The sequence below is a fragment of the Nocardia araoensis NBRC 100135 genome (assembly GCF_000308435.1).
Classification (GTDB): domain Bacteria; phylum Actinomycetota; class Actinomycetes; order Mycobacteriales; family Mycobacteriaceae; genus Nocardia; species Nocardia araoensis.
Map to the genome: position 1 here is coordinate 1 of NZ_BAFR01000351.1, position 115,343 is coordinate 115,343.

Annotated in this window: 97 protein-coding genes and 3 pseudogenes (1 of these 100 running past the window's edge); 51 read left to right on the forward strand and 49 right to left on the reverse strand. The window is 68.1% G+C overall.

Annotated elements, in window-relative coordinates:
* Together ON21_RS34205 and ON21_RS34210 are read left to right on the forward strand one after the other, a co-directional pair.
* Window positions 1-816 (forward strand): ABC transporter ATP-binding protein (locus ON21_RS34205; RefSeq protein WP_245562855.1); only part of this gene is annotated, 816 nt, incomplete at its 5' end.
* A complete protein-coding gene (locus tag ON21_RS34210) occupies window positions 813-1,544 on the forward strand; it encodes an ABC transporter ATP-binding protein (protein WP_039805071.1) in 732 nt (243 codons plus the stop codon). The genes ON21_RS34205 and ON21_RS34210, both read left to right, overlap by 4 nt.
* Before the next feature lie 64 nt (window positions 1,545-1,608).
* On the opposite strand, the gene ON21_RS34215 is transcribed toward ON21_RS34210, so the two are convergent.
* The gene (locus ON21_RS34215) at window positions 1,609-2,124 is read right to left on the reverse strand and encodes a nuclear transport factor 2 family protein (protein WP_039805073.1); all 516 of its coding nucleotides are present in this window, start codon (window positions 2,122-2,124) and stop codon (window positions 1,609-1,611) included.
* 151 nt (window positions 2,125-2,275) lie between these two features.
* Between ON21_RS34215 and ON21_RS34220 the strand changes: the two genes are divergently transcribed.
* Window positions 2,276-3,973, forward strand: coding sequence for a 3-ketosteroid-delta-1-dehydrogenase (locus tag ON21_RS34220; RefSeq protein WP_039805217.1), 1,698 nt, complete (start codon window positions 2,276-2,278; stop codon window positions 3,971-3,973).
* A 325-nt stretch (window positions 3,974-4,298) separates the two neighbouring features.
* Here the strand turns inward: ON21_RS34220 and ON21_RS34225 are convergent.
* From ON21_RS34225 to ON21_RS34235, 3 genes and pseudogenes are all read right to left on the reverse strand, one after another.
* Window positions 4,299-5,107 (reverse strand): annotated as a pseudogene (locus tag ON21_RS34225) (SDR family NAD(P)-dependent oxidoreductase).
* A 457-nt stretch (window positions 5,108-5,564) separates the two neighbouring features.
* Entirely contained in the window at window positions 5,565-5,846 is a 282-nt protein-coding gene (locus ON21_RS34230; protein ID WP_039805074.1) for a hypothetical protein, read from the reverse strand.
* Window positions 5,846-7,015 carry a 3-ketosteroid-9-alpha-monooxygenase, oxygenase component gene (locus tag ON21_RS34235; protein ID WP_039805218.1) on the reverse strand — a complete coding sequence of 390 codons (1,170 nt, stop codon included), beginning with the start codon at window positions 7,013-7,015 and terminating at the stop codon, window positions 5,846-5,848. The genes ON21_RS34230 and ON21_RS34235 overlap by 1 nt, the downstream gene beginning before the upstream one ends.
* A 120-nt stretch (window positions 7,016-7,135) precedes the next feature.
* Here ON21_RS34235 and ON21_RS34240 point away from each other — a divergent pair, with 120 nt between their 5' ends.
* Both ON21_RS34240 and ON21_RS34245 read left to right on the forward strand, forming a co-directional pair.
* Entirely contained in the window at window positions 7,136-7,462 is a 327-nt protein-coding gene (locus tag ON21_RS34240; RefSeq protein WP_086006528.1) for a thioesterase family protein, read from the forward strand.
* Window positions 7,463-7,666: 204 nt separating this feature from the next.
* Complete coding sequence (locus tag ON21_RS34245) at window positions 7,667-9,190, forward strand: FAD-binding oxidoreductase (RefSeq protein ID WP_039805076.1); 1,524 nt, start codon at window positions 7,667-7,669, stop codon at window positions 9,188-9,190.
* A gap of 1,169 nt (window positions 9,191-10,359) precedes the next feature.
* Here the strand turns inward: ON21_RS34245 and ON21_RS34255 are convergent.
* A complete protein-coding gene (locus tag ON21_RS34255) occupies window positions 10,360-11,022 on the reverse strand; it encodes a response regulator (protein ID WP_039805079.1) in 663 nt (220 codons plus the stop codon).
* The gene (locus ON21_RS34260) at window positions 11,019-12,119 is read right to left on the reverse strand and encodes a sensor histidine kinase (RefSeq protein ID WP_039805081.1); all 1,101 of its coding nucleotides are present in this window, start codon (window positions 12,117-12,119) and stop codon (window positions 11,019-11,021) included. Before ON21_RS34260 ends, ON21_RS34255 begins: the two co-directional genes overlap by 4 nt.
* 216 nt (window positions 12,120-12,335) lie before the next feature.
* On the opposite strand from ON21_RS34260, the gene ON21_RS34265 reads away from it, so the two are divergent.
* A complete protein-coding gene (locus ON21_RS34265) occupies window positions 12,336-12,761 on the forward strand; it encodes a DUF6223 family protein (RefSeq protein WP_039805082.1) in 426 nt (141 codons plus the stop codon).
* A gap of 19 nt (window positions 12,762-12,780) precedes the next feature.
* Here the strand turns inward: ON21_RS34265 and ON21_RS39520 are convergent, their stop codons facing one another.
* Both ON21_RS39520 and ON21_RS34275 read right to left on the reverse strand, forming a co-directional pair.
* Window positions 12,781-13,956, reverse strand: coding sequence for a hypothetical protein (locus ON21_RS39520; RefSeq protein ID WP_039805084.1), 1,176 nt, complete (start codon window positions 13,954-13,956; stop codon window positions 12,781-12,783).
* Window positions 13,957-14,001: 45 nt separating this feature from the next.
* Complete coding sequence (locus ON21_RS34275) at window positions 14,002-15,129, reverse strand: NADH:flavin oxidoreductase (protein ID WP_039805086.1); 1,128 nt, start codon at window positions 15,127-15,129, stop codon at window positions 14,002-14,004.
* Between the two features lie 108 nt (window positions 15,130-15,237).
* On the opposite strand from ON21_RS34275, the gene ON21_RS34280 reads away from it, so the two are divergent.
* Window positions 15,238-15,672: a MarR family winged helix-turn-helix transcriptional regulator gene (locus tag ON21_RS34280; RefSeq protein WP_039805087.1), complete on the forward strand. Its 435-nt coding sequence runs from the start codon at window positions 15,238-15,240 to the stop codon at window positions 15,670-15,672.
* 314 nt (window positions 15,673-15,986) lie between these two features.
* The gene (locus ON21_RS34285; RefSeq protein WP_039805090.1) at window positions 15,987-17,183 is read left to right on the forward strand and encodes an FAD-dependent monooxygenase; all 1,197 of its coding nucleotides are present in this window, start codon (window positions 15,987-15,989) and stop codon (window positions 17,181-17,183) included.
* Window positions 17,184-17,197: 14 nt separating this feature from the next.
* Here the strand turns inward: ON21_RS34285 and ON21_RS34290 are convergent, their stop codons facing one another.
* Complete coding sequence (locus ON21_RS34290; RefSeq protein WP_373281175.1) at window positions 17,198-18,988, reverse strand: serine/threonine-protein kinase PknD; 1,791 nt, start codon at window positions 18,986-18,988, stop codon at window positions 17,198-17,200.
* A 420-nt stretch (window positions 18,989-19,408) separates the two neighbouring features.
* On the opposite strand from ON21_RS34290, the gene ON21_RS39795 reads away from it, so the two are divergent.
* Both ON21_RS39795 and ON21_RS34295 read left to right on the forward strand, forming a co-directional pair.
* Window positions 19,409-19,657: a hypothetical protein gene (locus ON21_RS39795; protein WP_218004204.1), complete on the forward strand. Its 249-nt coding sequence runs from the start codon at window positions 19,409-19,411 to the stop codon at window positions 19,655-19,657.
* Window positions 19,658-19,687: 30 nt separating this feature from the next.
* Window positions 19,688-20,317: a phosphotransferase gene (locus ON21_RS34295; RefSeq protein WP_218004205.1), complete on the forward strand. Its 630-nt coding sequence runs from the start codon at window positions 19,688-19,690 to the stop codon at window positions 20,315-20,317.
* Between the two features lie 51 nt (window positions 20,318-20,368).
* Here the strand turns inward: ON21_RS34295 and ON21_RS34300 are convergent, their stop codons facing one another.
* The gene (locus tag ON21_RS34300) at window positions 20,369-21,646 is read right to left on the reverse strand and encodes a serine hydrolase domain-containing protein (RefSeq protein WP_083881088.1); all 1,278 of its coding nucleotides are present in this window, start codon (window positions 21,644-21,646) and stop codon (window positions 20,369-20,371) included.
* Window positions 21,647-22,191: 545 nt separating this feature from the next.
* On the opposite strand from ON21_RS34300, the gene ON21_RS34305 reads away from it, so the two are divergent.
* Both ON21_RS34305 and ON21_RS34310 read left to right on the forward strand, forming a co-directional pair.
* The gene (locus ON21_RS34305; RefSeq protein ID WP_086006529.1) at window positions 22,192-23,388 is read left to right on the forward strand and encodes a L,D-transpeptidase; all 1,197 of its coding nucleotides are present in this window, start codon (window positions 22,192-22,194) and stop codon (window positions 23,386-23,388) included.
* A gap of 142 nt (window positions 23,389-23,530) precedes the next feature.
* Window positions 23,531-24,628 (forward strand): YihY/virulence factor BrkB family protein, encoded by a 1,098-nt coding sequence (locus ON21_RS34310; RefSeq protein ID WP_083881079.1) that lies wholly within the window; start codon window positions 23,531-23,533, stop codon window positions 24,626-24,628.
* 10 nt (window positions 24,629-24,638) lie between these two features.
* Here ON21_RS34310 and ON21_RS34315 read toward each other — a convergent pair whose 3' ends face one another.
* Entirely contained in the window at window positions 24,639-25,064 is a 426-nt protein-coding gene (locus tag ON21_RS34315) for an MmyB family transcriptional regulator (RefSeq protein ID WP_245562856.1), read from the reverse strand.
* Between the two features lie 194 nt (window positions 25,065-25,258).
* On the opposite strand from ON21_RS34315, the gene ON21_RS34320 reads away from it, so the two are divergent.
* Window positions 25,259-26,257: an SDR family oxidoreductase gene (locus ON21_RS34320; RefSeq protein WP_039805095.1), complete on the forward strand. Its 999-nt coding sequence runs from the start codon at window positions 25,259-25,261 to the stop codon at window positions 26,255-26,257.
* A gap of 87 nt (window positions 26,258-26,344) precedes the next feature.
* On the opposite strand, the gene ON21_RS34325 is transcribed toward ON21_RS34320, so the two are convergent.
* Both ON21_RS34325 and ON21_RS37770 read right to left on the reverse strand, forming a co-directional pair.
* Entirely contained in the window at window positions 26,345-27,778 is a 1,434-nt protein-coding gene (locus tag ON21_RS34325; protein ID WP_039805096.1) for an aminobutyraldehyde dehydrogenase, read from the reverse strand.
* A gap of 95 nt (window positions 27,779-27,873) precedes the next feature.
* Window positions 27,874-28,020 (reverse strand): annotated as a pseudogene (locus ON21_RS37770) (SDR family NAD(P)-dependent oxidoreductase); the annotation flags it as partial.
* A 125-nt stretch (window positions 28,021-28,145) separates the two neighbouring features.
* Between ON21_RS37770 and ON21_RS34330 the strand changes: the two are divergent.
* The 3 genes from ON21_RS34330 to ON21_RS34340 all read left to right on the forward strand — a co-directional run bounded on the left by ON21_RS34330 (window position 28,146) and on the right by ON21_RS34340 (window position 31,313).
* On the forward strand, window positions 28,146-28,898 hold the full coding sequence (locus ON21_RS34330; RefSeq protein WP_083881081.1) for a TetR/AcrR family transcriptional regulator: 753 nt from the start codon (window positions 28,146-28,148) through the stop codon (window positions 28,896-28,898).
* Window positions 28,899-29,035: 137 nt separating this feature from the next.
* A complete protein-coding gene (locus ON21_RS34335; protein WP_039805098.1) occupies window positions 29,036-30,727 on the forward strand; it encodes a CocE/NonD family hydrolase in 1,692 nt (563 codons plus the stop codon).
* A 139-nt stretch (window positions 30,728-30,866) separates the two neighbouring features.
* A complete protein-coding gene (locus tag ON21_RS34340; protein ID WP_051021753.1) occupies window positions 30,867-31,313 on the forward strand; it encodes a DUF6069 family protein in 447 nt (148 codons plus the stop codon).
* A gap of 478 nt (window positions 31,314-31,791) precedes the next feature.
* Here the strand turns inward: ON21_RS34340 and sigJ are convergent, their stop codons facing one another.
* Window positions 31,792-32,682, reverse strand: a complete 891-nt coding sequence (gene sigJ, locus ON21_RS34345) for an RNA polymerase sigma factor SigJ (protein WP_039805100.1) — start codon at window positions 32,680-32,682, stop codon at window positions 31,792-31,794.
* 138 nt (window positions 32,683-32,820) lie between these two features.
* Here sigJ and ON21_RS34350 point away from each other — a divergent pair, with 138 nt between their 5' ends.
* The gene (locus tag ON21_RS34350) at window positions 32,821-33,450 is read left to right on the forward strand and encodes an NADPH-dependent FMN reductase (RefSeq protein WP_051021754.1); all 630 of its coding nucleotides are present in this window, start codon (window positions 32,821-32,823) and stop codon (window positions 33,448-33,450) included.
* Entirely contained in the window at window positions 33,416-33,907 is a 492-nt protein-coding gene (locus ON21_RS34355) for a YybH family protein (protein ID WP_051021756.1), read from the forward strand. The genes ON21_RS34350 and ON21_RS34355 overlap by 35 nt, the downstream gene beginning before the upstream one ends.
* A 229-nt stretch (window positions 33,908-34,136) precedes the next feature.
* Here ON21_RS34355 and ON21_RS34360 read toward each other — a convergent pair whose 3' ends face one another.
* On the reverse strand, window positions 34,137-34,559 hold the full coding sequence (locus ON21_RS34360) for a VOC family protein (RefSeq protein WP_039805102.1): 423 nt from the start codon (window positions 34,557-34,559) through the stop codon (window positions 34,137-34,139).
* Between the two features lie 93 nt (window positions 34,560-34,652).
* Between ON21_RS34360 and ON21_RS34365 the strand changes: the two genes are divergently transcribed.
* Window positions 34,653-35,642, forward strand: coding sequence for a helix-turn-helix transcriptional regulator (locus ON21_RS34365; protein WP_039805104.1), 990 nt, complete (start codon window positions 34,653-34,655; stop codon window positions 35,640-35,642).
* Between the two features lie 90 nt (window positions 35,643-35,732).
* Here ON21_RS34365 and ON21_RS34370 read toward each other — a convergent pair whose 3' ends face one another.
* From ON21_RS34370 to ON21_RS34410, 9 genes are all read right to left on the reverse strand, one after another.
* Window positions 35,733-36,947: a vWA domain-containing protein gene (locus ON21_RS34370; RefSeq protein WP_039805106.1), complete on the reverse strand. Its 1,215-nt coding sequence runs from the start codon at window positions 36,945-36,947 to the stop codon at window positions 35,733-35,735.
* On the reverse strand, window positions 36,944-37,594 hold the full coding sequence (locus ON21_RS34375; protein WP_039805107.1) for an SRPBCC family protein: 651 nt from the start codon (window positions 37,592-37,594) through the stop codon (window positions 36,944-36,946). The genes ON21_RS34370 and ON21_RS34375 overlap by 4 nt, the downstream gene beginning before the upstream one ends.
* A gap of 13 nt (window positions 37,595-37,607) precedes the next feature.
* Entirely contained in the window at window positions 37,608-38,492 is an 885-nt protein-coding gene (locus tag ON21_RS34380) for an AAA family ATPase (protein WP_373281176.1), read from the reverse strand.
* Window positions 38,492-39,085, reverse strand: coding sequence for a nucleotidyltransferase family protein (locus ON21_RS34385; protein ID WP_039805111.1), 594 nt, complete (start codon window positions 39,083-39,085; stop codon window positions 38,492-38,494). The genes ON21_RS34380 and ON21_RS34385 overlap by 1 nt, the downstream gene beginning before the upstream one ends.
* Complete coding sequence (locus ON21_RS34390) at window positions 39,082-39,975, reverse strand: XdhC family protein (RefSeq protein ID WP_039805113.1); 894 nt, start codon at window positions 39,973-39,975, stop codon at window positions 39,082-39,084. Before ON21_RS34390 ends, ON21_RS34385 begins: the two co-directional genes overlap by 4 nt.
* A 25-nt stretch (window positions 39,976-40,000) precedes the next feature.
* A complete protein-coding gene (locus tag ON21_RS34395; RefSeq protein WP_039805115.1) occupies window positions 40,001-42,391 on the reverse strand; it encodes an aerobic carbon-monoxide dehydrogenase large subunit in 2,391 nt (796 codons plus the stop codon).
* The gene (locus tag ON21_RS34400; RefSeq protein WP_039805116.1) at window positions 42,388-42,906 is read right to left on the reverse strand and encodes a (2Fe-2S)-binding protein; all 519 of its coding nucleotides are present in this window, start codon (window positions 42,904-42,906) and stop codon (window positions 42,388-42,390) included. Before ON21_RS34400 ends, ON21_RS34395 begins: the two co-directional genes overlap by 4 nt.
* The gene (locus ON21_RS34405) at window positions 42,897-43,799 is read right to left on the reverse strand and encodes an FAD binding domain-containing protein (protein WP_039805232.1); all 903 of its coding nucleotides are present in this window, start codon (window positions 43,797-43,799) and stop codon (window positions 42,897-42,899) included. The genes ON21_RS34400 and ON21_RS34405 overlap by 10 nt, the downstream gene beginning before the upstream one ends.
* A 79-nt stretch (window positions 43,800-43,878) precedes the next feature.
* A complete protein-coding gene (locus ON21_RS34410; protein WP_039805119.1) occupies window positions 43,879-45,012 on the reverse strand; it encodes an XdhC family protein in 1,134 nt (377 codons plus the stop codon).
* A 64-nt stretch (window positions 45,013-45,076) separates the two neighbouring features.
* Between ON21_RS34410 and ON21_RS34415 the strand changes: the two genes are divergently transcribed.
* From ON21_RS34415 to ON21_RS34435, 5 genes and pseudogenes are all read left to right on the forward strand, one after another.
* Complete coding sequence (locus tag ON21_RS34415) at window positions 45,077-46,033, forward strand: LysR family transcriptional regulator (protein ID WP_039805120.1); 957 nt, start codon at window positions 45,077-45,079, stop codon at window positions 46,031-46,033.
* 27 nt (window positions 46,034-46,060) lie between these two features.
* Complete coding sequence (locus ON21_RS34420; RefSeq protein ID WP_039805122.1) at window positions 46,061-46,267, forward strand: phosphatidylserine decarboxylase; 207 nt, start codon at window positions 46,061-46,063, stop codon at window positions 46,265-46,267.
* 338 nt (window positions 46,268-46,605) lie between these two features.
* Window positions 46,606-46,782, forward strand: a pseudogene (locus tag ON21_RS41220) (TetR/AcrR family transcriptional regulator); the annotation flags it as partial.
* Between the two features lie 12 nt (window positions 46,783-46,794).
* On the forward strand, window positions 46,795-47,286 hold the full coding sequence (locus ON21_RS36420; RefSeq protein WP_245562857.1) for a TetR/AcrR family transcriptional regulator C-terminal domain-containing protein: 492 nt from the start codon (window positions 46,795-46,797) through the stop codon (window positions 47,284-47,286).
* A 742-nt stretch (window positions 47,287-48,028) separates the two neighbouring features.
* Window positions 48,029-53,485 (forward strand): ATP-binding protein, encoded by a 5,457-nt coding sequence (locus tag ON21_RS34435; RefSeq protein WP_039805125.1) that lies wholly within the window; start codon window positions 48,029-48,031, stop codon window positions 53,483-53,485.
* A gap of 138 nt (window positions 53,486-53,623) precedes the next feature.
* On the opposite strand, the gene ON21_RS34440 is transcribed toward ON21_RS34435, so the two are convergent.
* Both ON21_RS34440 and ON21_RS34445 read right to left on the reverse strand, forming a co-directional pair.
* Window positions 53,624-54,514, reverse strand: a complete 891-nt coding sequence (locus ON21_RS34440) for a universal stress protein (protein ID WP_039805127.1) — start codon at window positions 54,512-54,514, stop codon at window positions 53,624-53,626.
* Window positions 54,515-54,583: 69 nt separating this feature from the next.
* Window positions 54,584-56,377, reverse strand: a complete 1,794-nt coding sequence (locus ON21_RS34445) for an AMP-dependent synthetase/ligase (RefSeq protein WP_039805128.1) — start codon at window positions 56,375-56,377, stop codon at window positions 54,584-54,586.
* Between the two features lie 458 nt (window positions 56,378-56,835).
* On the opposite strand from ON21_RS34445, the gene ON21_RS34450 reads away from it, so the two are divergent.
* Window positions 56,836-57,825 (forward strand): Acg family FMN-binding oxidoreductase, encoded by a 990-nt coding sequence (locus ON21_RS34450; protein ID WP_039805130.1) that lies wholly within the window; start codon window positions 56,836-56,838, stop codon window positions 57,823-57,825.
* A 27-nt stretch (window positions 57,826-57,852) separates the two neighbouring features.
* On the forward strand, window positions 57,853-58,455 hold the full coding sequence (locus ON21_RS34455; RefSeq protein ID WP_444543671.1) for an Rv1733c family protein: 603 nt from the start codon (window positions 57,853-57,855) through the stop codon (window positions 58,453-58,455).
* A gap of 104 nt (window positions 58,456-58,559) precedes the next feature.
* On the opposite strand, the gene ON21_RS34460 is transcribed toward ON21_RS34455, so the two are convergent.
* A complete protein-coding gene (locus tag ON21_RS34460; protein WP_245562858.1) occupies window positions 58,560-59,402 on the reverse strand; it encodes a helix-turn-helix domain-containing protein in 843 nt (280 codons plus the stop codon).
* A gap of 9 nt (window positions 59,403-59,411) precedes the next feature.
* Complete coding sequence (locus ON21_RS34465; RefSeq protein WP_039805132.1) at window positions 59,412-60,248, reverse strand: alpha/beta fold hydrolase; 837 nt, start codon at window positions 60,246-60,248, stop codon at window positions 59,412-59,414.
* 325 nt (window positions 60,249-60,573) lie between these two features.
* Here ON21_RS34465 and ON21_RS34470 point away from each other — a divergent pair, with 325 nt between their 5' ends.
* The 8 genes from ON21_RS34470 (at window position 60,574) to ON21_RS34505 (ending at window position 72,114) form a co-directional block, all read left to right on the forward strand.
* Window positions 60,574-62,367: a thiamine pyrophosphate-requiring protein gene (locus ON21_RS34470; RefSeq protein WP_039805134.1), complete on the forward strand. Its 1,794-nt coding sequence runs from the start codon at window positions 60,574-60,576 to the stop codon at window positions 62,365-62,367.
* Between the two features lie 104 nt (window positions 62,368-62,471).
* Complete coding sequence (gene ctaD, locus ON21_RS34475) at window positions 62,472-64,169, forward strand: aa3-type cytochrome oxidase subunit I (protein ID WP_039805135.1); 1,698 nt, start codon at window positions 62,472-62,474, stop codon at window positions 64,167-64,169.
* Between the two features lie 310 nt (window positions 64,170-64,479).
* Complete coding sequence (prpD, locus tag ON21_RS34480; protein WP_039805137.1) at window positions 64,480-65,982, forward strand: 2-methylcitrate dehydratase PrpD; 1,503 nt, start codon at window positions 64,480-64,482, stop codon at window positions 65,980-65,982.
* Window positions 65,982-66,896, forward strand: a complete 915-nt coding sequence (prpB, locus tag ON21_RS34485) for a methylisocitrate lyase (protein WP_039805138.1) — start codon at window positions 65,982-65,984, stop codon at window positions 66,894-66,896. The genes prpD and prpB overlap by 1 nt, the downstream gene beginning before the upstream one ends.
* Window positions 66,896-68,020: a bifunctional 2-methylcitrate synthase/citrate synthase gene (locus tag ON21_RS34490; RefSeq protein ID WP_039805140.1), complete on the forward strand. Its 1,125-nt coding sequence runs from the start codon at window positions 66,896-66,898 to the stop codon at window positions 68,018-68,020. Before prpB ends, ON21_RS34490 begins: the two co-directional genes overlap by 1 nt.
* 206 nt (window positions 68,021-68,226) lie before the next feature.
* The gene (locus ON21_RS34495; protein WP_086006531.1) at window positions 68,227-68,928 is read left to right on the forward strand and encodes a DUF6069 family protein; all 702 of its coding nucleotides are present in this window, start codon (window positions 68,227-68,229) and stop codon (window positions 68,926-68,928) included.
* Between the two features lie 79 nt (window positions 68,929-69,007).
* Entirely contained in the window at window positions 69,008-70,105 is a 1,098-nt protein-coding gene (locus ON21_RS34500; protein WP_306307733.1) for a cutinase family protein, read from the forward strand.
* 296 nt (window positions 70,106-70,401) lie between these two features.
* Window positions 70,402-72,114: an acyl-CoA dehydrogenase family protein gene (locus ON21_RS34505; protein ID WP_039805143.1), complete on the forward strand. Its 1,713-nt coding sequence runs from the start codon at window positions 70,402-70,404 to the stop codon at window positions 72,112-72,114.
* A 356-nt stretch (window positions 72,115-72,470) separates the two neighbouring features.
* On the opposite strand, the gene ON21_RS34510 is transcribed toward ON21_RS34505, so the two are convergent.
* Genes ON21_RS34510 through ON21_RS34520 form a run of 3 tightly spaced genes read right to left on the reverse strand, consistent with a single transcriptional unit; the run spans window position 72,471 to window position 76,506 of the window.
* The gene (locus ON21_RS34510) at window positions 72,471-73,964 is read right to left on the reverse strand and encodes an aspartate ammonia-lyase (RefSeq protein WP_083881082.1); all 1,494 of its coding nucleotides are present in this window, start codon (window positions 73,962-73,964) and stop codon (window positions 72,471-72,473) included.
* Window positions 73,964-75,031: an asparaginase domain-containing protein gene (locus tag ON21_RS34515; protein ID WP_157171166.1), complete on the reverse strand. Its 1,068-nt coding sequence runs from the start codon at window positions 75,029-75,031 to the stop codon at window positions 73,964-73,966. Before ON21_RS34515 ends, ON21_RS34510 begins: the two co-directional genes overlap by 1 nt.
* A complete protein-coding gene (locus tag ON21_RS34520) occupies window positions 75,028-76,506 on the reverse strand; it encodes an amino acid permease (protein WP_051021766.1) in 1,479 nt (492 codons plus the stop codon). The genes ON21_RS34515 and ON21_RS34520 overlap by 4 nt, the downstream gene beginning before the upstream one ends.
* A 198-nt stretch (window positions 76,507-76,704) precedes the next feature.
* Here ON21_RS34520 and ON21_RS34525 point away from each other — a divergent pair, with 198 nt between their 5' ends.
* Window positions 76,705-77,382 (forward strand): FadR/GntR family transcriptional regulator, encoded by a 678-nt coding sequence (locus ON21_RS34525; protein ID WP_218004206.1) that lies wholly within the window; start codon window positions 76,705-76,707, stop codon window positions 77,380-77,382.
* A 589-nt stretch (window positions 77,383-77,971) separates the two neighbouring features.
* Here ON21_RS34525 and ON21_RS34530 read toward each other — a convergent pair.
* Window positions 77,972-79,009, reverse strand: a complete 1,038-nt coding sequence (locus ON21_RS34530; protein ID WP_039805145.1) for a medium chain dehydrogenase/reductase family protein — start codon at window positions 79,007-79,009, stop codon at window positions 77,972-77,974.
* Between the two features lie 75 nt (window positions 79,010-79,084).
* A complete protein-coding gene (locus ON21_RS34535) occupies window positions 79,085-79,660 on the reverse strand; it encodes a TetR/AcrR family transcriptional regulator (RefSeq protein WP_039805147.1) in 576 nt (191 codons plus the stop codon).
* A 390-nt stretch (window positions 79,661-80,050) separates the two neighbouring features.
* On the opposite strand from ON21_RS34535, the gene ON21_RS34540 reads away from it, so the two are divergent.
* Complete coding sequence (locus ON21_RS34540; protein ID WP_157171167.1) at window positions 80,051-80,422, forward strand: hypothetical protein; 372 nt, start codon at window positions 80,051-80,053, stop codon at window positions 80,420-80,422.
* 264 nt (window positions 80,423-80,686) lie between these two features.
* Here the strand turns inward: ON21_RS34540 and ON21_RS34545 are convergent, their stop codons facing one another.
* Entirely contained in the window at window positions 80,687-81,460 is a 774-nt protein-coding gene (locus tag ON21_RS34545) for an SDR family NAD(P)-dependent oxidoreductase (RefSeq protein WP_039805148.1), read from the reverse strand.
* A 66-nt stretch (window positions 81,461-81,526) separates the two neighbouring features.
* Here ON21_RS34545 and ON21_RS34550 point away from each other — a divergent pair, with 66 nt between their 5' ends.
* The gene (locus ON21_RS34550) at window positions 81,527-82,114 is read left to right on the forward strand and encodes a TetR/AcrR family transcriptional regulator (protein WP_051021770.1); all 588 of its coding nucleotides are present in this window, start codon (window positions 81,527-81,529) and stop codon (window positions 82,112-82,114) included.
* A 159-nt stretch (window positions 82,115-82,273) separates the two neighbouring features.
* Here ON21_RS34550 and ON21_RS34555 read toward each other — a convergent pair whose 3' ends face one another.
* Window positions 82,274-83,170: an SDR family oxidoreductase gene (locus ON21_RS34555; protein WP_039805150.1), complete on the reverse strand. Its 897-nt coding sequence runs from the start codon at window positions 83,168-83,170 to the stop codon at window positions 82,274-82,276.
* A 133-nt stretch (window positions 83,171-83,303) separates the two neighbouring features.
* On the opposite strand from ON21_RS34555, the gene ON21_RS34560 reads away from it, so the two are divergent.
* The 3 genes from ON21_RS34560 (at window position 83,304) to ON21_RS34570 (ending at window position 86,683) form a co-directional block, all read left to right on the forward strand.
* Window positions 83,304-83,915, forward strand: coding sequence for a TetR family transcriptional regulator (locus ON21_RS34560; protein ID WP_051021773.1), 612 nt, complete (start codon window positions 83,304-83,306; stop codon window positions 83,913-83,915).
* A 99-nt stretch (window positions 83,916-84,014) separates the two neighbouring features.
* Window positions 84,015-85,382: an erythromycin esterase family protein gene (locus ON21_RS34565; protein WP_157171168.1), complete on the forward strand. Its 1,368-nt coding sequence runs from the start codon at window positions 84,015-84,017 to the stop codon at window positions 85,380-85,382.
* A 458-nt stretch (window positions 85,383-85,840) separates the two neighbouring features.
* Window positions 85,841-86,683, forward strand: coding sequence for a dienelactone hydrolase family protein (locus tag ON21_RS34570; RefSeq protein ID WP_039805152.1), 843 nt, complete (start codon window positions 85,841-85,843; stop codon window positions 86,681-86,683).
* Window positions 86,684-86,777: 94 nt separating this feature from the next.
* Here the strand turns inward: ON21_RS34570 and ON21_RS34575 are convergent, their stop codons facing one another.
* Both ON21_RS34575 and ON21_RS34580 read right to left on the reverse strand, forming a co-directional pair.
* Window positions 86,778-88,094 carry a uracil-xanthine permease family protein gene (locus ON21_RS34575; protein WP_039805154.1) on the reverse strand — a complete coding sequence of 439 codons (1,317 nt, stop codon included), beginning with the start codon at window positions 88,092-88,094 and terminating at the stop codon, window positions 86,778-86,780.
* Between the two features lie 274 nt (window positions 88,095-88,368).
* The gene (locus ON21_RS34580) at window positions 88,369-88,818 is read right to left on the reverse strand and encodes a Het-E N-terminal domain-containing protein (protein WP_039805253.1); all 450 of its coding nucleotides are present in this window, start codon (window positions 88,816-88,818) and stop codon (window positions 88,369-88,371) included.
* Between the two features lie 143 nt (window positions 88,819-88,961).
* On the opposite strand from ON21_RS34580, the gene ON21_RS36425 reads away from it, so the two are divergent.
* The 7 genes from ON21_RS36425 to mhpA all read left to right on the forward strand — a co-directional run bounded on the left by ON21_RS36425 (window position 88,962) and on the right by mhpA (window position 97,712).
* Window positions 88,962-91,796, forward strand: a complete 2,835-nt coding sequence (locus ON21_RS36425; RefSeq protein ID WP_051021779.1) for a tetratricopeptide repeat protein — start codon at window positions 88,962-88,964, stop codon at window positions 91,794-91,796.
* 78 nt (window positions 91,797-91,874) lie between these two features.
* Entirely contained in the window at window positions 91,875-92,333 is a 459-nt protein-coding gene (locus ON21_RS34590; RefSeq protein ID WP_169332765.1) for a DUF6294 family protein, read from the forward strand.
* 434 nt (window positions 92,334-92,767) lie between these two features.
* Window positions 92,768-92,962 (forward strand): hypothetical protein, encoded by a 195-nt coding sequence (locus tag ON21_RS39155; protein WP_157171170.1) that lies wholly within the window; start codon window positions 92,768-92,770, stop codon window positions 92,960-92,962.
* A gap of 13 nt (window positions 92,963-92,975) precedes the next feature.
* Window positions 92,976-93,914: a fumarylacetoacetate hydrolase family protein gene (locus ON21_RS34595; RefSeq protein ID WP_039805158.1), complete on the forward strand. Its 939-nt coding sequence runs from the start codon at window positions 92,976-92,978 to the stop codon at window positions 93,912-93,914.
* Window positions 93,911-95,827 (forward strand): acyl-CoA synthetase, encoded by a 1,917-nt coding sequence (locus tag ON21_RS34600; protein WP_051021781.1) that lies wholly within the window; start codon window positions 93,911-93,913, stop codon window positions 95,825-95,827. The genes ON21_RS34595 and ON21_RS34600 overlap by 4 nt, the downstream gene beginning before the upstream one ends.
* Window positions 95,824-96,180 (forward strand): DoxX family protein, encoded by a 357-nt coding sequence (locus ON21_RS34605; RefSeq protein WP_039805159.1) that lies wholly within the window; start codon window positions 95,824-95,826, stop codon window positions 96,178-96,180. Before ON21_RS34600 ends, ON21_RS34605 begins: the two co-directional genes overlap by 4 nt.
* The gene (mhpA, locus tag ON21_RS34610) at window positions 96,177-97,712 is read left to right on the forward strand and encodes a bifunctional 3-(3-hydroxy-phenyl)propionate/3-hydroxycinnamic acid hydroxylase MhpA (protein WP_039805161.1); all 1,536 of its coding nucleotides are present in this window, start codon (window positions 96,177-96,179) and stop codon (window positions 97,710-97,712) included. The genes ON21_RS34605 and mhpA overlap by 4 nt, the downstream gene beginning before the upstream one ends.
* Before the next feature lie 23 nt (window positions 97,713-97,735).
* Here mhpA and ON21_RS34615 read toward each other — a convergent pair whose 3' ends face one another.
* The 11 genes from ON21_RS34615 to ON21_RS34665 all read right to left on the reverse strand — a co-directional run bounded on the left by ON21_RS34615 (window position 97,736) and on the right by ON21_RS34665 (window position 110,208).
* Window positions 97,736-99,061: a UDP-glucose dehydrogenase family protein gene (locus ON21_RS34615; protein WP_039805162.1), complete on the reverse strand. Its 1,326-nt coding sequence runs from the start codon at window positions 99,059-99,061 to the stop codon at window positions 97,736-97,738.
* Window positions 99,054-100,004 (reverse strand): glycosyltransferase family 9 protein, encoded by a 951-nt coding sequence (locus tag ON21_RS34620; RefSeq protein WP_039805164.1) that lies wholly within the window; start codon window positions 100,002-100,004, stop codon window positions 99,054-99,056. Before ON21_RS34620 ends, ON21_RS34615 begins: the two co-directional genes overlap by 8 nt.
* Window positions 99,995-100,684: an SDR family oxidoreductase gene (locus ON21_RS34625; protein WP_039805165.1), complete on the reverse strand. Its 690-nt coding sequence runs from the start codon at window positions 100,682-100,684 to the stop codon at window positions 99,995-99,997. Before ON21_RS34625 ends, ON21_RS34620 begins: the two co-directional genes overlap by 10 nt.
* Window positions 100,685-100,704: 20 nt before the next feature.
* The gene (locus tag ON21_RS34630) at window positions 100,705-102,081 is read right to left on the reverse strand and encodes a PfkB family carbohydrate kinase (RefSeq protein WP_039805167.1); all 1,377 of its coding nucleotides are present in this window, start codon (window positions 102,079-102,081) and stop codon (window positions 100,705-100,707) included.
* The gene (locus tag ON21_RS34635; RefSeq protein ID WP_039805169.1) at window positions 102,078-102,641 is read right to left on the reverse strand and encodes a D-sedoheptulose-7-phosphate isomerase; all 564 of its coding nucleotides are present in this window, start codon (window positions 102,639-102,641) and stop codon (window positions 102,078-102,080) included. The genes ON21_RS34630 and ON21_RS34635 overlap by 4 nt, the downstream gene beginning before the upstream one ends.
* Window positions 102,638-103,681 (reverse strand): glycosyltransferase family 9 protein, encoded by a 1,044-nt coding sequence (locus ON21_RS34640; RefSeq protein ID WP_039805171.1) that lies wholly within the window; start codon window positions 103,679-103,681, stop codon window positions 102,638-102,640. Before ON21_RS34640 ends, ON21_RS34635 begins: the two co-directional genes overlap by 4 nt.
* Complete coding sequence (locus ON21_RS34645; RefSeq protein WP_039805173.1) at window positions 103,678-105,177, reverse strand: HAD-IIIA family hydrolase; 1,500 nt, start codon at window positions 105,175-105,177, stop codon at window positions 103,678-103,680. The genes ON21_RS34640 and ON21_RS34645 overlap by 4 nt, the downstream gene beginning before the upstream one ends.
* The gene (locus ON21_RS34650) at window positions 105,174-106,796 is read right to left on the reverse strand and encodes a carbamoyltransferase family protein (protein WP_039805175.1); all 1,623 of its coding nucleotides are present in this window, start codon (window positions 106,794-106,796) and stop codon (window positions 105,174-105,176) included. The genes ON21_RS34645 and ON21_RS34650 overlap by 4 nt, the downstream gene beginning before the upstream one ends.
* Window positions 106,797-106,920: 124 nt before the next feature.
* Complete coding sequence (locus ON21_RS34655; protein WP_039805177.1) at window positions 106,921-107,892, reverse strand: UDP-glucuronic acid decarboxylase family protein; 972 nt, start codon at window positions 107,890-107,892, stop codon at window positions 106,921-106,923.
* 8 nt (window positions 107,893-107,900) lie between these two features.
* The gene (locus ON21_RS34660) at window positions 107,901-109,199 is read right to left on the reverse strand and encodes a glycosyltransferase (RefSeq protein WP_063821187.1); all 1,299 of its coding nucleotides are present in this window, start codon (window positions 109,197-109,199) and stop codon (window positions 107,901-107,903) included.
* A gap of 31 nt (window positions 109,200-109,230) precedes the next feature.
* Complete coding sequence (locus ON21_RS34665) at window positions 109,231-110,208, reverse strand: glycosyltransferase (RefSeq protein WP_039805179.1); 978 nt, start codon at window positions 110,206-110,208, stop codon at window positions 109,231-109,233.
* Between the two features lie 114 nt (window positions 110,209-110,322).
* Here ON21_RS34665 and ON21_RS34670 point away from each other — a divergent pair, with 114 nt between their 5' ends.
* The 4 genes from ON21_RS34670 to ON21_RS34685 all read left to right on the forward strand — a co-directional run bounded on the left by ON21_RS34670 (window position 110,323) and on the right by ON21_RS34685 (window position 114,479).
* Entirely contained in the window at window positions 110,323-111,714 is a 1,392-nt protein-coding gene (locus ON21_RS34670) for an aldehyde dehydrogenase family protein (RefSeq protein ID WP_051021784.1), read from the forward strand.
* 84 nt (window positions 111,715-111,798) lie between these two features.
* Window positions 111,799-112,698 (forward strand): polysaccharide pyruvyl transferase family protein, encoded by a 900-nt coding sequence (locus tag ON21_RS34675; protein ID WP_245562859.1) that lies wholly within the window; start codon window positions 111,799-111,801, stop codon window positions 112,696-112,698.
* Window positions 112,695-113,579 (forward strand): glycosyltransferase family 2 protein, encoded by an 885-nt coding sequence (locus tag ON21_RS34680; RefSeq protein WP_245562860.1) that lies wholly within the window; start codon window positions 112,695-112,697, stop codon window positions 113,577-113,579. Before ON21_RS34675 ends, ON21_RS34680 begins: the two co-directional genes overlap by 4 nt.
* A 3-nt stretch (window positions 113,580-113,582) precedes the next feature.
* Window positions 113,583-114,479, forward strand: a complete 897-nt coding sequence (locus ON21_RS34685) for a glycosyltransferase family 2 protein (RefSeq protein ID WP_039805183.1) — start codon at window positions 113,583-113,585, stop codon at window positions 114,477-114,479.
* A 35-nt stretch (window positions 114,480-114,514) separates the two neighbouring features.
* On the opposite strand, the gene ON21_RS34690 is transcribed toward ON21_RS34685, so the two are convergent.
* A protein-coding gene (locus tag ON21_RS34690; RefSeq protein ID WP_039805263.1) for an acyl-ACP desaturase crosses the window boundary here: on the reverse strand, window positions 114,515-115,343 show its 3' portion. The gene runs 149 nt beyond the window's last position; the window shows 829 of its 978 coding nt (coding positions 150-978); its start codon lies off the right edge, out of view; its stop codon occupies window positions 114,515-114,517.

Genomic DNA, 115,343 nt, shown 5'->3' on the forward strand with positions numbered 1-115,343 from the left:
GCCACGGCGCGGGCGGTCCCCGATCGGGACGAGCCGATCCTGTCGGTGCGCGACGTCGGCGTCACCTATGGGGCGGTGCAGGCAGCCACCGCCGTCACCTTCGACGTGCGGCCGGGCGAGATCGTCGGGCTCATCGGCCCCAACGGTGCGGGCAAGACGACGGTCATCGACGCGGTCACCGGTTTCGCCGCTGCGACCGGGACGGTGTCCCTGGCGGGCACTCCGCTGGCCGGGCGCCCACCACACGCGCGCAGCCGGGCCGGACTTGGCCGCACTTTCCAGGACGTCGAGCTGTACGACGATCTGACGGTCGCCGAGAACGTTCGGGTAGGTGCGGCGCGCTCGCGATCCGAACAACCGGTCGAGCAGCGGGTCTCCCGCACGCTGGCCGTCTTCGGCATCGGCGAGCTCGCCGGACGGGAGGCCGGGCTGTTGTCACAGGGGCAGCGTCAGCTGGTGTCCATGGCGCGGGTCCTCGCCGCCGAACCCGCGGTCGCCCTGCTGGACGAACCCGCGGCCGGCCTGGACAACGCCGAGAGCCGGTGGCTGGGCGAGAAATTGCGCGCCGTCGCCGCCGACGGCACCGGAATCCTGCTGGTCGATCACGACATGGAGCTGGTGCTCACGGTGTGTGACCGAGTCATCGTGCTGGACCTGGGCGCCGTCATCGCCACCGGGACACCCGAGGAGATCCGCTCCCATCCCGAGGTGCTGCGGGCCTACCTCGGCGTGCCGGCCGACGCCGTCGACCTCGACCACGAAGCGGTCCCGGCGTTGCACGCCCGCCCGCTCACCACCCAGGAGGCCCCGCTGTGACCACGCTGGAATGCCGCGGTGTGACCGCAGGCTATCTGAAGGAACGCCCGTGCGTGCGCGAGGTCGACCTGACGCTCGAGCAGGGCGAGATCACCTGCCTGCTCGGCCCGAACGGCGCCGGTAAGACAACTCTGCTGGAGACGCTGGCCGGGCTGCTCCCGCATACCGGCGGCGAGGTCAGGGTCAGCGGCCGGAACGTGCACAGCGGCCGCCCGCGCGACGCGGTACGGGCGGGAATGGTGCTGGTGCCCGACGATCGGGCCTTGTTCCGCCAGCTGAGCGCCCGGCAGAACCTTCTGCTGGCGATCACCGAGCGGTCGCGGCGACGCACCGGGCTGCGCCAAGTGCTGGAGTACTTCCCCGCGCTGGAGAAGCGGCTGCCGGTGGCCGCCGGGCGCCTCTCCGGCGGCGAGCAGCAGATGCTGGCCATCGCCCGGGCCATTCTGCAACGGCCCGCGGTGCTGCTCATCGATGAGCTGAGCATGGGCTTGGCCCCGGTCATCGTCAGCGAAATCCTGGATGTGCTGAAGCAGCTCGCCGACACCGAGGGCACCAGCGTGCTGCTGGTGGAACAGCACGTGCACTTGGCGCTCGGCGTCGCCGACAGGGCTGTCGTCCTGGTGCACGGACGGATTGCCGACCAGGGCAGCGCGGCGGAGCTACGCGACGACCCCGGCCGGGTCGAACGCGCTTACCTCGGCGCCGACGCGGCGGTGAGCGCGCACTGACGCCGGAACGACAGGCGAGCCACCGCGTAATGCGGTGGCTCGCTGTCGTTGTGGCAGGAACAGGTCAGGAGGCGGCAGCCGCAGCGGCCTGCGGCTTACACCACTCGAGTTCGCCCTCGCTCAAGGTGCCCAGTTCCATGGCGCGCTGGATCCACTTCGGGACCAGTTCGACGAACTCGGCCGGGTTGTAGATGTCCTCCTCTTTGGAGAACTTCCCGTCACCGGCGTAGGTGAGGATGCTGATGTTGTCCGCGCCCATCCGCGAGCCGTCGCCCGGATCACGCATCAGGTTGTTCAGCTTCACCACGATCACACCGTTGACCTCATCGATCAGGTGCCAGTAGTCCGGGAACGATGTCATCGCCGCGCCGGGGAACGTCGCCAGCGTCGGCTCGACCCACGCCCAGATGGCATCGCGGCCCTTCAGCACGCCGACCATTTGCTCGTGGTACTCGGCGTCGGCGGTGAACAGCTCGACGAATTCACGCCAGCTGCCTTCGCCCGCGGCGGCGCGGGCAACGGTCGAATGCCACGTGCGGTAAGCCTTTTCCAGTTCTTCTCTGCTCCAGGTGTTGCTCATGCCCGGACGCTAGACAACTGCTTATCCGCACGGCGGCGGCGGTTTCCAGTGAGCGGGATCTCCCGCTGAATGGAAAGTCGAGCGGGTCCCTGCGGGCATCGAACTTACCGTGAGGCGTTCCAGCCGATCTCTGAGAGTGGAGTTCTCGATCATGGCGAAGAAGCCGATGCCCCCGCTCACCATCGCCAGCGATACGACTGTCGATCTTCTCGTCGTGGGGTCTGGTACCGGCATGGCCGCCGCGCTCACCGCGCACGAATCCGGACTGTCCGCTCTCATCGTGGAGAAGACCGCCTACGTCGGTGGCTCCACCGCACGCTCCGGCGGTGCCTTCTGGATCCCCGGAAGCTCGATCCTGCCCGACAACGGGCCTGCCGCGCTGGCCGAGGCGCGGACGTACATCGAAGCGGTAGTGGGGGATTCCGCCCCTGCTGAGCGCGGCGAGGCGTTCCTCGAGTCCGGACCGTCGACGGTCGCGATGCTGGAGCGCACGACACCGATGCGTTTCTTCTGGGCGCGGGGCTACTCCGATTACCACCCGGAGGAGCCCGGCGGCCGGGCTGAGGGCCGCACCTGCGAGTGCCGCCCGTTCGACGCCTCGGTGCTGGGCGCGGAGCGGCCGCGGCTGCGGGCGGGCGTGATGAAGGCATCGTTCCCGATGCCGGTGACCGGCATCGACTACAAATGGATGAACCTGGTCGCGCGCAAACCGCTCAAGGCGTTTTCCCGCATCCTGCGCCGGGCGTCGTTGGGTATCGGCGGCATGCTGATCGGTCGTGAGTACGTGGCAGGAGGGCAGGCGCTCGCGGCGGGCCTTTTCGCGGGCGTGCTGCGGGCGGGTATTCCGGTGTGGACCGAGACGAGCCTGGTACGCCTGATCCAGGACGGCGATCGAGTGACCGGTGCGGTGCTGAGTCAAGGCGGTAAGGAGATCACCGTGACCGCGCGGAGCGGCGTGGTTCTCGCCGCTGGCGGGTTCGACCATGACATGGTTGCCCGGCACAAGTTCCAGTCGCCCGAGCTCGAGGACGATGCCAGCCTCGGCTCCGAGGGCAACACCGGTGATGCCATCGTCGCCGCGCAGGAGCTCGGCGCTGCCATCGCGCTGATGGACCAGGCGTGGTGGTTCCCCGCCTTCGCGGCACTGCCAGGCGCCGCTCCGCAGGTCATGCTCGCCGAACGCTCCTTGCCGGGCTCGTTCGTCATCGATCAGACGGGCCGCCGTTTCATCAACGAGGCGACCGACTACATGTCCTTCGGTCAGGCGCTGCTGGAGCGGGAGCGGCGCGGCGACCCGGCCGAGCAGATGTGGCTGGTGTTCGACCAGCGGTACCGCAACAGCTACATCATGGCAGGCCGCGCATTCCCGAAGCAGCCGTTGCCGGAGTCCTGGTACGAGGCCGGAATCGCCTACCGGGCCGACGATCCCGCCGCACTGGCCCGAGCGATCGGTGTGCCCGAGGCGGCCCTCACCGAGACGTTCCGCGAGATCAACCGGTACGCCGAGAGCGGTACCGATCCGGATTTCGCGCGCGGTGAGAGCGCCTACGACCGCTACTACGGCGACCCGACGGTTTCCCCGAACCCGAATTTGGCGCCGCTGGACACCGCGCCGTTCTACGCGGTGAAGATGGTCCTCAGCGACCTCGGTACCTGCGGTGGCGTAGTGGCCGACCGGAATGCGCGGGTACTGCGCGAGGACGGCAGTGTCATCGAGGGCCTGTACGCCATCGGCAACACCGCCGCGAACGCTTTCGGCGCAACCTATCCCGGCGCAGGCGCCACCATCGGCCAAGGCCTCGTCTATGGCTATATCGCTGCGCGGCACGCGGCGGAACAGGTGCGTTGACGACCCGCGCCGTCGATCGGCCACTCCGAACGACGGCGCTCGGCCGGAGACTCGTTGCGGAGGCCGCCAGCCGACGGCCCCGATGGTCAATCGGTGTCACCGGTGATCACGCGCGCGGCGTCTGCCTCGGCTCCAGCAGGATTCGGCTGGGCGACGTGGAGCCCCATCGATACGTTGCTGGTCCCTGAGAGGTCGGACGTTTCTTGGTGGCGCAACCGCCGAATTCGAGTCCCATGCCGCAGTGCTGAGCCATCGTTCCGGCTGTCTTCGCAGCCTCGAGCAATGGCTCAGCCGCGCGGCCTCGACCGCCGGAGAGCTACCAGGGTCACACGTGCGTGCCGCCGTCGACGCGCACCTCCGTTCCGGTGATGAAGTAGGCATCGGGGGAGCCGAGCATCGCCACGACCGCGGCGACGGAGTCGGGTCCGGCGAAGACGGCACCGCCGGGAAGCGGCAGCGTCGGCGTGATCTTGGTGAACAGTTTGAAGTCGGCGTCGGCGGGCAGGCCGGGCCCGATGCTCTGTTTGGCCTCGCCGGTGCCGTCGGTCATTCCGGAGGAGATCGACCCCGGCTGCACGCTGTTGAACCGGATGCCCTCGGCACTGAACTCCAGCGCCAACGCGTGCGTCATCGCCTGGATACCGGCCTTCGACGCGGCGTACGCGGACACTGTAGGGATGCGCGAACACCGCCGACGGTGGAGCTGAAGTTGACCACCGCCGGGCCGGTGCCGGGTCGCAGCGCGGGGATCGACTCCCGGGTCACCAGGAAGGTGCCGACCAGGTTGATCCGCAATATTTGCTCGAACTCGGCCAGAGTGGTCTGCTCGAAGTGCGCGGAGCGCAATACCCCCGCCGCGTTGACCAGCGTGTCCAGTCCGCCGAGCCACCGGATCGCGTCGGTGACGCCTGCGCGCACGGACTCTTCCTCGCTGATGTCCACGACGACGGTGTGCAGGCGTTCGCCGGCGTCCCCGGCCTTGGCGACGGTGTCGCGCAGACCGGCCGCACTGATGTCCGCGGCCACCACTCGACCTCCCTCGGCGAGAATGCGCAGCACACTGGCCTGGCCGATGCCGGAACCGCCGCCGGTGACGAGGACACGGCGGCCGGTGTAGCGCTGAAGCTGGGACATGCGAGTTTCTCCTGTTTCGGTGAGCGGCGGTGCCGACCGGACCGGACGGCCCGACCGTTGAGAGTGGCGCGCCGCACGGGTCCATCGGCCGACGCGTCCCGCTGAGTGGACAGCGTCCGCGCAGTCGGCTACGCAGCAGCATTCTGCGGGCCCTCACCTGGTGTCTCGATGAGCGGAACGGGCCGGTCCGGGCAGTAGTGCGGCTGCCTAGCATCGGCGCACCCGGTGACGCCGCTGTCACTTGGGACGACGGGAGGCGTGACCGATGAGCTGGGTCGATTCCGCGGTGCAGTGGGACGAACGATGCGACGTGCTGGTGATCGGCTCGGGCGGCGGCGCGCTGACCGGCGCCCGCGAAGGTCTGCGCGTCACGGTGATCGAAGCCAAGAGCCGGAACCCGCGTCACGCGGGTTCCGGCTCCGGTGTGTGCAGTACAGGCGACCTGTCGGCTACCGGATCAGCTAGGGGCGGTCCGTGCTTCCGGCTCCGCGGGAATCCGGAGTTCTCCGCAGGTCGCCGCCGCTGCGATGGCATCGCGCAGCCGGCCGCAGCCCGGTAGCGAGGGGCCATTGCCCACCGCGTCCCGGAGCTCGGGGCAGCGGGCGGCCGCGTCGGCGTTCCACTGCACGCTGGTCTGCTGCCAGCTGGCCTTGCGAACGAGCACGCCTGCGCCGCAGTGCTCGCACCGCACCGGCGCCATCGGCACCTCGTTCAGCCGTTCGTCGATGCGCGGCGGCATCAGGCCGAAGCCTCGGCGGAGCCGGTCGGGGCGGCCAGATCGGCGCGCGCGGCGAGATTGGCGCGGATCTCGGCCTGCCATGCCTCCACCGGCCGGGTGGTGTCCAGTTCGAACTCGAAGCGGTCCACCATTTCCGGGGTCACATCGGCGGCGTCGACGTAGAACTGCTCGTACCAGCGGCGCAACTGGTAGACCGGGCCGTCCTCCTCGCACAGCAGCGGATTGTCGATGCGGGCCTTGTTCTTCCAGATCACCACGTCCTGCTCGAACCCGACCTTCACCCAGTCGCCCAGGGCGATCGCCGTCGCCATCGCGTGCTCCTCAGGCAGGTTCTGCGACTTCTTGACGATGATGCCGTACTGCAGCACGAACGAGTTGGCATCGATCGGGTAGTGGCAGTTGAGCAGGACCGTGTGATGATCGCCCTGCTCGTAGTGGTATGTCAGGTCGTCGATCATGAAGGACGGCCCGTAGTACGACGCGACCGACGAAGTTCCCAGCAGCGTGGGAGCGCCTTCGGGGCCGGGCAAGTCCTCGCGCGCCCCGCTCTTGAAGTATTGCGTGGCGATGTGGCCCTCGAACACATTCTTGAAATAGGTCGGCAGCGAACCGTGGATGTAGAAGAAGTGCGCCATGTCCACGACGTTGTCGATGATCTCCCGGCAGTTGGTGTTCACGACGGTGCGGTACCAGTGCCAGTCGGTCCACTCGTCGCTGGTCGCGCCGTCGATCCGGGGAATGGCGACATCCGGGGTGGGCTTCTTGCCCTCCGGGTCGTTCCACACGAACAGCATTCCGTCTTGCTCGAGCGCGTGCCAGGTCCGCGTCCGGGCCAGCGGCGGCACCCGGCGGCCGTAGGGGATCTCCTTGCAGCGGCCGTCACCGCCCCAGCGCCAGTCGTGGAAGGGGCAGGCGACGGCATCGCCCTTGACGGTGCCCTGACTGAGGTCGCCGCCCATGTGCCTGCAGTAGGCGTCGAGCACGTTGAGCGTGCCGTTCTCGCCGCGGAAAACCACGAGCTTGGTGCCGAAAGCCTCGATGGCGTGCGGTTTGCCGTCGGCGAAATCGCGGATCAGTCCGAGGCAGTGCCAGCCGCGCGCGAAACGCGACGGCGCCGCTGCTGCTTCGATACTGCGGACTTCCTGCGATTGCTGCTGAACCGGATTCATGTCCACCCTCCTGGGATGAGAGAACGCAAGCGAGCTTGTTGGGCCGCGATGCACGGCCGCTTGCGCTGCGAACTCGTTCTAGCAGTCGGGGTGTGGCCGATCGGGGAGTGATTTCACTCACTGGGACGGTGGCGCCTCGGGCTGTTCACGGCCGAACACCACTTGGCCTACTACAGTGAACTGCGCGAGGGCGACTCCTTCTCGGTACACGCGCGGGTGCTGGATCGCAGCGACAAGGCCGTGCACATGATGACCTTCCTCCTCGACCGGGAGCGGGACAGATTGTCCAACACCCTGGAGATCCTGCTCGTCCATGTCGACCTCGAGCAGCGACGTGCGACGCCGTTGCCGCGCGACATCGCGACCGCCCTCGACGGTTTCCTCGCGATGTCGGCCGCACTCGGCTGGGATGCTCCGACCTGTGGGGCGATGCGCATCCGGCGGTGACGGCGGACAGCCGGCCGAGAGGGCGGGTCAGAGGTCCGACTTCGTTCGGGTGTCGTCATCGTCCTCGATTGGCGTGTCGGGACGCACCGCCACGTCATCCCGTTACGGTGCGGAGGTCGACCACAAAGGACTGCCTGGCGGCTGGCGGGTAGGAGTTCCCTGGCAGCCGGGCACTGGCGTAGCCCGATTGAGAGGATCTGAACCTTGAGCGATCTTTCTCGCCGTGACCTGCTCAGGACGTCGGCGGCCGCCGGCGTCGGAGCAGTCGTTGTCTCGGGCCTCACGGCCGCAGACACGCCGGATATCGCGGACGCAAGCGCCGCGGGGAGCGTGGCCGCGGACCACCCGAGTGAAAGCCCTGGATGTCCGCCCGCGACCCTGACCGGCCACATCGTCCGCCCGGGTGACGCGTCGTACACGGATGCGCGACTCGGCTGGGATCAGCTCTTTTCTCACTATCCGCTGGTCATCGCCTTCGCGCAGGAAACCAAGGACGTGGTGAACGCGCTGACGTGGGCGCGGCAGCACAACATCGCGCTGCGGGTGCGCAGCGGCCGCCACGCCCTGGAAGGCTGGTCGAACGTCGACAACGGCATCGTCATCGACGTCAGCCGGCTGAAATCGGTCCAGATCGACCCCGGTGCTCGGATCGTGACGGTCGGCGCCGGGCTGAACCAGTTGGAAGCGGTGACCACGCTCGCGAAGCAGAACTTCGCGGTCACCACCGGAAGCGAGGGCAGCGTAAGCCTGTGCGGTGCGACGCTCGGCGGTGGCCTCGGACCCCTCAACCGCTGGCTCGGCATGGCTTGCGACAGTCTGGTGGCGGCCGAGGTCGTCGTCCCGTCGGGTGACGACTGCGCCAAGGTGATCAACGCGGATTCACAGCACCATTCGGACCTGCTCTGGGCGCTTCGCGGGGCGGGAAACGGCAACTTCGGGATCGTCACACAGCTCACCTACAAGGTGTATCCGCTAGAGCAACTCGCCTATGTGCAGGCGACATGGGATGGACTCGGGGACCTTTACGGGGTCTTCGAAGCATGGCAGCGTACGGTACCGTCCGCTGACAGCCGTCTGGGATCCGAGCTCGAGATCCACAAGTCCCAGATCCTGCTGTCCGCGTGGCTTGTGGAGGGGGCGGCGGCGCAGGCCGGAGAGATGCTGGCTCCGATCCTGTCGGTGGGCACGCCCGATGTCACCGTGCAGGTCGGTAACTGGGGCGACATCTTCGCCGGAGCCCAGGTCCCGCCGACGCAAGAGCCCGCGAACTGGAAGTTCTTCTCGCAGTTCGTCAAAGCGCCGTTCCCGAAGGAGGCCATCGACATCATCGGCGACTTCATGCGAAACGCTCCCACGGAGGAGAGCAACTACTTCGTCGATGCCTTCGGCGGGGCGATCAAGAGCGAGCCCTCCGGCGGCACGGCGTTCGCGCATCGCGACGCGCTCTTCTACGGCGAGATCGGCGCAGCCTGGGGGACTCGTTCACCACAACCAGGCGTCGGCGACCCGCTGACCTCGCAAGCCCAGGCCTGGACCGCTGAGTTCAGCCAGGCGCTGCGGCCCTACGTGGAAGGCGCCTACGTCAATGTGCCGAACGTCGGAATGCAAGAGTGGCAGACCGCCTACTGGGGGAGCCGGGGCTTCGAGCGGCTGCGCAGGATCAAGGCGGAGTACGACCCCCACAACGTCTTCCAATACGAACAGAGCATCCCGCCCGCGTCGCACTGATGGACAGGTCGCCGCTGCTCCCGAACCCCGGCCGGCCGTCGGCGGCCCGGAGGTCTCCGGCACGTCATCGCGAGCCTCCGGCTCCCTGCCGAACGTCGACAAGTCGCCGCGCGATCGAGTCGCCATGTTCCAGTTGCCGCGAAGGTGAGCAGTCGGAGAGTTTTACTGAGATCCGATTGTGACGGTGGCGCTCTTGGTACCTGGGGATTGCGACCACCAGTAGTAGTATGTATTACCGCTGGTGACATTGATCGTCCCGGAGCCGTAAGCATCGAACGTTCCAGAGGGCCGGGCAAGTAATCTGGCCCGAAACCTCGTACTTCTGTGAGCCTTCCGGCACCCCCTTCACGGAGACGGTGGACGCCGTATCCGGTATCGAGACGGTCTTTCCTGCGATCTTGGTCGTCAACTGTGAGACGCACTGGTTCGAGTCGCCTCGGTACTGCAAATTGATCGTCGCCGGCTGATCGCCGTACCCGCCGTATGCGGTGGACGTCGGTGGGGCCGTCGTGGGCTGCTGGGGCGGCGGCGTGGACTTCGTACCGACATAGATGCCAATAATCGCCCCGACGGCGGTGATAACCGCCGCAATACCGGTGAGGATACCGGGGACTGACGTCCAAAAGCTTTGTTTCGGTTCCTTCGGCGCCGGAGTCATGTTTCCCATGTCGCCTCTTTCGGTGGAGACCACTGGTTGCTGTGCCATTGATGACATCTACCGGGGGAAGTCTGTCTCTTCCGCCTCGCTTCGGTACATCCCGATTTTCGGTGTCGTCGCTGTTCAAACAAACGATCAGGTGGTACTCGCTCACGGTCACTGTTACCCCCGCAAATCGCGCATAAACCGTGGGGTTGTCAGCCCTCTGCCCGGTTACATCCATCACTCGAGGCGGACCGTGTCAGCGCGGCCTCGACGAGATCGCTCCCGTCCGCCGGGCTCCTCCCAGCCCGCTGCACCTGCAACCCGGGCTCCACTATGGGTGGTCGTATCGCCGGAACCGGCCCAGAAGCACTCGGCCCGACTACGTCGAGGCACGACCACGGCCGGGGGATCTCACCGCCGCCATGCTCTCTCGGCCGAACCGCGCCGCCGCCCTTTCTCACCTTGCCCTACCGCAACGGCGCGGTCGTGGGGGTGAACACCGAATCCATTGGGGCGCAGGTGATAGTCAGAAGTCCTGTGGTGCTATCAGGCCGGATTCGTATGCGAGGACGACGAGTTGGGCGCGGTCGCGGGCGTGGAGCTTGGTCATGGCTCGATTGATGTGGGTTTTGGCGGTCAGCGGGCTGATGACCATCCGGTCGGCGATTTCGTCGTTGGACATGCCGTGCGCGACCAGGAGTACGGCCTCACGTTCACGGGTGGTCAGCTCCTTCAGCCCCGTGCGGGTGCCGGGGTTCGGTGGCTGGGAAACATAGCGGTTGATCAGGCGCCGCGTGATCGAGGGTGCGAGCAGCGCGTCACCGCGGGCGGCGACGCGCACCGAGTGCAGGAAGTCTTCCGGGCGGATGTCTTTGACGAGGAATCCCGCCGCGCCGGCCCGTAGCGCGTCGAAGACGTATTCGTCCAAGCCGTAGTTGGTCAGGATGACTACGTGCACTCCGGCCAGAGTGGGGTCGGCGGCGATGCGCCGGGTTGCCTCGATGCCGTCGAGGACGGGCATCTGAACGTCGATGAGCGCCACATCGGGCAGGTGTTGTCCGGCCAGCGCCAGGGCCTCACTCCCGTCGGCGGCCTCGGCCACCACCTCGATATCGTTCTCGAGATCGAGCAGCGCACGGAACCCGCTGCGTATGAGCGGTTGATCGTCGGCCAGCAGGACACGAATCATGTCGGCTCCACAGGAAGTTCGGCCAGCACGGTGAAACCGCCCGCACTGCGCGGTGCCGCCCGCAGGCGACCGCCGAGGGCGGTGACGCGCTCGCGCATACCGAGCAGCCCGACCCCGTCCCCAGGCGCGGCGTGCGTCGTGGCCTTGCCGTCGTCATCGACTTCGATGATCAGGGCGTCGGGACGGTAGTCGATTCGGACCGATGCTGTCGCAGCGGAGGCGTGCCGGACGATGTTGGTCAGCGACTCCTGAACGATCCGGTAGACGGTTCGGTCCACGGCCGCCGGCAAGTGTTGCCGCTGACCCTCGATCGTCAAGGTGGCGTCCACACCAGCTGTGCGGGCGCGGTCCACGAGTTCCTGGACGTGGTCTATTCCGTGTCTGGAGGCGGTGCCGTCCTCGCGCAGCGCCTCCAGGGTCGCTCGAAGTTCTCGGGCCGCTTCCCGTCCGGCGTCACGGATCGCCAGCAGCGCGTCCGGTACCTCTTCGCGTCGCTTGTGGGCCACGTGGACGGCGGCTTCGGACTGCACTTTGATGACCGAAATCTGGTGCGTGAGTGAGTCATGGAGTTCGCGTGCGATGTGCAGGCGCTCCTCGTCGGCGCGGAGGCGTGCGGTTTGCTCCCGGGTGCGTTCAGCCTCATCGGCTCGCCGCTCGGCTTGCCGCAGCGCTTCGCCTGCCGCGCCGGCGGCGATCAACCAGGCGATCTCGAGCGCGCCCCGGGCCCGCGCCAAGGCCGCGGCCGTATCGTGCAGGGAGGCCGATACCGCGAGCGGGAGGGCGGCGAGCATGGCCACCGACGCCACCACCGTAATCGTTCGATGCCCGGCCCGCACCGCGGCGTAGACCGCGAAGACGAACGCCACCGCGGGCACGTCGAATCCGATGGCTTGGTACCCCAGCGCGCACAGCCCGGTCACGAGCAGCACGGCGATCGGCATCCTCCGCCGCGCGGCCAAAGCCAAACCGCTACCTGTCGACAATGTGTAGGCCAGTGGAGTGAGATCGGTGGTGTGCTGTGCCGACAGGCCTGCGACGAGCACGACGGCCGCGACCCCGACGCTGATCGCCCAGTCTCCGATCCGCACGCTGCTCATGCACGCAACCCTAGCCCGAGCTTCACACCGGCAACTCCTGCTCGCGGATGATCACCGAATACCGCGCCCGCGGTAGGTTCGCGGCCCGCTACGACATTCGCAGCAGTCGGCTACGGTCTCGGTGGCAGCACGAATTGTCCACGCCCGCAAGATGTTTTGCGCCGCGTGCGACAGAGATGATGGAGCCGGTCCAGTCGGTTTGCGAAGGAGTACCCCATGCCCATCCGTCATCTGCCTGCCGCGATAGCGGCCGCGCTGCTCGGAGGTCTCGCGATCGCCGCACCGGCGGCCGCGACCGCATCGACCCAACCCCTCGCCGTCGCTACGGGTATGACTTCTGGGCGACTCGGGCCGACCCTGACCGCGTTGGTCGGACTGGCCGCCGTGGTGCTCGGCGGGCGCGCTCTGGCTCGTTCCGGTGAGCACCCCCGCGACGGCGGTCGGGGAGCCGTGGCGGCGCTGGTGTCGGGCCTGCTCAGCTCGGTCGTAGGTGGACTGTTCGCAGCCACCGCCGACGGCGGCCCCGGCACCGGTAACGGGATAGTCGGGTCCTGGGTGGCCATGGCGCTCGGGCTGGCCGCCATGGTCCTGGGCGGGCTCACCGTGGCCCGCTCCCGGCGGGAGCGGGCTGCTGGGCAGTAGGTCGCGTCTGCCCGATTGTTCACCCGATTCCGAATTCCGCTCTGAGCGCGGCGAACAGCGCGTCCACCTCGGGGCCGAAGACCAATCCGGTGGCGTACAGGGTCGTCATCGCGGCATCGAGAGCGTCGGGTTGGTTCGCGTCGATGATGGTGGGCAGCGCGAAGGACGGGCGGTGGATCGGGCCCAGATCGAAGGGGTTCGCCGCCGCACCGGTCGAGCCCAGGACCATCGTTGCTTCGATGGTGCCGACGTGCTCGTCGTCCGGCGGGCCGAAATCCTCGTCGTGCAGCCGGTTCATGGCCCCTTCCGCGTCGTCGAACGGGGGCGGTAGCGGTCGGCCCTCCCGCAGCGCCGCCAAGGCGGGCCGCACCCACGGCCGGTCGGTGAGCCCGGCTTTCGTGCAGGCTTGGGCCGCCGACCAGCGGGCCAGTCGCCGCAACTCGGGATCACCCATCGCGGCGACGGCCTCGGCGATCGCGCGGTCATGGCGTGCCAGCTCTTCCGCGCCCGGGCAATCTTCGAGCCGGGATATGGGGTCCCCACCCCAGCGCCGCCGCTGGAAAGCGGCCGCTTGCTCTTGCAGTTCGTCGATGTGCAGGCGATGAGAGCCTTTGTCGTCGACTACGACGACCCATTCCTCCGCGTCATCGACCGACGCGGTGACGTCGTGCAGCGGGACATTCTCGGGCACACCGTATCCGGGCATGTCCCACTGCACAGCTGGTAGCGGTTCACTGCCGTCGTCCGGCCAGAGCCGGATACGCCACACATCGCCGGGTTCGGTCGTCCCGGGCCAACCGTAGTCGACGAATCCGCGGCCGCTGATCTCGATCAGATACTCGCCCTCGGGAACCGGGCAGTCGACCGCGCCGTCGGTCGGCGACGACAGGCACAGCGTGCCCTCCGGTCCGACTCGCAACCTCGTCTCACACACCTGCTGCCACTCGGCACGATCGCCGGGCGGCCGCTCATCCCACACCTGAATCGTCACCGGCATATGGAAGTTGTTCTGGTGCGGGCTCAACACCACCACCGCCAGCCCGTCGGAGGCGAACGGATGCGCCGCCAGCGCGCGGTCGAGGAGTTCGAGTTCCTCGACCGGACTGTCGACGCCGCCGTCGATGCGGAACTGCCCGTAGTCCATGAACAGATGCACCGTTTCCTCGCTGACCGGTTGCCGCGACCCACTGCTCATCGCGTCATCCTGGCACGCGCGACCCGCCGCGGCCGAGGCGACGTCCTAACTCAGCGTCTTCAGTGCCGCCGCGTCGTACGGCTTCAGTTCATCGATCCGCCCCGCCAGGACCTTGGAGGCCCACTCCGGGTCCTGGAGCAGGGCGCGACCGACGGCGACCAGGTCGAACTCTTCGCGCTCCAGGCGATCGAGGAGGTTGTCGATGCTGCCGAGTTCGGCGCCCTGGCCCGTGAACGCACGGAGGAAGTCGCCGTCGAGGCCGACCGAGCCGACGGTGATGGTGGGCTTGCCGGTGAGCTTCTTGGTCCAGCCCGCCAGGTTCAGGTCCGAACCCTCGAACTCGGGTCGCCAGTAGCGCCGGGTGGAGGCGTGGAAGGCGTCTACGCCTGCCGCGGCGAGCGGAGCCAGGATCGCCTCGAGCTCCTGCGGGGTCTCGGCGAGCCGCGCGTCGTAGGCCTCCTGCTTCCACTGCGAGTAGCGGAAGATCACCGGGAAGTCGGGCGAGACGGCGGCACGAACCGCGGCCACGACCTCGGCGGCGAACTTCGTACGGGCCACGGTGTCGCCGCCGTAGGCGTCGTTACGGCGGTTGGTCCGTTCCCACAGGAACTGGTCGAGGAGATAGCCGTGCGCGCCGTGCAGTTCGACACCATCGAAGCCGATGCGCTCGGCGTCCGCCGCGGCCTCGGCGAAGGCGCCGATGACGTCGTCGAGGTCACCCTGGGTCATCGCCTTACCGATGCCCTCGGTGCCGTCGACGCGAATACCGGAGGGGCCGACGGCGGGCGCGTCGGGGTAGGGCGCGTCGCCCTGGTTGCGGACCATGCCGATGTGCCACAGCTGCGGCATGATCGTGCCGCCTGCCGCGTGTACGTCCTCGGCGACCTTCGCCCACCCCGCCAACTGCTCTTCACCGTGGAACCGTGGCACACGATCACTCTGTCCGGCGGACTCGTGGCCGACGTAGGTGCCCTCGGTGATGATCAGGCCCACGCCGGCGGCGGCGCGGCGAGCGTAGTACGACCGCACATCGTCACCGGGAACGCCGCCGGGGGAGAACATGCGCGTCATCGGCGCCATCACGATGCGGTTCGGGACGGCCAGGCCGTTCAGCGCGACGGGCCGGGACAGGATCTCGGCTGTGCGAGACGCGTCGGACGCGGTGACGATCACTGGCTACTCCTCGTTGGTACTACTTCGATGCTTGAGAACTTCAAGCAATGACCCCACGCTAGGGGTAAATATTTGAGATAGTCAAGTTTCTGCGGATAGGCTGGCTGCATGGCAGAAGGTCCCCGCGTCGACACGGCCCAGCTGATGGAGCTGCTGTCGGTGTCGCTCGGCGTCTACTACGGCGACTTCACCGTCGCGGCGGCGAGTGAGAACCTGACAGCGAGCCAGGGCAAGGCGCTGACCGTGCTGCGCCGGGGGCCCGTCGCGATGCGCGCCCTGGCCGAGACCTTGGCCTGCGACGCCTCCAACGTGACCGGGATCATCAACCGGCTGGAGAAGCGTGGCCTGGTACGACGGGAGGCCAGCGAATCCGACCGGCGCGTCACCAATCTCGTCATCACGCCCGAGGGTGAACAGGTGACCGACACGATCCGGGCGAAGATGCGCGCCACCCAAGACGGCTTGAACAGGCTCGGTGACCAGGACCGAGACTGTCTGTACGCGCTGCTGGAACGAGTTTTCGTCGCCCCGCGAGTCAGCTGAGCGGACAAACCTACGTCGGTCGCAGGTCGATAGGCGTCCACGACTCCGGTCCCACCGCCCGCCCCGCCCAGCACACCACAGTGCGCGCCGACGAGCCACCGTGACGGGCGCAGCGGGTGGACACGATCTCGGCCGCACCGATGAATTCTGTGGGGACCCGCCGTCCATACCGCTGGAGACACCGACAGCGGTGGGCCTGAGCCGGGAGCGTCCCAGCGCGGGCAGAAACACACGGAGGCAATGATGAGCGTCGAGGACCTCACGCAACAGCAAACGACCCGGACAGTGATCCGGCCGGGTGAGCAGGGGGCGCAGTGAGCGGTATCAGGGTGTTGGTGGCGGGGGCGAGCATCGCGGGGCCCGCGTTGGCGCACTGGCTGCGCCGTCGGGGTGCCGAGGTGACCGTGGTGGAGCGCGCCCCCGAGCTGCGTCCGGGTGGGCAGGCGGTGGACGCGCGCGGGGTGGCCAAAGAGGTCATCCGGCGGATGGGGCTGGACGCGGCGGTGCGCGCGGCCTGCACCGAGACCGCGGGCGCGTACACCGTGGACGCGGACGGGAACGTGCTGGAGACCTACCGAGCGGACGACGACGGCGGCGACGGGTACATCGCGGAGATCGAGATCTTGCGCGGTGATTTGTCCCAGGTGCTCTACGACGACACCCGCGACGGTGTCGAGTACGTCTTCGGGGACCGGATCGCCGAACTGACCCAGGACGCGGACGGGGTCGACGTGGTTTTCGCGGGCGGCGACCGGCGGCGCTTCGATCTGGTGGTCGGGGCGGATGGGCTGCACTCGGCGCTGCGAGGGATGGTCTTCGGGCCGCACGAGCGGTTCGTTCGCCATCTCGGGCTCGTGCTGGCCTTCTACAGCGTGCCCAACGAGTTCGGGCTGGATCGCTGGCTGATCGATTACCAGGAGTCCGGGCGCTCCGCGGGCCTGCGGCCCATCCGGGATGCCGGCCGGGCGATGGCCATGTTCTCCTTCCCCGCGGGCGACCTCGAGGTGGACTACCGCGACGTCGCGGCCCAGAAGCGGCTGCTGCGTGAGCGGATGGCGGATTTGGGCTGGTTGACCCCGCGCATCCTCGCGCACTTGGACGACACCCCGGACTTCTATCTCGACCAGGTCGCCCAGGTGGTGATGGACCGCTGGTCGAGCGGGCGGGTGGGGCTGCTCGGGGACGCGGCGTTCAGCGCGTCGCCGATGTCGGGGGCGGGCACCGGGCTGGCCTTGGTGGGCGCCTACCTGCTGGCCGGTGAACTGGCCGCCGCCGACTGGGATCCGGAGGCCGGGTTCGCCGGTTACGAGCGGCGGATGCGCTCGTTCGTCGAGGCCAACCAGGAGATCGGCCGGTTGCACGTGCGCAGCCGCGAGGTCCCCGGGCCGGACGCCGAGCCGAGTATCGATTTCGCCGGCGAATGGTTCACCGAGTTGGTCGAGCGTGCGATCAACGGCGTCGAACTGCCCGACTACGCGGAGGTGCCGGACTCCGGGGCCGCGATCGTGTAGCCCGGATTCGGTGTTCAGCCGGCCGGGAGTTTCACCACCGGATCAGGGCCCAGGTCGGTGATGTATACGGCGCCCGCCGAGTCGACCGCCACACCTTGCGGATTCTTCAGGCCGGTGAACGGCAGCGGGGTCGGTGTCGACGCGCCCGACGCCAACATCACCACCCATTTGTTACCCCAGTCGACGACGTACACGTCTCCCGCCGTGTCGACCGCCAAACCCTGGGGATCCTTGAGCCCGGTGAACGGCAACATGGTCGGTGCCGACGCGCCCGCCGCCAACATCCGCACCTGCTCGGTACCCAATTCGGTGACGTAGACGTTGCCCGCCGGGTCGACCGCCACACCATCGGGACCTTGCAGCCCCGTCAACGGCAGCGTCGTCGGCGTCGACGCGCCCGCCGCCAACTTCAGCACCCGATCGTTACCCCGGTCGGCGACGTACACGTCTCCCGCGCCGCCGACCGCCACACCATGGGGATCCTTCAGGCCGGTGAACGGCAGCGCGGTCGGCGTCGACGCGCCCGCCGCCAGCTTCAGCACCCGATCGTTACTCGTGTCGCTGACGTAGACGTTGCCCGCCGGGTCGGCCGCCACATCCTGGGGATTCTTCAGACCGGTGAACGGCAGCGCGGTCGGCGTCGACGCGCCCGCCGCCAGTTTCAGCACCCGATCGCTACCCATGTCGGTGACGTAGACGTTGCCCGCCATGTCGACCGCCACACCGGTGGGCAGGCTGACGCCGGTGAACGGCAGCGAAGTCTGTGACGAGTAGCCCGAGGCGATGGGTGTGGGCGAGTTGCCACCGCCGCCTGGTTCCCGTTGGACGCCCAGGACGACGGCTACGACGGCCACCGCCGCCACCGCGACCGCGGCGGCGAGCAGCCCGGCGGTTCTGGGCGACAGTCTGATTCGCCGCCCATGGCGCCCAACTTTCACGGTGGCGCTGACCGGGGAATCGTCCACCGCGGCGCAGGCCGCAGCAGCCAGTTCGCGCACAGTCCGGTAGCGATCGCGGGGGTTTTTGGCCATTCCCTTGGCGATGACCGCGTCGAACGCAGCCGGTACGCCGGGTGTGGTGACGCTGGGACGCGGCGGCGGGGTGTGCAGATGATGGGCCATCACACCCTGCATCCCCAATTCGCTCGCGAACGGCGGCCGACCGGTCAGGCACTCGTACAGCACGCACGTCAGCGCGTAAACGTCCACTCGGGCATCGGCCTTGACTTCCGCTCCGATTTCCTCCGGCGCCATGTAGGCGGCGGTGCCGATGGTCTCGCCGGTCGCGGTCAGCGTACGGTCGTCGGCGGCGTGGGCGATTCCGAAGTCGATCAGGGAGGCGAACTCATCGGCCCCCAGCAGGATATTGGTGGGTTTGACATCGCGGTGGACCAGACCAGCGTCGTGGGCCGCCTGCAGCGCGCCGGCCACCTGGGCGATGATCGCCACTGCCCGCCGCGGCGACAAGGCGCCTTCCCGCGCGATCAGCGTGCGCAGGTCGGTGCCCTCGATCAGGCGCATATTCAGATAGAGCCGACCGTCGATGTCGCCGAAGTCGTGGATGGGGATCACATGCGGTTCGGTCAATTGCGCCACCGCCCGGCACTCCCGGCGGAACCGCTCGCGCAACTGCTCGTCATCGGCGAAGCGCTCGGGCAACACTTTCAGCGCCACCACCCGGTTGGTCAGCGAATCATGCGCCCGCCACACCTGGCCCATGCCGCCCTGACCCAGCAACGACAACAGCCGATAGCGCCCGAACACCTCGGCCGGCCCCGGCCCCCGTGCGGTTTCCCCGCCATTCACTGATGAGTCATTCATTGTGCCGTCCCGTGACCACTTGTCTGGCTAACGGCGTACTCGCTTACATTCCAGCCCGCGCCTGCGAGCAGGTAGCTCCACACTAGCCGATCCGGCCAGACCGGATGCTCGATCGTCGGGCGCTGTCGTCGGTGTCATCGGAGGTCATGGCGCACCTGGTCACGGCGTATCCGCCGGTGGTCATGTCCATCCTGCTCACCGGCGCCGCCCGCATCATCTGCTCCCTCTGATCCGCCCGGCGCCGCAGACTCGTCGACTGCGACGGTACGTCCGATCCGACGGTGGCAGGCGTCGGCCACGCCGGACCGATGCGGCGCGGTTGCGTCCTCGGATGTCCAGCATCGCTCGCGCGCCCCGTACCCCATCGGGCGGGACGAGCGGATTGCGGATTTCTAGAGTTGTGGCATGGAAATTCGGGATGACGATCGTGCCATGGGCGTCCGGGATGTTGTGGCCGCGCAATTGCCCGGCTATCGGATCGACTCGGTGGTGCTGTTGGGGGAGGGGGAGGACAACGTTGCCTATGAGGTCAACGGGGAATTGATCGTGCGCTTCAGTAAGGAACCCGATCCCGACAGCCGAGCCGCGCGGGTGATCGAGGAAGCCGGTTTGCTGGCTGCTGTCGCGGACATCTCTCCACTTCCGGTGCCCTAGCCGTGTTTCAGGGTTGTCGAGCGGGGCTGCTTGGCGTATTTCGAACTACCTGGCCGACCACTGATAGACCTGCCCGCGTCGTGGCGATCGGCCCATGCGCGGTCGATCGCCGCTGTGCTCGGTCGATTCCTTGCCGCTGTGCATGCCGTTCCCCTCGAGCGGATGGCCGACTTGGTGGACACCGACGACCAGCCGAAAGCGCTGTGGCTCGACGAGGCCGCCAGGACCTACGACGCGATCGCGGATGTGGTGCCCCGGGCGCATCGGTCGGCTGTAGAGGTATTCCTCGGCTCGATGCCGATGACCGATCGCTACGGCCTGGTGTTCTCCCACAACGATCTGGGGATCGAACACGTTCTCGTGGACGATGTTTCGGGCACGGTTACCGGTGTCATCGATTGGAGTGACGCCGCGATCGTCGATCCGGCTCATGATTTCGGCCTTGTCTACCGCGACCTCGGCCCAGCCGCACTGGACACGGCGTTGGAAAATTATCGGACCAGTGCCGCCGACTCGCGGGCGATCCGGGAGCGTGCTGCTTTCTATGCCAGGTGCAGCGTGTTGGAGGATATGGCCTACGGGCACGAGAACGGGCTTCACCGGTATCTCGAGAAGAGCCTTGCGGCACTGACGTGGCTTTTTCCGGTTTCTGCCCACTGACCTCGATCCTACGTCCGGTGGGCAACCGAGTGCGCCCGCGCTGAGCCGCCGTTACCGGATCCCAGGGGTCGCCGGGTGCGGGCCGACGCAGCCGAGGATGAAGCAGCCCGGTGGCCAATTCGCGAACGGCGCGGACATGGGCTTGCCCAGGCAGGACAGCGGGTTGCAGCCCGGGTAGGCCATCGGGCCGATACCGAGCGCGGCGAGGGTCGCGTCCGGATTCGAGATCATCGGATCGGACAGTTGGACATCCGATTGTTGTTCGTAGGGTGCTGCGGCGGGTATGCGGGGTTCTCGGAAGGCGGCGCCGACCGCACGTAGGACATCGTGCGGGAAGCTCACCGCGCTCCCGGGAACCGTGACGCCGGTCCAACTGACCATCAGTCCGAGGCTCGGCACGACGAAGTTGTCCTGCCGCATCATTCCCGACATCTGCAGGGCATCCGGCGGCAGACCGGGGAAGTAGTTGGCGCAGTCCGGCCCGTTCACGACGAACAGGAAGCCGTAGCACGGGTTCGTCGGGGCGGGCCGGCCGGCCTGTGCGAGATAGTCCTGCGAGATGATCTGATGACCGCCCCACTCGCCGCGATTGGTGAGCAGGAGGCCGAGCTTGGCGAAGTCGTCCGGTGGCAGCAGCAGATGCGCGTAGCCGTAGGTGTTTCCGCTGCGGTCACGCCCCCAGAAGTAGTCCGTCGGCGGAATGCCCAACGGATCGAACAGCTTTCGCTGCGCGTACGCTTGGAAGTCCTCCTCGACCGCACGCTGGATGACGTACACGAGCAGATCGACCGCGCGCTGACTGTAGCGCCACTCGGTGCCCTGCTGCTGATCGATCGGCATCGCCAACGCCTGCGCGACCACATTCGGATCGATTTGGGCCAACCCGGTGATGCCCTCGGAGGCCACCGCCACCCGCATGCCGCTGGATTCGATGAGCAGATTCCGCACTGTGATCGCGCGATGTCCGGGATCGCCGAGTTCGGACGGCAGATACGCGCCGATCGGGTCATCGAGCCGCAGCCGCTGCTCGTCCACCGCGATCCCGGCCACCATCGAAACCACGCTCTTGGTGCTGCTCCACAGATTCCACGGAACACCGGCGGCCCGCGGGTTGTTCGGGCCGGTCGCGATGAGGCAATTGTTCCGGAAGATCTGCAGCGTCGTGCGCGTCGAATCCGCCGCGAGCGCCACCGCCTGGCGCAGCGCCGCCGGATCGAGTCCGACCTCCTCCGGCGTCGCCGTTTCGGGCACCCGTCCACTGCTGACCGCGCACTGCCTGAGCCCGTCCGGCCCGGCCTGCGCGGCTACCGGTGCGCCAACCCCTAGCATCGACAGGGCCACCGTAATGACCACTACCGCAATGCTTCTCATTTCTCGCCCCACGCAGGCCTCCGCTCTCGACGAACTCCACCTGGCTCATCGCCCCCGCCGCACCCGCGGTTACCGCCTCGGCCGCCCCTACTTGTAGGGGCCGACCTGCACCTGATCGCCAGACGGCTTCGGGGCAGCCCGTCATCGGTCCCGACTACCTCGACGCCCACCTGCGCCGATGCCGTCCCCGGCGCCGACGAGACGAGCGCACCCGCAGCCAGGGCCGGCCCGGCCGTCATGCGCGCGCTCGCCCGCTCGCTGCCTGGACGCGATGGAGTCCCACGAAACGGCGGAGTCCGGGCGCCACGTGCCAGGTGATCCATGATCGTGGGGCTTTGCAGACCGCCGACGACCGTCTCGGGCGAACCGGAACCGATCGAGGAACGGTATCGGTTGTGCGGCGGATCGGTGGAGATGCCGGTCGTCGGTGCCACGGGCGGTGTGTGGCTGCCGCATGCTGACGGGCGGAGGTCGGCCCAGCATCCGGAGAAGGGAGATGGACGGTGGCATTGGGACGTCGTCAGCTGCTGATCGGCTTCGCCGGTGCGGGTGGCCTCGCCCTGGCCGGATGGGGGTTGACGCGAGAACTCGCGCAGCCACCGAAACCCGTCACGCTCCGATTCGATCCTCCACCCGGCGCCCGCGATGTCGATGCGCGTACCCCCGGCACGATCACCGTCACCGACGGGACGCTGAGGTCGGTCGAATGGATCGATGAAACGGGCAGATCGGTGCCGGGCACGTCGGCGCCCGATCAACGAACCTGGACCAGCGCCGAGCCACTCGGCTACGGACACACCTACACCGCGAAAGCCGTTGCCCACGGCGAAACCGGCGACGTCACCGCGACGGCGACCTGCACCACGGTGGCGCCGCAACGGCTCATCGATGTCTCGCTGCGCTCCGCCAATCTCGTCGAGCTGGCCGAAAACGACACCTACGGAGTAGGTTTCGTGCTCGTCGCCCATTTCGACGAGCCCGTGGATCGGGCAGCGGTCGAACGCCACCTGAAGGTCACCACCGAGCCTCCCGTCGATGGTGGCTGGTACTGGCTCGACGAGCAGAACGCGCACTGGCGGCCGGAGCACTATCACGCACCGGGAACCAGGATCACGATCGAGGCGGAACTCTTCGGCCTCGCGCTCGGCGAGGGCCGTTACGGCTCACGGGATCAACGGGTTTCGGTGATCATCGGGCCCGCGCACGTCGCGGTCGCCGACGACGACACCAAACAGATCGAGGTCTTCGACAACGGAAACCTCGTGCGCACCATGCCCACATCGATGGGCATGGGCGGCACCGCGGTCGTCGGCGGCAGAGTCATGTCGTTCTGGACTCGGCCGGGCATCTACACCGTGCTGGACCGAAAGGATCCGGTGATCATGGACTCCGCCAGCTACGGCCTGCCCACCAACTCCGCGCTCGGCTACCGCACGAGCATCAACCATGCCGTCCGCATCAGCCACGACGGAATCTTCGTGCACGAACTGGCTGCGAGTATGTGGGCTCAAGGCAACACCAACGTCTCACACGGCTGCCTGAACCTCTCCCCGGCCGACGCCACATGGTTCTACGACTTCGTCATCCCCGGCGATGTGGTCGAAGTCCGCAACACCGGCGGCGACCCCCTCGATATCTGGCAGAACGGCGATTGGAGCATTCCGTGGACCGACTGGCTCCGCGGTGGCGCCCACACCTGACACGAACGAGAAAGGGGCGCGGAACTCGCTCCCGGAAGCCGGGCCGAGCAGTTTCGGCAACGCCGCTTCGGGCACCACTCGTTCGACGGGGGCTCCGGCCCCGGGGTGAAGCGAGACGGACGTGTGTGAGCGAGGCGAGCCCATGACGACAGAGCACAATGCGGCGAAACGGCACGAGGGCCAGCGAGCCGACCCGGCGGATACCCGAGATCATCTCGGGTCGCCGGTCGATGCCACCGATGCCGAAGCCAGGCCGGATCTGGACCGCGACGAGCCCGACAGCCCCGCCGACCTGTCGAAACCCTCCCTGATTGCGGTGGTCGAGCGTGCGGGCAAAGAGTTTCGGCGCGACAACCTCACCGATCTGGCCGCCGCCCTCACCTACTACGCGGTGTTGTCGATCGTGCCCGGCCTGATCGTCCTGGTTTCCCTACTGGGCCTGCTCGGCCCGAACGCCGCGGACGAACTCGTCGACCAGGTCCGGCAGATCGTGCCGGGTTCGAGCGCGGATTTCGTGCGCAGCCTCGTCGACCAAGCGCAGGCGAACAAACACGGCGCAGGCTGGGGCGCGATCCTCGGTCTCGCCGTCGCGCTCTGGTCCGCCTCAGGGTATGTGGCGGCCTTCATGCGCGCCTCCAACGTCGTCTACGGCATCGGCGAGGGCAGGCCGATCTGGAAGACGACACCCATCCGGCTCGGCGTCACGATCGTCGCGATGATCCTGCTCGTCCTCAGCGCCGCCATCGTGGTGGCGAGCGGACCGGTCGCCCAGCAGATCGGCGACTTCCTCGGCCTCGGGGACACGACGGTGACCATCTGGAACATCGCCAAATGGCCGGTGCTGTTCGTCTTGGTGTCGGCGCTGCTGGCCATCCTGTTCTGGGCCAGCCCGAACGCCCGCCAAGGCGGCATCAAGTGGATCAGCCCGGGCGGGGTGATCGCCGTCCTCATCTGGCTGGTCATCTCGGCGCTGTTCTCCGTCTACATCGCCAACTTCTCCTCCTACGACAAGACCTATGGCTCGCTCGCCGGGGTGGTGATCTTCCTGGTGTGGCTTTGGCTGACCAATATCGCGCTGCTGCTCGGAGCCGAGATCAACGCGGAACTCGACCACGGCAAAGCCATCGCCCAGGGGCTTCCCGAAGAAGCGCAGCCCTTCGCCGTTCCGCGCGACACGCGCAAACTCGACGACGCGGAGAAGGAGGCGGTCCGAGCGGCGGAATCCGCGCGGCGGGAATGATCCGCGTCGATCACCGCCGGTCACGCACCGGAGGAGTCCGCGGGGCGATGTGTTGGGCTCCGATAACGGAGAGAAGCTGTAGTTTCTCGTAGCTTTCGTTCCCGGGGGCGGCGGTGTAGACGAGCAGCAGGTGTGACTGTTCGGGATCGAGAAGTGTTTGGCAGGTCAGTTCCAAGGCGCCGACCTCGGGGTGTCTGTACCGTTTGACGCCGTTGTAGTGGATGCCGATTTCGTGTTCGTTCCAGACGGTGCGGAATTCTTCGCTGCGGTCGAGCAGCAGGTCCATGAGGTGCGCGGCCCGTGATCCTGGCCCGCGGAGTGTGACCATCTTGCGCAGTCCGGCGGCGAAGACGCGGGAGTGCAGACCGACGTCTTCGGGTTGAAGTGATTCTCGACGTCGGCGCAGGAACTCGGCGAGCCCCGCTCGATCGATCACGGCTACTTCCTCTCTTCGGTCCGGTGCTGTTCAGTCTGCCCGCGGTGCCGGACGGCTGCCTGGGATAGTCGATCCCCCCTTCGAATGACTGCCGGCGGGATCTCGCGTGCCTGGGATCGAGAGGCCGTGGATATCCCGGTGGATCGGGCGAAGCCTGGATCACGTCCACCAACCAGGAAAACAAGGAGCAGCACATGGCACGCACACGACCGGACGTCACCGTTCCCGACCTCTCCGGGAAGCTCGCCGTCGTCACCGGCGCCAGCGACGGGGTCGGGCTGGGCCTGGCGACCCGCTTCGCCGCCGCCGGCGCCGAGGTCGTCATGCCTGTCCGCAACCCTCGCAAGGGCGAAGCGGCGGTCGAGAAGATCGAGCGGCGGCACCCGGAGGCGGTCCTGTCGCTGCGGGACCTCGACCTGTCGTCGTTGGACTCGGTCGCCGCGCTGGGGGCCACGCTGCGCGGCGAGAACCGTCCGATCCACATCCTCGTCAACAACGCCGGCGTGATGACTCCACCGGACCGGCAGACCACCACCGGCGGGTTCGAGTTGCAGTTCGGCAGCAACCACCTGGGGCACTTCGCTCTCGTCGCCCACCTGCTGCCCCTGCTGCGCGCCGGACGTGCGCGCGTGACCTCGCAGATCAGTGTCGCCGCGAACGAGAACGCCATCCATTGGGACGATCTGAACTGGGAACGGTCTTACCACGGCCGCCGCGCGTACAGCCAGTCCAAGATCGCGCTCGGCTTGTTCGGGCTCGAGCTGGATCGGCGTAGCAAGGCAGCGGGATGGGGGATCACCAGCAACCTCGCTCATCCCGGCGTTGCCCCGACCAGCCTCTTGTCCGCGCGCCCGGAGGTCGGCCGGGCGCGAGACACCGCTGCCGTGCGTGCCATTCGTGCTCTCTCCCGCCGCGGGATCCTCTTCGGGACGGTCGAGACCGCACTGCTTCCGGCCCTGCTGGCCGCCACCTCACCGGACGCGCGCGGCGGCCGCCTGTATGGTCCCAGCGGTCTCGGGCACCTGTCCGGACCTCCCGCCGAACAGGCCGTCTACTCCCGGCTGCGCAGCGAGGACGATGCCGAACGCATCTGGCGGATCTCCGAGAAGCTCACCGGCATCTCCTTTCCGGTCGTCGAGTCCGCGCGGCCCGGCCGAGAATCGACAGCTGCCGACAGTCGTCGGGCGCAGTGATCAGAGGAGTTCCGCAGATGTGGCGCTGGACGCGGTCAGCACGTCGTCGAGGTGGACGGTGGCTGGTCGTCGGTTCTGCCGGGATAGCTAGTCGATCTTGGCCATCACATGCTTGACCCGGGTGTAGTCCTCCAGCCCGTACATCGACAGATCCTTACCGTGCCCGGAGGACTTGAACCCGCCGTGCGGCATCTCGGCGATCAGCGCGGTGTGGGTGTTGATCCACACGCAGCCGAAGTCGAGTGCGGCCGACACGCGAAGCGCCCGCGCCACATCCTTGGTCCACACCGAGGACGCCAGCCCGTACTCGACGCCGTTGGCCCACCGGATCGCCTCGTCCTCGTCGGTGAACGACTGCACGGTGATCACCGGGCCGAAGATCTCGTTCTGGCTCATCCGGTCATGCTGCCGCAGCCCTCCGATGACCGTTGGCTCGACGTAATACCCGTGGTCGCCCTGCCGGTGCCCACCGGCCACGACCGAAGCGTGATCGGGCACCTCGTCGAGGAAGCCGAGCACCCGCCGCAGTTGGCCGGCGTTGTTGACCGGGGGTACCCAGGCATCCTCGTCATCGGCGGCCTTGCCGAATGTCGTTGTCGCACTACAGGCCTGCTCGGCCAGCGCCGCGGTCAGATCATCGGTCACGGACGCGTGACCGAGCACCCTGGTGGCCGCCGTGCAATCCTGCCCGGCGTTGAAATAGCCCGAGGCCGCGATACCACTGGCGGCCGCAGCGATATCGGCGTCGGGGAACACGATCACCGGTGCTTTGCCGCCCAACTCCAGATGCGTGCGTTTCAGTTGCCCTCCGGCCGCCTCCGCGACCGCACGACCCGCGGCCACCGAACCGGTGATCGATACCATCTGCGGGGTCGGATGCGTGACCACCGCCGCACCGGTCACCCGGTCGCCGGTCACCACGTTGAGAACGCCCGGCGGCAGGTGCTCGGCGGCCGATTCGGCCAGCATCACCGTCGTCACCGGGGTGGTGTCGCTGGGCTTGATCACCACGGTGTTGCCTGCCGCGATCGCGGGAACGAACTTCCAGATCGCCATCATCATCGGGTAGTTCCACGGCGTCACCTGCCCGATGACGCCGATCGGTTCCCGGCGGATCCAGGATGTGTGGCCCGCCAGGTACTCACAAGCCGACTTGCCCTCGAGTACCCGCGCCGCTCCCGCGAAGAACCGGATCTGATCCAGCATCTGGGGGATCTCCGCGGCCGAGGTGATGTGGTTCGGCTTGCCGGTGTTGCGACCTTCGGCCGCAACGAGCGCGTCGGCGACCTTCTCCACTTCGTCGGCGAAATCCAACAGCGCCTTCTGACGGTGCGACGGCGTCGTGCGCTTCCAGTCGCAGAACGCCTTCGCCGCCGCCGCGTACGCGTTGTCGATGTCCTGTTCGTTGGACACCGGCGCGGTGCCGTACCGATCGCCGGTGGCAGGGTCGACTAGCGCCATCGTCGCACCGCCGACCGAGTCGACGAGGTTGCCGTCGATGAAGTTCCGGACCACTGTCATGATGCCTCCTCGGTTACTCTGTTCCGTCGACAATTCGCTGGTGGGGACCTGTCGGTCGACTCGGCAGTCCGTCGGCGCACCTGTTTCTAATTGTTCATGGCGTCGAGTCCGGCCTTGGCCGCGGCATACGGCACGATCGATGGCCGCGGCCGGATGGATCCGCAGGAGCTGACATTGATGATGGAGCCGCGTCCCGCGGCTACCATGCGTTCGCCCACCAGCACCGAAAGCCGAAGTAGGCCTTCTGGATTCATCTCGCGTCCCAGCCCACGGCTGCCGCCGGGGAGGGAGGCGCGCAGATGGCGACGGCCGGAGTATGAGCGGTGACCTCGTCGCGGAGGCCGGCAATTTCACGGTATAGTGAAATATGCTTCGGCAACTGCTGAAGCATGGGCAGGCGGTCATGCGCGCTCGCGCGGCGGGCGAAAGAGGGCAGTGGAACATGGCGGTGCGAGCGGGAAGGGGTCCGCGGGGGGAACGCGGCGCGCAAGCGGACCGCATCCTGGCGGTGGCCCGCAAGTCCTTCGCCGAGCGGGGTTACAACGGAACCTCATTGCGGTCGGTGGCTCGGGACGCTGATGTGGACCCCACCCTGGTGAACTACTACTTCTCCAACAAGGCCGGATTGCTGAAGGCGGCGCTGGAGCCGCCGGAGGCCTTCGGTGCGGGCATTGCGGAGGCCGCCCGTGTCCCGCTGGAGGAGCGTGGACGAGCCTTCGTGGAGGCGGCCCTGCGCATGTGGGACGACCCCGCCACCTCGGAGGTCCTGCGCTCGATCATCCTTGCGGCCAGTCACGAGCCCTTCGCCATGGAGCGCCTTCGTTCGGTCTTCTCCGCACTCGTCCTCCAAGTGGTGTCGGCGAGCCTTCCGCACGACGAGGCCGAGCTGCGCTCGGATCTGGTCGCCACGCAGATCGTGGGCTTGGCGATGACGCGCTATGTCTGGGCGATCGACCGCATCGCGGACATGTCCTCGGAGCAGGTCGTCCGCCTGGTCGCGCCGACCGTGCAGCACTATCTCACGGGCGCCCTGGGCGAGGGCATCCCCGACCGCGAGCGACCGCTAGAGGTGGATGTCACCGCCGGTTCGACCGGGTCGGCGCAGACCGCCGGACGCTAGCACTCCCAAAATCTTTCCTCCTTCCCCGCCGCACCCGACATATTTTCACGGCATATGGAAATTACTCTTGCCTGCGGTGTGCCGACCCGCGTACGGTGAGGGCAGTTAATTTCCGTACGTGTGGAAATGAGAGTGCCATGGCGCGATTCAAGGCCGCTGGAGTAGAGCCCGGTCAGCGTCGGATGAACGGACCGCAGACCACCGGTCGTCGATACCGCAACCTGTCTGCGGTCCTTCATGAGATGACGCGCGAGGACAATGTGCCCGTCCCGGTCCGCGACGGCACCGAGCTACTGGCCGACGTCCACCGGCCCGACGCGGAGGGCAGGTTCCCCGCCCTCATCGCGGCGGCACCCTACCCCCGCCAGTTGCAGGACCTCGGCGCCCCGGCGGCCTTCATCGAGGCGGGGGCCAGCGACTTCTGGGTGCCGCGCGGCTACGCCCACGTCATCGCCAACCTTCGCGGCACGGTCGGCTCCGGCGGCGCCTACACCTTCTTCGACAGGCAAGAGCGCGAGGACCTGTTCGACCTGGTCGAGTGGGTCGCCGGGCAGCCCTGGTGCGACGGGAACGTGGGCATGATCGGCATCAGCTACTACGCCATGAGCCAGTTGGAGGCGGCCACCCAGCGCCCGCCACATCTGAAGGCGCTGTTCCCCTTCAACGTCACCGTCGGGGTACGGGAAGCCGCCTACCACAACGGCCTGTTGAGCGAAGCCTTCATCATCCCCTGGTTCCATGCGTTGGGCGTCCTGTCCGCCCACGGGGACCGCCTCTATCGCAAGGGCCTGTCCCGTCTCCTGCGCCGGTTGCTCGCCGTCCCCGCCGTCCACCGGCGGTTCAGCCGGACCGACGGTGTCCAGGCAACCCGTGGCCTGCGGCTCGTCAGCCGTTTCCACCACGACGCCCACCCATGGAACGACCTGCTCGAGGCAGTGATCTCCGATCACCCCACCCGGGACGCGTGGTGGGACGACCGTGACCTGACCGGACTGCTCGCCGATGTCGACATCCCCGTCTACCTCGGCGGCGAGTGGTCCAACGTCCCCCTCCACCTGACGGGCCTGTTCCGAGCCCGGGACGCGCTCGCGCACAACCCGCACGTGCGCATGGCCATGCTCGGGGACCACAGCCTGCCCTGGCCATGGGAGAGCATGCACATCGAGGCCCTCGCGTGGTTCGACCACTGGCTCAAGGACCGGGACACCGGCATCCTCGAAGGTCCTGCCATCCGCTACTGGCTACCCGGGGCGGAACAGTGGCGCACCGCCGACGCCTGGCCCCCGCCGGCCACCCACCTTGCTCTGGCCCTCAGCGCCGACGGCTCGCTGACGGCCGACGAGCGGCCGGGTGAACGCCGCTACGCCACCGACGGCGCGAACTCCATGCCGGCACAGCTCAATTGGACCAGCGATCCCCTTCCCGACGACATCGACATGGTCGGCCACCCCGAACTACGGCTTACCGCCACCAGTAGCGCGACCGACACGGCATGGATCCTGCTCCTGCAAGACGTCGGCCCCGACGGCAAGGCCTCCGACATCACCCAGGGCTGGCTGCGCGCAGGCATGCGCCACGTCGACGAGGACGCGAGTGAGACGGGCCGTCCCGTCCCTCCGGGAGAGCCGGTCGCCTACCGCATCCCGCTGGTGGCCAATGCCCGCCGATTCCAACGCGGGCACCGCATCCGGCTGATCCTCACCAGCGACGACAATCGCAAGGACTTCCAGCCCATGCTGCTGTTCAGTCATGCCCCCGTCGGGACGGCGGGCATCAACACGGTGCACTCCGGCTCACGTCTGCTCCTCCCGATCCTGGACGGCGAATGAACGGAATGGTCTCACGCCGCGACGCCCGGGCGGTCCGCTCGTCTCGACCGCCCGCCCGCCGGAACCGGCGTGGCCCCAAGACTTCGCCGCGGCGCCCGAGCCCAGGCAAGACCGTCCCGACCTTCGATGGAGTGCCCTGATGTCCACTACGTCCACCCGCCGGATCGACCCGAGCCTGCTCCGCCACGCATCCGCGGTCGGCGGCGCCGTCCTGGCCACAGCCCTGCTGTGGGCCGCAGCCCACAGCCTCGGCATCGAACTCCGCGTCGATGCCCGCGACGGACGGCCGGCTCAGGTGGTCGGCCTGCCTGTCGTCGCGGGCAGCACGCTCGTCGCCGCCCTGCTCGCCGCAGCGACGCGGAAGTGGTTGGACCGCTGGGGCGACCGGGCCCCGAGGGCCTGGGCCCGACTGGCCGTCACCGTGTTGCTGGTGTCGCTTCTGCCCATGACGTACGTCCAGGCGTCCGGCGGCGCCAAAGCCACCCTCACCCTCATGCACCTGGCAGTCGCCGCCGTCCTCGTTCCGCTCCTGGCCCGCGGAAGCGGCGACCGCCCCGGAAGGCAGCACACCGTAGGGCCGAAGTAATGCAATGCCATGTCACAGTGCGATTCCCGGGTTGGCCGCCGATCCACTACCGGGCCGATCCCGTCGCAGCGCACACTTTCGCGAAGGCAGTGTGTGAAATGGGAGTGGCAACCGTTCGAATCGATCAAGACATGCGCGAAGCATTGCGCCCCATGCCATATCAGCGCCTCTGGCGATGAACGCCCACCCCCCACACCGCGGGGGCGAGAGCGGGAAACTGCGACCGCCCGTTGGGGCGATCCGGGAGGCGCTCGTCCCAGGCCACGCTCGCCACCTGGCGCCGCCGACGTAGCGGAGACGTCAAAATCCGGCGATACCAACATGTTCCGGTCGAAGTTGGTGTCCAATTCCACTGATCAATGGTGTTGCGGATGACTATCAATCGGCGACGAAAACCCGTGCTGAGAAAGCCGATTCGCGGCACGTGCGTCCGAATGACGCGATCGTCGATCGGGTCTGCGGCCCGCCACCCGTCGGTTCAGCCGACCGTCCAGGGTCGCAGTTTCTCGGGATTGCGGATCGCCCAGATCCGGGTGATCCGGCCGTCGGCGATGTCGAAGGCGTAGACCGACACGATGGTGTCGGCGAGCTGTGCCACCAGGCCGGGTTGGCCGTTCACCGTGCGTTCGAGCAGTGTCACCTCGGGACCTCGGGCGGCGATCTGGATCCAAGCGTGCGCGATCTGCTCACCGCCGATGATCGGGTGGCGGAAGGCCGGGGCCAGGCCGCCGCTGTCGGCGATCGCGGTCGCGGTCGGATCGAGCAGGCCGATCAGGGCATCGATATCGCTTGTCTCCCAAGCGCGTTTGAAGTCCCTGACCACCTCGGAGCGCTCGGTGCCCGAGGGGGCTCGCGAGGTGTCGATGCGGCGGCGGGCGGAAGAGGCGAGCTGGCGGCAGGCCCCGGGGGTGCGCCCGACGACGGCGGCGATCTCGGCGAAGGAGTAGCGGAAGACATCGTGCAGGACGAACGCCACCCGCTCGGCGGGCGTCATGGAATCGAGCACGACCAGGAAGGCCATACTGATCGATTCGTCGAGGGTGATCCGGTCGGCCGGGTCGGCGGGGGCGCGACCACCGAACCATTCGTCGTGGCCGGGAATCGGCTCCGGAATCCACTCGCCCACGTATTGCTCCCGCCTGGCTCGCGCGGAGCCGAGCAGGTCGAGGCAGATGCGGCCCGCGACCGTGGTCAACCACGCGCCGGGCGCCGCGACATCGTTGCGCTGCCGCTCGGACAACGCGTACCAGCGCGTGTAGGTCTCCTGCACCACGTCCTCGGCTTCGGCGAGCGAGCCGAGCAACCGGTAGGCGAGATTGATCAGTTGACGGCGTTCGTTGATCACCGAGCGCAGTTGCGGATCGCTCATGGTGTTCGGCTCCTTCGGTCGATGCGTCCTTCACCGAATCCGACGAAGTAGCGACTCGAAATGTGAGACGGCCTGACATTCCGGCGGCCTGCGTCGTCGGGATGTCGTGACAGTTTCAGCAGAGCAGGAGTCGCGGACATGATCAGAATCGCCATCATTCTCGGTAGTACCCGGCCCAACCGTAACGGCCCGCAGGTGGCCCAGTGGGTCCTGGACTCGGCCACGCGCCGCGGCGACGCCGAGTTCGAACTGATCGACCTGCGCGATCACCCGCTACCGCATCTGGACGAGCCGGTGGCGCCGATGTTCGGTCCGTCGGTCCACGAACACACCCGCGCGTGGGCCGAGCGGATCGCGCCCTTCGACGGCTTCGTGATGGTGACTCCCGAGTACAATCACGGCGTCCCCGGCGTGCTGAAGGACGCCCTCGACCATCTGTTCGCGGAGTGGGCCGACAAGGCGGTCGGATTCGTCTCCTACGGCGCGAACGGCGGCGTGCGCGCGGTGGAACAGCTCCGGCTGGTCTGCGGCGCCCTGCGCATGGCCGACGTGAGCCACCAGGTGGCGATTTCGGTGCTCACCGATTTCGAGAACTACACCACTTTCACACCGCGCGACCACCACACCGCGGCGCTGAACACCTTGCTGGACCAGCTCGTCGCATGGAGCAGCGCGCTCGCGCCGCTGCGGCACGACGGCGCCGACACCCCGCACATCGATGAAGGAGCCGAACATGACGAATCCGAGCGATTCTCGGTCACTCGCTGACCGCATCGAAACGCGACGCGAGGTGGAGGAAGCGAAGGTCCGCAGGCAGATCGACAAGATCGTCGAAGGGCTGCGAGCCAAGGATCTCGAGGCTTTGAAGCAGGTCTACACAGCAGACGTCGTGTCCTTCGATGTCGAGCCGCCGCTGGAGCATGTCGGGATCGCGGCGAAACTCGAGAACTGGAAGAAGGTGTTCGAGTTCTTCGACAGCGTGAGCTACGAGGTCCGCGACCTGACCCTCACCATGGGTGATGAGGTGGCATTCGGGCACGCCTTCGGTCGTCTCGGCGGTACGTTGCGAAACGGGTCGGCGACGAGCGGTATGTGGGTCAGGGTCACGTACTGCCTCCGGAAAATCGACGACACGTGGTTGATCGCGCACGACCAGGTCTCGGTGCCGCTCGACATCGCGAGCGGGAAAGGAGTGGTCGACCTCGAGCCGGTGACGGCAATCTAGGGCCGCCTCCAACGGTACGGACGAAAGCCCCCGCTGCGCGGGGGCTTTCGCGTGAGCAACGCGTAGACGCACGTGGCCGGGCCGGCTGTGAGCCGGTTCCCACTGCGCCGCTGGCGAGCTGAGCCCTCTCCCACAGGCGACGGGCGACCTCTCGGCGTCCTGCGCCTTCGCCGAGCGGCCGAGGAGATGGCCACCGGAGCGGGAGGCTCCGGCCCGGTGGCACGACGAGCTAGCCGTTGTATTCGCTGACGACGTCGACAACCCAGACGACGCCGAAACGGTCCCGCAGCATCCCGTAGGCGGGCGCCCAGTTCGCCGGGCCCATCGGAATCACCACGGTCGCACCCGCGGTGAGTTTTTCCCAGAAGCCCGAGACCTCTTCGACGGTCTCGCCGCGCACGGAGACGAAGAACCCGTTCACTCCCGGGTGGTAATCCATCGACGAGGGCACGTCGTAGGCCATGACGTGGAACCCGTTGTCCGCTTGCACCTGACCCCACATGATCTGGTCGGCCTCGGACTCCTCCTGGAAATTCCCGGCGTCCTTGTAGGTGACGACGGCGAGCTGACCGCCGAAGACGGATCGGTAGAACTCCAGCGCGTCGCGGGCGTCGCCGCGGAAGTTCAGATGGGTGGTGGTTGCGAGGGACACGATTGCTCCTGATTCGGCTCGATGGCTGACGTGAGCAACTCTCGCAAGGTCAGTGGCCAGGTTGTGTCCGCTACTTCGGGCAGGATGACAAATATGCCGAAAACCTCCGCGCGACTGCTGGCGCTGCTGTCCCTGCTTCAGGCGCGCCGGGACTGGCCGGGCGCGCTGTTGGCGGAACGGCTGGCGGTCAGCCCGCGTACTGTGCGCCGCGATGTCGACCGGCTGCGCGAACTCGGCTATCCCATCGTCGCCGCCAAGGGCCCGGACGGGGGATACCGGCTCGGCCCGGGTACGCGACTGCCGCCGCTGCTGTTCGACGACGAGCAGGCCGTCGCCCTGGCTGTCGCACTGCAGATCGCCACCACAGCGGGCGCCGGTATCGAAGAGGCCGCGGCGCGCGCGCTCAACACCGTCCGTCAGGTCATGCCCGCGCGGCTACACCACCGCATCGACACCCTCCGGATCACCGCCGTCGCACCGCCCGCGGACGGGTCCTCCTCCGAGGCCGGGGCGCAAGTCCTCACGGCGATCGGCGCCGCCGTCGATGCCCGCGAAGTGCTGCGCTTCGACTACGCCGGCGCCTCCCTGCCGGATGCCGCGCACCCGCCGCGTCGAGTGCAGCCCCATCATCTCGTCACCTGGTCAGGACGCTGGTATCTCGTGGCCTGGGACCTCGACCGTGACGACTGGCGGACGTTCCGCGCCGACCGGATCACTCCGCGGACCCCCACCGGCCCCCGCTTCACTCCGCGCGAACTCCCGGCGGGAGATGTGGCCACCTTCGTGATCAGTAGGTTCCGCGGCTCGGACGGGACCGGCGGCTGGCCCTGCCGCGGGGCGGCGGTCCTGCACCGCCCCGCCACCGAGGTATCTCCGTTTCTCCACGACGGAGTGGTCGAGGCGATCGGTCCCGATCGCTGCCGGGTCGTGCTGGGCTCGTGGTCGTGGCCCGCGCTCGCCGCCAGTCTCGGCAGGTTCGACGCCGACATCGACGTCATCGGGCCGCCCGAACTCACCGCCGCTTTCGACCGCTTGGCCCGCCGGTACACCGACGCAGCCAACAGCGGAGCGGTCCGCGCGTGAGAATCGACGCCGTTGTCCGGTCGAGTTGTCGAATCAGGGGTGCGGGGGACTGCGGCCGGACCGCACGCGCTCGACCGGTGCGGGCGATTGTCAGAGATGGCGATGCGACGAGTAGTGGAATGCCAGAACCCCCACGAACGCGTGGATCTCCGCCAGTGTGTGCGCGGGCATCATGACGTCGCAGAACGGCAGGGCTGCCGCCATCGCGCCGGTGGTCGGCTGGAACCCGGCCTCGCCCGCACGGGGATTGAGCCAGATGACGCGCCGAGCCCGGCGTCTGATCCGGGCCATCGCCCGGGCGAGCAGATCGGGGGTGTCGCTGTCCCAGCCGTCCGATGCGATGACGACGACGGCGCCGCGCATCGCGTTGCCGGATGGCGTCGCGAGCACCGCGCCGAGGCATCGGCCGATGTGCGTGCCGCCGTAGCGGTCGATCACCTTCTCGTTCGCGCGGGCCACCGCGACCTCAGGGGAGCGGTGCGCGAGCACCGCGGTGAGCCTGGTCAGCGAGGTGGAGAAGGCGAACACCTCGGGCCGATCGGACGAACGACGTTGCATGGCGGCCCGCATCAGATGCAGGTAGAGCGTCGAATACGGCTGCATGGAGCGGCTGACGTCGCAGACCATGACGATGCGGCGCGGGCGCCGCCGGGGACGAGTGCGGACCAGCACCGCCGACTCCCACCCGGTGCGGCGTGAGTCGTTCATCGTCGCCCGGAAGTCGATCCGCTTGCCGTGCGGATGACTTTCCCGGCGTGTGCTGCTGCGCTGCGGCCAGAGCGCCGCCGCCTGTTCCAGCCAGGCACCGATGGTCCGCAGATCGTCCGGATCGAAGCGGGCGAAGGGTTCTTGATCCCGGGCCGCGAACCGGCTCGGCAGCACGTCCGGAAGTGCCACACCCTGGTCGTCGGTGGACCGGTCGACACCGATTGCCGATCGTGGCGTGACCCAGGGGACGTCACCACCGTGCCGAGACGGCGCCCCGCCGCCTGCGCCCGGTGCCGAAGCGCGTTCGGCCGGCAGCCCATGCGTACGGCTCGCCGGGTCCACCCCCAGTACCGCGTCGGCGAACACCGTCGCGAAGACCGCGTCGAAGGCCGCGAGATCTTGCATGCGATCGACGAGCGTGAGTCGCATCGCCCAGTAGAGTTCGGTGCGCGACCGCGGCGCCATGCGCCGCCAGGCTTGCACGAACAGTGCGGGACCACTCGGAGCCACCGCGACGCCACCGCGCCGCAGTCGCGCGACCACCGCGACGGCGAACGCGGCCAGATCCACGCCGCGCAGCAGTGCCGCCCGCGTCATCGCTTCGTGCGAGTCCGCCTGCGCACCAGGATGATTCCGAGCACTGCCGCGAGCACGAACGCGATCGCGGGCGCATACTTCTTGATCATCGCTGGGCCCATGAGTTCGACGAGGTCCAGCGGCGCGGGCTCGGACTGCGCGACCGGTTGCGGGTGCGCTGGTCGCCGCTCCTGTCCAGCCACCGGTGCCGCGACGGTCGCATCGCTCGCCGCGAGTTTGGTCTCCAAGGACGCGACGAATTGACCCATCATCTTCTCGGAAACCTGCTGCAACATTCCGCTGCCGAACTGGGCGAGTTTGCCGACGACCTTGAGGTCGGTGTCCACGGTGACACGGGTCCTGCCGTCCTCGGCGCACAGTCGTGTGGTGATGGTCGCGGCGGCGTTCCCGGATCCGTGTGAATCCCGTCCACGGCCGCTGATGACGGCGCGATGGTCGTGTTCGTCGCGCTCGACGAATTGCGCTTTCCCGGTGAATTCGCTGGTCACCGGGCCGACTTTGATCTTCAATCTACCGAGGAAGTCGTCTCCCTGCCATCCGACCATCTGTGCGCCGGGTAGGAGCGGGACCACCTGTTCGAGGTCGGTCAGTACCTCCCATGCCTGCTCGACGGGTGCGTTGACGGTGAACTCGTTGGCGATCTTCATTGCGCCATCCCTCTCATCCGGTAGCCAGGTCTCGCGTGTATTCGGCGAATGCTTCCTGCACGGTGGCGCGGTCGTCGGGTGTCTTCGCCAGCGCGCTGAGCGCTGCGACCGCCTCCGGCGCGACCAGATCGGCGACATCGAGCGCGGCCAACGCGGCGATCCAGTCGATGGTCTCGGCGACACCGGGTGGTTTGTCGAGATCGAGACCGCGGGCGTGAGCGACGAACAGGGTGGCATGCTCGATCAGCGCATCGGTTGCCCCGGGCACGGTGCGTCGCACGATCGCCACGGCGCGGGACTGCTCCGGGTAATCGATCCAGTGGTAGAGGCAGCGCCGCCGCAGCGCGTCGTGCAGGTCGCGGCTACGGTTCGAGGTCAGCACCGCCAGTGGCGGACGCGCGGCGGTGAAGGTTCCGAGTTCCGGGACGGTCACCGCGGCCTCACCCAGGAATTCCAGCAGCAACGCCTCGAATTCGTCGTCGGCACGGTCGATTTCGTCGACCAGCAGCACCGGGGGCGTCGGACCGCGATAGCGGACGCAGCGCAGGATCGGGCGGTCGACCAGGAACGCCTCGGTGAACAAGTCGGCCTCGGTGAGGTCGGCGCCACGCGCTTCGGCGAGCCGAATGCTGAGCAGCTGACGCTGGTAATTCCAGTCGTACAGCGCTTCGCTCACGGTGAGGCCCTCGTAGCACTGCAGGCGGATCAGCGGAGCATCGAGCACGGTCGCCAGGGTCTTCGCCGCCGTCGTCTTGCCCACTCCCGGCTCGCCTTCCAGCAGGAGGGGCCGACCCAGCGTGGTGGCCAGGTAGAAGGCGGCGGCGGTCCCGGTATCGAGCAGGTAGTCGTCGGCGTCGAATCGCCGGACGACCTCCCCGATATCGTCGAACGGCGACATCATGGCGAGGTCGAGGCCCGCAGGCGCTCGTAGTCGTCCCAGGTGTCCACGTCCAAGGGCACCGGTGCGTCGACGTCGAGTCGGGACACCGCGACGCGGCCCGACTCGATGACCTTCCAAACGGCCTTGTCGCCGTGCAGGCGGGACAGTTCGCCGAAGCAGCCGCGGGGCAGCCAGAACGGATGCCCGACGCCGTCGCGGTAGCCGCAGACCGTGATCGCGGCGGGCGTTGCCTCCGCGATCAGTCGTTCGACGGTCGCCGCCGACAGGCCGGGTTGATCACCGAGCATCAGCACGATTCCGGCGGCTGCGGGATGCACCGCGCTCAGGGCCGAACGCAACGACGAGGAACAGCCCGAACCGAAGTCGTCGGCCACGACGACCTCCACCCCGGTGAGATCGACCTGCCGCCGAACCGCCGCGGCCGCCCCGCCGAGGGTGACGATGACCTGATCGAAACCGCAGGATCGCACGACCTCGACAGTGGCGCCGAGCAGCGTCGTCTCGCGGTAGGGCAGTAGTTGTTTCGCAGTGCCGAGACGCCGCGATGCTCCCGCCGCGAGTACCACCCCGGTGACGAATGCGGTTGTCATGAGCCCGTCTTCGCCGCGGCGAAGGAAGTGCGGCAGCCGGAGCCGCAGAACCAGTAGTCGACATCGTCGACAGTGAGATGTGGCGTGTCCGGCCCCACCGTGACGGTCATGCCGCACACCGGATCGAGCGCTTCGAATGCGGCGCTCGACAGGCGAACCGGGACGGCCAAGCCGCCCTTACGGATCGCCTGGATCACTTCCGCGACAATCGAGATGGCTATCTCCGCCGAGGTCTTGGCGCCGATCGGCAGACCCACCGGGGTGCGCACGCGCATGTGCTCGGCCTCGGTCAACCCGAGCTCGTCCAGAATCGACGCTCCCCGGATCTTGCTGGCGACCAACCCGACATACCCCACGCCGGAGTCGAGCGCGGCGCGGATCATCTCGGCCTCCGGGCCGCCGTGGCTGGCGATCACCACCGCCGTCGTGTCGGTCAGCGCATCCAGCGAGTCCGCTTCGCCGACATTGCGCTGCACGTCGAATCCGACGAGTGCGCACACTTCGGCCAGCGCGTCCGCGATGGGTGTCGCGCCGCAGATACGCACCAGCGGCGCCGGGATCTGCGGCTCGAGGAAGATCTCCAGCGCTCCGCCGGACAGGCAGGGATTCACCACCACAGCCGCGCCGGGAGCTTCGGGGAATTGCAGGTCACCGTCGGGTAGCACACGCAGCAGCACGCTCTCGTTCGATTGCAGAGCGCCCAGCGCGGCCTTGCGGACCGAGTTCTGGGCGCACTGGCCGCCGACGAATCCTTCGATCGTCCCGTCCTGCAGGAGGATCGCCTCGTCCCCGGCATGCGCCGAGGTCGGCTGCTGCGCTCGGACGACAGTCGCGTGCACGAACGGAGTCCGGGTCCGAACCAGCTGCTGTGCACGCTCGGTCATCTTCATCGGTGATCCCATTGCTCGCACCCACTCAGACCGGCGGTGTGGCCCGGCCCTGCATCGCTTCCCAGACCCGGGACGGCGTCAGCGGCATGTCGGCGTGCCGTACGCCATAGGGCGCCAGCGCATCCACCACCGCGTTGACCACCGCCGCCGGTGATCCGACGGTCGCCGATTCGCCGATGCCTTTCGCGCCGATCGGGTGGTGCGGCGACGGAGTGACCGTGTACCCGGTCTCGAAATGCGGAACCTCGAGCGCCGTCGGGATCAGGTAGTCCATCAGGGATCCGCCGAGGCAGTTGCCGTCCTCGTCGAAAGCGATGATCTCCATCAGCGCCATGCCGATGCCGTCGGTGATGCCGCCGTGCACCTGGCCTTCGATGATCATCGGATTGATCCTGGTCCCGCAGTCGTCCACGGCGAGGAAGCGCCTGACCTTCACCACGGCCGTCCCCGGGTCGATATCGACGACGCAGAAGTACGCGCCATAGGGGTAGGTGAGATTCTCCGGGTTGTAACAGACCTGTGCGTCGAGTCCGCCCTCGATACCTTCGGGCAGATCGCCGGCGCCATGTGCCCGCATCGCGATCTGCTGGATCGTGACGGCCGCCGACGGGTCGCCTTTGACGTGGAACGAGCCCTTCTCCCACTCGAGGTCGGCAACGGAGACCTCGAGCATGCCGGACGCGATGATCCGCGCCTTGTCGCGCACCTTTCGCGCCACCAGCGCGGCAGCGGCGCCCGAGACCGGTGTCGAACGACTGCCGTAGGTGCCGAGGCCGAACGGGGTCTGGTCGGTGTCGCCGTGCACGACGTCGATGTCGTCCGGCGGTATCCCGAGTTCCTCGGCGACGATCTGCGCGAACGTCGTCTCGTGTCCCTGTCCCTGGGTTTGTACCGACAGCCGCACAACGGCTTTGCCGGTCGGGTGGACGCGCAACTCACACCCGTCGGCCATCCCGAGTCCGAGGATGTCCATGTCCTTGCGCGGACCCGCGCCCGCGGCTTCGGTGAAGAACGCCATCCCGACGCCCATCAACTCACCCCGGGCGCGCTTGCGCCGCTGTTCTTCGCGCAAGGCGTCGTATCCGATCATGTCCATCGCCAGGCGCATGGTCTTCGCGTAGTCGCCGGAGTCGTAGACCCAGCCGGTCTTGCTGGTGTACGGGAACTGTTCGGGGCGAAGCAGATTGCGCAGCCGCAGCTCCGCTGGATCCATCCGCAGTTCCTGAGCGAGGCAATCCACCAACCGCTCGACGAAGTAGACGGCCTCGGTGATCCGGAACGAGCACGCGTAGGCGACCCCGCCCGGGGCCTTGTTCGTGTAGACCGCGGTCATCTTGCAGTAGGCGGCCTCGATGTCATAGCTACCGGTGAAGACACCGAAGAAGCCGGCCGGATACTTCAACGGCGCGGCCGTGCCGTTGAAGGCGCCGTGATCGGCGAGGACGGTGGACCGGATGGCCAGGATCCTGCCGTCGGCGTCGGCGGCGATCTCGCCGACCATGATGTAGTCGCGGGCGAACCCGGTGCTGGTCAGATTCTCGCTGCGATCCTCCATCCATTTGACCGGTTTGCCCAGCAGCAGCGATCCGACGATGGCGCAGACGTAGCCCGGGTAGATGGGCACCTTGTTGCCGAACCCGCCGCCGATATCGGGTGCGATCACCCGGATCTTGTGCTCGGGTAGCCCGGCGACCATCGCGTAGATCGTGCGGTGGGCATGCGGTGCCTGGCTCGTCGACCACAATGTGAGCTTGCCGGTCACCGGATCGAGATCCGCGACGGCGCCGCAGGTTTCCATGGGGGCCGGATGCACTCGCGGATAGACGATCTCCTGCCGAACGACGACGTCCGCGCGCGCGAACACCGCCTCGGTCGCGGCCGCGTCGCCGGTCTCCCAGTCGAAGCAGTGGTTGTCCCGCTTGCCCTCGAGATCGTCTCGGATCACCGGCATCTCGGGCGCGAGTGCGGTCCGCGCATCGATCACCGGGGGGAGCATCTCGTACTCGACGTCGATGAGTTCCAGCGCATCACGCGCGGAGTAGCGATCCTCGGCGACGACGAAGGCCACTTCCTGGCCCTGGAACCGGACCTTGTCGGTCGCCAGCACCGCCTGCACGTCGTTGGAAAGCGTCGGCATCCACGCCAGTCCCTTCGCGGCGAGATCCGCACCGGTGACGACCGCCTTGACCTTCGGGTGGGCCTGTGCCGCGGAGACGTCGACGCTCACGATCCGCGCGTGCGCGAACGGGGAACGCAGGATCGCCATATGCAGCATGCCGGGCAGTTGAACGTCGTCGACGTAATTGCCGCGTCCGCGAATGAACCGGGGGTCCTCTTTGCGCAGCATCCTGCCGTGCCCGCACGGCTTGTGGTCGTTGTCGACGCGGTCTTCCGGCCGGGGTTCGACGGCGGTCATGACGTGCTCCCGACCGGCGCTGCGGTGGACGCGGGTTCGGGCTCCACCGCTTCGCCCCGTTGCTTCGCCGCGGCCCACTGGATCGACCGCACGATGGTCGTGTATCCGGTGCAGCGGCAGATCTGACCGGAGATCGCCTCCCGAATGGTCTGCTCGTCGGGATCCGGGTTGCGGTCGAGCAGCGCGCGGGCCGTGATCATCATCCCGGGCGTGCAGAATCCGCACTGCAACCCGTGACACTGCATGAAGCCCTCCTGCACGGGATCGAGCCGCCCGTCCACCTCGAGTCCCTCGACGGTGCGCACCGAACGGCCGCCGGCCATGACGGCCAGCATCGTGCACGACTTCACCGGTTCGCCGTCCACCTCCACCACACAGGTGCCGCAGTTGCTGGTGTCACATCCCCAGTGGGTTCCGGTGAGCCGCAACTGGTCTCGCAGGAAATGCACGAGCAGGGTGCGCGGCTCGACGTCGGCGGTCACCTGCTCGCCGTTGACGGTCATGGTTACCTGCATGGCTGATTCCCTCTCAGAGCAGGATCGTTCCGCACGCGCTCCACCGCGGTGCGCAGCGCGCGGATCGTCAGTTCGGACGCGAGGTGGCGCTTGTAGTCCGCGCTACCGCGCGGGTCGGAGGCGGGTGAGCACGCCGCGCTCGCCCGGCGGCCCACCTCCGCGAAGATCTCTTCGGTGGGCGGCTCACCGATGAGCGGGTCCGACGCGGTGGCCAGCGCCGCCGGATCGGGGTCGACCGCGGTCAGGCCGATCCGTGCGGCCGCTATCGCACCGTCGCGCAGTGTCACCGTGGCGCCGGCCGCCGCGATCGCCCAGTCGCCGACGCGGCGCTCCACTTTCCGGTAGGCACTGGAGGTTCGATGTCGCACGGGGATCCTGATCTCGATCAGCAGTTCGTTTCGCGTCATGGCGGTCTCGTACGGGCCGACCAGGAAGTCGTCCATCGCGATCTCCCGGTCGCCGGAGGGGCCGCGCACCAGGCAGGTGGCGCCGAGGACCGTGCAGACGGTGGTGAGATCTTCGGCGGGATCGGCTTGACACAGGGAGCCGCCGATCGTGCCGCGGTTGCGCACGACCGGGTCGGCGATCACGCGCTCGGCGTCCCGGAAGATCGGGCACACCGCGGCGAGGTCGTCGGATTCGAGCAGATGCCGGTGCCGCACCATCGCACCGATGCGCACCAGGGTCGGATCGGTGACGATATAGCCGAGCTCGGGAGCCAGGTCGTTGATGTCGATGAGATATTCCGGGTTGGCCAGGCGCAGTTTCATCATCGGCAACAGGCTGTGCCCGCCCGCGATGATGCGCGCCTCCTCTCCGAGTCGGTCCAGAAGTCCGATGGCGTGATCCACGCCCGTCGCGCGCTCGTATTCGAATGGCCCGGGAACTTGCATGTGATCCACCTCACACAGTGGGAAGAAGCTCAGCTTCTGCGCGCCTGACCTGGGCGTCAAGACCGAATTAAGGGATTACTTAATCCGCCGTCGGCGCTGTGTGGTGAATCCGTCCGCCGGTCCGGGTGAGTGAACCGCCGTGCCCGCCCCAGCGCCGCGCGATGATCTCGGCCGCGATGGACACCGCCGTCTCTTCCGGCGTCCGGCCGCCCAGATCCAGCCCGATCGGGCTGGCGAGCCTGCCGAGTTGCTCCTCGGTGAGACCGGCCTGCCGCAGGCGCGCCAGCCGCTGGTCGTGCGTGCGGCGCGACCCCATGGCGCCGACGTAGCCGATCTGTGGCGCCCGCAGCGCCACCTCGAGCAGCGGAACGTCGAACTTGGGATCGTGGGTCAGCACGCAGACAACGGTCCGCCCATCGACCGCGCCTGCCTCGATCTGCGCGGCGAGGTAGCGGTGCGGCCAGTCGACGACGACCTCGTCGGCGGTCGGGAACCGGGCCGAGGTGGCGAAGATCGGTCGCGCGTCGCACACCGTCACCCGGTATCCGAGAAACGATCCCTGCTGCGCCACGGCGGCGGCGAAATCGATGGCCCCGAACACGAGCATCCGCGGCTGCCGGGCATGACTGGCGACGAAGACCGCCATGCCCTCGCCGCGGCGTTGCCCGTCCGGGCCGTAGGACAGCACCTCGCTGCGACCTGCCGCGAGCAGTCCGGCCGCGTCATCGATCACCGCGTCGTCGGTGCGCGCCGACCCCAGGGTGCCCTGCGCATCGCTCGGCCGGATCAGCAGCCGTCGCCCGATCCGAGCGGAGTCCGGATGCTCGATGACGGTCGCGATCGCGACCGGCCGGTGGTCGGCGATGTCCGCGGCGACCTCGCCGAGTTCGGGAAACGTCTCCCGTGAGATCGCCTCGACGAAGACGTCGATGATGCCGCCGCAGGTGAGGCCGACGGCGAACGCGTCGTCATCGGAGAACCCGTACCGTTGCAGCACCGGACGACCGGTCCGCACGACGTCGGTGGCGAGTTCGTAGACCGCGCCTTCGACGCAGCCGCCGGAGACCGAACCGCCGACCGTCCCGTCCGGCGCGACGACCATCGCCGCGCCGGGCGGTCGCGGCGCCGAACGGAAGGTCCGCACGACCGTCGCGACCCCGGCTGTGCCCCCGGCGTTCCAGGTTGCCATCAGCTCCGTGAGCACGTCCTGCATGATGCGTCCTCCGGGCGCGGTGCGGCGGTGGGCACCGCGTCCACCTCCAAACTAGACTCGGACTGTGACGCCCGCCCAACTTCGGGCCTACTCGACCGTGGTGCGGCTCGGCTCCGTCCATGCGGCGGCCAGAGAGCTGAGGATGTCCGACGCCGGTGTCTCGCTGCACATCGCCCAGCTGCGCAAGGAACTCGACGACCCGCTGTTCACCCGCGATGCGGCGGGCCTGGCCTTCACTCCCGGCGGACTGCGCCTGGCCAGCCGGGCGATCGAGATCCTCGGACTGCAGCGGCAGACCGCTGTCGAGGTGAGCGAAGCCGCGCACGGCCGGCGGCTGCTGCGCATCGCGGCGTCGAGCGCGTTCGCCGAACATGCCGCGCCCGGCCTCATCGACTTGTTCGCGGCGCGGGCGAAGGATCTGTCGGTCGAGCTGAGCGTGCACCCCACCAGCCAGTTCCGCGGCCTGATCGAAACCCGTGCGGTGGACATCGCATTGGGGGCCGGGCCGGACGACATCGATACGGCCATCGCCGCCCGGCCGTTCCTGAAGTATCAGATCATCGCGGTCGCACGCCCGGACAGCCCCGTCGCGGGTGCGGCTCCGCCTCCGGCGCTGCTGCGGGAGCAACCGTGGATGCTGGGCCCGAGCGCGGGCAGCGTGGACGGGCACATCGCGACGATGCTGCGCGAGTTGGCCATACCCGAATCGCATCAGCGGATCTTCCAGAGCGATGCCGCAGCTCTGGAAGAGGTCCGCCGGGTCGGAGGCATCACCCTGACGATCGGCTTCGCCGTGGCCGCCGATCTCGCCGCCGGTCGGTTGAGCCACGTCAAGGGACCCGGGCTGCAGGTATCCGACGAGTGGTGCGCCACGACGTTGCCGCCTGATTCCCGCCAACCGGCGGTGTCGGAACTGTTGCGGTTCATCACCACCCCGCGCTGCATCCAGGCGATGATCCGTGGGTCCGGCGTCGGCGTCACCCGGTTCCGGCCGAAAGTGCACGTGACCTTGTGGAGTTGAACCTGCGCAGCGGGCCGCGACGTAGAGTTGGGGGCCACCCACGGGTACGGCGACATCACTCGGCTCCTGGCGGGCAGTCGCTACGCCGAGAGCTTTGCCGGAGGGACGTTCGTCCACTACAACTTGCCCGCCTGCGCCTACCACCGCTTCCATCTACCGGTCTCCGGGTTGATCGCGGAGTCCTACGTGATCGACGGCAAGGTCTTCCTGGAGGTCGAGATCGACGTCCGATAGGGGAGTGGCGCCATCGTCGAACGCGGCCGGACACGGAATTCTCGCGTCGTCGTGTTCGGCGGGTCGTGTGAACCAGCCGGGCAAGGGTTCTCGCGTGGCAAGCCAGGTCTGTGGCACTCCGGCGAGCGGGCCGGTGCCGGTGTAGGCGGTGCCGATTCCGCCGACGATGGCGCTGGTGGTGTCGATATCTCCGTCCGATCCGTAGCAGCGACGTCAGTAAATTTACATGTGCATACTTGGATATGCGCATCTGAATATATATCTCGCAGTGGTTCCTCTGGGTCGCGATCGCGCCGGTAGAGCGGTTGACGGCGGTGGGGAGTTGTCCTAGCCTCCCAATGGTGAACAATGATCACCGGGCGGGGAAGCGTGGCTTGACCCGGGATCGTCTGGCCGGCATCGCTCACGAGTACGTCTCCGAGAACGGCCTGGACGCACTCACCATGCGGCGACTGGCGGCTGCGGCAGGGGTGACGCCCGGTGCGTTGTACAAGCATCTACGGGACCGGAAGGATCTCCAGCGTGCTATGGCCGACACCATCTTCCGGGCCGTCGACCTCTCGGACATCGACCTCGACAACGCCGATGTCGCTCAGACGCTGATCTGCTGCCAACGCATTCGCGCGGCGATACTGCGTTTCCGCGAGGGAGGACGCGTTGTCGCGGGCTCGTACTCGCCTTCGCCGGAGACCCTCAGAGTTTCCAGGACGTTGACGACGCTCCTCGACAGCGTGGTTCTGCCGCAGTTCAGCGTCGGCGAGATCGTTCTGGTACTGCGTTCGTACATAACGGGTTTCGTCATCGAGGAACAGGCCTACCTCGAACTGCGGAACGCGGGCGAGTGGGAGCCCCTGGTGGCGCGGATTTCGACCGATGATCAGGCCCGGCCGGAGGGCGCCGACGATATTCTCGCGATCATGACCGGTGACCGGGATCTGAGATTCACGGCAGGATTGCGCGCCGTTCTCGACGGCAAGGTTCGCGGCTCGATGAATCTGGCTGCCGTGGTTCATAATTGACGGCCGATATCGGCATGCCACATGTGGTGATGCCTGCGTCACCGTCCTCGCGGCTCGCTGGGCGAGGTCTGTGGTCGACGTGCCTGGGCTTCCTGCGGGGGCACGGGCAGGGGTGCGATGCGGTGATGAAGCGCGGGGTCGACGGCGGCGCGGACGACGTCATGGGTTCTGAACACTTGGACAAGGATGTGGAACCCGGCGTGGCCCGACCGCGCGGTTCACCGTCGCAGGGGTCGGTCGAGGTGAAGAATACGGCGACAGCTCGCTCCGGCACCCGAGTGCAGCGGCGCTTCCGCAATCGGGCGAGGTGCAACGGCGGTGGCATGGAGGTTCGCGACCGCCCGCAACGGACCGCTCGATAAAATATTCGAAACCGACCAGTAATTCGCGTTTCTGATTCCATATCGGAACACGACGATGCGAGTGCATGCGAGGCGAAAAGATTGACGCGGCACCGGCCTGCCTCTAACGTTCGCGTGGTGAACGATGCTTACCATGCGGCGTCGGAGTGGCCGTCGCAGGTATCGCCGTCTCCGCGACCGACGGATGCCGGATCACCCCGCGCCTTCCGCACAGTCGCAGCTGGCAGCGAGCTACCCGGCGCTCCTGCCCCCGGTTCGCGCGACGATACGGCCGAGTAACCGCCGGACAGGTGTATTCGCACCGACCGGTTGTGCGAAAAAGGGTGTTCACCCTTTGCCCGTCGACCGGGCCAATACTTCGGAGAGGAAGGAACCGGCGAGTGTTCAGCCGCATCGCCATTGTGAACCGGGGAGAGGCCGCCATGCGCCTCATCCACGCGGTCCGAGACCTGGCCGCGGAAACGGCACGTTCGATCGAGACCATCGCCTTCTACACCGATGTCGATCGCAACGCGACGTTCGTGCGCGAGGCCGATATCACCTACGACCTCGGGCCGGCCTCGGCGCGACCGTATCTCGACCTGAAGGCGCTGGAGCGCGCGCTGGTGACGACGGGAGCCGACGCCGCGTGGGTCGGGTGGGGTTTCGTCGCCGAGGACCCGGCGTTCGCCGAGTTGTGCGACCAGCTCGGCGTGACCTTCATCGGTCCGGATGCCGAGGCGATGCGCAAACTCGGCGACAAGATCGGCGCGAAGCTCATCGCCGAAGACGTCGGCGTGCCGGTCGCGCCCTGGAGCCGCGGGCCGGTCGAGACCGTCGACGACGCACTGGCCTCCGCCGCCCGCATCGGCTATCCGCTCATGCTGAAGGCCACCGCGGGCGGCGGCGGCCGCGGCATTCGCGTGGTCACGAACGAGGCGGAGCTGGTCGACGCCTACGAACGCACCCGGCAGGAGGCCGCCCGGGCGTTCGGCAGCGGTGTGGTGTTCCTCGAACGGCTCGTCACCGGTGCTCGCCACGTCGAGGTTCAGGTGATCGCGGACGGTCAGGGCACCGCTTGGGCGCTGGGTGTGCGCGACTGCTCGGTGCAGCGGCGCAACCAGAAGGTCATCGAGGAGTCGGCGTCACCGGTGCTGCGCCCGGACCAGGTCGCCGAACTCAAGGCCTCGGCCGAGCGCCTGGCGGTCGCGGTCGGTTACCGCGGCGCGGCGACCGTCGAGTTCCTCTACCACCCCGGTGACGAGCTGTTCGCGTTTCTCGAGGTCAACACCCGTCTTCAGGTCGAGCACCCGATCACCGAGCTGACCACCGGTTTCGACCTGGTTCGCGCGCAACTGGCGGTGGCGTCCGGTGAGCGTCTCGAGGGCGAGCCGCCCGCCGAGCGTGGCCACGCCATCGAAGCGCGGCTCAACGCCGAGGACCCCGACCGCGACTTCGCTCCGGCCCCGGGCCGGATCGCCCGGCTGGAACTGCCCGCGGGTCCTGGCATCCGTGTCGATACCGGCGTCAGCGAGGGCGACACCATCCCCGCCGATTTCGATTCGATGATCGCGAAGATCATCGCCTACGGTCGCGACCGCTCGGAGGCGCTGGGCAGGTTGCGCCGCGCCGTCGGGCAGACCCGGGTGATCATCGAAGGCGGCGCCACGAACAAGAGTTTCGTGCTCGAACTGCTGGATCAGCCAGAGGTGATCGACGCGAGCGCCGATACCGGCTGGATCGACCGCGTGCGCGGAGAGGGTCGCCTCGTCTCGCACCGCAACTCCGCAGTCGCGCTCGCGGCCGCCGCCATCGACGCCTACGAGGAGGAGGAACGGTCCGAGCGGAACCGTCTGCTGTCCACCGCGGCGGGCGGTCGCCCCCTGGTGCAGCACCACGCGGGCAGGCCGCTCGACCTCAAATTGCGGGGAGTCGGCTATCGCGTGCGTGTGGCCCGTACCGGTGCGCACCGATTCCGCATCGGCATCGAGGCGGGCGAGGACATCCGCACCGCCGACGTCGATCTCGTCCGCTACGACCGGCATTCCGGGCAGATCGTGGTCAACGGCACCGCATTCCGCGTCACCGCGGGCACGCACGGGCCGATCCACATCGTCGACGTCGACGGCGTGACCCATCGGGTGAGCCGGGACGAGGGCGGTGTCGTCCGCTCGCCCGCGCCCGCGCTCGTGGTCGCCACGCCGCTGCAGGTCGGCGACGAGGTGGAGGCCAACGCTCCGGTCCTGGTGCTGGAGAGCATGAAGATGGAGACGGTGCTGCGCGCGCCGTTCAAGGCGCGGCTGAAGGAATGCGCCGTCTCGGTCGGCACCCAGGTGGAGACCGGGGCGCCGCTGCTGCGGCTGGAGCGCCTCGTCGACGACGCGGTCGAGGAGGCCGCTGCGGTCGGATCGGTCGAACTGGATCTGCCTGCCGGGGATGCGCAAGCGCATCAGCCCGAGCGCATTGCCCGCCGGTCGGAGGATCTGCGCGGCCTGCTGCTTGGTTTCGACGTCGATCCGCACGACGACAGCCGGGTGCTGACGGATTACCTCGATGCACGCCGTGCCGCCGTCGCGGACGATCGCAGGCCGCTCGCGGAGGAACTCGAGCTCATCGATGTCTTCACCGACCTCGCCGAGCTGAGCCACAACCGGCCGTCGGGTGAGGACGCCCAAGGCCACGTTCACAGTGCCCGCGAGTATTTCCACACCTACCTGCAGAGCCTCGACGTCGAACGGGCCGGACTGCCGGAGTCGTTCAAGCGCAAGCTCGCGCGGACGCTCGGGCACTACGGCGTTTCGGATCTGGAACGTTCCCCGGAGCTCGAGGCCGCGGTCTTCCGGATCTTCCTCGCGCAGCAGCGCACCGACACCGTCGCGGTCGTGACGGCACTGCTGCGTGAGTGGCTGGGCGAGCCGATGCCCGATCGCGCCCTGCGCGAACCGGTCGGCCTGGCACTGGAACGGCTGGTGGCCGCGACCCAGGTGCATTTCCCCGTAGTCGCCGATCTCGCTCGCGGTCTGGTGTTCGCCTGGTACGGCCAGCCGCTGCTGCGGCGTAATCGCGCCCGCGTGTACACCAACGTCCGCCGGTCGCTGCGGTACCTGGACACCCATCCCGACGCGCCGGATCGCGCCGACCGCATCTCCGACATGGTGCGCAGCACCGAACCGCTGGTGCGGCTGCTGGGCCAGCGGCTGGTGCGCGGCAGCGACGACAACACCGCCATGCTGGAGGTGCTGACCCGCCGGTACTACGGCAACAAGGGGCTCACCGGCGTCCGCACCCACGACGTCGACGGATGCCGCTACCTGATCGCCGATCGCGACGGTGCGAGCCTGGTGTCCGCCGCGGTGCGCTTCGACGCGCTCGGCGCCGCGGTGCGCGGGCTCGCCGAGCTGACCGGCGACGCGGTGTCCATCGACGCCGACATCTATCTGAGCTGGGAGAAGCAGCCCGCGGACTTCGACGCCATGGCCGCGGCCCTGCAGTCGGTGCTCAGCGCGCAGCCGCTGCCGAAGCAGGTGCACCGGATCACCGCGACGGTCGCGGGCAGCAACGGGGCGGTCATGCACCACCACTTCACCTTCCGCCCGTCGGCCACCGGCCCGGCCGAGGAACGGCTGATCCGCGGCCTGCACCCCTACATCGCGCAGCGGATGCAGATGGAGCGGCTGCGCAAGTTCGACCTCACTCGCCTGCCGTCTTCCGACGACGAGGAGATCTATCTGTTCCGGTGCGTCGCGAAGGACAATCCGGCCGACGACCGGCTCATCGCGTTCGCCCAGGTGCGGGACCTGACCGCGCTGCGCGAACACGACGGGCGGCTGCTCGCGCTGCCGACCGCCGAGAGCACCATCGCCACCTGCCTCGACTCGATCCGCCGGGCGCAGTCGGGGCGGCCGTCGGCGAAGCGGCTCAACACCAACCGCATCGTGATGTACGTCTGGCCACCGCTGGATGTCACCCGCGCCGAGCTCGAGCGGATCGGCGGCCATGTGCTGCCGACGACCGCCGGTGCTGGACTCGAGGAGATCGTGCTCATCGCGCGGGAACGCGACGCGAGTACGGGCGAGCTGGCGAAGGTGGCCATCCGGATCAGCTTCGATGCCGCGGGCGGCACCGTGGTGACCTTCGGCGAGCCGTCCGACGAACCGATCGAACCGCTCGATGCCTATCGGCAGAAGGTGCTGCGCGCCGCGGGCCGCAATGCCGTCTACCCGTACGAATTGACCGGCCTGCTCGGCAATTTCACCGAATACGACCTCGACGCCGACCACACGCTGGTCCCGGTCGATCGGCCGAAGGGACGCAACACCGCTGCGATCGTCGCGGGCGTCATCACCACGACCACCCCGAAATATCCGCAGGGCGTCACGCGAGTGGTGCTGCTCGGCGACCCGACGAAATCGTTGGGCGCGCTGTCGGAACCGGAGTGCAGGCGGGTGATCGCCGCACTGGACCTGGCCGAGCGCCTGGAGGTGCCGCTGGAGTGGTACGCGCTGTCGGCGGGCGCTCGCATCTCGATGGAATCGGGCACCGAGAACATGGACTGGGTGGCGGCCGCGCTCAAGCGGATCGTCGAATTCACCCAGGCCGGCGGCGAGATCAATATCGTCGTCGCAGGCATCAACGTCGGCGCCCAGCCGTACTGGAACGCCGAGGCGACCATGCTGATGCACACCAAGGGCATCCTGGTGATGACGCCGGATTCGGCCATGGTGCTCACCGGCAAGCAGGCGCTGGACTTCTCCGGCGGCGTGTCGGCCGAGGACAACTTCGGCATCGGCGGCTACGACCGGGTCATGGGTCCGAACGGACAGGCGCAGTACTGGGCGCCGAACCTGGCCGCGGCGCGCGACATCCTGATGGCGCATTACGACCACACCTACATCGCCCCCGGCGAGCAGGCGCCGCGGCGGTCGCAGACCAGCGATCCCATCGATCGCGACGTCTCCGATTTCCCGCACGTCCTGGCGGGCAGCGACTTCACCACCGTCGGTGAGATCTTCTCGGCCACGGCGAACCCGGACCGGAAGAAGCCCTTCGACATCCGGACGGTGATGCGCGCGGTCGCCGACCAAGACCACCCCGTGCTGGAGCGCTGGGCGGGCATGGCCGACGCCGAGACCGCCGTGGTGCAGGACGCGCATCTGGGCGGAATCCCGGTGTGTCTGCTGGGCATCGAGTCCAGGGGCGTGCCGCGGCACGGATTCCCGCCCACCGACGGCCCGGACACCTACACCGCGGGCACACTGTTCCCGCGGTCGTCGAAGAAGGCCGCGCGGGCGATCAACGCCGCGAGCGGCAACCGCCCGCTGGTGGTGCTGGCGAACCTGTCGGGCTTCGACGGGTCGCCCGAGTCGATGCGCAAGCTGCAGTTGGAGTACGGCGCGGAGATCGGCCGCGCGATCGTCAACTTCGACGGCCCCATCGTGTTCTGTGTGATCTCCCGCTACCACGGCGGCGCGTTCGTCGTCTTCTCGAAGGCGTTGAACCCGAACATGACCGTGCTGGCGCTGGAAGGCTCGTTCGCCTCGGTGCTCGGCGGCGCGCCCGCCGCGGCGGCGGTGTTCTCCGGTGACGTCAACACCCGTACCGCGGCCGATCCGCGAGTGCAGGAACTGGAGGCGCGTGTCGCCAACGCGGCCGGCGCCGATCGCGCCGCCCTGATCGCGGAACTGGACGAAGTCCGGTCCTCGGTGCGCGCGGAGAAGCTCGGTGAGGTCGCCGCGGAGTTCGACCGCATCCACAACATCCAGCGGGCTGTGGAAGTCGGCTCCGTCGACGCGGTCATCCGCGCCGATGAACTGCGGCCCCGGATCATCGAATCCATCCGGGAGCGCCTGGACGGCTGACGGCGGGCTACGTCCTCGGCGGGCGGCGGCGGTACGGTCGGTTGTGCTCGATAGCGGCACGATCCGAGCGGCGGTCGCCGCCCGCTTTCATAGGCGGGCTCTACTCCGTCCGGTAAGGACCACGGTGGCGGTGGCCGCCTATCGTCGGTTACGGGGGTGCTGCGTAAGACTCGCCGGTCTGGTGATGATCACCGGCACCTGTGCCCCGTGCAGTACGGCTCGACTGACCGAACCGAGCGGCATCGCGGAGAATTCGTCATGTCCGCGGCTGCCCACGACGATCGACCGCGCTTTCTCGCCCACCTCGAGCAGTCGCCTGGCGGGGTGATCCGCGACCACCACGCGCCGCACCGTCACCTCCGGATACGCCTCGCTGTACCCGGCCAGGCTCCGGTCGAGCAATCCCTCGCCGCCCTCCCGTGATCCCACGAGCGAGCCGTGCCCGCGCAAGCCCGACAACGCATGCACCGCGACGAGATCGGCGCCACGGAACGCCGCCTCGTCGAAAGCCAGTGCGACGGCTGCGGCGCTGCTCGTGGAGGCATCGACGCCGACGACGACAGGCCCGTCACCGTGCTCGACGCCATGGGGAACCACGGCGACGGGACATCCGGCCTGCCGAGCCAGCGCGGTGCTCAGCGAGCCCAGCATCGCGCGGCTGAACGCGCCGAGGTCGTGGGCGCCGACCGCGAGCAGCCGCGCGTTCTCGGATCGGCGGCGCAGCACCGGAACGGGGGCGGCATTCGTCAGCTCGGCGGTCACCTCGATCGGATTGATCGGGACGGATTCGGCGATGGCCGTGGCGTACGCGATTTCCAGCGCGTCCGGGCCGCCCCATCGATACCTGCTCGAGACGGGCGGCCGGAACTCGACGCAGGCGCCGCAGTCGCCGAGGCCGCCGGTCAGATAGACGAGATGCAGCGGTACGCGGCGGTAGGCGGCATCGATGGCAGCCCAGCGCACCGCGGCGAGCGCCACCTCGGAACCGTCGACACCCACCAAGATCGGAGCGTCGGTCGAAGTGGACATGGGTGCTCCTCCGGTTCGCATGCGGTGGCCGTTGTCGGGCGGGGCCGAGAGCGCGGGGCGCCGGCCGCCTCACTCGCCGTATATCGCGGCGACTTCTGTGGCGAAGTCGCGGAGGACGATGTTTCGTTTGAGCTTCAACGACGGAGTGACATATCCATTGGCCTCGGTGAGCTGGGTGTCCAGCAGCCGGAATTTCCGGACGGCCTCCGCCCGTGACACGGCTCTGTTGCCGTCGTCGACGGCGGCCTGGATGGCGGCGAGCAGATCGGGGTCCGCGGCGAGGTCGGCGACGGAGGCGTCGGCGGGCTTGTCGTTGAGCTGTTTCCACAGGGGGAAGTGCTCCTCGTCGATGGTCACCAGGCAACCGACGAACGGCTTGCCGTCGCCGACGACGATCACCTCACCGACGATGGCGTGCGCACGGATGCGGTCCTCGATCACCGCGGGGGCGACGTTCTTGCCCGCGGCGGTGACGATGATCTCCTTCTTGCGCCCGATGATGGTGAGGTATCCCTCGTCATCGAGGGTGCCGAGGTCGCCCGTGGCGAACCAGCCGTCGCGGAACGCGTCCGCCGTCGCGCGCGGGTTGTTCCAGTATCCGGTGAACACGTTCGGTCCGCGCAGCAGGATTTCCCCGTCGTCGTCGATGCGGACCGAGGAGCCGGGAAGCGGCCTGCCGACCGTACCGATCTTCGGCCGGTCATCTGGATTGAACGTGGCGGCCGCGCACGTCTCGGTGAGTCCGTAGCCCTCGAGCACGGTGAATCCGACGCCGCGATAGAAGTGACCGAGCCGTTCGCCGAGCGGCGCGCCGCCGGATATGGCGTGTGTGGCGCGGCCGCCCAGCGCGGTACGCAGCCGTCGGTAGACCAAACGGTCGAACACCGCGTGCCGGATCCGGAGGGGCAGTGGTATCCGCCCTGCGTCGCGGGCGCGGCTGTAGGCGATGGCGGTCGTGGCCGCCAGATCGAAGACGCGCTCCCGGTGGGCCAGCTCCGCTCGGGCGCGGGCGGTGTTGTACACCTTCTCGAAGACGCGCGGCACGCCGAGAATCAGCGTCGGCCGGAACGCCCCGAGTTCGGCGGTGACATCCTTGACTTCGCTGACGTGAGCGATGTCCACCGGGACGTACGCCGCGGCGATCTCGGCGATCCGGCCGAGCACGTGGGCCAGCGGCAGGAACAACAGCACCGAGGACTCTCCGGTACGGAACAGCGTCGGCATCCGGGCGGTGATGTTGCCCAATTCGGCCAGGAAGTTCCCGTGGGTCAGCTGGCATCCCTTCGGCCGGCCGGTGGTGCCGGAGGTGTACACGATCGTCGCCGGCACGTCGGCCGATACCGCGGCCCGGCGCTCGGCCACGGTGCCGTCGCTCATCCGGCTGCCCTCCGCCGCCAGGGTCGCTACGGCGTCGGCGTCGATCTGCCAGATGTGCATCAATTTCGGCAACTGGTCGTGCACGGCCGCGACCGCTGCGGTGTGGTGATCGGTCTCCGTGATGATGGCGACCGCGCCGGAGTCGGAGACGATCCACTGGACCTGCTCGGCGGAGGAGGTCTCGTAGACCGGTACCGTGACCGCGCCCGCACACCAGATCGCGAAGTCGAGCAGCGTCCATTCGTAGCGGGTGCGAGACATGACGGCCACCCGGTCGCCGGCCTGGATGCCGTTGGCGACGAGTCCTTTCGCCGTCGCCCACACGTCGGCGCGGAACTGGGCGGCGGTCACATCGAGCCAACGGCCTCCCACCTTGCGGGAGATCACGGTCAGGTCCGGATACCGTTCGGCGTTGCGTTCGATCAGGTCTGTGAGGTTTGCGTCGGCAGGGACGTGGTACAGAGCCGGCGATCCGAATTCGTGCATGACAGCTCCTCGTTCGGCGCCGCTGCTGGAAGGGCGCTCGGTGCGCTCCACCTCGGTGAGCTGCGCAAAGTCGAGTATGGCGCGGCCCGCACCCGCGTTGCGATGGATTTTGGCAGTCGTGCGTGAGGACCTAAGTCATCGAGTCGAAGAGACCGATGGACACAGCCGGATCCGGATCGTGGCCAGAGGACCCGGCATCCGGTGACCTTCGGCAGTCACGTCTGCCGTCGGTTCGCGCGATGCTGAATCACGGAGCAAGCGGGCACAGCTGGCCGAAAGATGTCGATCGTCGCCGACCCAGCCATCGGATCGCTCCGGCGAGCCGGAGGTCGCCACGATGGTGCGGTCCTGGTCACGGGGCGCCACCTACTCGACCGGCTCGAAGTTCGCGCCGGACGGTGACGCGACCGCCGGTCGGGTACTGGGCCTGACGGACGAATCCCGATGAGAGGCAAGCGATGCCGAGAACACACCCTGATCCCGAGGCGCTCCGATCCGCGTTGGCTTTGGCGTCCAGGGCGCCATCGGTGCACAACACCCAGCCGTGGCTGTGGCGACTCGGGCGCGAGACCGTCCACTTGTTCACCGACGAGAGCCGACGGCTGCCGCACACCGACCCCGACGGACGCGACCTGGTGTTGAGTTGCGGTGCGGCGTTGCACCATCTGCGCGTCGCCGCCCGCGCCGAGGGGTGGGAGACGGTGATCCATCGGCTCCCGAATCCGGCCGCGACCGAGCATCTCGCGTCGATCGAATTCCGTCGCAACCCATGTACGCCCGAGGACGTCGAGTTGGCGCGCGCGATCAGCAGGCGCAGCACAGATCGCCGCCGCTACAGCTCGTGGGCGGTGCCCGCGGCGCATATCGAGGCCATCATCGCCGCGGGCGCCGCGACCGGAGTCCTCGTGCGCGATGTCGACGCCGAACCGGCGCGGACCCGGTTGCTGCGTGCGTTCGAACGGGCCGCGTGGCAACACGCCCGTGACCTCTCCTACGGCGCCGAACTCGCGCAGTGGAGTGGCAGGCATGCGGCGCCACAACGGGTTCCGGCGCGCAACGCGGTGTTGACCTACGACGATCCGACGGTGCGTCCGTTCTCGAATCCGGGATTGCCGCAAGCGGTGGTGCGCGATATCGACGCCGCCGACCGGATGATGCTGCTGTGCACCAGCAGTGACGACCGGCTGTCACAGTTGCGGGCCGGTGAGGCCGTGAGCGCGGTGCTGCTGACCGCCACGACACTCGGGCTGGCGACGTGTCCGCTGACCGAGCCGATGGAGTTGACCGAGACCAGGAGACAGATCCGCGCCGGCGTCTTGGACGACACCGGATACCCCCAGATCATCGTCCGGGTCGGTTACGCGATCCCCAGCGCCGATCCGGTTCCGGCCACGCCACGCCGTCCGCTCGACGAGGTCGTGCGTCCGTTGGATCCATCCGGCTCGTGATCGCCGTGTCCGGATGAGGTGATCCAGGTGTCGCGGTATCCATCGCCTGCGGTTCGCCTGTGGCGACGGCGGCCTTGGAACGGCAATCCATTGATGCGGGCCTCGGACCGATGGGAGGCGCTGCTCGGGCTGCTCGTCGGGATGGTGGTCGTGATCGCCATACCGGTGGCCGGTGCCGTGGGCACGGCAGGGTACACGGGTGCGGGGGAGCGGATTCGGGCGGAGAATTCCGCCAAGGTCGCCGTCACGGCGACGGTGGTGGGCGAACCGGCGCCGGTGGCGACGACAGCTCGCTACGACGGCGCCGAAGTGCGGTTGGAAGCACCGGTCCGCTGGAGCCACGATGGCCGCGAAGGCGCCGCGACGGTCGAGGTCCCCGGCGCGGTGGAGTCCGGTAGCCGGATCACGGTGTGGTTCGATCCGACCGGGAAACCGACCACACCACCGCGGCCGTCCTCGGACGCGGCTTGGGCCGGGATCGCGTTCGGCTCGGTCGCTCTGCTCGAGATGTGGTGTGGCGCGACGGCCGTGCTGCTCTCGACCGGCTGGCTGTTCGGCCGGCTCCGCTGCGCTCGCCTGGATGCCGAATGGCGCCGATTGAGCAGGCCGATCGGCACGGATAGGGAATGACCGACCCGGGACCCAGGAGACCGCGATGACCGGGTATTCGACGGCGCGCACCGAACCGAACGAGTCGTGGGCCGTCGGCTATATCGAGACTGTCGCCGACGGCGTCAGGTTCGCGGTGTGGCGGGCCACGCCACGTCGTCGATCGCGAGCCAGGGCGCGGCGGCCACCGCGGTGGGCGTCTCTCCGGCGATGGCCTTGACCTCGCGGTGGAGGTGGGACTGGTCGACGTAGCCGCTGTGGACGGCAACGCTCGCGGCGGTGTGACCCGCCGCGAGAAGATGAGCGGCGTGGTCGAAACGCACCAGCTGTGCGGCGCGTTTGGGTGTGAGCCCGATCTGGGCTCGGAATCGGGACCACAGGCGTTGGCGGCTCCAGCCGACCTCGTCCGCCAGGCCGTCGACCCGTACCCGCCCTCGGCCGGCGACCGTTCGCCGCCAGACGTGGGCGACTTCCGGATCGACCGATGGGCGGGTGCGCAGCCGTCGGCCGAGCGCATCCGCCGCGATCGTGAACCGCTCGTCCCACGAGGTGGCGGCGCGCAGCCGGTCCTCGATCCGCCCGGCGTCGCGGCCCCAGACGTCCTCCAGGGATGCCACGGCCCCGGTGAGTTCGACCGCTCCGCCGAGCGTCGCGGCGGCGGCGATCGGGGACAACCGGATCTGGAGGCACTCGCCACTCCATCCGCCTGCCCGAAGCCGGCCGGGAAGCAGTCCGGCGGCGAAGCTGCCGCGCTGGTAGCGCCCGTGGGCGTCATAGACGATGCCTCCGGTCTCGCCCAGGTCGACGATCAGGGTGATGGATGGATGCGCGACCATGGCGATGTCCACCGGCGCGAAAACCCGTTGGCGGAACCCGGCCATGCTGATGCCCGGCAGTCGATGTGCGAGACGCGGTACGGCGACGTGCACGTCCGCCCAACTCCAGTCGGGTGTCTTCGTCGACAGCACGTGCCCAGCCTATGCCGTGGGTGCCACCGACGGGCCGTCCGCGGTCGTCGCTGTGAAGCCGAGCAGGAGTTCGCTGGTCGTCTCCGGCGCTTCCAGCATGGGTAGGTGACCGACGCCGGGCAGTATCTCGACCCGTGCGTTCGGTGCTGCCTCGTACCGATGCGCGGACGACGGCTCGTAGCGGGGGTCGGCGGCGCCGAAGAGCACCAGAACGGGGACATGGAGGTCGGCCAGACGTTCGGGCGCGTTCCGCTCGGCGACGTAGGCCGTGTAGTGCCGCAACACTTTTCGGAACACGTGGTAGTCGACGCGCTTCAAGTCGGCGACCATGTCGTCCGGGATGTCCACCGGGCGAGCGGTCGTCGCGCCGATGCCCTTGCGGATCACCGCGTCCGACCGTCTCGGCCACAGGAGCGGGCCGAGGGGCGGAGCCAGCAAGGCGCGGAGGATCAACGGCTGGGGCAGGAGCGCATCGAGACCGGGGGCGGTGCTGAGCAGCGCGAGCGACCCCACCAGGTCGGGGCGTTGTTCGGCGAGCGCGATGGCGACATAGCCGCCGCTGGAGTGTCCGGCCACGGGGACGTGCCGCAGCCCGAGGTCGTCGAGTAGCGCGACCACGCGGCCGGCCTGTTCGGACACGTCGTAGGACGGCGCGGGCGGGGACTGGCCACACCCAGGGAGGTCGATCCGGATGACGTGATGGTGCGTGGCGAGTGCGCCGATCATCGGGCCCCAAGAGGCGCCCGAGGCGCCGGACCCGTGAATGAGCAGCAGCGGCGGCGCTTGCCGCGTGCCATCGTGCACCACGCGCATTCCCTGCGATTGCTCGACGTCGTAATCACCCATGCGCGGGACGATACGGCGGCTACCGGCGCTCGTCTTGGACAAATGTCAGCCCCACTGCCGCTGCTCGGCGGGACCCCGAGCCGCAGCCCAGAGGCTGCAAGGCCGCACGGCCATCGCCCATCAGGAGATACCGCACGAGCCGCGGGCAGACCTCCTGACCTTTCGGCGCGTGTGGCGGGCCGCATGGCCGATCCTCTCGATGAGACAGGCGGACATCGGAATAGGCGCGGATACCCGTGCGGTCGCCGCCTATGCCTGGTTGAGCCCTGCTCGCCCGGGTAACCGGCTCCGGAGACGACACCTCGAAGGCGGACAGGAGAACGACATGGCTGACCAGGTCGCCGACTATGTCTTGCGACGACTGCGTGACTGGGGCGTGCAGCAGGTGTTCGGCTATCCCGGCGACGGCATCAACGGCTTGATCGCCGCGTTCGGGCGGGCCGACAACGAACCCGCGTTCATTCAAGCGCGCCACGAGGAGATGGCCGCTTTCCAGGCGGTGGGCTACGCGAAGTTCAGCGGTGAGGTCGGCGTCTGTACCGCCACGTCGGGTCCGGGAGCGATCCATCTACTCAACGGCCTCTACGACGCGAAACTCGATCACGTGCCGGTCGTGGCGATCGTCGGGCAGACCGCGCGCAGCGCGATGGGCGGCAGCTATCAGCAAGAAGTCGATCTGCAGAGCCTGTTCAAGGATGTCGCCTCGGACTATCTGGTCGAGGTCAACGTTCCCGATCAATTGCCCAACGCGCTCGATCGCGCGTTCCGTATCGCCACCACCCGCCGGGCCCCCACGGCGCTGATCATCCCCTCCGATCTGCAGGAGGAGCGCTATCAGCCGCCCGAGCACGCGTTCAAACAGATCCCCTCCAGCCCGCCCGCCGCACTGCACGCCACGGTCACCGCGGACCGCGCCGGCATCGAACGAGCCGCCGAGATCATCGACGCGGGATCGCGTGTCGCGATCCTGATCGGGCAAGGTGCCCGCGCTGCCGCCGAGCAGGTGATGGAGCTGGCCGAGATCACCGGGGCCGGGGTGGCCAAGGCGCTGCTGGGCAAGGATGTGCTGTCGGACGACCTGCCGTACGTGACCGGATCGATCGGACTGCTGGGTACCCGGCCCAGCTACGAGATGATGCGTGACTGCGACACTCTGATGATCGTCGGATCGAATTTCCCGTATTCGCAATTCCTTCCGGATTTCGGTCAGGCGCGTGCGGTGCAGATCGACATCGACGGGGCCATGATCGGCATGCGATACCCCACCGAGGTCAACCTCGTCGGTGACGCGAAACGAACGCTCACCGAACTGCTTCCGCTGCTGAGCCGCAAGTCCGATCGCGGCTGGCGGGAGACGATCGAATCCAATGTGGCGCGCTGGTGGGACACGATCGAACGCCAGTCGCTGCTGGAGGCGAAGCCGGTGAATCCCATGCGGGTGGTGTGGGAGCTGTCGCGGTGCATTCCCGAGGACGCCATCGTGACCGCGGACTCGGGGTCCTCCACCAACTGGTACGCCCGCTGTCTGCGGTTCCGCGGGCGGATGCGGGGCTCGCTGTCGGGGACGCTGGCCACCATGGGGCCCGGTGTGCCGTACGCGATCGGCGCGAAGTTCGCCCACCCGGACCGGCCGGTGGTCGCTCTCGTCGGTGACGGCGCGATGCAGATGAACGGTTTGGGCGAGTTGCTGACCATCCGCCGTTACCACGAGCAGTGGCGCGATCCCCGGCTTGTGGTGTGCGTCTTCCACAACAACGACCTGAACCAGGTGACGTGGGAGCTGCGCTCGATGGGAGGTGCCCCGAAATTCGAGGAATCACAGTCTCTGCCGGATGTCTCCTATGCCGAACTCGCCCGCACGTACGGCTTGGGCGCCATCGCCGTCGACGATCCGAACGATCTCGCGCCCGCTTGGGAGGCGGCGCTGTCGGCCGAGCGGCCGACCGTGCTGGATGTGCGCTGCGATCCGGAGGTGCCGCCGATTCCACCGCACGCCACGTGGGACCAGATGAAATCCACCGCGGAAGCAATTCTTCGTGGCGACCCGGACGCCTGGCATCTCGTGACACAGGGCGCGAAAGCCAAGGCTCAGGAATTCGTGCCCGGCCACCGCGGGTGAGCTCTCGATCGCTTCGCCGCGGCGCGACCGGCGGGCGAGGTTTGCGTTCGTCATCGGAGGGTAGTTCCGGCCAGCCGAGCCCGGACCGCAGGTGAGGAGCATTGATGACTCAGGTGTCGTACCCACTCGCACCGCAGCTCACGCCGACCAAGCCGTATCCGGCGCGAACCGCTCCGAAGGGGTCGGTGCTGTGGAAACTGGTCACCACGACGGATCCGAAGGTGCTCGGGATCATGTATCTCGTCGCCGCCACCGCCTTCTTCCTGCTGGGCGGGCTGATGGCGCTGCTCATGCGCGCGGAACTGGCCCAGCCGGGCCTGCAGTTCCTCTCACCCGAGCAATACAACCAGTTGTTCACCATCCACGGCACCGTCATGCTCCTGCTGTATGCGACTCCGACGGTTTTCGGATTCGCCAATGCGGTCCTCCCGCTGCAACTCGGCGCACCCGATGTGGCCTTTCCGCGCCTGAATGCGCTGAGTTTCTGGCTGTTCCTCTTCGGAGGAACGATGGTGGTCTCCGGATTCCTGACGCCGGGTGGAGCCGCTGATTTCGGATGGACCGCGTATACGCCGCTGAGCGATATCATCCATGCGCCCGGAGCAGGCGCCGATCTGTGGATCATGGGCTTGGCCGTATCCGGGTTGGGCACGATTCTCGGCGCGGTGAACATGATCACCACGATCGTCTGCCTGCGCGCGCCGGGGATGACGATGTTCCGCATGTCCATGTTCGGGTGGAACATCCTGGTGACGAGCGTGCTGGTGTTGCTCGCGTTCCCGGTACTCACCGCCGCCTTGATGGCGCTGGCCTACGATCGGCATCTCGGCGGGCACATCTACGACGCCGCCACCGGTGGCGTCCTGCTCTGGCAGCATCTGTTCTGGTTCTTCGGGCACCCCGAGGTCTACATCGTCGCGCTGCCGTTCTTCGGGATCATCAGCGAGATCCTTCCCGTGTTCAGCCGTAAACCCCTCTTCGGCTACGGACCTCTGGTCTACGCCACGATCTCGATCGGGGTGTTGTCGGCAGCGGTATGGGCGCATCACATGTTCGCCACCGGGGCGGTGCTGATGCCCTTCTTCTCGATGATGACCTTCCTGATCGCGGTGCCGACCGGGGTGAAATTCTTCAACTGGATCGCCACCATGTGGAAAGGGAACCTGACCTTCGAGACGCCGATGCTGTTCGCCGTCGGCTTCATCGTCACGTTCTTGTTCGGTGGACTGTCCGGTGTCATCCTCGCCAGCCCGCCGCTGGACTGGCAGATCCACGACACCTACTTCGTCGTAGCCCACTTCCATTACGTGCTGTTCGGCACGATCGTTTTCGCCACTTTCGGCGGGATCTACTTCTGGTTCCCCAAGATGACCGGGCGCTACATGGACGAACGTCTGGGCAGGCTGCATTTCTGGACGACATTCGTCGGCTTCCACACGACCTTCCTGGTCCAGCACTGGCTGGGCGCCGAAGGCATGCCGCGCCGGTACGCCGACTATCTACCGACCGACGGATTCACCGCGCTGAACGCGGTGTCGACCGTCGGATCGTTCATTCTGGGCGTCTCGATGATCACGTTCGTGTGGAATGCCTTCCGCAGCTACCGTTACGGCGAAGTGGTCACGGTGGACGACGCCTGGGGCGGGGGAAATTCGCTCGAATGGGCCACGACCTGTCCACCTCCCCGGCACAACTTCTACGAACTGCCCCGTATCCGGTCCGAACGCCCGGCCTTCGAACTCCACTACCCGCACATGCGCGAGCGGATGCGCACCGAACTGCACGTCGGCTGGCGCTCGTAGGCATGATCGTGCCGCGCGTCCGCATCGGGCGGCGCGGCTGATCGGCACGGTCGCCGCGCGGGCTTGTTCCCGACGAGTTCGCCGGCCGGTCGGCTCGCGCCGGTCAGGTGCGTTGGTCCGTTGGCGTGGACGAACGTCGAGATCCGACGTCGGACTCGGGGTGCGTCCATGCCCACACATTTTCGCAATCTCCGCAGATTCGCTGATTTCGATACGCAAATCTCGGCATTTGCAATGGATTTTCCGCTTTCGCAGGCCTGGGTAATGTGCGAAATCAGAACCCGGAAATGATGGTCTGGAGGCTCCCGTCGTGAAGAACCACCTCGTCCGCACGCACCGCTCCGCAGAGCACTTCCCGCGCGAGGAGCATCTCGCGTGGCGGATCGCCGAGGTCGCCGCGGATCCGGTGGCGGTCGCGCCGGAGACCGAGGAGATGATCGTCAACCGGATCATCGACAACGCGGCGGTAGCGGCGGCGGCGGTGACGCGCCGTCCGGTGGCCAACGCGCGCGCCCAAGCGCTGGCTCACCCGTACCGGCCGGGCGCGGCCGTCTTCGGCGTCGACGGCCGATACGCCCCGGAGTGGGCGGCCTGGGCCAACGGTGTGGCCGTGCGCGAACTGGATTTCCACGACACATTCCTGGCCGCGGAGTACTCCCACCCCGGTGACAACATTCCATCGATCCTGGCGGTGGCCCAGCATGCCGGACGCGGCGGCCGGGAGCTGATCCGCGGGTTGGCCACCGCATACGAGATCCAGGTGGATCTGGTGCGGGCGATCTGCCTGCACGCGCACAAGATCGACCATGTCGCCCACCTCGGCCCGTCCGCTGCCGCGGGTATCGGCACTCTGCTGGGACTCGACACCGAGACCATCTACCAGGCCGTAGGGCAGGCACTGCACACCACCACCGCGACCAGGCAGTCACGCAAGGGCGAGATCTCCAGTTGGAAGGCCTACGCACCGGCTTTCGCGGGGAAGATGGCGGTGGAGGCGGTCGACCGTGCCATGCGCGGTGAGAGTTCGCCGTCGCCGATCTGGGAGGGTGAGGACGGGGTCATCGCCTGGCTGCTGGACGGTCCGGGCAAGGAGTACTCGGTGCCGTTGCCCGGCCCGGGTGAACCCAAGCGCGGCATTCTCGATACCTACACCAAGGAGCATTCCGCCGAGTATCAGAGCCAGGCGCCGATCGACCTGGCGCGCCGGATGCGCGAGCGGATCGGCGACCTGGACCGGATCGCCTCGATCGTGCTGTACACCAGCCACCACACGCACGTGGTGATCGGCACCGGATCGGGCGATCCGCAGAAGTTCGACCCGAAGGCGTCCCGGGAGACCCTCGACCACTCCGTCATGTACATCTTCGCCGTCGCCCTGCAGGACGGCACCTGGCATCACGAGCGCTCCTACGCCCCCGAACGCGCGCAGCGGCCCGATACCGTCGAGTTGTGGCGCAAGATCTCCACCGCCGAGGACCCGGAGTGGACACGGCATTATCACTCGACCGACCCGAACGAGAAAGCCTTCGGCGCCCGCGCGGAGGTCACGTTGAAGAGCGGCGAGGTGATCGTCGACGAACTGGCGGTGGCCGACGCGCATCCGCTGGGGGCGCGGCCGTTCGCGCGAGACCAGTACGTCGCGAAGTTCCGCACCCTCGCCGAGGGCGTGGTGGATTCGGCCGAGCAGGACCGATTCCTGGAAGTGGCACAGCGTACGGGCGAGTTGTCCGCCGGCGAGCTGCCACAGCTGAATGTCACGGTGTCCGAAGAGGTTCTGGCGCGTGCGCCGAAGCTGCCGAAGGGACTGTTCTGATGACGGGACTGCTGGCCGCGGCCACCTCGGCCGCCGACAAACGTGCCGCGTTCCGCGCTGGGCTCGCCTCGGGTCACCTACAGCGTCTCCCGGGAGCGTTCAATCCCCTGGTGGCGCGGCTGATTCAGGAGATCGGCTTCGAAGGCGTCTACGTTTCCGGCGCGGTGGTCTCGGCCGATCTGGCGCTGCCGGATATCGGACTCACCACGCTGACCGAGGTGTCGGAGCGCGGTCGGCAGATCGCGCGGGTGACCGATCTGCCGGTGCTCATCGATGCCGACACCGGCTTCGGGGAGCCGATGAACGCCGCGCGCACCGTCTCGATCCTGGAGGACGCCGGAATCGCGGGCTGCCACCTCGAGGATCAGGTGAACCCGAAACGGTGCGGTCATCTCGACGGCAAGACCGTGGTGCCGACCGAGGAGATGGTGCGCAGGCTCCGGGCCGCGGTGTCCGCCCGGCGGGATCCCAACTTCGTGATCTGCGCGCGCACCGACGCCGCCGCGATCGAAGGCATCGACGCGGCGATCGAGCGGGCCGAGGCATACGCAACGGCCGGTGCGGACCTGATCTTCACCGAGGCGTTGCATACCGTCGCCGATTTCGAGAAGTTCCGGGCTGCCGTACCGATTCCGCTGCTGGCGAATATGACCGAATTCGGCAAGTCGGACCTTGTTCCGGCGGCGACGCTGGAGAGGATCGGCTACAACGCGGTGATCTACCCGGTTTCCGCACTGCGGTTGGCGATGCACGCGGCCGAGGCGGGTCTGCGCGAGATCTTCGACAAGGGCACCCAGTCGGGTCTGCTCGACCGTATGCAGCACCGCAGTCGCCTCTACGAACTTCTCCGGTACGAGCGATACGGTGAATTCGATTCCCGCGTCTTCGATTTCACTCCGGGAAGGAACCAGTGATGACCGACACCGCGATACCGACCGTATACAAAGGTCTGGCAGGCGTCGTCGTCGACACCACCGCCATCTCCAAGGTGGTACCCGAAACCAACTCCTTGACCTACCGCGGCTACGCCGTGCAGGACCTGGCCGCTCACTGCGGTTTCGAGCAAGTGGCGTATCTGCTCTGGTACGGCGAGTTGCCGTCGGACGCCGAACTGGAGCGGTTCCAGCAGCGGGAACGCGCTTTCCGCCGGGCCGACCGGTCACTGCTGTCGCTGGTGGCCAAGTTGCCCGACACCTGCCACCCGATGGATGTGGTCCGCACCGCCATCAGCTACCTCGGCGCCGAAGACCCGGCCGAAGACGACAATTCGGCGAAGGCCAATCGCGCCAAGGCGCTTCGCATGTTCGCGGTGCTGCCGACCATCGTCGCGGCGGACCATCGCCGTCGCCACGGCCTGGCCCCGATCGCACCGCACTCCCACCTGGGGTACGCGGAGAACTTCCTGAACATGTGCTTCGGAACCATCCCGTCGCGCGAGCTGGTCAAGGCGTTCGAAGTGTCGCTGATCCTGTACGCCGAGCACAGCTTCAACGCATCGACCTTCGCCGCCCGCGTCGTGACTTCCACGCTGTCGGACATCTACAGCGCCGTCACCGCCGCCATCGGCGCTTTGAAAGGGCCACTGCACGGCGGTGCGAACGAAGCCGTCATGCGCGACATGCTGGAGATCGGCGACCCCGCACTGGCGGGGGAGTGGTTGCGTACCAAGCTGGCGAACAAGGAAAAGGTGATGGGCTTCGGCCACCGTGTCTACAAGAACGGCGACTCCCGTGTTCCCACCATGAAGAAAGCCTTTCTGGATATCGCCGCGGCTACCGGTGGCCAGAAGTGGGTGCGGATGTACGAGGTCCTCGCGCGCACCATGCACGAGGCCACCGGCATCGAACCGAATCTCGACTTCCCGACCGGCCCCGCCTACTACCTGCTCGGGTTCGATATCGCGGTGTTCACCTCGATCTTCGTGATGAGCCGGATCACCGGATGGACCGCGCACATCATCGAGCAAGGCGAGTCGAACGCGTTGATCCGGCCGCTGAGCGAATACGTCGGCGTCCCGCAACGCACGGTCGTCGCCTGAAACGCCGTGCGGCGGATCGTCATCAGGTCCGATCGGGCTCCTTCGCGCGCCGCGCAGCGTTCAGGCGGGTTGTTTCGCAGTTTTCCGTCACGAGACGGAAGTCCGTGGCGTGGTCAGCGGGGCGAAGTCGGGCAGGGGGCAGCGGCCTGTCCGGTCCCGCCCTACACTCGACGCACACGCAAGCTCTCCACGGAGGTGATCGGCGGTTGAATCCCATGGATCCGCGCGACCAGCACACCGCACGTTATGAAGCCGGTTATCAGCCGGGCGAATACCGTGATCCCGGGTACGGCCAGGATCGCGGCTACGGCCAGGCTTCCGGATACGGCCAGGATCGCGGGTACGGTCAGGCTTCCGGGTACAGCCAGGCTGCCGAGTACGGCCAGGATCACAGGTACGACCAGGTCTCCGGATACGACCAGGATCAAGGACGCGGCGTGTATCCGCCCTCCGAATCTCCGCACCGGCAGTCACGATCGCGGCAGGAGCCGGACGTCAATATCGGCATGTTCGTCGGCGGTGTGATCGCGGCGGCGGTGGTGACGGCGCTGGCGGCCTGGTTGTGCGCCTGGATCATCGAGATCATCGCCACCCGAGTGAGTGAGAGCGGCAAGTTCGGGGTGTGGAACCCGATGGCACAGGATGCGTACTGGTTCGCTGTGGTGGCATTCATCTGCGCGCTGCTGGGCGGGGTGCTGTGGTATCTGCTGCGCCTGGGCACTCCGTCGCCGGAGTTGTTCTTCGGCTGGATCGTGGGCATCCTCACCGCCGCGGCGGTGATCATTCCCCTGGCACTGTCCAGCGACCTCTGGGTGGGTATCTCCACCGGGATCGAACATTTGGTGATCGGGCTTCCGATCTTCAGCCTCGTGCGCATGGTCGGCGCCAAGAGCATGGTGTACCGGTGAGCGGGGGAACGTCGGCTATGTGATCGGCCGTTCTCGTAACGGTCGACGGCGGAGTCGGCTTGGATCGCGCCGAATTCGGGTGTCCAGCGCCCATTTGTGCTGCCCGGACGGGGCTGAGACCCAAAGCTGGACGAGCCGCTATGTTAATAGATATTCTATCGATTGGATGTTGTGCGGCTCCCTTGTGTCCGCACGGTCGGTGCTCGGCTCGATGAGGAGTGGCGCAGGCATGGATCGGTTCAGGCGGCGCGCGGCGTCGAAACACGTTCTCACTCGATGGAAATCGATCGCCGCTGCGTGCGTAGCCGTGGCGGTGACCACCATTCACCTCGGTGTCGCGTCCGTTGCGGATGGCGCGCCGGCCCATTGCCCGGATTTGTACGTCGTGGCGATTCCGGGAACGTGGGAGACGTCCAACGCCGATCCGGGCAAAGGAATGCTTGCTCTGAGCCTGAGTGATCTACCCGGGGACGTCCAGGTCGACTATGTCCCTTACGCGGCGACGGCATTTCCCTGGGAAAGCGAAGTGTACGGCCGTTCCAAGCGGGAGGCGATCGACAAAGCGCGCATGCTGGTCTCGGCGATGGCCCAGGCGTGTGGGGCCACTCGAATCGCATTGCTCGGATACAGCCAAGGCGCGGATGCGGCAGGTGATCTCGCGGCCGAGATCGGTACCGGGCTCGGCGTGGTGCCGCCGCACCGGGTCGTCCTGGTCGGGCTGATCTCCGATCCCCGTCGCTCGCCCGGCGACGTTCTGATCGGTCCGCCCGTTCCGGGCGCGGGTGCGATCGGGCCTCGCCCGGGAGGTTTCGGCTGGCTTGCCTCGCGGACCTATACCTTCTGCGTAGCGGGTGATCTGTATTGCGCGATGCCGGACGGTGACTTCGCCGGCCGCATCGCCGGCTTCTTCGTGCAACTCTCGAATCCGGATCCCGAGAAGATGGGCGACTATCAGCGGCAGGCAACCGAGATCGTCGGCGACGCCCTGGCCGCGGGCGGTCTCGGCCTCTTGTCCGATCAGCTCAACGCCTCCGCTTACGAACAGCGGAAGCTGCAGATCGATGAATTCCTGAAGTCCGGTATCCACCAGAGCTATCCCGCGTACGCGATCGGTCCCGACGCGGCCACGCCGTTGACCTGGCTGCGGCAGCGCATCATCGAGGCGGCCAGCTCCTGATCGTCCGTTCGGCAACGGGCGTCCGGCAGTCGGGGCGATCGAGCCGGAGAAGGTGACCGAAGGCGTTCTGTCGCGGACCATATGGAACCGCGGCCGAACTCGCTCGGCACCGGGAAGTGCGTCGATCGGTCCTGGTGCAAGCGGTGCTCGCGGTGGGCGGCGAGTCCGGAGCGACCGGGGTCACCGTGCGCGGCGTCTGTCGGCGGGCTGCTCTCACCATTCGGGGTCGCAGATTGACGGCAGCTGCCATCGGTCATAAAGTGACGGCACTTGCCATCAGTTCGAAAGGTGTCGTCATGACCCTGTTCAACCCGAAGACCGAGACGTTCGAGGAGTTCGATCCCGCCACGCGGGCGCGGCTACGGTCGGTGGTGGACTTCTTCGAACGGAAGGGCAAGCAGGCGCTCACCGGCGACGCGCACCGGGGGGAGTGGTACGAGGACTGGATGCGGTTCCTCGCCGAGAGCCGGATCATCGCCTACATGGCGACCCCGCGGGCGCACGCGGGCGGGGATCCGGACAAGCGCTGGGACACCGCGTTCATCTCCCGGTTCAACGAGATCACCGGCTTCTACGGATCGCAGTACTGGTATGCGTGGGGTGTCTCCACGCTCGGCCTCGCCACCATCTGGCAGAGCGCCAACGGCAAGGCGCACCTGCGGGCCGCCGAGGAACTCGACCGCGGCGGAATCATCGGGTTCGGGCTGTCGGAAAAGGACCACGGCGCCGACATCTACGCCACCGATATGCTGCTCACTCCCGACGGGACAGGTGGATTCACCGCCACGGGCAGCAAGTACTACATCGGCAACGGCAACGTGGCCAGGATCGTGCCCACCATCGGCAGGCGCACCGACCTGGAGGGTTCCGACGCCTACGTCTGGTTCATCGCCGACAGCCGGCACCCGAACTACCGGCTGGTCAAGAATGTCATCCACGGCCAGAATTTCGTCTCTGCCTACGACTTGGCGGATTATCCCGTCTCGGCCGACGACGTACTGCACATGGGCCGCAAGGCATTCGACTCCGCGCTCGCCGCGGTCAACTGCGGCAAGTTCAACATCGGCATGGTCGCGCTGGGCATCGTCGAGCACTGCTTCTACGAGACGATCAACCATGCCGCCGCCAAGATCCTGTTCGGGCACCCTGTCACCGACTTCCCACAGGTGCGCCAGATCCTGAGCGACAGCTACGTGCGCATGAACGCCATGCGGCTCTACCACGAGCGAGCGATCGACTACATGCGCTGCTCGACCACGGAGGACCGCCGCTTCGTGATGTTCAACTCCATCGGCAAGATGAAGGTCACCCGCGAAGCCGAGCGCGTGTTCCGTGAACTCTCGGACGTGATCTCGGCCAAGGGATTCGAGAAGGACTCCTACTTCGCGACGGCGCGCGGCACCATCGACTCGATGCCGCGGCTGGAGGGCACCGCGCATGTGAATATGGCGTTGACGTTGAAATTCATGCCGAACTTCTTGTTCAACTCCGCGGATCTGCCGCCGGTCCCGGTGCGACGGGATCCCGGCGACGACGAGTCGCTGTTCCGGCAACCGGGCGCGGCGGGTCTCGGCGGAGTGCGATTCGCGGATTGGCACCCGGCGTACGAGCGCTATCGGCACCTGCCCAATGTGGCATTGCTCGTCGAGCAAGCCGAGCGATTCACCCAGTTTCCCGTGCAGGCGCCACCCACCCCGGCCCAACTCGAGGATCTGGATTATCAGCTCGCGGTCGGGGAGTTGTTCACGCTGCTGCCCTACGGGCAGCTCATTCTGGAACAGGCCGAGATCAAAGGGGTGTCCGAGGATATCGTCGACTCGATCTTCGAGATCTTCGTGCGCGACTTCTCCGCGTATGCGCTGGGGGTGTTCTCGAAAGCCTCTTCGACCACGGCTCAGCAGGATTGGGCGTTGAGCGTGCTGCGAAAGCCGATCATCGACGACCAGCGAACCGCACGTCTGCGCGACGAGGTGATGAGCCACGCGGGCACGTTCGAGATGAACCCTTAGCCGGGTGGCGGTCCTCGCGGCGCTCGGGCGCGGACGCCGCGGGGTGCCGTGAATCACGAGTAACTTGTTGCTGCGCGCCGATCATGGTCGCTGGGATTCGCCCGGTTGGCAGCTCGCTGAGAATTGTGGAGGTTGGCGTGGGCGTCGAGGTCAGGACCCCACCGCGCTGACCGATGGCGCGGCCCGGTGGCGAGCGACGACCGCGCTGCCGGGCCGCGACGTCGATCCGGCGGCGCTGTCGCCGACCCGGCCGCGGCTCGGACAGCCGCGCAAGCGGTCCTCGACTCGACTCCCGGCGCCTGACCGATGCCCACCTATCTGCATGTGCTCGGCGTTGCGGGGGTGCACGTCTGGTTTCAGCGGGAGGTTCCGAAGCGGTGCCGATCTGTCGGCGCTTGTCCGACGGCGCGTGTGTGGACTGTATGGCCGAGTGGTTTGGTTTCGGCCGCGCGTCCGGTGAGGCCCGCGAGTCGACGGGCTGCGAGTATTTCCTCGATCGCTTCGGGTGTGAGCAAGCCGCGTTCGATCGCGATCTCTGCGACGGATTGCCCGGTTTGCAGCGCCTGTTTGGCGATGTGGGCGCTGGCGGCGTAGCCGATGTAGGGGGTCAGCGCTGTCACGATGCCGACGGAACGTCGAACGCCTTGCTCGAGGTGGTCGCGGTTGGGGGTGATGCCCGCGACGCATTTGGTTGCCAAGGTGTCGACCGCGGCGGTCAGGTGTGTGGTTGTGCGCAGCATGCCGTAGGCGATGATCGGTTCGAAGGCGTTGAGTTGCAGCTGCCCGGCCTCGGCGGCCATGGTGACGGTCAGGTCGTTGCCGATGGCCTCGAAGGCGACTTGGTTGACGATCTCCGGAATGACCGGGTTGACCTTTCCCGGCATGATCGATGATCCGGCCTGGACCGGCGGCAGGTTGATCTCGCCGAAACCGGTTGTTGGACCTGAGGACATCAACCGCAGGTCGTTGCACATCTTGGACAGTTTCACCGCGACCCGCTTGAGGATGCCGGAGACCTGAACGAAGGCGCCGCAGTCCTGGGTGGCCTCGATCAGGTTGGCCGCAGGAGTGACGAGTTCGCCGGTGAGTTCGGTGAGGTGGGCGCAGGCCAGTGCCGGGTAGCTCGGGTGGCCGTTGATGGCGGTGCCGATCGCGGTGCCACCGAGGTTGCTCTCGCACAGCAGGGCGACGCCTTCCTGGAGCCGATCGCAGTCCTCGCCCACCATGATCGCGAAGGTGCCGAATTCCTGTCCGAGGGTCATCGGCACGGCGTCTTGCAGTTGGGTGCGGCCCATCTTGATGACGTCGGCGAATTCGTCCGCCTTGGCGCCGAAGGCCTCCGCGAGGCGGCGTAGAGCGGCGACGAGGTCGCGGATGTGCCGCACGACGGCGAGCCGGACGGCGGTCGGGTACACGTCGTTGGTGGATTGGCCGAGGTTGACGTGGTCGAGCGGGTGCAGTTCGGTGTAGGTCCCGCGGTCGTAGCCGAGCAACTCCAGAGCCCGGTTGGCGATGACCTCGTTGGCGTTCATGTTCGTCGAGGTTCCCGCGCCGCCTTGGATCGGGTCGATCGGGAACTGGTCGTGCAGCGCGCCGCCCCTGATCTCCGCGCAAGTCGATTCGATCGCCTCGGCGCGGCGAGAGTCGAGGATACCGAGCTCTCGGTTGGCGCGGCAGGCGGCCTGCTTGACCGCGGCGAGCGTGGCGACGAGCGCCGGGTATCGGCCGATGCTGTCGCCGGTGATGGTGAAATTGTCCAGCGCGCGTGCGGTGTGGATGCCCCAATAGGCGTCGGCGGGCACAGCGCGGCTGCCGAGGGAGTCCTGTTCGGTTCGGGTGCTGTCGGTCATTATCGGCTCCGTGCGGTGAGGGCGTCTTCGTGGGTGGATACCGGGGGAGCGCCGGCCGTGTCCGACAGCTCGCCGAGCATGTTGGTCGTGATCCAGTCCCGCAGCCGATCACCGGAGAAGCCGAGGTCGACGAGGTAGGCCAGTTTGGCCAGTGCCGCCTCTCTGGTCATGTCCCCTCCGCTGATCGCGCCCGCGTCCAAGAGCGCTCGTCCGGGCAGGTAGCGCTCGAGATCGACCGAACCGCTGTCACACTGGGTGATCACGACGATCGGGGTTCCGCGCCGCGTCGCCGTCCGGATCGTCTCGATGACCTCGGCTGTGTGCGGCATCGTGCCCGAGCCGTAGCACTCCAGGACGACTCCACCGGGATACTGCCGGATCGCCGCGCTGAGTAGATCGGCGTGCAGTCCCGGAAAGACGGTGAGCAGTCCCACCGGAAGGTGGGCCGCGGTGCTGCGCCGATGCGGTAGCGAGGACACAGGGGACGGTGGTGGGGTGAATTCGCGGACCGTGGTGAAGCCGTCGTAGTCGTCACACGCACGTTTGCTGGCCCGCACGGCGGGATGCAACCTCGAGCCGAATGCGAGGTATGTTCCCGGAACTGGTCGGGCGGCGATGGAATCCAGTGCCAGATGCACGTTGTGTTGCGCGTCGCTGCCGGGCTGACCGAGCGGGATCTGGGCACCGGTCAGCACCACGGGGGCTGCGAGATCGCGCAGTTCGAAGGCGACGCGGGCGCCGACATAGGCCATGGTGTCGGTTCCGTGAATGACGACCACGCCGTGCGGGCGCTCCGACTCGATACGGCGCCGCACCCACTGCGCGATCCGGAAGGCGGTGTTCGAGTCGGCGGCGCCGCTGTCGATGACACGGTCGGATTCGGCGTAACAGAACTCGACCGCCCGGCCCCTCGCGTCCTCGTATCGAGCGATGGCCTCGGCGACTTCGGCAGCGATTCCCGACCGCGGTGCCATACCCGCGCCCTGGTCCGCCATACCGAACGTGCCGCCGGTGTAGAGCACGTGAACCCGCAACGCTGTGGGAAGTGCTGTTCGGTGAGTGCTCATGCGCCCCGCGCTCCCTCCGCGTCGTCCGGGTGATCCAGCGGGGCGAGCACGTTCGGATCGAGCCGACCCCTGATCCGGAACCATCCCGCGACCATGGCCGCGACGACGGCGGTGAACACCGCCAGCGTGATACGGCCGATCTCGTCGTCGAAGAACATCAGCGCGACGACACCGGCCAGGAACACCAGGGTGAGGATGTTGAGCACAGGAGCGAACGGAAGCCGGAACGCCGGGCGGCGGTACTCGCCCTGCTGGGACTTCCGCACGAATATCCAGTGGCAGATCATGATCGAAGCCCAGGTCCCGACGATGCCGAGACCGGCCAGGTTCAGCACGATCTCGAACGCTTTCTGGGGGACGAGGAGATTCAGCACGACACCGGCAATGCCCACCGAACTGGTGATCAAGATTCCGCCGTAGGGGACGCCGCGGCGATTCATCCGGGCGGCGAAGCGTGGCGCCGCCCCGGCCACGGCCATCGACCGCAAGGTGCGACCGGTCGCGTACAGACCCGCGTTCAAGCTCGACATCGCGGCGGTGAGCACGACGAGGTTCATGACATCACCCGCGTGCGGGATCCCGATGGAGCTCATGACGGTCACGAAGGGGCTCTCGCTGGGGGAGTAGGCCGTCCACGGCAGCAACAGCGTGAACAGCACCACCGAGCCCGCGTAGAACAGGATGATCCGCCACATGATCGAGTTCACGGCCCTCGGGATCACGGCGGCTGGGTTGTCGGATTCACCGGCGGCCACGCCGATCATCTCCGTCCCGCCGAAGGCGAACACCACCCCGAGCGCGATGGTCAGCATCGGAGCGAGACCATGCGGGAAGAAGCCGCCGTTGTCGGTGATCGTCGACAAGCCGGGGACATTGCCGTCGACCGGTGTGCCGGTGACGAGGAAGACCACCGCCAGCAGCATGAACGCGACGATGGTGCCGACCTTGATCAGCGCGAACCAGAACTCGAACTCGCCGAACAGGCGCACCGACACCACGTTGAGACCGACCACCACAGCCAGCGCGATCAGTGCGAGGACCCACTGGGGGATCGGCACGAACGGCGACCAGAAATGCACGTACAGCGCCACGGCGGTGATGTCGGCGACCAAGGTGGTCGACCAATTCAGGAAGTACAACCAGCCGACCGAATAGGCCCCGCGCTCGCCGAGGAACTCGCGGGCGTAGGAGACGAACGCACCGGATGACGGCCGGTACATCACCAGCTCGCCGAGCGCGCGCACGACCATGAAGGTGAAGACGCCGCACACGATGTAGACGATGGCCAGCGACGGCCCGGCCAGCGCCATCCGGCCGCTGGCTCCGAGGAAAAGCCCGGTGCCGATGGAGCCGCCGATCGCGATCATCTGCATATGGCGCTTGCGTAGCTGTTTCTGATAGCCGACGTCGCCGATGTCGAGCTTCGCTGGTGGTGGGGTGGCTGGCCGGGCCGACAGTTCGTCGTGGTGCGTCATGGAAACCTTCCTTGGGCCGAGTCCAGCCTGCGCGGCGAACCACTGGGACGGATAGAAGTATGGCTGCCATGCGGTCAGGCTGTAAGACAGGTTGTACTGTAATTCGGGTCACACCCCCTGTCAATATCGATCCTCGGCGCGAAACACGCTGGACCTAGCGTTTTGACGCTCTATCGGCGGATCTCCATACTTGGTCACGTGACAGTCGAAGAAGGCCGGGTGCACCGCATCGGCGCCACGGAAGCGGTCTTTCGTCGGCTTAAGGAGCTGATCCAGAGCGGCGAGTATGCGGTGGGCGACCGCCTGCCCGCCGAGCTCGCCTTGGCTCAACAGTTCGGCGTCAGCCGTCCGGTGGTGCGGGAGGCGCTGCACGCCTGCGCGACCCTCGGCCTCACCGAAACGCATACGGGCCGAGGGACTTTCGTCGTCTCCAAGAAGGAGAGCCCGCAGCTGACGTTCGCCGGTGTCGACGCCGCAGATCTGATCGAGGCCCGCCAACTCATCGAGATCCCCACCGCGGGGTTCGCAGCGCAACGCCGCAGGCCGGACCAGCTGCGGCGGCTTTTCGAGCTGCTCGACAAGCTGGCGCGGGCCGCCGACGCCCGCGAATGGGTCCGTTACGACGGCGAGTTGCACACCGCCATCGCGGCCGCCAGCGGAAACAGAATGCTGACCGCAGTGGTCGCCGACACCCGCCGCGCGCTGGACCCGCAGTCGGAATTCCTCAATCTGACCCAAGACCGCCGCGCCGACTCCGATCGCGAACACGAGGCCATCGTCCGGGCCATCGAGGCGGGCTCACCGGAGGCCGCGCGCCAAGCGATGGCCGACCACCTGGAACGGGTAGCGGACACGATCGCCCGCATCGGCGAGTAGCAGGAAGCGGGTCGCACGCATCCAACCCGAGCGGCGGAGAAGCCCTGTTCGTGCGGTGTGGGCGGCCTCATGCGATTGTTCGTCTTCGCGCGACGAGCATGCGCTTGCTGCCAGCGCGAGCCCGGCCAGGCACAGGACGACCATGACTGGTCGATGCATTTGGTCTCCCTTTCCGCGCAGTCATGTCGCGCGCCGAGATCACGATGCAAGGCGTTGCGACGGTATCCAGGGAGTGCGGTGGCCCGTCGAGCTCGCTGTGGTGTATCCCAATCGAAGTCGCTCGCAGAACTGGAGGGCGGGCGCGGATCGTGCCGTTATCGCAGCGACTACGGATTTCTCGGTGGGATCTTCGCCTGGGACAGGGCGTACGCCCCGTGGCCGACCAGCCAGTCGGCTCGGATACGACGGTCGATTGTCGAGGAGCACGCGCAGAGCGGAACGGTGCGGCGCGGTGGCCGAGTTGCTCTTGGACATAACAGATCTCCTGTGCGAAACGTGGCGCTAGCGGTGGACGCGGTCTGGTGGATGCGGGTTGGCAGGGTCGGTGTGTGCTGGTTTGCGTGGTGGTGAGAACGCCGACAGGCGTCGCTCAGTGGTGGGCGTCGGCCACGATCACGACTTTGCCGATGACCGTGCTGGACTCGGCGAGTTCCATGGCGCGGGCGGCCTCGGTCAGGGGGATACGGGCGGCGATCTGGGCTCGCAGCGCGCCTTTGGCGGCGAGGTCGAAGATGTTGCCCAGGTCTTCGGCGATGCGGCTGCGGAAGCGGGGGAGATTTCGTTTGCCCGCCCACAGGTTGAAGAAGTGCGCATTGCGGTGGTTGGGCAACATGTTCCACAGCATCAGCCGGATGAGCAATTTCAGCACTGGAAGTCGCGAGTTGCCCTCGTCGTTCTTGGTGGCCGCGGTTCCGTAGGAGACCAGCGTGCCGTGTGGGGCCAGCAGGGCGAACGAGTCGCGGATGCCGGGACCGCCGATGTGATCGAAGACCGCGTCCACGCCCTGGGGAGCGAGGAGGCGAACCTGGTGCGCCACATCGCCTCGGTAGTCGACCCAGGTCGCGCCGAGGGCTTCGATGGCGTCGGCGTTGCGCGCCGAGGCGGTCCCGATGACGTGGATTCCGTGGGCGCGGGCCAGCTGGACGAGGGTGGAGCCCACGCCGCCGTTCGCGCCGTGTACGAGGATGGTCTGCCCGGTTCGCGCCTTCGCGGTCCGGAAGAGCATCTGCCATGCCGTGATGCCGTTGACGACGAAGGTCTCCGCCTCGGCGGCGTCGAGTCCGGTGGGGACCCGCACGAGGTCCGCGGCGTCGAGCAGGGTGTGGCTGGCCCAGCCGCCGGTCTTGGTCAGCGCGGCGACGCGGCTGCCGACCAGGGCTGGGTCCACACCGGCTCCGACCGCGGTCACGACTCCGACCAAGTCGTAGCCGGGCACGAAAGGAAACGGTGGCTGGTCGTAGTACTTGCCGCGCCGCATCTGCTGCTCGGCGAAGGAGACGCCGCTGGCTTCCACTCGGACGAGGGCTTGGCCCGGCCCGGCTGCGGGCAGGTCCCGGTGGGTGATCAGCAGTCCCCGCGGCTCGACGCGGCCGGGAAGGACGATCTCGGTGGCGGTGATGGTGGACATCGATTCTCCTAGTGTGTGACTGATCAATCACTCGATGAGTGAAAGAAATGCCCCCGAAGGGGCGATGGGATCGGGTCAGTAAGTGTTCGGGTGGCGAATGCCTGCTGTGAGAATGGTGGCCCACGGGCTGGGGTCGCCCTCCAGTCCGAGGGTGGTGATCAGGTGGCAGAGCTGCCCGAAGGCGATGAATCGTTGCACGAGTTCGTCTTCGGCGCCGGAGCGCCGTTTGGCCAGTTCGGTCACGCCGGCCAGGCCGCGCCGCAGCGCTTCGCCGATTTCCGGGACATCCGCCACGGACTGGGCATGGACCTGCAGCATCAGCAAACTCTTGTCGCTGATGAGTTCGGCGTAAGCCCCGCCCATCGCGTACAGGATCTGCTCGGGGCCGGCGCCGCGGTCGACACCACGGGCAGCGCCGGAGGACATCGCCCGCTCGATCGAGTCGAAGCATCGTTGGAGCGCGGCGACGAACAGTGTCACTTTGCTGGGGAAAAGTTTGAAGACATACGCCGGTGAGATCTGTGCGGTCGCCGCCACGGTGCTGATCGGTGTGCCGTGGTAACCGGCCCGGGCGAACTCGGTGATCGCGGCGTCTACGACGGCGTCGCGACGCTGGTCCGATCGGGAGAGTGTGGCTCCGCTCCTGCTCATGTGAGTGACTGTACACTCACTGTGCGAAGCCGGCAACAGAGTGCGCAACCCCCCAACGTCGACGCGATCGGCGCACATCAACTATTGCTTCTCTCCTGGGCCAGTGGGAACAACGGTGCGAAACCGGCCCGCTGACCCGGGTCCGCACACGCTTCGGCCCCCGTAGGCATGGCCGGGTGCTCGTCATGCACCGCGGTGCGTCGTGGATTTCGTCGTCGGCGACATGCTCGGCGAGCAGCGCGTCGATCTGGGCCGTCTCGCTGCGGGTGCGCCTGAGCGGTTTGCGCCCCACCTCGGGTCTACATCGCCACGATCATGACCATGTCACGGCGATCGGCCCGCTCGACAAACCGATAGCCGGGATCCAGGGATCCGCATTAGCATCGCGCGGTGACGAAAGAACGCCGCCGAGTGCTTACGGTGGGTGAGCTGCAGTACCTGTGGAAGACCTACCACCAACATGTAGACGGCTGCGAGGAAGTCCTGCGATTGCGGCAAATCGGGTCGGTGGCAGGACTGACACTGGTCTTCCGGCCCGACGATGAGCGCCATGTCCCAGACGGCGGGTTTTCCGCTGCCGGTGATATCTGGATCGGTGACCGTTTGCTGAATCTGAACATGCCCAGCGTGGTCCGGGCGTTTGTCGACGCGGCTGTCGAGGCGGGCTGGATGGCCGAGACGCGCACGGTCGGCCGCCGCAACGGCTGGGACCTGTTCGATGATGCCTACGCCCGCAATGCCAACTGCTTATCGACGCTTTGAGCACCGAAATCACCGCCACATTCCGTCGCGAGTCACTCGCGAGGCATGTGCGGAGAGCCGGGCCCCCCATGGCGGATGTTCGCAGCTCGGTTGCCGATCCCTCGAGGGTGTGGCCGTCGTAGTTTTCGGTGAGATCGAGGTATTCGATGAAGTCGTCCGAGCGCCCCGAACCGGGAAGTAGGCGCGATTCGCGTGGCCTCGACCATGCGTTCGCCAGAGGCGGTGTGCGGGTGCCGCGCCCCGCACACCGCCTCTGTCCGGTGCTCACCAGGACGGTGATTTCGGCCCCAGGAACAGGCCGCCGTTGACCTCCAGTGTCTGACCGGTGACCCAGCGTCCGTCGTCGGAGGCGAAGAAGGCCACCGCGTCGGCGATGTCCGAGCCGCGGCCGACGCGTTCGAGCGCGGTCATGCCCGCCACACCGGGGATCGCACCGTCGTTGGTGTGCAGCCAGGAATTCATGTCGGTGTCGGTGATGCCGGGCGAGACCGTGTTCACCGTGATCCCGCGCGGCCCCAAGGTGTTGGCCAGTGATCGGCCGAGCACGTTGAGCGCGCCCTTGGTCATGCCGTAGACGACCTCCGGTGTGGCGAACCAGGTGACGCCGGAGGAGATGTTGACGATGCGCCCGCCGTCGCGCAGCAACGGCAACGCCCGCTGAACGATGAACAACGGCGCCCGCACGTTGACCGCGAACAACCGGTCGAAGTGCTCGGGCGTGGCCTGCTCGACCGTGGCGTCATAGGCGATGATCGCGGCGTTGTTGACCAGGATGTCCAACGGCCGGTCACCGAGTCCCGTGGTGAGTTCGCCGAACAGTTGGTCGATGTCCCCGTCGACGCCCAGTTCGGCGCGGACCGGGAAAGCCCGGCCGCCCGAGCGCCGGATCGCCGATACCGTGGCTTGCGCCGCCTCCATGTTGGTGCCGTAGTGCACGGCGACTTCGGCGCCGTCGGCGGCCAGACGCTCGGCGATGGCCCGGCCTATTCCCCGCGAAGCGCCGGTCACCAGGGCGGTCTTTCCGTTCAAGTCGGTCATTGCGCACTCCCGCATTGTTGTAACGTAACGCTCCCTAACATCGCTGGCGGGCGCTATCGTATTCCCGTGGGATCGAAACGGCGCGCCGCCGCGGACACCAGGGAGTACATCCTCGCCGTCGCGCGAGAGCTGTTCTACCGGCACGGCATTCGCGCGACAGGCGTGGACCGCGTCGCGGCCGAGGCGAACGTCGCACCGCCCACCCTCTACCGGCTCTTCGGCTCCAAGGATGATCTGGTCGCCGCGTATCTCGAGCGAGAAGATCACCGCTACCGGGAGTGGTTCCGCGCCGCTGCGGCCGGGAACGGGCCGCGCGAGCGCATCCTTGCCCTGTTCGACGCGCTGGCTGAACAGGTGCGTCCCGAATCCTGCCGCGGCTGCCCCTTCCTCATCGCGCTCGGGGAACTGCCCGATCATGATGTGCTCGGTCACCGACGCGCTGTGGCGATGAAGCACTGGGTGCGGGCCCAGTTCTGTTCGCTGACAGGCGAACTCGCGGCCAGCGCGCCGATGACCGATCCGCAGGCACTCGCCGACCAGCTGATGCTGGTGATGGAAGGCGTCTACGCCACGACACAGGCGTTCGGCCCGACCGGCCCGGCCGATCAGGCCCGATCGCTGGTCGAGGCACTACTTCCTCGCGAGCCGGCCTGATCCGCCACCCGGGTGACACCACCGCTGTGCGCGCTCCCGCGCCACTGCTGCGGAAATACCTCGGCGACCGGCGCTATCTGCATCCCGCCCGCAGCGCCGAGTGATGGACGACGATCGAGCCGATACTGGTCGGAACCGGATCTGTGCTGGAAAAGGCGGTCAGGGCGTCGAATACGCACCGGCTCCGATGTCCTCGATGAGGGTCGGTCCGGTGGGCGTCCAGCCCAGCAACTCGCGCGTCGCGGCGCTGGTCGCCGGGCCGTCCATCGCGAAAAACCCGCCGATCCAACCGAAATGGCCCTGCAGGTCCTCGGGGGCGATAGCGGTGACGGGCAGGTCCAGTGCTCGGCCGATCGCCTCCGCGATCGCGCGGGTCGGCACGCCCTCTTCGGCGACGGCGTGCAAACGGGCTCCCGCCGGAGCCTTGCCGAGGCCGAGGGTGACCAGCCGAGCGGAGTCGGTTCGATGGACCGCGGCCCAACGGTTGGCGCCGTCGCCGGGGTAGCCGGAGACCCCGGTCCTGCGGGCGATCGCGGCGAGGATCGCGATGAAACCGTGGTCTCCGGCGCCGTGCACGGTGGGGGCGAAACGCACGCTCACGGCGTGCACGTCGCGGTCGACGAACCCGAGCGCCAAGTTCTCGCTGCCTCCGCGCGGCGAGTCGGGGCCATGGAACGGGGACGAGTCGGCCTCGGTCGCGGGCCTGCCCTGGCCGAGGGCGGCGACACCCGATGCGAGTAGGAAGGGGCGGCCGGTGCCTGCGAGGGCGTCGCCGATGGTCTGAACGGCGGCTCGTTCGGCCGCGTTGGAAGCGGCAGGGTCGGACCAATCGTGTTTGTTCGCGAGATGGATGACGGCGTCGGCGGCCTCGGCTCCGGAGCGGATGCTGGCGAGGTCGTCCAGGTCGCCGCGGCGGACCCGGGCGCCTTGTGCTTCGAGCGCCGCGGCGGATGCGTCGGACCTGGCCAGCCCGGTGACCTCATGGCCTTCGGCGAGCAGATCGGCGACCGCGGCGGAGCCGATCCATCCGGAGGCTCCGGTGACGAAAACATGCATGACGTGAACTCCTTTGTCCGCTCCGCCGCCGAGCGGAGAGCGATCCGTATGAGGTGATGTCTGTGACTGACGTCAGTCACAGACATCACCCTACGCCGCCATGTCAGCCGCTGTCATCACTACACTTGGCGGCATGGCACGTTGGGAACCGGGGGCACCGCAGCGGTTGCAACAGGCCGCGCTCGAACTGTTCGCCACCCGGGGCTTCGAACAGACCACCGCCATGGAGATCGCGCAATCCGCCGGCCTGACCGAACGCACGTTCTTCCGCCACTTCAGTGACAAGCGAGAGGTTCTCTTCCACGGGCAGCGCTTACTGGTCGAAGCGTTCCTCGCCGGCGTGGACGCGGCGCCCTCGGATGCGTCCGCGATGGACATCGTCGCCTCCGCACTGCGGTCGGCTGCGTCGTTCTTTCCCGACGAACGCCGATCCCATTCCCGCACTCGTCAATTCGTGATCGACCAGAACCCCGCGCTACAGGAACGGGAGCGGCACAAGCTCGCCGGCCTCGCCGAAACGATCGCCGAGGCTTTGCGCGCGCGAGGCATCGACGACCTTCCGGCGACGCTGGCGGCGGAGTCGGGCATCACCGTGTTCGCGATCGCTTTCGCGCAATGGATCCGGGAAGACGAGCATCGGTCGCTCGACGAGATCGCAGCCGAGGTATTCGGCGAGTTACTGATCCTCGCCGGAAGGGCGACAGTGCATCGTGCGGCGCCTGCCGATCGCGCCGACGGGGGATAGCGGGAGACTGTCGACGCTCGTGATCGCGTAGACGGGCGGAAGGCTCGGTGGCCGCGAGTAGTCGACCGACTCGGCATCTTCCCCTCTGGTGTCGTCCTTTTGCTCGCGGCGATTGACATACGCTCCATCCCGAAACTACCTTTGCGGACAAAGTTAATTGCCTTTGATTGCAAAGGTGTTGTCGATCGTCCCCGCGGCCCCGTCGGTCCGGCGGGGCCATTCGCTCAGGAGCAGATCATGTCGGATGAGACGCACGGCGCCGCGCACGTGACGCGCTGGATCCGCAACTCCGCGCACCCTCTCGCGACGGTCGACGCCGACGAGTCGCTCGCGGACCTGGCGGCGTTGGCCGACCGGGCCGACGGCACTGTCGTCGTCGGGGTCGGCGCAACCACCCGCGCGGGGCACGAACTATCCGCGACCGCGCACCGAATATTGCGATTTTTCGTGGAAACACAGGGATTCCGGGCACTCGCCCTGCTCGATGACGCATCCGTCGTCGCGGCCATGGACGACTACGCGCGGACGGGCGCCGGCGACGTGCGGACGATCCTGGCTGACGCGTGGGTGCCGTGGCGCACCGCCGAGACGCTCGCGGTGCTGGAGTGGGCGCGCGAGTTCAACAAGGCGCATCCGCACGACCCGGTACGCCTGTTCGGCCTGACTCCCGAGGCCGCCAAGCCCGCGCACTACGATCGGGTCACTCGGTTCGTCGAAACCGTTGCGCCGCAACGGATCGCGGAGCTGAAATCGCACTACGACCCGATTGTGACGGCCCATCGGCTGGGTGAGCACATCCAGCGCGCGAACGGCACCCATCCTGGGCGTCCGTTCTCCGGTCATGCCGAGGACGCATTGGCGCTGGTCGAATCGTTGCCGGGCGCCGCCGACGCGCCCGAGATCCTGGAGGCGGCTCGCCTCATCGTCCGATACCACCACAACAGCACCGCCTCGGGTCGCCGTGACTTCGCCGCCGAATCGGCCGATGCCGCTCGCCGCATCGTGGACTGGCACGATCGCACCGGGCACCGGATCGTCTACTGGGAAGGCGTGTCCAACACCGCCGTCGCCCGAGAACTCACCGTTGCCGCCATGGCACAACGGTTTCCGACTACGGGGTACCTGCTCCGTGACCACTTCGGAAGCGGTTACCTGTCGGTCGCGATCACCTTCCATCACGGCAATGCCCGGGCCGACCTGGCGGTGCCCGCGCCTCCGGCGGGCTTCGCCGACACCGTGCTCGACCAACCCGAACTCGGCAACTACCTGCTCGATCTGCGGGGCGCACCGGCGGGCGCGGTCCGGCAGTGGTTGCATCGACCCGCCGAACTCCGCCTCATCATCGGGACCTACAGCCCTGACCGCGACGCCGACCATCACATCTCCGGCGCCGGGCTGAGCGACTGGTTCGACGTCGTCGTTCATATCCGGACCATCACCCCGACACGCTCGCTTGCCGAACCGTGATCCGCATGCGCCTGCCGTCGTACTGCGTCTGCCTGCGATCTCTCGGTCGGCGGGCGGGCGGCCACCGACACGATCATGGCGGCGACCCGGGAACGGTTGCGCGACATCGACCGGCAAGTGCTGGACGGCCGCGGCTGGATCCTCACCCGGATGGTGTTCGAGGTCTGCGCCGCCTACGCAAGTACATCACCGCGGTGCCGCTCTCGATCGACGGCGGCGCCGCGCACTTCTGAACGCGCACCCTGGCACCTCCCGCCGCTATGCCTCGTCGACTCCACGGCATCGGCGCGACCATGAGAGGCCGAGTCGAGCTTCGCGGAGACCACGCCGAAGGCGCCGGCCGGACAGCCGATCAGCGCCTTCGCGCCACGCGGCCGAGAGGCAGGGGAACATTTCTCCTATAACCGGCGAGTCCGGCCGGTCGATAGTGAGGGCCCATTCACGAGAAAGGGCCACAGATGAGCGACGACGATCTGCACGACTTCGAGCGCGATACGTTCACCCACGACGGCAAGACCCGCACACTCTTCCGCCAAGGCGCCGGTCCCGCCGTGATCGTCATGGCGGAATTCCCGGGTATCTCTCCCGAGGTCTTCGATTTCGCGCGCCGCGTAGCGCGATTGGGGTGTACGGCAGTGGTGCCGCATCTGTACGGCAACCCCGGCCGCGACCCGAGCCCCGCCGCGCACGGCCTGGTCTCCGCGTTGGCGAACGTCGCGGGTCAGATCGGGCCCATCTGTATCAGCCGGGAGTTCGTGGTGCTGGCCACCGGCCGTACTTCGCCGGTCGTGCATTGGTTGCGGGCGCTGGCCGAACACGAGCACCGCCGGTGCGGCGGACCGGGAGTCGGCGCGGTCGGGATGTGCTTCACGGGTGGATTCGCCCTCGCCATGGCGGTCGACGACCGTCTGATCGCGCCCGTGCTGTCCCAGCCAGGACTGCCGCTGGGCTTCACCTCCCGGCAGAGATACTCCATCGACCTGTCGCCCGCCGACCTCGCCCGTGTCAAACAACGCTGCGACGAAGGGCTTTCGGTCATGGGACTCCGATTCTGCGGTGATCGGCGCTCCCCGGCCGAACGCTTCGACTTCCTGCGCGATCAGCTCGGCGAGGCGTTCATCGCCATCGAACTCGACGATGCCGACGCGAATCCCGACGCCGTACTCAACCCCCACTCGGTCCTGACCGAACACCTCATCGACGAACCGGGCCAGCCCACCCAGGCCGCACTGCACCGAGTGCTGGACTTCCTCGGCGGTCGACTTCTGGCGGATCACCAACCGATCGGCGAGGGCCCCTAGCGGCAGTGCGCGGCGGGCTCGGTGCGCTGCGCCCCGGCGAACTCCCGCGAACGCCACTCCTGCGGTGCACCACGGCGCACGCGCGTGCCGGGAATCACCGATCCGTCGGTTCCCGCGGCTTCGTCACGTCGTGCTCGTGGTCGGGGACGACCGTCCCGCGCCATCCGCCGATCAACCGCATGGTGTGGTAGATCACCAGCGCGGCCATCGCGCCGAGGGCGATGCCGCCGAAGTCGAGATCACCCAGCACCCAGGTGAAGTCGGCGATGCCGATGACCAGCGGGACGGCCGCGGTCAGCTGGTTGATCGGTTTGCCGAAGTCCACCCGGTTGCTCACCCAGATGTGCACGCCGAGGATCCCGACCAAGCCGTAGAGCGCGGTCGTCACACCACCGAGCACCCCGGCCGGGATGGCGGCGATCACCGCTCCCACCTTCGGTGACAGGCTGAGCGCGATCGCGGCGGCACCGGCGACCCAGTACGCGGCGGTCGAGTACACCTTGGTCGCGGCCATCACGCCGATGTTCTCCGCGTACGTGGTGGTCGCCGAGCCGCCCCCACTGCCGGCGAGCACGGTCGCCAGACCGTCGGCCGCCAGCGCGCGGCCCATACGCCGGTCGTAGTCGACACCGGTCATCGTGGTGATCGACTTGACGTGGCCGATGTTCTCGACCACGAGCACGAGGACCACGGGCAGGAACATCGGGATCACCGAGAGATGGAAGCTCGGCGCGTGGAAATCGGGCAGCCCCACCCAGGAGGCGTCACCGATCGCCGCGGTGTCGACCTCACCGCGCGCGAGCGCGAACAGATACCCGAGCACGACACTGGTGACGATCGCCAACCGGCCGAGCAACCCGCGGAAGAGCACGAGACACAGGACCAGCAGGACGAGCACGACCGTCGCGGTGATCGCGTCCTTCTCGTAGTTCGTCTTGGCGGTCGGCGCCAGATTGAGCCCGATGAGGGCGACGATGGTGCCGGTGACCACCGGGGGCATCAGCACCTCGATCCAGTGGCTGCCCGCGAAGTGCACCACCACGCCGATGACGACGAGCAGGGCGCCCACCAGCACGATCCCGCCGAGGGCGGCGCCCATTCCGCCGGAGGCGGTGGCCGCGAGGACCGGAGCGATGATCGCGAAGCTGGACCCCAGATAGCTCGGCAGCCGGTTTCCGGTGATCAGCAGGAACAGCAGGGTGCCCACTCCGGAGAAGAGCAGCGTCGCCGACGGCGGGAACCCGGTGAGGACCGGCACGAGAAAGGTGGCGCCGAACATCGCCACGACATGTTGCAACCCGATCCCGATCGTGCGCGGCCAGGTCAATCGCTCGTCGGGGGCGATCACGGCGCCGGTGGCGACCTGGGTCCACCGGAACCTCGATCCTGTTCGCGATTCGGGAGGCGTCATGGGAGCAGTCTGCGGCATCGTGGGCCGCCGAGCGGTAAGTAGTCGGCACCGCCACATGACGAACCCAGGGGAGAGGGGCAATCAGCTGGTCCGGCGTCCGCCATCAGTAGCCGGGTCGGCAGGCCACCGTCCGCGCCGAGCCGTTCAGCCACCTGCGTCACCTCCACCGCGAAGTTCGCGGGGAGCGAGGAGTAGTGGATCACGACGTCCCGGCCGACGACGGTGTCGGTCAGCGAGATCGTGGGCGTGGTGCGGCTCGGCGCGGCGTTCTGTGCTACCGCCGCGCCGAGGGAGGATGGGGCGGCTCCGCGGATCCCGCGGTGATCCCACTGATCTTGAACGTTCCCTGGACAGTGGTGCTTTCGACGATCACGCCGCTTCCGGTAGTGGTGACATCGCTGATTTCCAGTTCGCCTGCACGGACCGCGCGCAGCCGGACCCCGACCGCCTCGGTGGCCTCCGGAGCGTGCTGATGAACCAGGACCAGCAATTCGCGCGCCGCACTCAGCAGTTCCGCATCATCGCCCGCGCCCGCCCGCTGTAGTTGCCCGGCGAGCACCGCTCGGGTCTGTGCGGACGGTTGCTGCTCGACCACCGCTACATCCACTGTCCGGTAACGGCCGCCGATCAGTCCCTTCACTGCGCGATACGCGTCCGCGACCGCTTGTTTTGCGGTGTCTGTCAACCCCGCCGCCGCACCGGCGGCAACCGCCGCCGCGACCATGGTCACCGGCTCCACCCCAACCGCCCTCCCGTGTCCGCGGCCACCGACCGATGTGATCGAAGGCATGCACAACTCAACCAAGCGACAGCAGCCGAATCAAGTGCTGTGTTGTGCCGTGCGCCGCGCTGCCCGATAGTTCACTCATGGCGGAGAGACTCGCTCTGATTGTCGCGTCCGAGTGCGCGGCATTCCCCCGGCTGGGGTTCACCGGTGAGCTGGCCGCGGCGCTGTACACGGCTTTCACGACGGTCGGAGGTTGGCTGCCGATCGCGGACGGTCCCGTGCTCGACCCCACGGTCACCGAATTCAAGCGGTGCGTGAAGGCGGCTTTCCGGCAGGCGGACGAACTGAAGGCGACGCTGTTGATCGCCTTCATCGGTCACGGGTTCACCGCCAACGACGAGGACTTCTATCTGCTCGCCACCGATTCCGCACTGCCGCTGGATTCCGATTCCGGCTTCAACCTGGTCAATGTGGTCGCCGAGCAATTGGGCAATACGCGGGCGCTGGACGGGCTGATCGTCCTGGTCGACGCATGTGAGGCGGGGACAGGAGCGCTCGGAGCCGGCAACCGCTGGGTGCGGATGCTGGAAAAGACCGCAGGACGAATGGAATTGCTCGTCGCGTCGGACGACGGCAACGCCTACGACGGCTGTTTCAGCCGAACACTGCTGCGCACCTTCGGTACCGGCCTACCTGGCAGTGGAACGAACTTGCTGTGCGCCGACCTCACGCCGGAGCTGAACAGTGCGTGTCTACAGCAGACCGCACGGCATCTGTCGTTCAACGGCACTCGAGTGGACCGCGGCGACCAGGGGCTGTGGTTGGTGCCCAACCGCTCCCGGTTCCGAGACGCGGTGACCGACCGGGCCGCAGCGGGCTTGGTGGATCACCTCGTGCGCGGCGTCTCCCTGACGGCGAACGTGCAGGAGACGCTCGCCGAGATCGTGGAAGCGAGCGGCGAACGGTTGCAGGTGTTGATCGGACCGGCCGGTGCCGGGAAGTCGACGCTGATGTCGCTGCTCATCCGGCCGGGACTGGTCGAGACGTTGGGTTCGCTGACCGCCGAGTTCATCACCGCGGCCGTCTTTCTGGACGTTACGAGCACCATCGAGTCGGTGCTGGTGGAACTGTGTGAGCAACTGGGCGCGCGATTCGGCTCGGAATTCGTGGCGGCGCGGCAGCAGGTACAGAAGGAGTTGACCGACCGGGAGCGGTTCAGCGCTTTCGAGATCGAGATCGTGCGGCCCTTGCATCTGATGCGAAAGGCGGGCAGACGCATCCGCGTCCTCATCGACGGTCTGGATCAGCCAGAGGAAGGCTGCCGCAGCAGTGTCGTCGCCGCCATCGCCACCTTGACCACCGACCGGCGATTGGGCCATGTGCGAGTGATCGTCGGCGTCCGGTCGGGCACGGATGTAGTCGATCATCCGGACCTCGCCCACGCCCGGCGGGTTCACCTGCGGTCACCCACCGCACGGGAGGTCTTGGCGGAGCTGGCGGCGGCCGAGGGCGGCATCCCCGATGGGCTCGATCGAACCCTGCACGAACTACCCGACGATGTACGCGGTGGATGGTTGATCCCGCGGTTGATCACCGAGATCGACCAGAGGAAGACGAGTCTCGACGGCGCGGACCTGAATGCTCTGGTGGCGCTTCGATTCCGCACCACACACCGCCGTCCGGTGCATGAAGACATCGCGCTGCCGGTCGGGGCTCTGCTGGCTGCGGTCGGTGTCGGACCCACCGCGCCGTTGCCGCTGATCTGCGCGGCCCTCCATCGCCTCGGATGGCCGGTGGCGTTGCCGCGACTGCGTGATGTGGTGGTCGATCTCGGTGTGCTCGTCGCACGCGGCCATCCCGGTCAGGACAGCGAGCGAGTCGGCTTGTCGCATACGGTGTTCACCGATTCGCTGCGGCAAATCGTCTGCGCGCATCGGCCGACCGCGCTATCGGACGCGCACAGCGCACTCGCCGCGGCGTTCGATACCGTGACCGGTCCGGATATCGACCTCTACGCGCACACGGCGGCGCCGCGGCACTATCTGGCCAGTGGGAACTCCGCTCGGGCCGTGGCATTCCTCGACGTGGCGGACGCCAGGCGGCGTCCGATCGACAACCGGGCCTCCTGGGCGAACTGGCTGGTGGCCTTCCGAGAGGCGCTGCCGCCGGACCACCCGGACTTGCTGACGGCCCGCGCCCGCCTCGCGCGCTGGACCGGCGAGGCCGGAGAGCCGTTCGCGGCGCGCGCGATGTTCGCCGGTCTCGTCGAGGATTGCACCGCCATGTTCGGTCGTGACCATCCGCTGACACTCCTGCCGCGCGTGCAACTCGCCAATTGGCACGTCCAGACCGGCGGCGCCGAGCGAGCGGTGACGATGCTCACCGAGCTGCTGGACTTGGAGCAGGACGAACGAGAGAAGCTGCGGATCCGCGCCGACTTGGGATTCAGTACCGGCCAGGCCGGTGACATCGTCGGTGCGCGCGATCAGTACACCGCTTTTCTCCCGGCGCTCGAACGCGTCCTCGGGGCGACGCATCCCGACGTGCTGCGCTCCCGGGACCAATACGCGCGGTGGATCGGTGAAGCCGGTGACCCGGAACGGGCGCGACGGCAGTTGGTCGAACTGGTGCCGATCTGTGCGGACGTGCTCGGGCCGGAGCACACCGACACCATGTGGGCCAAGGACAATCTCGCCAGGTGGACCGCGGCCTGCGGCGACCCCGGTGGCGCCGCACGTTTGTATGGTGAAGTGCTGGCGATGCGCGAGAAGGTGTCCGGCCTCGAGCATCCCTTCACGCTGATGACCAGGCGCAATCTCGCTCAGTTCCACGCCGGGCAAGGCGATTACGCCGCCGCGCTGGAACTCGGCGCCGATCTTCCCGAGATCTGGCGACGGCTCTACGGCCCCGATGATCAGGGAACGATCGACGCTACCCGGGATGTCGCCGAATGGGCAGCTCGGCAAGCCACCTGAACAGGTATTGACGATCGTCGAACGGCCGCCGACAATTTCAGTCAGCGAGACCGACTATTTCGCGGGGGGAGCGCCGTAATGACCGCAACTATTCGCCATGCCTTGATTCGGCTGGCAGTTTGCGTCGGCTTGGCCACCGGAACACTGGTCGCATCCATGCCGGCCGGACATGCCGATGGCGACAGGGTCTTCACCTGGAACCACGACATCAAAGTCGGCGATTGCACGATGTTCCATGGCGCGCGCTGGGTCTTGCACAACGATGGCATCGCCGAATTCAACGCGGTGGTCACCAGCGGTGACGACAACGACGCTTGGCTGATGCACGCCGCGCTGTTCGACGCGAATCACAAGTATCTCGGCAACATCATCAACGACAAGCCGCCCGGTGGCGATATCGGCAAGTTCGTCATCAACCTGCCCTCCTCCGCTGTTCAATACCACTGGGATATGGACAAGGATCACCACGACGAGAAGACCTATCCGCCGGAGGCGTTCGCGACCGTGGCCAGGATCGAGCTGCAGAACCACTGCTGAAATCGCGGACCGAACGGCCCGGGTGGGGGATGAACTCGCCCGAGTACTAGGCGTGCCGGTGGATTCGACGTGCCGCCCAGGCGTCGGTTCAGGTCGCCCACGTCGCCGCTTGCGCTGCCCCACTATCGCTGCAACCCGTGCGCGTGTCTGAACGCTGACGATGGCGAGGCGTGGAACGAAAGATGCGCGTCCGCGCTGCCCCGGCGATCTCGGCCCGTACGCCGCCCGCCGCGGTCGCCGGCCTCGGCCCGGCGAACGGTCGCGGCCGGGTTCGCCGCGCTTCAGCGCTCGAGTTTCCGAACCGCGTCCGGCCTGTTCTTCCCGGCCTCTGTGGCGACGGACTCGATCAATAATGACGAATTGCTCAGATTCTACTTGACTGACACTGCCCTCGTGAGTGACGATATCGTCAGATAGCGAAGAGGGAGCGGTCGATGAGTGGCCATCGCGACGTGCACGCCGGTCTGCGCGGCGAGCACGGGGCGTTGGCGGGTGAGCATCCGGGCCGGGCGCGTGATCCGGTGGTGAAAATGCTCGATCTCGCGCGTACCCGCTCCGGGAGCTGCGTGCGATCGTCGGCGCGCTGCGCGAGGACAACGAATATCTCCGCCGCCTCCGCGGCCTGTTGAAAGTAGCCAGATCATGAGTACCTCTGTCCTGCGAACCGCCGACGCCTGGTGGGTGCGGACACCTGCCGGTGCGGCTCGTATCGATACCGCGGCGACGACCACGCGTGAGCTGCTGTCGGACCCCGAGGCGATCGCGGCGGCCGCCATGAGCACGGACCTCGTCGCGGTGGAGAGCCTCGCGCTCGTGGCCCCGGTGACGGCTCCTTGCCGCGTGGTCGCGCAGATGACCAACTTCGTCTCCCATGTGAAGGACTCGGGCATGGACCCCGAGAACGTGCCGCTGACCTTCTTCCGCAAGTCCTCCGGCTCGATCAGCGGACCTTATGACGACGTGATCCGGCCCGCGCACGTGCATTTGCTCGACTACGAGGTCGAGATCGGACTGGTGTTCGGGCGGGAGATGCCGGTCGGCTCCCACATCGCCACCGAGAACGTCGCCGACTACATCGCGGGCCTGGTCGTCACGAACGATGTGTCCGCCCGCGACGTCCAATTGCCGAAAACCCAGTTCTACGAGGCGAAATCGTATCCGAGCTTCACTCCGGTCGGCCCCGCGCTGGTGCTGCTGGACGCCGACGAACTGAAGCGCTTCGCCGATCTGCGGCTGCGGCTGTGGGTCAACGGCGAGATCCGCCAGGACATGACGGTCGCGGACATGATCTATCCCCCGGTGGAGGCCATGCGGGCGCTCACCCGTTTCCAGCGCATGGACGCCGGGGATCTGCTGCTCACCGGAACGCCGGTCGGTACGGCCATCAGCGCTCCGCCGAAAGCGGTCGAGATCGTCGCATCCCTGCTGCCGCCCCGGATCAAGTGGAAGATGTTCTTCAAAGGCCAGTCGAAGAATCCGAGGTATCTGCAAGACGGTGACGTGATCGAGGCCGCGGTCGGCACCGGCGACGGCGCCATCGATCTGGGTCGCCAGCGCACGGTCGTGAGGTACGCGCGATGACCGACGACCTCGAGACACTGCCGGAACTCGCGGATCCCTGGTGGCCGCGCTATGCGGAGCCCGGTGACCTGGCCGGGATCGAATCCGTGCCGCTGGCCGAGCGGGGGCTGCCGGGATCGACCTACGGTCTGCTCGTGCGGGCGGCCGCGCTGTGGCCGGGCCGCACCGCGATCACCGTACTGCCCGACGCCGCGCGGTGGCGTGCACCCCTGCGGCGCAACTACTCCCAAGTGCTCGGCGACGTGCACCGGTACGCCAATCTGCTGCACGAGATCGGTGTGCGACGCACCGATGCCGTGGGGTTGATCGCGCCGAACTGCGCCCAGCTGATCCCGGCGCTGCTCGCCGCTCAACTGGCGGGAGTCGCGGCTCCGATCAATGGGAGTCTGGCCCGCGAGCACATCGCCGAACTGTTGAGCCGCTCCGGCGCGCGTGTCCTCATCGCCGCTGGGCCCGAACTGGCCGCCGACATCTGGGATGCCGTCCGGGAGTCGGCCGCCCAGGGATTACTGGACGCGCTGCTGGTGCTGCGGCCGACCGCCGCGCCGGATACACCACCGCAGCTGCCCGAAATCGGCGACGTCCGGATCGGCTATCTCGACGAACTCGCCGCCGGACAGGATTCTTCCCGCTTCACCGGCGAGCCGCCGACCGCCGAGGACCTGGCGGCGCTGTTCCACACCGGTGGCACCACCGGTGTGCCGAAGCTGGCGGCGCACACCCACGCCAACGAGATCGCCAACGCGTGGATGATCGCGGCGAATTCCCTGCTGGACGCGGATTCGGCGATCTTCGCGGCACTTCCGCTGTTCCACGTCAACGCTCTGGTCGTCACCTTGCTCGCGCCGCTGTTCAAGGGCCAGCCGGTGGTGTGGGCAGGACCGCTCGGATACCGGGACCTCGCACTGTACGCGGAGTTCTGGAACATGGTGGCGCACTACGAGATCGCGGTGATGAGCGCGGTGCCGACCGTCTACGCGGTGCTCGCGCAATGTCCGATCACCGCCGACATCTCCAGCCTGCGCTATGCGGTGGTCGGCGCTTCGCCGCTGCCGCAGGCGGTGCGGGACATCTTCCAGACGCACACGGGGGTCACGCTGGTCGAGGGCTACGGCCTCACCGAGGCCACGTGCGCGACGGCACGCAGCTTCGCGGACTTCGGACGGCCCGGTGCGGTGGGACAGCGCATGCCCTACCAGAAGGTCGCGGTGGTCCGTATCGCCGACGATGGAACGTGGGAGGAGTTGCCCGCCGGAGCGACCGGGATCCTGGTCGTCAGCGGCCCGACGGTGTTCGCCGGCTACGTCACCGGCCGTGATGAACACGGTCATGTAGTCGACGGACTCGGCACGATCGTCGACGGCCGGCTGAACACCGGCGATCTGGCCCATATCGATGACGACGGCTTCATCCACCTGCACGGCCGGATGAAGGATCTGATCATTCGCGGCGGTCACAATATCGACCCGGCCGCGATCGAGGACGCGTTGCTCGCCCATCCGCAGGTCGCCGCGGCCGGCGCGGTCGGCCGCCCGGACGTACACGCCGGTGAGGTACCGGTTGCCTACGTCGCTCTGGGAACCGGCGCGGACGTGCGGGAAGACGATCTGGTGGCGTGGGCGGGCGAGCGGGTACACGAACGTGCCGCAGCACCCAGAACGATCACCATCCTGGACGCGCTGCCGGTCACCGACGTCGGAAAGCCCTACAAACTGGGTTTGCGCGCCGACGCCACTCGGCGCGAACTCGTCGACGCCCTCGCGGAGATCGCGGGCATCAGGAGCATCACGGCCGCTGTCGAGGACGGTGCGATCGTCGCCTCCGTCGAACTCGAGCCGAGCGCCGACCAGCAGGCTGTCGAGGCGGTCCTCGGCCGCTACGCGATCGCCTGGCGCGTGGTGGTGGGGCGATGACCATGGCCTCGACCGTCCTCGCCGCGGTGGTCTCGACGGAGTTTCTTGCCTTCGGTGCCGCGAAGCTGATGGCCGCGGCCCCGATGCGCAAGCGCGCGGAGCACCTCGGGTATACCGTGACGGCCTATCGTGGCATCGGCGCCCTCGAGATCGCCGGGGCAGGTGGGGTGTTACTGGGGTCGGTGCATGCGTCGATCGGCGTGGGGGCGGGATCGGCGCTGGCATTGTTGATGTGCGGCGCCGTCGCCGCGCATGTCCGCAACGGTGACGGCGTGGCGGAGATCGCGCCCGCGGCGGTCACCGGCATGGCGGCCGTCGCCTACGCGGTCACAGTGTCCGGAGTTCTCCCATGAACTCGCCGATCGTTCCGGTCGTGCTCGTCGGAGCGGGCCCGGCCGGGCTCACCGCGGCGACGTTGCTCGCGCAGTACGGGATCGTTTCCTTGGTGCTGGAGCGGTGGGACGGCGTCTATCCGCAGCCACGAGCCGTTCATCTGGACGGAGAAATCCGCCGGATCGTAGGGCGTCTCGGCATCGGCGCCGAATTCGACGCCATTTCCCGGCCCGCGCTGGGTCTGCGCCTGATCGGTCCCGGTCGGCGGGTGCTGGCTCAATTCGATCGGGATCCGGCCGGTGATCGCAACGGTCACCCGGAGGCGAACCTGTTCGATCAACCGGAGCTGGAAGCCATTCTGCGCGCCAACCTCGATCGCTATCCGGCGGTGACGCTGCGTGGCGGCGCGGAAGTCACGGCTGTCGCCGAGGAGGCCGACTGCGTCCGAGTCGATTTCACCGACCGAGCCACGGGTCGAGCGGAATGTGTGCGCACGAGGTACGTGCTGGGATGCGACGGCGCCAACAGTCTCGTTCGCGGCGCGATCGGCGGGCACATGCTGGATCTGCGGTTCCAGCAACGCTGGCTGGTCGTCGACCTCGCTACGAATGCGGATCCGGGGCACTGGGACGGCGTACATCAGGTCTGTGATCCCGCACGCGCGGCCACCTACATGCGGATCGGAAACACGCGCTACCGCTGGGAATTCCGACTGCGGCCGGACGAAACCGCCGCCGATTATCACGACTTGGCCCGGTTGCGTCCGCTGCTCGCGCCTTGGATCGACGAAGGCGACTTCGAAGGTCTCGAGTTGTTGCGCGTCGCCGAGTACACCTTCCGGGCCCAGCTCGCCGAGCGCTGGCGCGACGGGCGGGTGTTCCTGCTCGGCGACGCCGCCCACCTCACGCCGCCGTTCATCGGCCAGGGGATGGGCGCGGGTTTACGTGACGCCGCGAATCTGACCTGGAAGCTCGCCGGGGTCCTGCGCGGCGAACTACCGGCCAGCGTGCTCGAAACCTACGAGGTCGAGCGAAAACCGCACGCGCGGACGATGATCCGGCTGGCCAAACTCACCGGAACGACCATGACCGACGGCGGCGAGCTCGGCAACCGCATGCGCGGTCTGCTCGCGCCGCGCTTGCATCGCCTGCCCGGACTCACCCGCATGATCACCAGCGGCGAATCGCCGCGGCTGCGCCGCTCCGAACTCGTAGTTGCCCCGCTGCTACGCCGGGGGCCGGCCGGTCGGTTGGTCCCGAACGACCGGCTTGCCGACGGGAGGCGACTCGACGATCTGATCGGGGGCCGGTTCGCGATCATCACCGCGATCGAGCCCGCTCCGCAGGACCGGAGGCGGATCGAACAACGCGGCGGCGTGGTGATCGCCGCGGCACCGGGGACGGACCTGTACCGCTGGCTGCGCCGCGCACACGTATCCGCCGCCCTCATCCGGCCGGACGGCGCCGTGCACAGCTGCGGACGAGACCTGTCGGCCCTGTGCGCCGTTCTGCCGCGGTTCGCGCCGAGCGTCCGAGTCACAGAGGCGAACTGAATTTCCGGTCGACCGCTCGCCGCCTATGAAGCCCGTCCGCCGTCGACGGCACCGGTGGTGCCGTTGCCGAGCAGCGTGAAGCCGGTGCCGCTCAGCAGGCGATCGTCCAGCAGGTTTCGGGTGTCGACGATCACGGCTCGGTCGACGTGGGAAGCGAGTTTCGCCCAGTCGAGGGAACGGAATTCGGGCCACTCGGTGAGGATCACCAGCGCGCCCGCGTCCTTCGCCACCAGATAGGGGTCGTCCACCACGCGGATGCCGTCGAGGCCGGGGGTGCCCGATGGGACACACGGGTCGTAAGCGGTGACGATGGCGTGGTGCCGGGAAAGTTGCCGGGCGACCGCGACGGCGGGGGAGTCGCGCAGGTCGCCGGTTCCGGCTTTGAACGCGAGGCCGAGTACGCCGATCCGGGTCCCGGCCAGCGAGCCGTCCACCGCATCGGTGACCGCGCGGCGGATCTTGCGCAGCACCATCGCCTGCTGACGGGCGTTGGCGTGCAAGGCATCGCGGACCATGGCGAAGTCCACACCCCATGCCTCCGCGGCACGCAGCAGCGCCCGCGTGTCCTTCGGCAGGCACGAGCCGCCCCAGCCGGGTCCGGGAGCGAGGAAGGCGGGGCCGATCCGGTCGTCCATGCCCATCGCGCCGGTGACCTTGGTGATGTCGGCGCCGACTCGTTCGCACAGTTCGGCCAGCGTGTTGACGAACGAGAGCTTCACCGCGAGAAACGCGTTGCTGGCGTACTTCGCCAGTTCGGCGCTGGCCGAGTCGGAGCGCAGCACCGGTGCGCCCGTCGCGGCGTAGAGCGCCGCGACACGGTCGGCCGACTCCCGATCCCGCTCGGCCAAACCGAGGACTACGCGGTCGGGGTGCAGGAAATCCTCGACCGCGTGGCCCTCCCGGAGGAATTCGGGGTTGCTGACCACGGCGGTGCTCGCGAGGCCGGGCAGGGCGGGAATCCGCGCCGCCGTCCCCACCGGGACGGTGGATTTGGTGACGAGCACGCAGTCCGGCGGCAGGACGGTGGCCAACGTCTCCAGCGCCTCCTCCAGGACGCCGAGGTCGGCCGTGCCGCCGGTGCCCATGGGCGTGGGCAGGCACAACAGGACCACTTCGCATTCGTGCAGCGCCCCCGGGTCCGACGTGAAGACGAGCCGATTCTCCTCGAGCCCCTCTCGAACCAGTTCCGGCAAGCCGGGCTCGACGATCGCGACCGAACCCGCGCGCAGTGCCGCCACCTTGGCCTCGTCGTTGTCGACGCAGATCACGTGGTGTCCCAAGTGGGCGAGGCACGCGGCGCTGGTCAGCCCCACATAACCGGCGCCGACCACACCGACGCGACTACCCATGGCGGACCCGCTGCCCGAGCAACCCTGCCGCGGCCGTGAGTACATGCTCGGGCCGCACCATGAGCAGGCCGGGATCCGGATGAACGGCGTGCGGATCGCCGACGGTCCCGGCCCACAGGGCGACGTGGTGTTCCGCGTCAGCCGGCGGCCCCCAACGGTCCGGCGGCATGGGCCCGAACAGCACTACCGACGGCGTGCCGAACGCGGTGGCGAGATGCCCGACGCCGGTGTCGCCGCACACCACCAGGGCCGCGTCGGCCACCAGCGCGGCGAGTTCGGTGAGATCGGTGCGCCCCGCGTACACCGCCGCGGGCGGCAGCCCCGCCTTCTCGGCGACGGCGTTCGCCAAACGCGTTTCGTCTCGGCTTCCCGTGATCACCACGCGATGACCGTCCGCGACGAGTTCGCGCGCCACCCGCGCGAAACGTTCGGACGGCCAGCGACGCGCGGGATAGGCCGCGCCGGGATGGATCACGACCGCATGCGTCTCGGGGGCGGTCCGCAGTGGAGCAGGCAGCAGCAGTGCGGTCGGGTCGGCGTCGATCCGTCCGTACTCCAGCAGGCGGCACCAGCGATCCACCTCGTGCACGTCGTCACGCCACTCGGGGCCCGGTAGATCGGGGAAGTCCGGATGGTGATGGGTCAGCAACGCGTCCGGACGTGCCGCCAGCAGGTCACGGATACTCTCCGTCCCCTTGCCGTGCAGGTTGACCGCGAGTCTCGGTGGCGCCGCACGCCAGCGAAGCGCACCCAGTCCCGCGGTCGGCAGCAGTTCGTCGACGGCGTCGATCAGGTCGACGAGCTCGCGCAGCGCTTGTGGCGCGGCGAGCACCACCCGATCGTCGGGGTAGGCGCTTCTGATCCCGCGCAAGGCGGGCACGATGGTCAGCAGGTCGCCGAGCCCGAGTGCCCGCAGCACCAGAATCGTGCGCGTCAGGGCCACGATCCCTCTTCCGAGGCGCACACGACCATCTCCCTGACCTCGCAGCCGGGCGGCTGCCGGAGCGCGAAGACCACCGCGTGGGCGACGTCCTGGGGCTGGTTCAATTTCGCGTCGGGTGGCGGCTTGTACCGCTCGTCGCGGTCGTCGAAGAACGCCGTGTGCATCCCGCCCGGGATCAGCAGGGTCACCCCGACGCTGCCCGCCGTCTCGGCGGCGAGCGCCCTGGTGAAGCCCACGACGCCGAACTTCGAAGCGCAATAGGCGGTCGCATGACCGACCGCCTTGATGCCCAGAGTGGAAGCGCACGTCACGACCGTTCCCCTGCTCTCTCGCAGGGCGGGCAGGGCGGCGCGAACCACGGCGGCCGTGCCGAACAGATTGACCTGGACGACGTATTCCCACTTCTTCGTGGGCACTTCGTCCAGTGGGCCGCACGCGTCGGTCCCCGCCGCGGTGAACACGCCGTCGATCCGGCCGCCGGTGCGCTCGATGATCTCGTGCACGGCCTGCTCGGCGGCGACGGTATCCGCGAGATCGGCACGCACGAAATCGACGGGCGTCTCGGGCTCCACCCGGTCGATCACATAGGGGCGGCCACCGTTCGCGCGGACAGCGGCGGCGACCGCCGCGCCGAGCCCGGAAGCGCCACCGGTGATCAGGACATTGCCGAGGGTTCGCATCGCGCTCCTTCGCTCTCGGGTCAGCCGCCGGCCTGGCTCGCGGCGACCAGTTGTGTTGTCGAGTAACCGGGAACAGTGGGAATCAAGGCGATTTCGCCGCCGTAACCGCGCACGACCGCGGCTTCGGGAAGGTCGACGCCGGAGTAGTCGCCGCCCTTGACCCAGACATCGGGGCGAAGGCGGTCCAGCAGTGCGCTCGGTGAGGATTCGTCGAACTCGACGACGGCGTCCACCGAGGACAGTTCGGCGAGCAGCCGGGCACGGTCACGCGCGGTGACGATCGGACGGCGCGGCCCTTTCAGGCGCCGCACCGAGGCATCGGAATTGAGGCAGACCACCAGAGCGTCGCCCATGGCGCGAGCCTGGCGCAGCAAGCTGACATGGCCGGGGTGCAGCAGATCGAAACAGCCACCGGTGGCGACGAGCCTGCCGCCGCGCGCTTTGATCCGCGCCGCCACCTCGAATGCCGACTCGTTCGTCTCGGTCGTGCCCGCGGTGGCCGTGCTGTCGCACGTGGACAAGGTGGCCGCGCCGCCCGCCGCGACGAACCTGGCCGCCGCGTCGACGGCGTGCGTCACGGCGTCGGCCACCGTGGAGCCGTCGAACAGCGCGGCGGTCGCGGCCGAGGCGAATCGGTCGCCCGCGCCGCAGGTGTCGGAACCGAAACGGCCGGCGAGGCGGATTTCGGCGGGTACCGGAACCACGGTGAGCCGCTTCCCATTGGCCAGGACCGCCCCACCCGGACCGGTGGTGACCGCGACGGAATCCGCGGCCCACTCGTCTCGGAGCACCTTCGCCAGCTCGTCCGGTTCGACGTATCCCGGCGCGAACTGACGGGCCTCTTTAAGGTTCGGCGAGACCAACTGCGCCCCCGGCGTCGGCGCGGGTCCACGCGGGTGCGGATCCCACACCACCGGAACCGAACGGGCCAGCTCGGTCAGCAGGCTCCGGATCCGCGGATGCGCGGCGACACCTCGGCCGTAGTCCGCGACGAGAATCGCGCCGGCCGCCCGCAGCGTCCTGGTGACCGAAGCGCTCACCGAGCCGCCGTCCGCGGTGCCGTCGCCGGTGTCCAGTCGCACCAGCGACTGGCCCGCGGCGCGGACGCGGGTCTTCCGTATCGTCTTGCCGCGCAGTGCGATCGGAACGACTCGAACATGCTGCTCGAGGAGCCGGGCGAGGGTGCGGCCGTCGTGGTCGTCGGCGGTCGCCGTGATGAGCGCGACCTCGGCGACCGACTGCGCGGCCAGCGCGGCGGCCAGCCCCGCGCCGCCCGGCCGCATCCACTGGCGCTCCACGTCGACGACGGGCACGGGCGCTTCGGGCGACAATCGCTCCGCGACGCCTTCGATGTCGACGTCCAGGATGCTGTCGCCGACCACGACCAACGGCTTCATGTCGGTACCCCCAGCGCGTCGTCGAGCGCCGAACACAGAGCGTGCACCAAGACCAGGTGCACCTCCTGCACAGTGGCCGTGGTGGGCGCGTCCACGGCGACGGCGTCGTCGCACAACGCCGCCAGCGGATTGGGCGCGGGTCCGGTCATGGCCCAGGTGGTGACGCCGATGTCGTGCGCCGCTTTCGCCGCGGCCACGACGTTCTGGCTGGTACCGCTGGTGGACAACACGATGAGGATGTCGTCGGGCCTGCCGTGCGCGCGGACCTGACGCGCGAACAGTTCGGTTTCGCCGTAGTCGTTGATGATCGCGGTGCCCGCCGAGGTGTCGGCGTGCAGGGCGATCGCCGAGAACGGACGGCGCTCGTTGCGGAAGCGGCCGACCAGCTCACCGGTGAGGTGCTGGGCTTCGGCGGCGCTGCCGCCGTTGCCGCAGGCGAGCAATCGCCCGCCGTTGTCGAGCACGACCGCGAGTTGCCGTCCCCATCTGCGGATATCGGGTGCGAAGCAACTGGTGCGGTCCAGCGCCGCATGCAACGCCGCGAAATGTTCCTCGATCACCGCGCACCTCCTGTCCGCAGACGCGCACGCCTGCCCGCACCCAGTTCCTCCGCCACGGTGACGACCTGCTCGGGGGTGATCGAGTCGAGGCAAGGGTGCCCCGCTACCGGGCAGACCCGGGCTCTGCTGCCGCGGCACGGCGCGCGTTGGTCACCCAGCATGGCCACCGGCACGCCGTAGGGCGCCCACCGCTCGGCGGGCACGACCGGTGCGAACAGCGAGACCACCGGTGTACCGACGGCGGCGGCGAGGTGCGCCGGGCCGGTGTTGGGCGCCACCACGACGCTCGCGTCGCGGAGCACCGCGGCCAGTTCGGGCAGGGTGGTGGCTCCGCCGAGATCGATGCCGTGCCTGCCTGCGACGGCTCCGGTGAGCGGCCGGTCGGCGGGAGCGCCGGTCACGATCACCCGGTGACCGGCGCCGGTCAGCGCGGCGACAATGGCCGCGGAGCGGTACGAGGAGGGCTGCCGCGCCGGTACCGACGCGGCCGGATGCATGACCACGTAACCCGGTTCGCCGGTGAGCCCACCGACCTTCGGCAACGGCTGCCGCACGGCGAGTTTCCCGTCGTCACCTGGCGGCAGCCGGAAACCGGCCGCCTCGGCGAGCGACAGCGCGCGTTCGGCTTCGGGCGGATCGCCCTCCACGCGATGGCGCAGATCCAGCAGTGAACCGGGGTAGTCCTCCGAGATCGCGCCGATCCACGGGACACCGGCCATCCGCAGCAGCAGCGCCAGCGGCAGCGGCGACTGGTGGAAGGACGTGAGGATCAACGCCAGATCCACCTCGAGCGCGCGGATCCGATCGAGGAAGGCGTCGACGCCCGCCGACGTGACCGCGGGCGGCTCCAGGTCGATCCACGGCGCCCGCCAGGTGACGACCTGGTCCACGCCCGGCAGGAGGTCGGCGGCGGCGCGGCCGCGCGGCCCGGCCAGCAGCGTCACCGAATCGACGTGCGCGGCCACCGCCCGCACGCACGGCCCCGCCAGCAGCACATCGCCGAAATTGTCCATGCGTGCCACCAGCGCCCGGCCGCTCATGGCACACCCGCCATCGCCAGCCGCACGGCTTCGGCCACATCCCGCGCCACGGTCGCTTCGCGACGGGCGCGGTCCACCTCGTCGGGGAGCGTTCGCGCCGTCGGCACCAGGATCGCGCGTGCGCCCGCGGATCGCGCGGCGGCGACGTCGGCGCCGGTGTCGCCGATGACCACGCACCTGGCGATGTCGACGCCGAGGTCCGCGGCGGCCTGCCGGATCAGGCCCGGCCGGGGTTTGCGGCACCCGCAGCCGTCGTCTTCGCCGTGCACACACACCTGCCACGTCGCGAACGGTCCGAGCAGATCCTCGACCCGGGAGTTGACCGCGGCCAGCTGTTCGCGGCTGATCAATCCGCGCGCCACGCCGGACTGGTTGCTCACGATGCCGACCTGGATGCCTGCGGCGCGCACCCTCCGGAGCGCGTCGACGGCTCCCGGCACCGGCTGGACCCTGCTGGGGTCGGCGAGGTAGGGGACATCGATGATGAGGGTGTCGTCGCGGTCGAACAGCACGGCCAGCGGCGAGGTGTGGGTCGCGTTCCGGTGGCGCAGTTCGCCGCGCAGGCGGTGCCAGCACGCGGCAGGCGGGATCAGCGCACTGCTCAGCGTCATCCGGCCGATCTCGCCGGGTGTGCGTGGTCCCGGTGCGATCCGGCGCGCGGCGAATTCGCCGGTCAGCGCCGTCCAGGCCGCCGCAGACGCGAGAGCGGGGCGGGTACGGCCCGCGATGCCGAACGCCATGGCCGCCGCGCCCGCGGCCGTGGTGAGGGCGTGGCGGCGCAGCAGCCCGGCCTCTTCGCCGATCCGCTGACGCCATCCCGCGCCGTATTTCCGCCGGAGCAAGGCGTTGTCGGCGTTGCCGCGTTGTGCTCGGACGCTGGCCATGGGGCCCGATTCACGCAGTGGGTGGCGAGTGACACGTTGTCCGGCCGCGATCGAGTAACCCGCGAGGCAGACCCGGAGTGCCAGATCGGCGTCCTCGCGAAACGCCCGGGGGAAGCGTTCGTCGAAGCCGCCCACCGCGATCAGCGCGGACCGGCGGTAGGCCATGTCGGCCGTGATCCACCGCGCCGTGGCGAGCCGTGCGATCCCGCGTTCGGCGTCGGTCGGCCTGCGGTGCTTCGGCAGCGGAACCTCGATGCGGGCCGTGGAAGCCGCCGTGTCGTCGTCGAGACCGCGCAGGTCCTCGGCCAAGCGGGCGGGCCAATCCGGCGCGGTGAGCACATCGTCGTCGAGGAAAGCGATCCACGTGCCGGACGCGTGCCGCCATCCCGCGTTCCTCGCCGCGGCGGGGCCGCGTCCACCCGAGCGAATGACCTCCACCGCAGACACCGTCGCGGGTAGTGGTAGGTCCCCGACTCGGGGCCGATCGTCCACCACGATGATCTCCCGTGGCTTCGGACCCGAGGCGGTGTCCAGCGACGCGAGCAGCGCTCGAAGACTGTCCCGGCCCATGGTCGGGATCACGATGCTGTAGTCCACGGTGTGGCCGTTCATGGGCGGCGGACCACGAAGGAGCCGATGGCGAGCAGGTCGACGGGTGCGGAGCCGAAGCATTCGAGGGCGTCGCGCGGCGAATCGACCATGGGCCTGCCCGCCGTGTTCAGGCTCGTGTTGATCACCACCGGCAGCCCCGTTCGCCGCTCGAACTCCGCCAGCATCCGTGCCAGGACCGGCTTGTCCGCGGGATCGACGGTCTGCACGCGGGCCGTGCCGTCGACATGTGTCACAGCGGGGATCCGCTCCCGCCACCGCGGCGCGACGTCGTGCACGAACAGCATGTACGGGCTGGGCAACGGCCCGCGTCCGAAGATCTCGGACGCCCGGTCGGCGAGCACCATCGGCGCGAGCGGCCGGAACTGTTCGCGTCCCTTCACATCGTTGAGGCGTTCGAGATTCGCCGAGCGGCCGGGGTGCGCGAGCAGCGAACGATGGCCGAGTGCGCGGGGGCCGAATTCGGCCCGGCCTTGAAACCACGCCACCACTCGGTCTTCCGCGAGCGCCTGCGCCACCTCCGCCGCGATGTCGTCGGATTTCGTGTACCGGACCTTGGCGGTACGCAACACGGTTTCCAACTCGGCGTCGGTCCATTCGCGGCCCAGGTCGGCGCCCCGCATCGGGGTGATCCGCTCGCCGAACTCGGCCGCCAATTGCAGGGCGGCGCCCAGCGCGGTGCCCGCGTCGCCCGCCGCCGGTTGGACCCAGATCCGCTCGTAGGGGCCTTCGGCGTGCAGGCGGCTGTTGGCCACGCAGTTCAGCGCGATGCCACCGGCCAGCGTCAGGGTCCGCTGCCCGGTCTGGCGATGCAGCCAGGAGGTCAACTCCAGCAACACGTCCTCGAGTCGTCGCTGGACGCTCGCGGCCAGGTCGGCGTGGTCGCGGCCGAACTCACCGCCGGTGCCCGCGGGCGCGAAGTCCGACCAGTGCACCGGCTCGGTGCGGAAACCGCCGTCACCGGTGGAATACACCAGTTCGCGGAAGCGATCGAGGAATCGGGGCGTGCCGTAGGAGGCGAGGGCCATGACCTTGTATTCGTCACTGGACCGGGCGAATCCGAGATGCTCGGTGAGGTCCTCGTACATCAGTCCGAGGGAGTGCGGCAGTTGCTGTGCCGCCAGCTCCACGAACTTGCCGTCTCGGTATTCCCCGGCGAGATAGGACTGGCTCTCGCCGCGTCCGTCGGCCACCAGCACCGCGCAGTCGCCCGCGGGGGCCGCGAGGGCCGCCGACGCGGCATGCGCCAGGTGATGGCGCACGAAACGCACGATGGCGGGATCGAGTCCGGGCAACGCGGCAGAGAGGAAGGCGGGCGCTCGGAACGCGTAATCCGTTCTGGTCGCCTCGCTTTTCCGATCGAGACCGCCGAGCGAATGATCGACCAGTGCCGGGTCGTAGGAGTAGCCCACCGCGTCGAGCTGATCGGGGCGTAACCCCGCGCGCTGCAGACACCACGCGGCCGCTTGTTCGGGCAGTTCCCACGCCGAGAACGGCACCGGGCGCTTGCCGTGCTTGCGACGGGTGAACCGCTCCTCCTCGGCGGCCGCGACGATCTCCCCGTCGACGATCAGAGCCGCAGCAGGATCATGAAATACCGCGTTGATTCCGAGAATGCGCACGGGCCGCCTTTCTGTTCGAGACGCGGTTCGAGACGCGCGGGACATGTCGGATCGCCCGCTGGTATACAAGGGGGGCGCTACCCGCTGAAGTCCCGGCTAAACCGATCGGCCCGTCCGGCGCCGCTCAGCGCACGGACTCTTCGGCCGACTCGGCAGTGTGCCCGGCGAACCAGTCGATCGTGCGGCGCAGTCCCTCCTCCCTGCCGACAAGTGGCCACCAGCCCAATTCACGTCGGGCCAGCGAGATGTCCGGGCAGCGCCGCTGCGGATCGTCGATCGCGCTGTCGACATACGTCAGGATGGAACGGCTGCCGATCGCCGATCGGATCTCCTCGGCGAGGCGGCGCACGGAGATCTCGTGCGGATTGCCGATGTTGACCGGCCCGGGATGGTCGGTCGACGCCAGCGCGAGCAGGCCGCGGACGGTGTCTTCGACATAGCACAGCGAGCGGGTCTGCTCGCCGGTTCCCGCGATGGTGAGCGGTGCGTCCGACAGCGCTTGCGCGATGAAGGTGGGCACCATCCGGCCGTCGTCGGTACGCATGCGGGGACCATAGGTGTTGAAGATCCGGGCGATTCCGGTGTTCGCGCCACGCTCCCGGCGAAACGCCATGGTGAAAGCTTCGGCATACCGCTTCGCCTCGTCGTAGACGCTGCGCGGGCCGACCGGATTGACATGACCCCAGTAGTGCTCGGGCTGCGGGTGGACACCCGGATCGCCGTAGACCTCGCTGGTCGACGCGAGCACGAAACGCGCCCCGCTCCGCTCGGCCAGGTCGAGGGCGTTGGCGGTGCCGAGGGAGCCCGCTCGCAACGTTTCGATCGGCAGGCGCAGGTAATCCGGTGGCGACGCGGCCGACGCGAGATGGAAGACGACGTCGAAAAAGCCCAAGGTGGGCAACGGCTCGGTGACGTCGTGCTGGATGAGATCGAATTCGGGCTGATCCAGCAGCCGGGCGACATTGTCCGGCGTGGAGGTGGCGAAGTTGTCGAGCGCGACCACGACGGTGCCCGCGTCGAGCAACTGCTCACACAGGTGTGATCCGACGAAGCCGCATCCGCCGGTGACCAATGCACGTTCGCAGGGTTCGGACATGTCGTCGCCTACCCGCGACCGCTCGCGACACCGTGATCCGTCGATCCGGGGGAAAGCTTGCCGTCGTCTGCCGTGCGGTCGAGCGAACGACCATCGGTGGGCGACTTTCCGTTGCGTGCGCCGGCGCGCGCGATCACACGGCGGTACGCGTGCAGGGTCTCCGTGGCGATCCGATCCCACGAATAGCGCGTCTCGACACGCTCGCGCCCGGCGCGACCGTAGTCCTCCATGCGCCCGGAGGTGGTGAGCAGATCGCCGACCGCCTCGGCCAGTTCCGCGGGCTCGCGCGGCGGGACCAGCCTGCCGGTCACACCGTCGACGACGGTATCGATGAGGCCGCCGACCGCGGTGGCCACCACGGGAACGCCGCATGCCATCGCTTCCAGCGGCGTCATCCCGAACGGTTCGTACCACGGCGTGCACACGGCCACGTCCGCCGACCGCAGGAGGGGAGCCACCCGGGTCCTCGGTACCCGGCCCAGCATGCGCAGCCGGTCCCGCACGCCGAGATCGTCCGCCAGCGCCAGCAGTCGCTTGCCCTCCGGGTCATCGGCGAGTTCGGCATCGTCCGGGCCGCCGACCAGCACCAGTTCGGTGTCGCGCAGGCTGGTGAGCGCGGTGATCGCGGTGTCGAAACCTTTACGGGGCACCAACCGGCCGACGCTGATCATCCGGTACGCGGCGGACTTCGGTTCGGCCGGTCCGTCGGGTGTGAACTGCTCGAGGTCGACGCCGCACGGGATCACCGAGGTCCGCGACCGGGGCACGCCCATCCTGGCCAGTTCGAACACCTCGTCGGTGCAGGTGGCGATGATGCGGTCGGTCTGCTGGGCGATCATCCGCTCGAGACGTATTCGGTCGGCGGGACTGGTGTCGTTCGCGCCTTGGTGGCGGCGCTTCACCACCCCCAGCGCGTGAAACGTCTGTACCACCGGAATGCCGGCGGTCCGTGCCCCCGACAGGGCGGCGAGCCCGGACATCCAGAAGTGCGCGTGCGCGACGTCCGGCCGCAGGTCGCGCCAGTGCTCGCGCAGGAAGACGCCGAATTCCACCATGTGCGGCAGCAACTCGTCCTTCGGCAGGGGACGGGCAGGACCGGCCGGGACGTGGACCACGCGGTAACCCTGTTCGGCGGTGACCGTGTGCGGCGCGTCCGCCTCCTCCCGGCGCGTGTAGACGGTGACCTCGTGCCCCTGCCTGCACAGGGCCGCGGACAGTTCGGCGACATGAACGTTCTGCCCACCGGCATCGACACCGCCCAGCACGGCGAGCGGGCTGGCGTGTTCGGACACCATCGCGATCTTCATGATTCCGCCTTCTCTCTCCGGGACACTGCCTTCATTCGGTGACCTCGGCGAGCAGGGCATCCCACCGGCGCAGGAAGACCTCGAGGCCGTAGTGCTCCAGCGCGAACTGCCGGCCCGATTTGCCCGCGAGTGCGGCGAGATCGGGTTCGTGGAGGAATTCGTGGAACTTCGCGGTGAGCTCCGCGATATCGGTGGAGACGGCACCGGCTTCCGGCGGTACCGCCATGACGGCCTCGGTGGTGGCGAGGGCGACCACCGGCATGGCCAGGTGCATGGCTTCGAGCAGGGACAATCCGAGCGAGGTCCATCTGGCGGTGTGCAGATACACCCTTCGGCGCGCCATTTCCGGATGCAGTGCCGACTGCCGCAAGTCACCGATGCCGCGGATCGGGTGTCCGGCCGATCTGTTCGCCGTGTAGTCGCCGGCTCCGATGCCGTACACGTCGATCGGTCCGGCCATCGCGAAGTCGGGCAACAGATCGCTTCCGGTGATCCTTCCGCGCCGCACCGGTTCGTTGATCAGCGCGACGCCGTGCGGCAGTTCACCGGTGTAGAGCGCGCCGGGGTCGACGATTCCGTGTGGCACCACCCGGGTGGGCGCGCGTCCGCTGTCCCACATCACATCGTTGAAGTGCGTGACGTGCACGATCGGGATGTCGGCGCGATCGGCCAGCGGATGCCTGGTGGTGGCGGCGCTGGGGCGCGGCGCGTTGTGCTCGACGTAGACCGCGGGAATATCGGTCCCGGGACGACGACCCAGCCAGCGCTCGATCAGCTCGATTTCCTCGGGGCGCTGGAGCACGACCACGTCCGGCTGGGTTTCGCGCAGGTGATCCGCGGGCACCTCCGCGGCGGACGGCCAGTCGCGGCCACACCGGCCACGGCCCCACGGTCCGCCGCCTTCCACCACGGGCAGCAGATAACGGTGCCGCCCTTGGACGAACGACGTCGTCCATGAGCCGTGCACGTGCCACAGCAGCACCGTGAGCCGCTCGATCTTTTCGGCCATGCCGGTAGCTCTTGCCTATTGCCGCAGGATCAAACCTGGTAGGCGCGTTCATGTAGCGAACCCTTGGCTATCGTCGAACGGTTTGAACCGTGGTTGCCAGGCAATGGCCGCGATATGAGCGCACCCAATGCTGCCCCGTCGGCCTCTGAACTCCGTGCGACCGAAACGATCGAGATTCTCGATCCCGCCAGCGGCGCGACCGTCGGCAAGATGCCCATGACCGGTAGCGCGGAGATCGATAGGCAAGTGGGACTGGCTAATCGCGCGCAATCGACATGGGCGCGAACTCCGGCGGCCGAGCGGGCGGCCGCGCTCCGCGCCGGTGCCGCGTCGCTGCGCGAGCGCGCCGATGAACTGGCCGAACTCAACCGGCTCGAAACCGGACGTCCACGGTCGGAGAGCAAGGAGGGGGTGCTGGCCGGTGTCGCGACGCTGGAGCAGTACGCCGAACTGGGCCCGCTGCACCGAGGCAGAAGCCTGCAAGGAGCTTTCGAGGCGACCGACCTCATGGTGTGGGAACCCCGGGGCGTCGTCGTCGCCCTGACGCCGTGGAACGACCCCGTCGCGGTGTCCTGCGGTTTGCTCGGCGCGGCGCTGGTCACCGGAAACACGGTCGTGTACAAGCCGAGTGAACGCGCACCGCATACCGGTGCGCTGCTCGGCGAGCTGCTGGCCCGCGCGCTTCCGGAGGGAGTCCTGCAGACGGTGCAAGGCGACGGCCGGGTCGGCGCGCTGCTGGCCGGACGGCTCGACGTCGACGTCGTCGCGCATGTCGGCAGCACGGCCACGGGACGGTCGATCGCGCGCAGCGTCGCGAACACGGGCGCGAAGGCACTACTGGAGAACGGCGGCAACGACGGGCTCATCGTCGACGCCGGGGTGGATCCTGTCTGGGCGGCCGGACAGGCGGCGCTCGGCGCGTTCGCCAACTCCGGTCAGATCTGCGTGTCCGTCGAGCGGATCTTCGTGCACCGGGACGTCGCGGAGGCGTTCCTGGCGGCACTGGTGGCCGAGGCCGAGTCGTGGAAGCCTGCGCCGCTGGTCGACCGGCGTCATCGCGAGCAGGTCCACGCGCACGTCCGCGACGCGATGGAGCACGGCGCCGAGCTGTTGACCGGCGGAGTGCTGCCGGAGGGCGCCGGTGCGCACTATCCGGCCACCGTGCTGGCACGGTGCGATCCGGCCATGCGCATCATGCGGGAGGAGACCTTCGGTCCGGTCGCGCCGGTACGGGTGGTGGACACGTTCGAGCAGGGCATCGCGGAGACCGCGACCGACGACTACGGGCTCGCGGCCACTGTGCTCACGCCGTCGATGGCCAACGCCCAGCGCGCCTGGCGGGAATTGCCGGTGGGCACGGTGAAGATCAACTCGGTGTTCGGCGGGGCGCCCGGCGGAGCGGCGCACCCGCGGCGGGCCAGCGGATCCGGCTTCGGTTACGGGCCGGAATTGCTGGACGAGATGACCCAGACGAAGGTCGTGCACCTGCGCCCCGCCCCGAGCTAGGACCGCGCACTCCCGTGTTCGATGTTCGTGGTCACCGAGCGGAGACATCGCTGTCGCAGCTGATTGACCTGGGGTGCAGCGGGTATGGGCAGAGACATGCGGGTACTTGTCACCGGGTGGCCCAGCTTCCTGCACGGGGAAGCGACGGCGGGGGACGTGCTGAGCATGAGCCGAGTGTGCGACGCTCTGGCATCCGCCGCGATACCGCACGACACGGCGTGGAGTCCGGGGTTTCGTTCCGACGCGATGCATCTGGACGACGCGGACTCCGGACGGTATTCGCACCTGGTGTTCGTGTGCGGGCCCGCGCACGGTGAGCAGGTCCGGTTCCTGCACGAACGGTACGCGAACTGCAGGCGCATCGCGGTGGGCGTCTCCATCCTCGATCCGGCCGATGCCGCGGTCACCGGATTCCACCGCATCCTGCCGCGCGACGGCCCGTCCATCGCGCGACCGGACATGGCGGTCGGGGCGTCGACGGTGAGCGTCCCGGTGGTGGGTGTCGTCTTCGCCCCGGGGCAGGCCGAATACGGCGTGGCCCGTCGGCACCGATCGGTGCATCGCGCGTTGCTGCGGTGGCTGCGCGAGCTCGACTGCGCTCGGCTACCGCTGGACACCAGATTGACGTCCGACGATTGGCGCCTGTGCCGCACACCCGACCAGCTCGCGTCGGTGTTCGCCCGCCTCGACGCGGTGGTCACCACCCGCCTGCACGGGTTGGTGCTGGGTCTGCGAGCCGGGATCCCGGTCCTGGCGGTGGATCCCATCGCGGGCGGCGGCAAGGTCACCGCGCAGGCGAGGGCACTGGAGTGGCCCGCGCTGGTATCCGCCGAGCAGACCGCCGATGCGGACGCGTTCGACCAGTGGTGGCGCTGGTGCCTGTCACCGGCGGGGCGCGAACGTGCGCGGCGGCGGGAGTTCCCCGCGGCCGACGCCTTGACCAGCGACCTGCTCGACGAACTGCTCGCGGGACGGCCGGCGTGAGCGCGCCGGCGGTGGCGAAGACCACCGTCGTCATCGCCACGCGCAACCGCGCCGCCGAATTGGCACGCACTTTGACCGAGTTGCACGCCCTGCGTCCGACTCCTCCGATCGTGGTGCTGGACAACGCTTCGGTCGACGACACGGTCGGCGCGGCGGAGGCGTTCCCCGACGTGCGTGTCGTCCGGTTGCCGCGCAATCTCGGCGCGGCGGCCCGCAACCTCGGCGTCGCGCTGGCCCGGACACCCTACGTCGCCTTCAGCGACGACGACTCGTGGTGGGCCGAGGACGCGCTCCGCGAAGCCGAGCGGGTGCTCGATACTCATCCACGGCTCGGCTTGGTCGCGGGACGCACGCTCGTCGGCGCCGACCATCGTGACGATCCCGTCAACGAGCTGATGGCGACCAGCCCGCTCGGGCATCCTCCCGGTCTGCCGGGTCCGTTGGTCCTGGGCTTCCTCGCCTGTGCGGCGATCGTGCGGAGGGAGGCGTACCTGCAGGCCGCCGGGTTCAGCCCGCTGTTGCATTTCGCTGCCGAAGAACGGTTGCTGTCACTCGATATGGCGGCGTGTGGCTGGGACCTCTGTTACGTACCGCGGGTGCGCGCCCACCACCACCCCTCGGCGCGGCGACCGCCGCAGGCCTGGCGCAGACGGGCCGAACAGCGCAACAACGCGTTGATCGCCTGGATGCGTCGGCCGCTGCGGCGGTGCGCGGCCGAGTCCGCAGGCCTGCTGCGCCGAGCGGTGCGGGACCCCGGAACGTTGCTGGCGTTCGCGGGGATCGTTCGTCGCCTGCCCAGGGCGCTGGCACAGCGGCGCAGGCTGCCACCGGAGATCGAGCGCAGGGCCAGGACCCTGGAACTCGCCCATGGAAGGAAGTGACGGATGGCAACGGAACGGATGACGGTCGTCATCATCACCCGCAACCGGCGCGAGCAGCTGCTGCACACCCTCGCCCACATGACCGCGCTCGCCGACGCGGCTCCGATCATTCTCGTCGACAACGGATCGAGCGACGGCACGGCCGACGCGGTCGCCGCGGCGTTCCCCTCGGTAATACTCATCCGCTCGGCGGACAACCTCGGCGCGGTGGCGAGGAACATCGCGGTCGAGCGGGTCGCGACGCCGTATGTGGCGTTCTGCGACGACGACACCCGCTGGCAGCCGGGCGCTTTGACCCGCGCCGCCGATCTGCTCGACCAGTACCCCGGCCTCGGTTCGGTGACGGGGCGCTGCCTGGTCGCGCCCGACCTGCGCGAGGACCCGATCACGCCGGAACTGCGCGACTCACCGGTCGCCGGGCCCGACTGGCTGCCCGGCCCCGCCCTGCTCGGCGTGATGGCGGCGCTGTCCGCCTTCCGGGTCAGCGCGTTCCGGCAAGTCGGCGGCTTCTCCCGGCGTTTGTGGTTCGGCGGCGAAGAGGAACTGCTCGCCCTCGACCTCGCGGCGCACGGCTGGTGGATGTGCTGGGTGGAGGACATCCTGATCCACCACGAGCCGTCCACCAGCCGCGATCCCACGCACCGTCGCAGGCTCGGCATCCGGAACACGTTGTGGACGTTGTGGTTGCGCCGCCCGGTCCGCAGCGCCGCCCGGCGGACGGCCGCCGTGCTCAGATCGGCCCCGGCCGATTTGACGACCGCGGCGGCCGTCCTGGACACACTGCGTGGGATGCCGTGGGTGCTGCGCGAACGAACGGTCCTGCCAGCGCAAGTGGAGGCCGGGCTCGTTCTGCTGGAAGAATCCCAGCGCCGGTCTCCCGCGCGTCGCTATGTGGGCTGACGGTCGTTGCGTCGGCGAGGATCAGCCCGGTCGTACTATCTCGACGCGGCGCCGACACCCCGGCGTGCTTCTCGGGCGAGAGCACGGTCGCGTTGCTCCTCGAACCGGGGGATGCGTACCTCCTGCAGGTCGTCCAAGAAGGCGGCCAACCGCTCGCGGGCTTGCTCGCCGCGGGGTCCGAAATCGTTGCGGTCGAAGACGTTCCACTGCCGGATGACGGGTTGGAGCACCTCTTCCAGATGCTGGCGCAGATCGTAGATGCCGTGTTTGGCCATGAGGACGCCGTTGCGCCGGAAGTTGGGCATGCCGGTACCGGGCATCCGGAAGTTGCGCACGATCAGATCGATCGCTTCGATGGCCTGATCGGGCACCAGATCCAGAGCGGCGCCGCACATGCCGCGGTAGAAGATCATGTGCAGGTTCTCGTCGGCGGCGATGCGCTGCAGCATGCGGTCGGCGACCGGGTCGTCGCAGACGGCCGCCGTGTTGCGATGGCTGATCCGGGTGGCAAGCTCCTGGAACGACACGTACGCCACCGAGTACAGGAACCCGCCGTCATCGGCCGTGTCCGTTCCCTCCATCGGTGCGGCGAATCCGCTGGACATGTGCGCCATACGGTCGTTCTCCAAGGCGACCGGGTCGACGCCCCGTGTGACGACGAGATAGTCCCGCAGGACAATGCTGTGGCGGGCTTCCTCGGCGGTCCATCGTCCTACCCACGAACCCCACGCGCCGTCTCGGGAGAAGTTGGCACTGATCTCGCGGTGATAGGACGGAAGGTTGTCCTCGGTGAGCAAGTTCGTGATCAAGGCGGCCTTCGCCACCTCGGACAGCCGGGATTGCCCCGGCTCCCAGTCGATCCCG

Bases quoted from the DNA above. Each gene is read 5' to 3' on its own strand.
- ON21_RS34215 (WP_039805073.1), bottom strand. From the start codon at position 2,124: ATGAGCAACACCTGGAGCAGAGAAGAACTGGAAAAGGCTTACCGCACG.
- ON21_RS34220 (WP_039805217.1), top strand. From the start codon at position 2,276: ATGGCGAAGAAGCCGATGCCCCCGCTCACCATCGCCAGCGATACGACT.
- ON21_RS34230 (WP_039805074.1), bottom strand. From the start codon at position 5,846: ATGCCGCCGCGCATCGACGAACGGCTGAACGAGGTGCCGATGGCGCCG.
- ON21_RS34235 (WP_039805218.1), bottom strand. From the start codon at position 7,015: ATGAATCCGGTTCAGCAGCAATCGCAGGAAGTCCGCAGTATCGAAGCA.
- ON21_RS34255 (WP_039805079.1), bottom strand. From the start codon at position 11,022: ATGATTCGTGTCCTGCTGGCCGACGATCAACCGCTCATACGCAGCGGG.
- ON21_RS34260 (WP_039805081.1), bottom strand. From the start codon at position 12,119: ATGAGCAGCGTGCGGATCGGAGACTGGGCGATCAGCGTCGGGGTCGCG.
- ON21_RS34265 (WP_039805082.1), top strand. From the start codon at position 12,336: ATGCCCATCCGTCATCTGCCTGCCGCGATAGCGGCCGCGCTGCTCGGA.
- ON21_RS39520 (WP_039805084.1), bottom strand. From the start codon at position 13,956: ATGAGCAGTGGGTCGCGGCAACCGGTCAGCGAGGAAACGGTGCATCTG.
- ON21_RS34280 (WP_039805087.1), top strand. From the start codon at position 15,238: ATGGCAGAAGGTCCCCGCGTCGACACGGCCCAGCTGATGGAGCTGCTG.
- ON21_RS39795 (WP_218004204.1), top strand. From the start codon at position 19,409: ATGGAAATTCGGGATGACGATCGTGCCATGGGCGTCCGGGATGTTGTG.
- ON21_RS34300 (WP_083881088.1), bottom strand. From the start codon at position 21,646: ATGCTAGGGGTTGGCGCACCGGTAGCCGCGCAGGCCGGGCCGGACGGG.
- ON21_RS34310 (WP_083881079.1), top strand. From the start codon at position 23,531: ATGACGACAGAGCACAATGCGGCGAAACGGCACGAGGGCCAGCGAGCC.
- ON21_RS34320 (WP_039805095.1), top strand. From the start codon at position 25,259: ATGGCACGCACACGACCGGACGTCACCGTTCCCGACCTCTCCGGGAAG.
- ON21_RS34325 (WP_039805096.1), bottom strand. From the start codon at position 27,778: ATGACAGTGGTCCGGAACTTCATCGACGGCAACCTCGTCGACTCGGTC.
- ON21_RS34330 (WP_083881081.1), top strand. From the start codon at position 28,146: ATGCTTCGGCAACTGCTGAAGCATGGGCAGGCGGTCATGCGCGCTCGC.
- ON21_RS34335 (WP_039805098.1), top strand. From the start codon at position 29,036: ATGGCGCGATTCAAGGCCGCTGGAGTAGAGCCCGGTCAGCGTCGGATG.
- ON21_RS34340 (WP_051021753.1), top strand. From the start codon at position 30,867: ATGTCCACTACGTCCACCCGCCGGATCGACCCGAGCCTGCTCCGCCAC.
- sigJ (WP_039805100.1), bottom strand. From the start codon at position 32,682: ATGAGCGATCCGCAACTGCGCTCGGTGATCAACGAACGCCGTCAACTG.
- ON21_RS34350 (WP_051021754.1), top strand. From the start codon at position 32,821: ATGATCAGAATCGCCATCATTCTCGGTAGTACCCGGCCCAACCGTAAC.
- ON21_RS34355 (WP_051021756.1), top strand. From the start codon at position 33,416: ATGACGAATCCGAGCGATTCTCGGTCACTCGCTGACCGCATCGAAACG.
- ON21_RS34365 (WP_039805104.1), top strand. From the start codon at position 34,653: ATGCCGAAAACCTCCGCGCGACTGCTGGCGCTGCTGTCCCTGCTTCAG.
- ON21_RS34370 (WP_039805106.1), bottom strand. From the start codon at position 36,947: ATGACGCGGGCGGCACTGCTGCGCGGCGTGGATCTGGCCGCGTTCGCC.
- ON21_RS34375 (WP_039805107.1), bottom strand. From the start codon at position 37,594: ATGAAGATCGCCAACGAGTTCACCGTCAACGCACCCGTCGAGCAGGCA.
- ON21_RS34380 (WP_373281176.1), bottom strand. From the start codon at position 38,492: ATGTCGCCGTTCGACGATATCGGGGAGGTCGTCCGGCGATTCGACGCC.
- ON21_RS34385 (WP_039805111.1), bottom strand. From the start codon at position 39,085: ATGACAACCGCATTCGTCACCGGGGTGGTACTCGCGGCGGGAGCATCG.
- ON21_RS34390 (WP_039805113.1), bottom strand. From the start codon at position 39,975: ATGAAGATGACCGAGCGTGCACAGCAGCTGGTTCGGACCCGGACTCCG.
- ON21_RS34395 (WP_039805115.1), bottom strand. From the start codon at position 42,391: ATGACCGCCGTCGAACCCCGGCCGGAAGACCGCGTCGACAACGACCAC.
- ON21_RS34400 (WP_039805116.1), bottom strand. From the start codon at position 42,906: ATGCAGGTAACCATGACCGTCAACGGCGAGCAGGTGACCGCCGACGTC.
- ON21_RS34405 (WP_039805232.1), bottom strand. From the start codon at position 43,799: ATGCAAGTTCCCGGGCCATTCGAATACGAGCGCGCGACGGGCGTGGAT.
- ON21_RS34410 (WP_039805119.1), bottom strand. From the start codon at position 45,012: ATGCAGGACGTGCTCACGGAGCTGATGGCAACCTGGAACGCCGGGGGC.
- ON21_RS36420 (WP_245562857.1), top strand. From the start codon at position 46,795: ATGGCCGACACCATCTTCCGGGCCGTCGACCTCTCGGACATCGACCTC.
- ON21_RS34440 (WP_039805127.1), bottom strand. From the start codon at position 54,514: ATGTCCACTTCGACCGACGCTCCGATCTTGGTGGGTGTCGACGGTTCC.
- ON21_RS34445 (WP_039805128.1), bottom strand. From the start codon at position 56,377: ATGCACGAATTCGGATCGCCGGCTCTGTACCACGTCCCTGCCGACGCA.
- ON21_RS34450 (WP_039805130.1), top strand. From the start codon at position 56,836: ATGCCGAGAACACACCCTGATCCCGAGGCGCTCCGATCCGCGTTGGCT.
- ON21_RS34465 (WP_039805132.1), bottom strand. From the start codon at position 60,248: ATGGGTGATTACGACGTCGAGCAATCGCAGGGAATGCGCGTGGTGCAC.
- ON21_RS34470 (WP_039805134.1), top strand. From the start codon at position 60,574: ATGGCTGACCAGGTCGCCGACTATGTCTTGCGACGACTGCGTGACTGG.
- ctaD (WP_039805135.1), top strand. From the start codon at position 62,472: ATGACTCAGGTGTCGTACCCACTCGCACCGCAGCTCACGCCGACCAAG.
- prpB (WP_039805138.1), top strand. From the start codon at position 65,982: ATGACGGGACTGCTGGCCGCGGCCACCTCGGCCGCCGACAAACGTGCC.
- ON21_RS34490 (WP_039805140.1), top strand. From the start codon at position 66,896: ATGACCGACACCGCGATACCGACCGTATACAAAGGTCTGGCAGGCGTC.
- ON21_RS34505 (WP_039805143.1), top strand. From the start codon at position 70,402: ATGACCCTGTTCAACCCGAAGACCGAGACGTTCGAGGAGTTCGATCCC.
- ON21_RS34510 (WP_083881082.1), bottom strand. From the start codon at position 73,964: ATGACCGACAGCACCCGAACCGAACAGGACTCCCTCGGCAGCCGCGCT.
- ON21_RS34515 (WP_157171166.1), bottom strand. From the start codon at position 75,031: ATGAGCACTCACCGAACAGCACTTCCCACAGCGTTGCGGGTTCACGTG.
- ON21_RS34520 (WP_051021766.1), bottom strand. From the start codon at position 76,506: ATGACGCACCACGACGAACTGTCGGCCCGGCCAGCCACCCCACCACCA.
- ON21_RS34530 (WP_039805145.1), bottom strand. From the start codon at position 79,009: ATGTCCACCATCACCGCCACCGAGATCGTCCTTCCCGGCCGCGTCGAG.
- ON21_RS34535 (WP_039805147.1), bottom strand. From the start codon at position 79,660: ATGAGCAGGAGCGGAGCCACACTCTCCCGATCGGACCAGCGTCGCGAC.
- ON21_RS34545 (WP_039805148.1), bottom strand. From the start codon at position 81,460: ATGACCGACTTGAACGGAAAGACCGCCCTGGTGACCGGCGCTTCGCGG.
- ON21_RS34555 (WP_039805150.1), bottom strand. From the start codon at position 83,170: ATGCATGTTTTCGTCACCGGAGCCTCCGGATGGATCGGCTCCGCCGCG.
- ON21_RS34560 (WP_051021773.1), top strand. From the start codon at position 83,304: ATGGCACGTTGGGAACCGGGGGCACCGCAGCGGTTGCAACAGGCCGCG.
- ON21_RS34570 (WP_039805152.1), top strand. From the start codon at position 85,841: ATGAGCGACGACGATCTGCACGACTTCGAGCGCGATACGTTCACCCAC.
- ON21_RS34575 (WP_039805154.1), bottom strand. From the start codon at position 88,094: ATGACGCCTCCCGAATCGCGAACAGGATCGAGGTTCCGGTGGACCCAG.
- ON21_RS34580 (WP_039805253.1), bottom strand. From the start codon at position 88,818: ATGGTCGCGGCGGCGGTTGCCGCCGGTGCGGCGGCGGGGTTGACAGAC.
- ON21_RS36425 (WP_051021779.1), top strand. From the start codon at position 88,962: ATGGCGGAGAGACTCGCTCTGATTGTCGCGTCCGAGTGCGCGGCATTC.
- ON21_RS34590 (WP_169332765.1), top strand. From the start codon at position 91,875: ATGACCGCAACTATTCGCCATGCCTTGATTCGGCTGGCAGTTTGCGTC.
- ON21_RS39155 (WP_157171170.1), top strand. From the start codon at position 92,768: ATGAGTGGCCATCGCGACGTGCACGCCGGTCTGCGCGGCGAGCACGGG.
- ON21_RS34595 (WP_039805158.1), top strand. From the start codon at position 92,976: ATGAGTACCTCTGTCCTGCGAACCGCCGACGCCTGGTGGGTGCGGACA.
- ON21_RS34600 (WP_051021781.1), top strand. From the start codon at position 93,911: ATGACCGACGACCTCGAGACACTGCCGGAACTCGCGGATCCCTGGTGG.
- ON21_RS34605 (WP_039805159.1), top strand. From the start codon at position 95,824: ATGACCATGGCCTCGACCGTCCTCGCCGCGGTGGTCTCGACGGAGTTT.
- mhpA (WP_039805161.1), top strand. From the start codon at position 96,177: ATGAACTCGCCGATCGTTCCGGTCGTGCTCGTCGGAGCGGGCCCGGCC.
- ON21_RS34615 (WP_039805162.1), bottom strand. From the start codon at position 99,061: ATGGGTAGTCGCGTCGGTGTGGTCGGCGCCGGTTATGTGGGGCTGACC.
- ON21_RS34625 (WP_039805165.1), bottom strand. From the start codon at position 100,684: ATGCGAACCCTCGGCAATGTCCTGATCACCGGTGGCGCTTCCGGGCTC.
- ON21_RS34630 (WP_039805167.1), bottom strand. From the start codon at position 102,081: ATGAAGCCGTTGGTCGTGGTCGGCGACAGCATCCTGGACGTCGACATC.
- ON21_RS34640 (WP_039805171.1), bottom strand. From the start codon at position 103,681: ATGAGCGGCCGGGCGCTGGTGGCACGCATGGACAATTTCGGCGATGTG.
- ON21_RS34645 (WP_039805173.1), bottom strand. From the start codon at position 105,177: ATGAACGGCCACACCGTGGACTACAGCATCGTGATCCCGACCATGGGC.
- ON21_RS34655 (WP_039805177.1), bottom strand. From the start codon at position 107,892: ATGTCCGAACCCTGCGAACGTGCATTGGTCACCGGCGGATGCGGCTTC.
- ON21_RS34660 (WP_063821187.1), bottom strand. From the start codon at position 109,199: ATGAAGATCGCGATGGTGTCCGAACACGCCAGCCCGCTCGCCGTGCTG.
- ON21_RS34665 (WP_039805179.1), bottom strand. From the start codon at position 110,208: ATGGCCGAAAAGATCGAGCGGCTCACGGTGCTGCTGTGGCACGTGCAC.
- ON21_RS34670 (WP_051021784.1), top strand. From the start codon at position 110,323: ATGAGCGCACCCAATGCTGCCCCGTCGGCCTCTGAACTCCGTGCGACC.
- ON21_RS34675 (WP_245562859.1), top strand. From the start codon at position 111,799: ATGGGCAGAGACATGCGGGTACTTGTCACCGGGTGGCCCAGCTTCCTG.
- ON21_RS34685 (WP_039805183.1), top strand. From the start codon at position 113,583: ATGGCAACGGAACGGATGACGGTCGTCATCATCACCCGCAACCGGCGC.